Raw genomic sequence first — 85,281 nt, forward strand, 5'->3', positions numbered from 1 at the left:
GCGCCGGGACGGCGGGGGCGGGGCGGGGCAGGGCGGGGTGGGCGGGGGCGCAGGTTGACGCATTGACCTGGGCTGATCAGAATGAGCGACGGAGTCAGGTAGGGCCACCGGCACGAGGGCGACGAAGGCGGAGCAACCGCCGTCGAGGGTCGCCGGTGAGCCTGCGCGAGTGACACGTCCGCGTGACATGGGCCGTCGCGCACTGTCCGCGTACCCCTGAGGGACCGTGACGTGCGCACGGCCGCCCGCCGGCATCGTCACTGGACGGCGCCGGACCTCCGAAGTGGAGCTCGAATGTTCCGTCCCAAAGCTCTCGGCGGCGCGCTCACCGCGCTCGTCACCGTCGCGGCCGGCGTGTTCATCGCCGCCGCCAGCACCAGTCCGGCCGTTGCCGCTGGCACCGGTACCGGTTATCTGCACACCAGCGGCAACCAGATCGTGGACAGCACCGGTGCCACGGTCCGGTTGACCGGCATCAACTGGTTCGGCATGGAGACCGACAACAAGACCTTCCACGGGTTGTGGTCGAACAACCCGTGGAAGGGGCAGCTCGACACGATGGCCCGGCTGGGTTACAACACGCTGCGGGTGCCGTACTCGAACGACGCGCTGAAGCCGGGCGCGACGGCCAGTGGGATCAACGACTTCGTCAACCCGGACCTGATCGGGCTGTCGCCGTTGCAGATCCTGGACAAGGTGATCGACTATGCCGGCAGCAAGGGCATGCGGATCATCCTGGACCGGCACCGGCCGACGGCGGCCGGGCAGTCGCCGCTCTGGTACACCTCGACGGTCTCCGAGGCGACCTGGATCAACGACTGGAAGATGCTCGCCCAGCGGTACGCGGGCAACCCGACGGTGATCGGCGCCGACCTGCACAACGAGCCGCACGCGGAGGGCACCAACCCGGCGGCCACCGGCGCGTGCTGGGGCTGCGGTGACACCAGCCGGGACTGGCGGCTCGCCGCCGAGCGGGCCGGAAACGCCATCCTCGGCGTCCAGCCCAACTGGTTGATCTTCGTCGAGGGGGTGAGCTGCCCCAGCGGTGGCCTCTCCAACGTCTGGGACAACGACCCGAGCAATGACGAGGACTGCGGCTGGTGGGGCGGCAACCTGTCGAAGGCGGGGCAGTTCCCGGTACGGCTGAACGTGGCGAACCGGCTGGTCTACTCGCCGCACGAGTACGCGACCTCGGTGTACCGGCAGACCTGGTTCGACGCCCCGGACTACCCGGCGAACATGCCGGCCATCTGGGACAAGTACTTCGGTTACCTCTACAAGCAGAACATCGCGCCGATCATGATGGGCGAGTTCGGCAGCACCCTTGTCGACCCGAAGGACAAGGTGTGGCTGGAGAAGTTGATGGCGTACACCGGGACCGGGGTGACCGGGATGTCCTTCACCTACTGGTCGTGGAACCCCAACTCGGGTGACACCGGCGGCATCGCGTTGGACGACTGGACCAATATCAACACCGCCAAGCAGGCGATTCTGCAGCCGTACCTGATCGCGCCGTCGGGTGGCACGGGCGGGCCGACGGGTGGGCCGACCGGTGGCCCGACGGGTGGGCCGACGGACCCGCCGACCGGCGCCTGCACGGCCACGTACCGGCAGGTGAACGCCTGGCAGGGCGGCTTCCAGGGTGAGTTGACGGTGAAGAACACCGGCTCGGGCGCGGTGAACCCCTGGTCGGTCACCTGGAGTTGGCCGTCCGGGGTGACGTTGGGCAGTGGCTGGAACGCCACAGTCACGCAGTCCGGCACGACGGTCACCGCCGCCGCCCCGAGTCACGCCCCGTCGCTGCCGGCGGGCGGGTCGGTCACCGTGGGCTTCACCGCCAACGGCACGGCCAGCGCGCCGGGCACCGTGAAACTCAACGGCACCAGCTGCTGAACCACCCGGGACGGCCGGTGCGCACCGCATCGGCCGTCCCGGCCATTTACATCGAGGTTCGCCTATGCTTTTATCGGGAAAGCGCTTGCCTCTTCGTCGGTGGGCGCGAGCGCGGGAGCCGCTTTCCTTCACGAACCTGCACTGGCGGGCCCGAGGACCACTGGTCCCGGCCGAGACTCGCCGCCCACGGGCATGGGCGTCGCGACACCTCCGTCCGCCTCACCGAAAGGAAGCAGCATGCGCACAGCACGCCGTCGAACAACGCTGATCGCCACCACGGCCGCAGCGACCGCCGCCCTCGTCACCGCCGGGCTGCTGACCTCCGTGTCCGCCCAGGCGGCCGCCGGCTGCCAGGTGGCGTACTCGGTCGCCAGCCAGTGGCCGGGCGGATTCACCGGAAACGTCACTGTCACCAACCTCGGCGACCCGATCTCCGGGTGGACGCTGCGCTGGTCGTACGGGGCCGGTCAGCAGGTCAGCCAGGCGTGGGGCGCCACCGCCACGCAGAGCGGCAGCCAGGTCTCCGCGACCAACGTCGACTACAACGGCAACCTGGCGACCAACGGCAGCGCCACGTTCGGCTTCAACGCCAGCTGGAACAACTCCAGCAACCCCGCGCCGAGCAGCTTCACAGTGAACAACGTCGCCTGCACCGGCAGCACCACACCGACCACGCCGCCGCCCAGCACCCCACCGCCGAGCACCCCGCCACCATCGAGCACTCCCCCGCCCGGCCAGCAGCCGTCGGCACTGGTCGGCTGGGCCACCCAGAACGGCGGCACCACCGGCGGCGGCAACGCCGGCACCACCACCGTCAGCAACGCGTCGGGCCTGACCAGCGCGCTGAACGCCACCGGCGCCGCGGTGATCCGGGTGACCGGGACCATCACCTGCTCCGGCATGCTGCGGGTCCGGTCCAACAAGACCATCCTCGGCAACTACGGGGCGACGATCGTCGGCTGCGGATTCAACATCAGCGGTGACCGCAACGTGATCATCCGCAACCTGACCTTCCGCAACTGGAACGACGACGCGATCAACGTGCAGGAGTCGGCCACCAACATCTGGATCGACCACAACAGCTTCAGCAACGGCTACGACGGCGCCGTCGACATCAAGCGCGGCTCGGACTTCGTCACCGTCTCGTGGAACCGGGTCTTCAGCCACGACAAGACCATGCTGCTCGGCCACAGCGACGACAACGCCGGCCAGGACGTCGGTCACCTGCGGGTCAGCTACCACCACAACTGGTTCGACGGCAGCAACCAGCGCAACCCCCGGGTGCGCTTCGGCAACCCGGTGCACGTGTACAACAACTACTACCGGGCCAACGGCGGCTACGGCGTGGCCTCCACCGAGAACGCCGGCGTGCTCGTCGAGGGCAACTACTTCGAGAACGTCGACGACCCGTACCACCTCGGTGAGGGCGACTCGGGGCCCGGCAGCCTGGTCGCCCGCAACAACCACTTCGTCAACTCGCCCACCGGCCAGGCCGGCGGCAGCGTGGCCAGCATCCCGTACTCGTACCAGCTGGACACCGCGAGCAACGTCAAGTCCATCGTGACGGCGGGCGCCGGCGCCGGCAAGATCACCGTCTGACCGCGGAAGGGCCCCTCGGCGAGGGGCCCTTCCGTGCGGTCAGTGGGTGGCGCAGCCGGCGGCGGGGGCAGGCGCGACCGGCGGTGCGCCGATCGTCGGCAGACCGAGCAGCACCCCGGGGGTACGCGGGGAGCGACCCGCCTCGGCCGCGTCGCCGGCCCGGGTACGCCGGTGCGCCACCGGCGCGCCGTCGGCGTTCAGGTGATGCGGCGCGGCGTACGTGATCGTGGTGTGCACGATGTCGCCCGGCCGGATCTGACCGGCGAGGGACTCCCCGCCGGGCGTCCCGGTGGCGAAGTGCACGAGCCGACCGTCGCGGGCCCGACCGGACATCCGGCCGGTCCGCTCGTCCTTGCGGCCCTCGCCGACGGCCACCAGCACCTCGACGGTCTCCCCGACGAGGCGCTTGTTCTCCGCCCAGGTGATCTCCTCGACGCAGGCGACCAGCCGCTCGTAGCGCTCCTGCACGACCTGCTTGGGCAGCTGGTCGTCCATTGTCGCGGCGGGGGTGCCGGGCCGCTTCGAGTACTGGAAGGTGAAGGCCGAGGAGAACCGTGCCTCGCGGACCACGTCCAGGGTGCGCTGGAAGTCGGCCTCGGTCTCACCGGGGAAGCCGACGATGATGTCGGTGGTGATCGCCGCGTCCGGCATCGCCGCCCGGACCTTCTCGATGATCCCCAGGTAGCGCTCGGAGCGGTAGGACCGACGCATCGCCTTGAGCACGTCGTCGGAGCCGGACTGCAACGGCATGTGCAGCGAGTGGCAGACGTTCGGCGTCTCGGCCATCGCGGCGATCACGTCGTCGGTGAAGTCCTTCGGGTGCGGGCTCGTGAACCGGACCCGCTCCAGGCCGTCGATGTCGCCGCAGGCCCGCAGCAGTTTGCCGAACGCGTACCGGTCGCCGAACTCGACACCGTAGGAGTTGACGTTCTGCCCGAGCAGGGTCACCTCCAGCACGCCCTCGTCGACCAGGGCGCGCACCTCGGAGAGGATGTCGCCGGGGCGCCGGTCCTTCTCCTTGCCGCGCAGCGCGGGCACGATGCAGAACGTGCAGGTGTTGTTGCAGCCCACCGAGATCGACACCCAGCCGGCGTAGGTGGACTCGCGGCGGGTGGGCAGCGTGGACGGGAAGACGTCGAGGGACTCGAGGATCTCCACCTCGGCGGCGGCGTTGTGCCGGGCCCGCTCCAGCAGCACCGGCAGCGCGCCGATGTTGTGGGTGCCGAAGACCACGTCCACCCAGGGCGCCTTGCGGACGATGTCGCCGCGGTCCTTCTGGGCCAGGCAGCCGCCGACAGCGATCTGCATCCCGGGGTGCTTGTCCTTCACCGGGCGCAGCCGACCGAGGTTGCCGTAGAGCCGGTTGTCCGCGTTCTCCCGGACGGCGCAGGTGTTGAAGACGACGATGTCCGGGGTGTCGTCGGTCGGCACGGCGCGCACGTAGCCGGCCTGTTCCAGCAGGCCGGAGATCCGTTCGGAATCGTGCACGTTCATCTGGCAGCCGTACGTCACGACGTTGTAGGTCCTAGCCACCCTCTTGGTGCCCCTTCCCCTCGGGCTACCAGGGTAGCGGCCCCTTCGGGTGCCCCAACCCACCGGCATTGACCCGCCGGCCCATAGCGGGCATCCACGACGGGCAGTACGCTGCACAACAAGGATGTGTTCTGGGCGATTTCGGGGGCTTTGCACTCGGCGCCGACGATGCGCGGCTCCGTTCACGGGGGAGCACATGACGACCCGCGGGAGGCCAACCGTGACGCGACAAGAGGCGACACAGCGCACCGTCACGACCCCGGACGGCCGGCACCTCGCGGTGGAGACCTCGGGCGCACCGGACGGGCCGGCGGTCTTCCTGCTGCACGGCACCCCCGGCAGCCGCAGCGGCCCCCGACCCCGCGGCATCGTCGTCTACCGCCTCGGCGTGCACCTCGTCTGCTACGACCGCCCCGGGTACGGCGACTCCGACCGGCACGAGGGTCGACGGGTGGCCGACGCCGCCGCCGACGTGGCGGCGATCGCCGACGACCTCGGCATCGACCGGTTCGCCGTGGTGGGCCGATCCGGTGGCGGACCACACGCCCTGGCCTGCGCCGCGCTGCTGCCGGACCGGGTCACCAGGGCCGCCGTGCTGGTGGGGCTCGCCCCGGCCGGCGCACCCGACCTCGACTGGTACGCGGGCATGGCGGAATCGAACATCGAGGACTACGGGCAGGCCGACGAGGACCTGGCCGAGCTGACGCTCAACCTGAAGGTTCGCGCGGACGAGGCCCGCCGGGACCCGATGACGCTACTGGACTTCCTCCGCCCCCAACTGCCCGACGAGGACATCCGGGTCGTCGACGACGTGGCGATCCGCCGACTGCTGACCGACATGTACTCCGAGGCGCTGCGCCACGGCCCCGAGGGATGGATCGACGACGTCCTGGCGATCCGGCGCGGCTGGGGGTTCGACCTGGGCGCCATCCGTGCGGAGGTCCGTCTCTGGCACGGCGAGCAGGACCGCTTCTCCCCGGTGGAGCACTCCCACTGGCTCGCCTCGCGGATCCCACGCGCCGAGGTGCAGGTGCAGCCCGGCGCCGCGCACTTCGGGGCCGTGGAAATCCTCCCGCAGACCCTGGCCTGGCTGGCCACGCCGGACCTCGCGACCAGCCCGCACCTCTGAACGCCCGGCCGGGCGGGCCCGGACATCGGACCCGCCCGCCGAACGACCCGATCAGATGGTGTGCGGGTCGATCACCCGGACCACGAACCGCCGTTCGCGCAGGGTCCGCACGGTGGGGTGCTCCACACCGATCACCTCGGCCAGCCGGTCCGCCACCACGCCGACGTCCTCGGTGGCCGGGCCGTCCCCGGCCCGCCGCGCCACCAGGGCGAGATCGCCGAGGCAGCGCAGCGTGTCCGGGTGGTCCGCACCGATCACCGTGGCCAGCCGGCCGGCGGCCTCCCGCAACCGGTCCCGCGCCGACTCCCAGTCACCCTCCTCGGCCAGGCACACCGCCTGGTTGACCTCCGCCGCGAGGGTGTGCGGGTGGTCCGGGCCGAGCACCTTGCGCAACTCGCCGACCGCCCGGGCCGCCGAGGCGAGCGCGTCCGACCTGCGGCCCAGCGCACGCTCCGCCGCGGAGATGTTGCTCACCGTCGCCAGCACGTGCGGGTGCTCCGGGCCGAGCCGGAGCTGCTCCTCGAACGCCACGCGCACGGCGTTCATCTCGGCCAGCGCCCGAGCCGCGTCACCCACCGCCAACAGGTTCGCCGCGCGACTCGACCGGCACGCCACCGTGTCCGGGTTGTCCGGACCGAAGCGTTCGTCGAGTTCGCGGTAGGCCGTCTCGAACATCGGTGCCGCCTCGCTGCCCCGACCGGAGCTGCGCATCGACACCGCCAGGTTGACCTGGGCGGCGAGACTCTGGCCGTCATCCGGGCCGAGCACCTCGCAGTACGTGTCGTACACCGTGCGCAGCAGCGTGGCCGACCTCTCGTACTCGCCGGCTTCCCGCAGGTCACTGCCCAACCGCAGGGCGGAGACGAGGGTGTACGGATGGGTGGGGCCGAGCACCAGCCGCCGCCGCTGGTGCACCTCGTCGTCCCACCGGCGGGCCGACCGGTAGTCACCGACCAGCCGGTACGAGACGGCGAGGTTGTTGGCCGCGCTCAACGTCCGGGGGTGGTCCTCGCCGAACACCTGCAACCACGAGGCGTAGGTGGACCGGTCCCGCTCCAGGGCCTCGGCGTAGCGGCCGAGCGCCCGCAGGTCACCACCGAGGCTGCCGGCCGTCATCAGGCTGTGCGGGTGCAGTGGGCCCAACAGCCGACGCTGCTCGGCCAGCACCGCCTCGTCCAGGTCCCGGGCCTCGTTGAACCGGCCCAGGCTGCGCAGGATGTTCGCCCGGTTGAACCGCAGGTGCAGCAACTGTCGGTGCAGCGCCGACGCCTCGACCTCGTCACGCGTGTCGCCGAGCCGGGCGCTCCAGGTGTCGTCCACCTCCTGGCTGAACCCGTCGGCCTGGTTCAGGCCGCCGCGCTGCCACAGGTAACGGACCCGGTCGATCAGCAGTTGGCACACCGACTCGTCGGGGCAGGTCAACGCCTCGGAGACCTCCAGGTGCGGCCAGAGCATGCGCAACCGGGCCCAGGTGGTCGGGTCGTCCACGTCGCCCCGGGGCCGGGACGCGGCCAGCACCAGGTGCACCTGGTGTCGGGCGGCGGTGATCTCGTCCTCGGTCATCCGGTCGCGGACCACCGCCTGCAACAGCCGGTGCACCTGGACGCGACCGCCCTGGACGTCGAGTTTGAGCAGCGCCAGACGGTTGATCTGCTGGACCAGGGCGCCGCGCACGAGCCGCTCCGACACCGACGGGTCGAACGGGACCAGGGCCGCCGCCATCTCGTCGCTGTAGATGAGTTCGAGGGCGATCTCCGGGGCCAGCACCGAACAGAGCTGCAACAGCCGGTACGCGGCGGGCGCCTGTTCGAGCAGCCGGTTCAGTGACAGGTCCCAGGTTGCCTCCACGGAGAGGGCGCTGGGGCCGTGCCGCTCGATCTGCCGCAGGTAGTCACCGACCGACGTGCCGGTGTCGGCCAGCCAGGCGCCCGCCGCGGCCACCGCGATCGGCAGGTCACCGAGCGCCTCGGCCACCCGGTCGGCCTCCTCGGCGCTGATCGTGGGCACCCGCTGGGCGAGGTGCGCCACGCTCTCGGTGCGGTCGAAGACGTCCACCTGGATCGGGTTCGCCCGGTCACCCCAGGCGCGGTTGCGGGAGGTCAGCAGGACGTGCCCGGGGCCCTGCGGCAGGAAGGGCTCGATCTGGTCGAGCTCCTCGGCGTTGTCCAGCACGACGAGCCACCGCTCGTACGGCTCACCACGGCCGAGCACCTGCAGCACCGACCGGACCGTGTCGGGCAGGGTGGGGCCGACGAGGATGCCGAGGCGACCGGCGAGGTCGGCGAGAGCGCTGTCGACGAACTGCGGCGGGTCCGCCACGATCCACCACACCACGTCGTACGCGGCTTTGAACCGGTGCACGTACTCCAGGGCCACCTGCGTCTTTCCGACGCCGCCCATGCCCTGCAGGGCGACCGGCAGCACCACCGCGCTGCCCCCGCTCTGCAACTGCGCGCGCAGCCGCGCCAGGTCGTCCTCCCGGCCGGTGAACCGGGCGTTCCGGTTGGGCGCGTTGAAGATCAACGGCTCGGTGCCGGGGAAACGGGTCGCCCCACCGGCCGGCCCGTCCGCCGACGACGGCACCGGCCGGCCGACCAGCCGCAACACCCGCTCCACGGCGGTCGCGGCGCTCACGTTGACCAGGTTGGTGGAGCTCTGCGACGGGAACTCCGCCAGCGGGCGCAGGTCGGCGACGTAGACGGCTAGGGCCGTGGAGCCGGTGCTCGTGTCGCGGTCGGGCAGACCGCCCGACGGCGTCGCCACGTAGGCCGGCGAGACCACCGTCAGCGTGCGCGGTGCCGGCGTACCGGCGGACCCGACGGCGGCGGTGGGCTCCACCACCCGCAGCCCCGCCGAGCTGAGCACCCGCTCCAGCCACTCGGCCCAGATGGCGTCCTCCGGCGCGTACCGGAGCACGATCTGGTCGTCGATCGCCTCGGTGCGGCGGCGGAACCGGGCCTTGCCCCGCTCCCGCACCGACTCGTCCATCACCGGCAGCGCGGTCACCGCCCCGTCGGTGAGGATCCCCGTCAACGTCTCGAACGCGGCCAGCAGCGACGTCGGTGAGCCCGGCGGATCGCCGAACGTGGCGAGGGTCTCCTCGTACGCGTAGAACGGTCGGTACGGGACCTCCACCGCGGCCCAGTAGCGCCGCCGTTCCGCCTCGGTCATGCCCGCCGGCAGGCCGGCGAAGCGGCGCATGGCCAACAGGCGACCCGCCTCGGCCCGCTCCTTCTCCGCCTGGTCGACCCGCATCGGCACCGGCAGCACCCGGATGTCGCGCCGCCGGTACCGGTCCCGGACCGAGTGCGCCACCCGGGCCGCGCCGTCGATGCCCTGGTCGCTGAGGGTGAAGCAGTCGACAAGGGTGTCCGGCAGGTGCAGGGTGCAGATGTCGGCGACGTCGCTCAACCCCGTCCGACTGTCGATCAGGGTGAAGTCGTACTGGCGTTTCATGTCCGCCCGCAGCGCCTCGAAGAACTGCGCCCCGCCCAGCCGGTTGTAGAAGTTGTCCCAGTCCAGGCCGCTCACTGACACGGCGTAGTCGCTGTTCTGCCGGCCGGCGGAGAGGAAGTCGAGGCCACCACCGTCGGGGAAGGTCCACCGCAGTGAAAAGGCGTGCCGCCCGACCCGGGCGTACTGCTCCATCCAGCGGTCCGGCCGGTCGTTGACCCGGGTGGTCTCCCACTCGTAGTCGCGGATCATGTCGATCACGCCGCTGGTGCCCTGGATCGCCTCGGCGTCGAGGAACGGGTGGAAGAAGCGGTGCAGACCCGGCGACTCGAGGTCCCAGTCGGCGACGAGCACCCGCCGGCCGCTGGCCGCCAGGATCCAGGCGACGTTGGCCAGCGCCATCGTCCGGCCCGTTCCACCCTTGAACGAGTAGAAGGTGACGACCTGGCCTTCGCGATCGTTGTTCATCGGTCTTCTCCGTGGGGACGCGGTGGGGCCGGATCATCAGGCGGGGACGCGGAGTCGGTCGACACGATCGAACCGGCCGCGGGCAGGCCGTCACGCAGACGCGGCACCGGCTCCGGTGGTGGTTCGAAGGGGACGACCGGGCCGTGCTTGAGGAACTGCCGGCGCGCCTCGGTGACCAACGCCGGCATCAGGTCGACGAACTCCGGCATGCTGCACGCGCGCTTCACCTGGGGCAGACCGGCGTCCTGCAGGAGCTGGGTCACCTCGGTGGCCCAGTGGGTGGCGTCCTGCGTGTCGTCGTCGTCGGTGACCACCAGCGGAACGACCCACTCGCGCAGGCCGCGCACCATCCGGGCGAGGACCTTGGCCGCGTCCGGGGCCGCCGCGATCCACGGGTCGACGAGCAGCACCGCGGGCCGCCGGTCGAGCAGCGCCGAGGCCTGCGCGAAGTCCTCCGTCCGGGCCGACAGCCCGAGCCGCTCGGCGGTGCTGGCCGCGTACTCGGCGGCGGGCAGCTGCTGGCTGCGCCCGTACGGCCGCCAGAGCCGGCCGCTGGCGGCGTAGCCGGCGGGGTCGCGATCGGTCGGCAGCCGGTCCCGGGTCGGGGCCAGGACGGCGACGACGAAGTCCGGGTCGGTCGGCGCCGGGCGGACCACCTCGTCCAGGCCGGGCGCTCGGGACGGGCCCATTGGTCGCCGCTCGGCGGTGTGCACGATCCGGCTCGCCAGCCGGCTCAGCAGCAGCTCGTACTGGGTCCGGTAGGAGGCCAGCATGCAGAACGCGCGCAGGCCGTCGGCGGCGTACTCCGGGACGTCGCGGCCCAGGTCGAGGGCGCCGTCCAGCTCCGGGTGGGCCTCCCACGGGGGGAACGGGATCCACAGCACCGGGGTGAGGTGCCCGGCGGTGAGCCGGGCCGGGCCGGCGGCGGCCAGCCGGGCCCGGAAGGACTCCTGCTCCCCCAGTGCCCAGGGGCGGCTGAAGTAGCCGGGTGAGTAGAGCGGGACGAAGACCTCGGCGTCACCGAGCGCGTCGGCGAGCGCGGCCTTCCAGTCGGCGCCCAACGGGATGTGCTGGTCGAAGAAGCCGATCCGCATCCCGGCGACCGGTCGCGCCTGACGCCGCACCTCGTCGGTCAGATCGGCGAAGAACTGGCCGACCCAGACGTCGGCGTCGGCCCGGGCGCCCGGCGGGGGCGCCGAGTGGGCGTAGCTCAGGAAGAAGTACGTCCCGCGCGCCCCCGACCGACGCCGGTCCGTCGGCGGGCTCACGACGGCTCCTCGGCGAACCGGTTGCACAGCTCGTCCACGCTCGCCGGCACCCAGGGTTCGACCAGGTAGGACCGGTGGATGGCGACGATCCGCTGCGCGAGCCGCCAGACCACCGCCCGGTACGCGTTCTCCCACTGCATGGTCAGCAAGCCATAGACCCCGTCCCGCTGGTAGTGCACCGCGATGTCGGGATCCGGCATCGCGGTCGGGGAGAAGCGCTGGATGTCGCGGAGCACCCGAGGCAGTGCCGTGCCGTTGGTCGGCGACCAGGTGACCGGCACGATCGCCGTCTCGTGCACCGACGCGGAGCTGTGTCGCGGGGTGATCCGCCGGCGGGAGAACGCGTCCCACTCCCGGCCGCACCACTCGCTGCCGAGCAGCGCGCTGGACACCAGCGGAACGAAGACCTGGCAGGTGCCGGCGGCCTGGAGCAGCTCCGGGCTCCAGCGTTCGCCACCGGCGATGGAGGTGTCCAGGAAGCCGGCGTCCACTCCGGTCACCGGGCCGACCAGCTCGCTGACATGGACGGAGAGGTCCTCGAAGAAACGGGAGACGTATTCGGCGGGTTTGCCGGTGGCCCGGCCGACCGGCGCCCGCGAATAGCTGATGAAGAAGAGCGGGGCGCGCGCTCCGGAGGGTGCGTCCACTGTGCTCACCGCTGCCCCTCCGCCCTCCCCACGCGGCCGGAACATCAGCGTAGTCCCCGCGTCAACGCCGCGCCGCCAACCGGTTCGCGGCGAACCAGGCAGTCGCGAAGTCGACAGCGGCCCGCGCCGGCAGCAGACGGGCGTCGGCCCGCCCCACCCGACCGTGGCGCACCAACGGCGTCTCGTCGAGCGCGGCACCCACCTTCGGGAAGTCCCGGTCGTCCAGGTCGAGCGCCCGGAAGTCGAGGCGGACCCGCCGCCCGTCGACGAGCCGGAAACAGTGGTAGTCGCGCTCGGGCGGCGGCACCGGCAGCCGGTACTCGGCCAGGTGCAGGGCACTGCACGCCTCGTAGCCGAGGCCGAGCAGCAGGATCTGCCCGTCCGCCGCGTAGAGGCCGCCAACCGGTGAGCGTTCCCCCAGGTGGCAGGTGAGGTCATGACCGTCGGTGAGCTGCCGGGCCCGGGGGCCGAGCGCGGCGAACGAGGTCTGCGGATGGTCGCTGCGCACCGCCCCGGGGGTGCACCGGACGTACTCGGCGAGCACACCCATCCGTTGCGAGGGGGTGCTGCGCCGGTCCCAGCCCGGCAGCGCCGCCTCATACCGCTCGCGCTGCGCCCGGTCCATGCCGGCGGTGGCCGCCAGGTGGGCGCGGGAGGTGGTCGAGTTGCCGTCGGTCTGGGTGGGCACCAGCAGGGTCCCGGCCGGGCCGAGGACGTCGCGCAGCGCGCCGGCGAGGGTCGCGGGGCCGTGCTCCAGCGGGCCCACCCGCCGCAGGCCACAGTGCACCAGCAGGCACACCCCCGGGCGTACGCCCAGCGCCCGCAGGTCGTCGGCGAGGCGGGAGCGGCCCAGGCGGGGCGGTGGCTGCTCATCCGGACCCGACACGGGTCTCCTCCAGCGCGTGGCGCAGCTGGCCGACGAACCGCTCGCCCGCCGCCGTGAGCGACCGGCTGGCCAGCAGCGCCTCGACGCCGTCCCGGGTCCACGCCCGGAAGTGGGCCGCCTGCGCCGACGCGTCCGGATCGTCGGTGTCCGCCCGGGACCGCCAGACCTGGGTGACGGCGAGGTGAGCGTACACGCCCTGCAGGACGCCCTCAGGTGGTCGCGGGTCAGGGCGCCAGGGCACCCGGATCCGGGTGCCCTGGCCGGGTTCGACAAGGTCGTACAGGTCGAGCACCGCGCCCAGCTTCGCGTGCTGCCACTCGTGCACGAGCAGCACCGCCAGCGTCTCCGGGTCGGGATGCGGGGTGACGGCGACCGCGCCGAACGCGTGCCGGGCGGTCGCGCTGCGCAGTGGTCGCGCCGGGTCGGGGGCCAACGGAACGACGGCACGCAGGCCGCCGTCGAGCGCCGCCGCGTGCGCCGGCACGTCCCGCTGCACGACCCGCCAGGCGTCGGTCAGGGTACGGCCCAACGCCCGCGCGGCCGGAGCCTCCAGGCGGGGTTCCACCGGCTGGCCGTAGCAGTCGCGGTACGGGTCGCCGTCCTCGATGAGCAACCGGCCGCCGGGCACCGGCACGTCGCGGGTCGGCAGCCAACCGGTCGACGGCGGCGCCAGCGGATCGAGGGACACCGTCCGCTCGACCGACCCGATCCGGGCCCGGAACTCGCCGGGCCCGACGGTCACCTCGGCGCTCTCCCCCGGGCCGGGTAGCACCAGGTCACCGAGCGTGGGCACCGTGATCGCGCCGGCCCGCAGCGGGACGCGCACCGTGGCCGGCACGCCGGCCCGCAGGGCCGCGGCGACGGCGAGGGCCGGCAGTGGGTCGAGTGCCGCGCCGAGGCCCGGCAGGGCCGCCGGGTCGAGGCGGTGCACCAGCGCGGGCCGGACGAAGGGGTGTGCCAGGACCGCCTGGACGGCGTCCGGGGCCGCCTGGTCGAGGTGGATGAGCAGGTCCCAGGCGGCAGTGCTGCCGAACCGGTCCCGGCAGGCCGCCAACAGCGCCCGGGTGATGGAGAGCTGGGTAGCGGCGAGCAGCGCGAGCGTCGACGTCGACCCGTGCCCGGTGGCCAGGTCGTCGAGCAACTCGTCGACGGGCGCGGTGGCGGACCATTCGCCCGACGCGGGCGGGGTGGGCGGCGGGTAGGCGTTCACCGCGTCGATCAGGCCGAGCAGGTCGGGGCAGTACACCGAGGGGTTGTCGAAGCCGGAGCCGGTGCGCCAGCGGTGGGCGTACAGGCCGCCGCCGCACCTGTCGACCACCGGGCAGGCACGGCAGGTCGCGCAGAGCCCGTCCACGCCGTCCTGCCGGACCGCGACCCCGGGGTGCCGCACGACCTCGTCCACCGGGTGGTCGAACACGTCGAGCCCGGTGCCGGCCGCGCCGTGGTATGCGGTCTTCAGCGAGTCGACCTGCTCCCAGGCGCCGTCCGTCTCGATGACCAGCACGTCGGCCGGCGCGAGACCGAACGCCTCGGTGCCTCCGCCGCCCGGGCGCAGCGCCTCGAACATGCGGATCGACACCGGCCGCCCGTCGTCCACCCACCGTCGGTGGATCCGCCCCAGCCACCGCGCGTACGGGGTGGGGTCGGGCCCGGGGCGAAGCGGGGGGTGGTCCCAGGTGGCGTGTGGCAGCAGCAGGTCGACACGGGGCGGGCGCTCGGCCAGCAGCGCCTCGTACACCCGGTCGGGATCGTTGCGGACGTCGACGGTGCAGAGGATGCCGGCGTAGCTGGCGCGGTGTTCCGGCCGCCGGAGCAGGGCCAGTGCCCGCCGGACCTGGTCGTGGCTGCTGCCACCGTGGGCGAAGACCCGGTGCCGGTCGTTGGCGGCACGGTCACCGTCGAGGGACACCCCGACCCGCACGTCGTACTCGACGAAGAGCCGGCACAGCTCCTCGTCGAGCAGCACCCCGTTGGTCTGCAGGCGCAGGTCCAGCCGGGCCCAGGGGGTGATGGCCGCGCGCAGCTCGGCCAGCACCTCCCGCAACCCGGCGGCGCCCAACAGCAGCGGCTCACCCCCGTGGAGCACCACGTGCACGACCGGCACCCCGTGCTCGCGGGCGTGCTCGGCGATGCGCCGCGCGGCTCGGCGGACCGTGGCCGGCGGCATTCGCGCCGGGCGGCCACGCCAGGTCTGGTCGGCGTGCTGGTAGATGTAGCAGTGGTCGCAGCTGAGGTCACACCGGCTGTGCACCTTCAGCACGAACTGGCTGATCCGCCGGCATGATCCGCCCACTCCGGGTGGACCGCACCGGCAGACCATCACTCAGATGGACGAGTTGAAGGCGGCGACGGCGACGACACCGGACGGCACGGAGCCGGTCGTGACGACGCGCCTGCGCACCGCCTCAACCAGATCGGCGTGCTCGACAGTGATCCGTTCCAGCGGGGTGTGCAGGCTACGGGTGAGATCGTCTAGGTCGGGACGGGTGGGGCGGGCGGGGGCATGGTCCACAATGAGTCTCCGGGGGCCCGGGGCGCTGGGAGCGCGAGCGGCGGCTGTGGCTCGAACGGCTCTGGTCCGTGACCAGGATAGACAAATATCGACCCAGTGTCACCGTCGGTACCACCGCCGGCACGGCGAGTGGCAGACCACGGTGGACGAAGGAGGAGCTCACATGTGCCGGAGCATCAAGACGCTGCGTGAACCGTTCACCCCGCAGGTGACCGACGCGGATGTCGAGGCGGCGGCGTTGCAGTACGTCCGGAAGATCTCTGGCTTCCGGGCGCCCGCCGCGCACAACGCCGCCGCGTTCGACGCCGCGGTGGCCGCCGTGGCCGGGGCGACGCGCACCCTGCTCGACCAACTCGTGGTGCGGGGCGCCGGAGCGGGCGTCACCGACCGGTCGGCCCCCGCCGCCAACTGATCGCCGCCCACCGGCACGGCACCCGGCCGGGCCTGACCCTGGGCAGGGTCAGGCCGCGGCGAGTGCCGGGGCGACGGTGTCCGGCGCCCAGCGCGAACGGTGACACTGCGACCAGCCCCGGCATCCCGGGTCACCCAGCGAGCAGAGCCGCATCTTGCTGAGCACCTCACCGTCGTCGGTGTCCCGCACGTCGAAGTGCACCGGACGGACCGTGCCGTCCGGGGCGACGAGCAGGTGCCGGCCCGCGTCGAGCGTGTCGTCGCGCAACAGGCAGTTGCGGCCCAGCAGTCGGGCCAGCGCGGCGATGCCCGCGTGCTCGGAGAGCTGCTCGGGCACCCCGTAGCAGTCCACCACCGTCGCGAACTCGCCCGGCGCCTGCCAGACGTCACACACCACCGCGTACGTCGGCAACCGCGCCGGGTCGGCCACCGCCAACGGCATCACCACCCGGCCAAGCGCCTCGGCCAGCGCCGGGTAGACCTCCACGGGCTGAGCCCCGTCGATTCTCCAGTTCCACAGCTCGGTCATTCCGCCTCCTCGCTGCGTTCGTCCCCACCGGCCTCCGGATCGGGCCTTACTCACGATGGTGGGGGGCATTTGACCCCAGCCGGGGGCAAGTTACCGGTCTGTGACCATTCCGGGCAAAATTTCCCTGAGCGGCATTGCTCGGAGTAGCGGGAAGGTGACAGTTTATCGGGTATGGTGCGCCATCCGTACCACCGCCGCCGCGTGTCCCCCGCCGGGCAACAGCACCCCGGTCAGCGCAGCACGACCAGGTGCTCCCCCCGGGGCAGCAGCTCACCCACCACGGGAGCGCCGGGCACCTCACCGGCGACCAGCAGGCCACCCGAGGTCTGTGCGTCGGCCAGCAGCAGCCGCTCCGCCTCGTCCGCCGCACCGAAGTCGGTCCACGGGGTCACCCAGTCCAGGTTCCGCCGGCTGCCGCCGCTGACGAACCCGTCGCGCAGCGCCTCGCGCGCACCGGCCAGATAGGGCACCCGGGCGGTGTCGATGGCCACCGTGAGCCGGCTGGCCCGGGCCAGCTTCGAGGCGTGCCCGAGCAGCCCGAACCCGGTCACGTCGGTGCCGCAGCGGATACCGGCGGCGACCGCCGCGCGGGCCGCGTCCCGGTTGAGCGCGGCCATCGTGGCCACCGCCTCCGGGAAGCTCTCCCCGGTCGCCTTGTGCCGGGTGTTCAGCACACCCACCCCGAGCGGCTTGGTCAGCGACAACGGCACCCCGGCCCGCCCGGCGTCGAGGGTGATCAGCTCCTCCGGCCGGACCGTGCCGGTGACCGCGAGACCGTACTTTGGGCCGTCGTCGTCCACGCTGTGCCCGCCGGCCAGGTGACAGCCGGCCTCCCGCGCCACGTCCTGGCCGCCGCGCAGCACCTCACGGGCCAACTCCAACGGAAGCACGTCACGCGGCCAGCAGAGCAGGTTGAGCGCGACCAGCGGGGTGCCGCCCATCGCGTACACGTCGGAGAGCGCGTTGGCCGCGGCGATCCGACCCCAGTCGTACGCGTCGTCGACCACCGGGGTGAAGAAGTCGGCGGTGCTGACGAGGCCGGTCCGCTCATCCAGGCGCACCACCGCCGCGTCGTCGCCGTGGTCCAACCCGACCAGCAACTCGGCGGTGCCGGTCGCCGGACCGAGACCGGCCACCATGATCTCCAGCTCACCCGGGGGAATCTTGCAGGCGCAGCCACCGCCGCGGGCGTACGTGGTCAACCGTACGGGTTCGGTCATCCCCCCATGATCTCGACAAGGCGCCACGATCGCCACCGGCACCACCCAGCCGGTGACCAAAATCGGACGCCCGAGAACGATCGTGACCGGTGTTACCGCTCCGTGACCCGCTGGGTTGCGTTCTGCCACATCACGCCGCCTACAGTGGCCGCACCGGGGGTCAACCGACCCCGCTCCGGGAGACGACAGGGACGGTGAACGACGTGACGACGGGCGAACCGCTCATCGTGCTGGACGCGGTCAACAAGTGGTTCGGGCCGCTGCACGTGCTGGACGACGTCTCGCTGTCGGTGGGTCGCGGCGAGGTGGTCGTGGTGATCGGCCCGTCCGGCTCCGGCAAGTCGACGCTGTGCCGCACGATCAACCGACTGGAACCGATCAACTCGGGCACCATCACCTTTGACGGTCAGCCGCTGCCGGCCGAGGGCAAGCCCCTCGCGAAGCTGCGCAGCGAGGTGGGCATGGTGTTCCAGTCCTTCAACCTCTTCGCCCACAAGACCATCCTGGAGAACGTCACCCTCGGCCCGATCAAGGTCCGCAAGGAGAAGCCGGCCGCCGCGCGCGAGCGGGGCCTGGCCCTGCTCGACCGGGTCGGCATCGCCAACCAGGCGGACAAGTTTCCGGCTCAGCTCTCCGGCGGGCAGCAGCAGCGGGTGGCGATCGCCCGGGCCCTGGCCATGCAGCCCAAGGCGATGCTCTTCGACGAGCCGACCTCGGCGCTGGACCCGGAGATGGTCGGCGAGGTGCTCGACGTGATGACCTCGCTGGCCAGCGACGGCATGACGATGGTCGTGGTCACCCACGAGATGGGCTTCGCCCGGCACGCGGCGAACCGGGTCATCTTCATGGCTGACGGGCAGCTGGTCGAGGACGCCCCACCAGCGGAATTCTTCGCCAACCCGCGCAGCGAGCGGGCCCGAGACTTCCTCTCCAAGATCCTCACGCACTAGGCGTCCGTTGTGGAGCGTGCCGCACGCCGGCGGGCTCCGTTGAAGAAGGAGAAAAGTATGCGTATCACGCGCGTTGCGGCAGTTGCCGCGGTCGCCGCTCTGGCGCTCGGCCTCACCGCCTGTGGTGGCGATGACGGCGGGGAGGGCACCGGCGCTGGCAGCAAGTCGTTCACCGCCGGCACCACCATGGAGAAGCTGAACAAGGCCCAGAAGATCAAGGTCGGCACCAAGTTCGACCAGCCCGGCTTCGGCCTGAAGGGCCTCTCCGGCAAGCCGGAGGGCTTCGACGTCGAGATCGCCAAGATCATCGTCAAGGAGCTCGGCATCCCCGAGGACAAGATCGAGTGGGTCGAGGCCCCCTCGAAGGTCCGCGAGGACGTGATCGTCAACGGCACCGTCGACCTGGTCGCCGCGACCTACACGATCAACGACAAGCGCAAGGAGCGCATCGCCTTCGCCGGGCCGTACTACGAGGCTGGCCAGAACATCATGGTGAAGAAGGACGACACCACGATCACCGGTCCGGACTCGTTCAAGGACGGCACCAAGAAGGTCTGCTCGGTCACCGGCTCGACGCCGTTCGAGGAGATCAAGAAGTACGTCAAGGACGTCGCCACCCAGCTGGTGCCCTTCGACACCTACGACAAGTGCCGCGACGCCCTCAAGAGCGGCCAGGTCGACGCCGTGACCACCGACAACGTGATCCTGCTCGGCTACATCGCCAAGGACGAGGCCTCCTTCAAGCTGGCCGGCAGCAACTTCACCAAGGAGCCGTACGGCATCGGCGTGAAGAAGGAGGACGCGGACTTCCGCAGCTTCATCAACGACACCCTGGACAAGGCTGTCGCCGACGGCAGCTGGAAGAAGGCCTGGGACGACACCGCCGGTAAGTTCGGCGCGGAACTGGGCTCGGCGCCCACCATCAACCGCTACTGATCCTTCGATCTGGAGGGTGGGGAGGAACACCGACCCGTGAACGTGCTCATCGACAAGTTCGACGTCTTTGCGGGTGGTTTCTGGCTCACCCTCCAGATCTGCTTCCTCGCCGCGATCGGCGCCCTCATCCTGGGCGCCGTCGTGGCGGTGCTCCGCATCTCGCCGGTGCCGCCGCTGCGCGCGCTCGGCACCAGCTACGTGAACGTCTTCCGCAACATGCCGCTGACCGTGGTGATGTTCTTCGCCGCGTTCGGCCTGCCGGCGCTCGGTTCCAACGCGGACTTCCTCCGCATCCCGGTGATCGACTCGCTGTTCACCCGGCTCGGCACCGATCTGCCGTACTTCCGATTCGCCCTGATCGCCCTCGTGCTGTACACCGCCGCGTTCGTCTGCGAGGCGCTTCGGTCCGGGGTCAACGCGGTGCCCTCCGGCCAGGCGGAGGCGGCCCGCTCGCTGGGCCTGACCTTCGGGCAGAACCTGCGCTACGTGGTGCTGCCGCAGTCGTGGAAGGCATCCATCGTGCCGCTCGGCTCGGTGATCATCGCGATGATCAAGAACTCGGCGCTGGTCGGCTTCTTCGGGGTGGTCGGTGACCTGTCACAGACCGCCGACCAGCTCACCTCGGCCGAAGGCTACGCCTTCGTGCCGGTCGCCCTCGGCATCTCGATCGGCTATCTGATCATGACCGTGCCGCTCGGCACCCTGCTGGACCGGATCGAGAAGCGACAGGCGGTGGCCCGATGAGTCAGCAGACCAGCGTCCTCTACGACGTTCCCGGGCCCCGGCAGCGGCGGATCACGCTGATCAGCAGCATCGTCGCCGGACTGGCCCTGCTCGTCGGTGCGTACTTTCTGGTCTACCGGCCCCTGGACGAAAAGGGCCAGTTGTCGATGGAGCTGTGGGGTCCGCTGGTCGACCCCTCCAACGAGAACTTCTCCCTGGTCTGGGAGCGGATCGGCCTCGGCTTCAAGAACACCCTGATCGCGGCGGCGATGGCCATCGTGGCCTCGCTGGTCGTCGGCACCCTGCTGGCGGTGCTGCGGATCCAGCTCAAGAGCCTGACCGGTCGCAAGTTCACCGGTCTCGCCGCGCCGCTGGCGTACCTGCTGCGCGGGCTGAGCGTGCTGCTCTCGGTGGTCACCCGGGTCTGTGTCGAGGTGTTCCGCGGCCTGCCTGTCGTGCTCACCATCTTCTTCGTGGCCCGCGGCTTTCCCGAGTTCGGCATCTACTTCGACAACCTCTGGTACCTGGTCATCGGCCTCACCATCTACAACTCCGTGGTGATCGGCGAGATCCTCCGCTCGGGCATGGAAGGTCTGCCGGGCGGCCAGGCGGAAGCCGCCTCCGCCATCGGGCTGTCCCCGGCGCAGAGCACCCGGATGATCCTGCTGCCGCAGGCCTTCCGGATCATGCTGCCGGCGCTGATCAGTCAGCTCGTGGTGGTGCTCAAGGACACCTCACTCGGCTTCATCATCAGCTACGAGGAGACCCTGAACATCGGCAAGCAGATCATCGGCGCACTGGGCAACCCCATCCAGGTCTACGTCGTGATCGCCGTGCTCTTCATCGTGGTGAACTACTCGCTGTCGAAGCTCGCCCAGTACGTCCAGCGGCGGCTCGCCCAGGGTCGCAAGACCGCGAACACCCCGGCGCAGAACCCGCCGCCCGCGGCCCTGATGTCCCAGGCCGAGGGCGCGGGCGGAGGCGGCGGGGGCGTCTGAGCCACGTCACACCGACCAGAAGACCCGAAGGCCGCCCCGAACTGCTCGGGGCGGCCTTCGGTCATCTCCAGCGTCCGCGCGGTGAGGGGGCCGCCGGTCTGACTCAGCGGGCGATCTCGGTGACCCGGGACTCGCGGACCACCGTGACCCGGATCTGACCCGGGTAGGTCAGCTCCTCCTCGATCTGCTTGGCCACGTCCCGGGCCAGCACGGCCGCCCCGATGTCGTCCACGTCGTCCGGCTTGACCATCACCCGGATCTCCCGGCCGGCCTGCATGGCGAAGACCTTGTCCACGCCGAGCTTGCCGGCGGCGATCTCCTCGATCCGCTCCAGCCGCTTGACGTACGCCTCCAGGCTCTCCCGGCGCGCGCCCGGCCGACCACCGGAGCAGGCGTCGGAGGCCTGGGTGAGCACTGCCTCGATGGTCTGCGGCGGCACCTCGTTGTGGTGCGCCTCGATGGCGTGCACCACGTCCTCGTGCTCGCCGTACTTGCGGGCTAGGTCCGCGCCGATGATGGCGTGGCTGCCCTCCACCTCGTGGGTGAGCGCCTTGCCGATGTCGTGCAGGAACGCCGACCGCTTGATGATGGGCACATCCAACCGCAGTTCGGCGGCCATGATGCCGGCGATGTGGGCGGTCTCGACCAGGTGCTTGAGCACGTTCTGCCCGTACGAGGTGCGGTAGCGCAGCCGACCGAGCAGGGAGACCAGCTCCGGGTGGATCTCGGTGATGCCGACCTCGACCAGGGCGTCCTCGGCGGCGCGCAGGCAGAGCTGCTCCACCTCCTGCCGGGCCAGGTCGTAGACCTCCTCGATCCGGTGCGGGTGGATGCGCCCGTCCAGCACCAGCTTCTCCAGGGTCACCCGGCCCACCTCCCGACGGACCGGGTCGAAGCAGGAGAGCAGCACCGCCTCGGGGGTGTCGTCGATGATCAGGTTGACACCGGTCACCGACTCGAAGGCGCGGATGTTGCGCCCCTCCCGGCCGATGATCCGCCCCTTCATCTCGTCACCGGGCAGGTGCAGGACGCTGACCACGCTCTCCGCGGTCTGCTCGCTGGCGACCCGCTGGATCGCGTCCACCACGATGTGTCGGGCCCGCTGCTCGGCCGTGTTGCGCGCGTCGGACTCGATGTCCCGCACGAGCAACGCCGCCTCCCGCTTGGCCTGGGTCTCGATGGCGTCGATCAGCTCCAGCCGCGCGGATTCGGCGGTGAGCCCGGCGACGCGTTCCAACTCCCGGCGGCGCAACTCCTCCGACTCGGCCAGCTCGGCCTCCCGCTGGGCGAGCGCGGCCTCCCGGGCGGCGAGGGCGGCCTTCGCGGCGGTGAGCTGCCGCTCCCGCTCGGCGAACCGCTCCACCTCTTCGGTGTGCATCCGCTCCCGCTCGTCCATCCGGGCGGCCCGACGTTCCACCTCGGCGGCCTGCTCCCGGGTCGTGGCGGCGAGCACCGCCACCTCCCGCTCTCCGCTGCGCCGGGCTGCCGTACGCAACTGCTCGGCGTCCGCCTCGGCCTGCTTGTGGGCGCGCTCCAGAACGGTGTCCGCCTCGGCCCGGGCGTCGTCGAGGACCCGACGCGCCTCGGCGCGGGCCGCTTTCGCCTCGGCCTTCGCCGCCGCCGCCTCGGTGCGGGCCGCAGCGGCCGCTGACTTCGCCACGTCGATCGTGCTGTTCGCCTGGTCCGCCGCGGTCCGCAGGGCAGCGAGGGACTGCTCCTGCCGGTCCTTCTCGGCGATGAAGGCGGGGTCCTCCGGAGCCGGCGCGGCGCCCATCCGGCGCAGTGTCCGGATGCCGACCAGCACGGCCCCGATCACCACCACCGCGAGGACGAGGACGGCCGCGAGGAGCACGACGTCGAAGGCGTTCATGCCGGGACCCCGTCGGGTCTACCGATGAACCTGTGCCGCCGCCCCGCCATGGCCGCCTCCCCTAACGTCGAGACCGCAGCGACCGTGCCGAGGGCACACTCCTGCGGCTGTGGACGCCCGACCGGAGCGGCTGGCCGTGGATAGCTTTCTCCGCCGGCGGTGCCCGCAGGCAGCGTCGGCGACCGGGTGCAGTTGTCGCAGCGATCCGGACCGGCCTGTCCGGAACTGCTGCCAAAGGCCGCGGAGTCGGCCAAAGTGATGCTGTTCTGTTACGCGATCTATGTTGTGCGCTTAGCCTGCGCTGGTCGGGCAATGTGAGCCTGTATGGCGAGGCTAGGTCGCCGGGGGTGCTCTGGTCAAGGACTCATGATCAAACCCCCCGAACGGAGAGAAGTCGTACCGTCACCACGCGCTGACATCGCGCCGGACAGGAGAGGACAAACTCCGCGAGGTGCACCGCCCGCCGGACACGTCGGGCCTGCTCAGCGCCGTCCAGCCGGCTCTCAGACAAGGCCGACGACCCTGCCAGGTGTGACCCATCCGTCTCATCACACGTCAGCTGGCTCCCACCGCCACCGCTGCCGTGACCAAGGCCGCGTTGTCCGCGGCCGGTGAGCCGTCCGGTAGGCACACCGTGTCCTCAAGGCCGATCCGGGTGGCCAGGCCCCGGCGTACCGCCTCGGCGAGGACCGGCCAGGTCGCCGGCCCCTCGGCGTGCAGCAGCACCGACGGCGCGTCCGCCGGCAGCGCGGCGAGGATCCGGGCGGCGTCGGCCAACGCGACCGCCACGTCCTCAGCCATGCACTCGACCAGCAACCGCCCGGCCGGCACCCGCCACCTGCGGTACGCCGCGACCGCGTCAAGCGTCCACAGCCCTGCCTCGACGAGCACACCGCGCTCGTGCAGGGCGGCCGCGACCGCCTCGGCGCCGGGCTCGTGCGCGTTCACCGAGGCGAAGTCGGGCAGCACCTGCCAGGCCCGGACGGCGGCCACCCGCGCAGCCGGATCCGGCGAGATCCAGGCCCCGGTGCTCACCCCGACCGGCAGCCCCGGCCGGGCGGCACGGATCGCGGTCAGCGCGTCGGCGATCACCGCCGGCCGCAGCGACTCGGCACCAGCCTCGCGGGGATGGACGTGCACGGCCGCGACGCCGAGCGCCGCGCAGCGGGTCGCATCGGTGGCCAGCTCCGCCGCCGTCAGCGGCACCGCCGGATGGGCCCGTCGGTCACGCCCGCCGTTCAGACATGCCTTCAACATCAGGCCCGCACCCCCATCGGGAGTCGCAGCGGACCGCTGAGCGGGCCGCTCACTCGGCCAGCCGGTTGTCGCGCTCCAACTCGCCCTCGGCGTCGGCGAGCGCGTCGGCGTCGATCTGCTCGGCGAACTCGGCCGCCTCGGCGCTCTGCGCGGCGAGCGCGTCCTTCACCGCCCGGATGGCCACACCAGGCGGGTAGCCCTTGCGGGCCAGCATGCCCACCAGCCGGCGGAAAACCGCGTCCGGCTCGCCCCGGGCGGTGCGCAGCTTGCGCTCCACGAGACTGCGGGCGGTGTCCGCCTCGGTCTCCTCGTCCAGCTCGCCCAGCGCCTCGGTGGCCACCTCGCCGTCCACACCCTTGCGGCGCAGCTCGTTGGCGAGCGCCCGGCGAGCGAGGCCCCGCCCGGCGTGCCGGCTGGACACCCACGCCCTCGCGAACGCGGCGTCATCGATGATGCCGACCTCGTCGTACCGGTCGAGGACCTCTGCCGAGACCTCCTCGGAGATGCCCCGCTTGGCCAGCGCCCCGGCCAGCTCGGCCCGGGTACGGGGCCGGACGGCCAGCTGGCGCAGGCAGATCTCACGGGCCACCTCGGACTCGTCCCGGGGAGGAGCCGGAGACTCGACGGCGTCGGCCTCCCCGGAACCACCCCGGCGGCCTCGCCGAGGGCGGGGCGGGTCGGTGGCGTCGCCCGTACGAGGCGGACTGGCATCCCAGCCCCGCCCCGTACGAGCGCGTCGTCCTGCCACGGGTCAGCGACCGGTCAGAAGTCGACCGGCGGCAGCTCCGGGCCACCGGCGGCGTCACCCGCGCCGACCCCGACGCCGAGCTTCTCCAGGATCTTCTTCTCGATCTCGGCGGCCACGTCCGGGTTTTCCTTCAGGAACTCCCGAGCCTTCTCCTTGCCCTGGCCGAGCTGGTCGCCGTCGTACGTGTACCACGCTCCGGACTTGCGGATGATCGCCTGCTCCACGCCGACGTCGATCAGCGAGCCCTCCCGCGAGATGCCCTTGCCGTACATGATGTCGAACTCGGCCTGCTTGAACGGCGCGGCGACCTTGTTCTTCACGACCTTGACCCGGGTGCGGTTACCGACCACGTCGGTGCCGTCCTTGAGGCTCTCGATGCGTCGCACGTCGAGCCGGACCGAGGCGTAGAACTTCAGCGCCCGACCACCGGTGGTGGTCTCCGGGCTGCCGAACATCACGCCGATCTTTTCCCGCAGCTGGTTGATGAAGATCGCCGTGGTGCCGGTGTTGCTGAGCACACCGGTGATCTTCCGGAGCGCCTGGCTCATCAGCCGGGCCTGGAGGCCCACGTGGCTGTCGCCCATCTCGCCCTCGATCTCGGCACGGGGCACCAGGGCCGCCACCGAGTCGATCACGATGATGTCCAGAGCGCCGGAGCGGATCAGCATGTCCGCGATCTCCAGCGCCTGCTCGCCGGTGTCCGGCTGAGAGACCAGCATCGCGTCGGTGTCGACGCCGAGGGCCTTCGCGTACTCCGGGTCGAGCGCGTGCTCGGCGTCGATGAAGGCGGCGATCCCGCCGTTGCGCTGGGCGTTGGCCACCGCGTGCAGTGCCACGGTGGTCTTACCGCTGGACTCGGGACCGTAGACCTCGACCACCCGGCCACGCGGCAGACCACCCACGCCGAGCGCCACGTCGAGCGCGATGGAGCCGGTCGGGATCACGGCGGTCTGGATGACCGGCCGCTCCCCCAGCCGCATCACCGAGCCCTTGCCGAACTGCTTGTCAATCTGAGCGAGAGCAAGGTCGAGTGCCTTCTCCCGGTCAGGCCCTGCTGCCATGGTTGCCACCCCTGCCTTCGCCGGCGTCTTTGCTGAGCTTCGCGTCACGCGGACACGCTAGGCGCTAGGTCCGACAGAAAACCAGCCGACGGGCCGCGAGCTGTGGACGAGCACCCCGCTGTGGACAATAGCCGAACAGGTGTACGACTCGACAAGCGACACGCGGAACCGGCGAAAAGGCTGCTCAGCGTAGTCGAGCGGGCACCCGGTCGGGGTAGGCGGCGCAGACCGCCCGCCACACCACGTGCGTCTGCTCCCCCGCCGCCAGGGCCTGCTCGATGGTCCGTCCGCCGAGCTGGGACAGCACCTGATCGCGGGCGATGCTGGCCGCGTAGCCGGGCCCGAACGCCTCGTCCAGCCGCGTCCAGAAGTCGGTCAGCCGCACAGTTATCAGCCCTCCTCGTCCGGTGCCCCGATCGGCACCGGGCGCAACGCTAGCGCCACCAGGGGCGCCACCGCGACCGCCGCGAGCAGGGTGAGCACGGGATATCCGGCGAACTGCATGACAAACCCGCTGACCACGGCCGCGCCGGCCCCGGCCAGTCCCATGATCAGGTCGGAGAGCCCTTGGACGCTCGGCCGCACCCCGGCCGCCACCGACTCGGACAGCAGGGTCGAGCCGGCCACCATCGTCCCCGACCAGCCCAGCCCGAGCAGGACCAGACCGACCGAGAGCCGAGGCGTGTGGTGCCCGGCGGTGCCGGCGACCGCGCAGGCGGCCAGCAGCAGCCCGACCCCGCCGAGGATCACCGCCCGTCGACCGAGCCGGTCGGTGAGCCAACCGACCACCGGGGAGAACGCGTACATGCCGGCGATGTGCAGGCTCAGCACGATGCCGACCAGCCGCAACACGTCGGCGTCGGCGTGCGACTCACCGAGCCGGACCGGCGTCATCGCCATCACCGCCACCATCACCAGGTGACCCACCGCCACGGCGGCGATGCCGAGTCGGGCGGCGGGCTGTCCGCGTACCACCGACCAGGCCGCCCGCATCCCGGCGGCGCGTGGCGCGCGCACCCCGACCGGCGCGGCGGCCGGCCGCCCGGCACCACCCGCCGCCGGCGCCTCGGCCGCCACCGCGGTCGCCGTCGCATCGGCGGCCGACGGACGGTCGGCGGCAGGTGTGTCGGCGGCCGCGAGCCGCCGCGCGGTGAGCAGCGGGTCGGGCCGGAGCAACCCGAGGAGTACGACGGCAGCCAGCACGAAGGCGGCCGCGCTGAACGCGAACGGGCCGGCCAGTGGGGGCAGCCCCCAGCCGGTGGTGACCCGGTCGGCCAGCGCGGCGAAGTTCGGCGCGGCCACCGCACCGATGGTGGTGGCCCAGACGATCAGGGAGAGCTGCCGCCCCCGGCGGGCCGGCTCGGCGAGGTCCACGGCCGTGTACCGGGCCTGCAGGTTCGCGGCGGTGCCCCCGCCGAAGAGCAGCATGCCGAGGAAGAGCAGCGGCACCCAGCGGGTGGCAGCGGCCAGCACCACCAGCACGCCGCCGACGGCGCCGACCGCGTACGCCAGCGCCAGACCCGGCCGGCGACCGTGCCGCGCCATGATCCGGGTGACCGGGACGGCGAGCAGCGCGGCACCGACCACCCCGGCGCTCTGCGCGACACCGGCCACCGCGGTCCCGGCGATCCGGGCCGCGAGCAGCGCGCCCACGGCGATGCCGATGGTCACGCCGATCCCGCCGATGATCTGGGTGGTGAAGAGCAGCCGCAGGGTGCGCCGCTGGATCGACGCGACGTCGGGTCGGACGCCGGTACGCGGTGCGGTCAGGTCGGTCGCCATCGGCGCTCCTGTCGGAAGGGGTGAACTCATCCTCGCGCACCCGCACCGACCAGCGGCAGTGGGTTTTGCCACCAGCCGAACCGGTCGCCCCGCCCGGCCCTCCCGGTACGCCCCCTTCACCCCTGCGATCGTGGTGTCTCCGGTGGACCGGGCAGCAGGGATGCCAGCCGACGGATCCGGGTCAGGGTGAGCGCGGCGACGGCCGCACTGACGGCGGCGACCACGCCGAAGATCACCGCGAAGCCCTCGTTGTCGGCGGCGAGCAGAGCGAGCAGGATCAGCCCCAGGGCGGTGACCAGGACGGACAGCAGCGCCGCCCAGGTGGCCCGCCGCTGTCCGGCGAGATAGCCGGGCAGGTCGGCCCGCACCACGTCGTCCTCGGGCACGGTGCCGGTGCGCACTGCCTGGCGCAGCGGGTACCCCTCGGGATCCTGCCGAGCCTCGCCCACCACGCGCTGCGCCAGATAGATCGAGGGGCCGATCCAGACGGCGTTCAGGGCGGCGCCCAGCACGGCTTCGTCAAGTGCTTCCTGTCGGTCGAAGAGCCAGCGCATCGGCAGCCCGATGAGCACCGTCATCGGCACCCAGTACACGGCCATGAGCTGCAAGCCGGTCGCCCGCGCGAAGAACCGCCTCCCTCTCCCGCGACGCCCGGCGGCCGCGGTGGCGCGACGCTCCTCGTTGTCAACGTCCATCGACATCCGTTACCCGCGCACACGACCCGGGACACACTGTCGACCGTGGACAGCTTCCGTTCCGTGCGAACGGAAACTGTCCACGATCTGGACGGCGCACGGTCGGGTCAGCCCGCCATCACCCGCTGGTGCAGCGCGGAGACCGCCGAACGCGCCGCCACGAACGCGCCGTGCTGCCAGGCCACCTCGTGGCTGAGCCAGTCCCCGGCGAAGTAGACCCGTCCGGCCGGCTGGAGCAGCAGGTTGTAGCCGGCCGTGCCGTACCGGGGTGAGGTCCAGGCGCCCTCGATGTAGCGGGTCCGGTCCCAGGCGTGGGAGTACGAGGTGACCAGCTCACTGCGGTACTTGTCGCCGTGGATCTTCACACCCTGGCTGACCGCGCGCTCGGCGCGCTGCTCCGGGGTCAGCCCGCTGTACGCCCTGGCGTTCGCCCCGGTGTTGTAGTAGCCGACGACCAGGCCGCGCTTGCCGTGGAAGCCGTACGACGGGTACCAGATGTGCGACAGGTCCAGGTCGGTCTCGGTGATGCCGCCGTAGATCCGCTGATCGGTCTCCCACCAGCGGCTGCGGTACTCCAGGCCGATCTTGCCGGAGGCGGTGACCGGGAAGTCGGCCAGGGCCGCGGTCACCGCCGTGCCGAGATTGTGCGGCACCCGGGCCATCAGGTGCGGCGGCAGCGCGGCCACGCAGTAGTCGGCGGTGATCTGCGACTGCCGGCCATGCTGTCGGTAGGTCACCTCGACCCGGCTGCCCCGGTCGGTCACCGCTGTCACCTCGGCGTCGAGTCGGATCCGGTGCGCGCCCACCGCCCGGGCCAGGGCTCGGGGGATCTGGTCCATCCCGCCGACCGGTTGGAACATCAGCATCGCCTGGTCGTAGCCGAACTCGAAGGAGAAGTACCGGCCGATGTTGCTGGCGAACACGTCGGAGAGCGCCGGCGGCGTGCCGAGCGGGGTCCCCACGTCGTTGCCCGCACCCGGGTACGCGGAGAAGCCCCGACGGCTCGTCCCCGTGTACGCCCAGTCGCTGCCCCGTCCGCCGATCGCGCCGAAGCTCTGCAGGAACGACAACAGCCGCTCGCGGTCCTCCGAGCTGAGTCGGGCGTCCAACGCGCCCTGGTCGGTGGCCTTCGCCAGCAACTCCGAGACGTAGCCGTACACGTCGGCCTTGGCGGTGCGGTACCGGACCGGCGCGGTCATCCCGGCGGACTCGTTGTAGATCCAGGCGTCGGCGTTCTGGTTGGTGAAGACCTCGACGGGTACGCCCAGTTCCCGGCAGTAGTCCATGGTGACCATCCACTGTGCGATCCGCCCCGGGCCGGCGTTGAAGTAGACGCCGTCGGAGAAGCCGGCCCGCTGCGTGCGTCCGTCCAGGTCGGTCTCGACGTCGCCGCCCCGGATGGTCAGGTTCCGACCACCGACGCGGTGCCGCGCCTCCAGGATGGTGCAGTGGTAACCGGCCTTGCCCAACTCGTACGCGGTGGTCAGCCCGGCGATGCCGCCGCCGAGTACGACCACGCTGGCGCCGGACCGCCCGGTGAGGGTGAAGTCGGACCGCTCCGGAGGCCGGAACGCCGGGGTGACCGACGCCGCCGCGCTGGGGGCCAGCCCCATGGCACCCATCGTGGCGAGCATCGCTCCGGCCCCACCGCTGATCCCGACCGAGCGCAGGAACCCACGCCGGCTGACCATCGACTGCGTCTGATCGCTCATAACGGCCTCCCCTACAAGATCGACTCGCATGAGTCTGCAGAGACGCTGTTACGTGGATCGCGCGACGCCGTTTCCGGTAGGTATCAGCCTCACTCGATGACAGGGGATGGCCGCCACTCGCCTGGCCGTCGCGGGGGCGTCTTCAGCAACGTCACGACGAGCGGTTGACCCGCCGTCCGGCGCTGGCGCGGGACACGACGGTGAGGTCGGCGACCAGACCCTCGTACGCCTTGTCCTGGTCGTCGGCCCGCAGCACGGCGGACGGATGGATGGTGGCCAGCAGTCGGGTGGGCGGCGCGTCGGCCCGCTTTCCGGCGTTGTCCACCGGCACCTGTGCGAAGTCCGCTGGATGCTGCGCCGACTCCGGCCAGGGCAGCAGCTCGCCCCGCTGCCGGGTGACCCGGAAGGACGGGCCGAGCAGCGCCTTGGCGGCGGTCGCGCCGAGCACCACCACGAACTCCGGACGCAGCCGGGCGAACTCGGCGACCAACCACGGTCGGCAGGCGGTGATGTGCACCTGGTCCGGGGTCTGGTGGATCCGCCGCTTGCCGCGCAGTTCAAAACGGAAGTGCTTCACGGCGTTGGTCAGGTAGAGCTGGCCCGGGTCCAGCCCGGCGTCGTCGACCGCGCGGCGCAACAGGCGTCCGGCCGGGCCGACGAAGGGCAGCCCTTTCAGGTCCTCCATGTCGCCGGGCTGCTCGCCGACCAGCACCACGCGGGCGCTCTCGTCACCCCGGCCGAAGACCGTCTGCGAGGCGTCCCGGTACAGCTCGCAGCCCCGACAGCCGCCGGCGGCGGTGCGCAGGTCGTCGATGGTGTCGGCGTCGGGCGGGATGAACCGCTGGGCGCCCGGAGCGTTCCCGGTCTGCTCGGCCATGCCGACTGTTATATACCCGTTCGGTGCCCGCCGCCGGACACGCCGCAGCGCATTCCGGCCGCGTCAGGTCAGTACCCGTTACCGCCCCCGTCGCCGCCGGACGCGATCGCGATCAGCACAATGATGATGATGATGATCGCCACCGCGATGGCGATCCAGATCCCCTTACGAGCCCCACCAGAAGCCATATCCCCACACCTCCGGGCGCCCGCATACCCGTCCCCGCCGCCCCGAATCCTCGCGATCTCGCACTTTCTGTCCCGACCAAAGCCAAGACATCGGGCATTTCGCCAGCAGAACCTGCAAGATCGCGGAAGGGGTGGGGGTCAGGTGGGGAAACCTGGGGGGTGGGGTGGGTTGACGGCTTGGGCCAGGGCTGCGGCCAGGGGGGCCAGGTCGGTGGGGTCCAGGGGGCTGACGGTGATGCGCAGGGCGGGCGGGGCGGCGATCCGGTAGAGAGCGCCCGGAGCCACCGCCCACCCGGCGTCGCGGAGCGCGGTCACCGCGCTGGTCTCGTCCGCGACCGGCAGCCAGACGTTGATGCCGCTGCGGCCGTGCGCGGTCAGGCCGTGCGCGGCCAGCGCCGCGAGCAGCCCTTCGCGCCGCTGCTCGTAGCTCTGCGCCGCCCGCCGCACCAACTCGGTGACCGCCGGGTCCCGCCACAGGGCGAGCACCAGACGTTGCAGCACTGTGGAGACCCAGCCGGCGCCGACCCGGGTACGGCCGCTCACCCTGGCCACCGTCGTCTCGTCACCGACAAGCACCGCCATCCGCAGGTCCGGGCCGAAGGGCTTGCTCACCGAACGGAGGAAGGCCCAACTCGCTGTCGCACCGGCGAGCGGATGCAGGGGTACGCGGGCCAGTTCGGCAGCGTGATCGTCCTCGATCAGCAGCAGGTCCGACCGGCCGGCGAGCAGTGCCCGCAGCGCCTCGGCGCGGGCCGCCGACACGGCGGCGCCGGTGGGATTCTGCGCCCGGCTGGTGACGATCAGCGCCCGCGCTCCGGCGGCGAGCGCCGCGGCCACCCCGGCGACCAGCGGCCCCTCGTCATCCAGCGGTACGCCGATCGGGCGCAACCCGAGCGCGGCGACCAGGTCGAGCAGGTTGGCCCACCCCGGGTCCTCGACCGCCACCGCGTCGCCGGGGCGCAGGTGCGCGCCGAGCAGCCGCTCGATGCCGTCCAACGCCCCGCCGGTGAGAGTCAACTCCCCGGCCGGTACGCCGTCGGCGCGCAGCCTGGCCCGGGCCGCCTCGGCCAGTTCGGGCAGCACCCCGGCATCGGAGTAGCCGACCGGCGGGCCGCCGTCGGTGGCGAGCGCCGCCAGGTGCGGGCCCAGCGGGGGAAGCAGTCGCAGGTCGGGTTCACCCCGGGACAGGTCCCGGGCGCCGGGCAACGGTGGGGGGCGCAGCGCGGAGCGACGGGCGGCCACCGGCGGGCGGGGGCGTACCCGGGTGCCGTGCCGACCGGCGGTGGCGAGCAGCCCGCGCTGGCGTAGCTCCTGGTAGGCGCGCGCGACGGTGGCGGGGCTGACCCCCAACTGCGCGGCGAGCGCCCGCACCGGCGGCAGGGCCGCCCCCGGTGGCAGGGCACCGGCACGGATGCCCGACTCGATGCTGGCCGAAATCTCGACGGCTGTCGTACCGGTGAGCTGATAGTGTGCTGACACAAATAGGAGATTGTACTAGAACAAAGGGGCGCGCGCATGTATCCACCCACCGCCCGGACCACACCCCACCGTTCCCGCGACAAGATGAGCTACGACACTGCCGCCGCCCACGCCGTGCTCGACGAGGCCTACGACTGCGCGCTCAGCTTCACCGTCGACGGCCAACCCCGGGTGCTGCCCACCCTGCACGTCCGCATCGGCGACACGCTCTACCTGCACGGCTCCACCGGCAGTCGGCCACTGCTCGCCGCCCGCGGCGACGACGGGCTGCCCGTCTGCGTCGCGGTGACGCTGCTCGACGGGCTGGTCTACGCCCGCTCCCAGTTCCACCACAGCGCCAACTACCGCTCGGTCGTCGCGCACGGCACCGCCCGACTCGTCACCGACGAGCGGGAGAAGCTCGCCATGCTCACCGCGCTGGTGGAGAAGGTCGGCGCGGGACGCAGCGCGGCCACCCGTCCGCCCAGCCGTCGCGAGCTGGCCGAGACCGCCGTCCTGGCGCTGCCGCTGCGGGAGGTGTCCGTCCGGGCCCGCACCGGCGGGGTCCGCGAGGACGAGGACGACCTGCACCTGCCGCACTGGGCCGGCGTGCTGCCGCTGCGACTGACCGCCGGGGCACCGGAGCCGGACGCCGGGGTCACCGCGCCGCTGCCGGCGTACCTGCGGACGGCCCGCACACCGTGGCACGAGCCGGTCCCGCTGCGCGGCGAACACGTCCTGCTGGAACCGCTGGAGTTGGCGCACACCGACGACCTGCACGCCGCCACCGCCGACGACGAGGTGTGGCGGCACCTCACCGTCGCGCCACCCACCGCCCCCGCCGAGACCGCGGAGGTGATCGGCGCCACCCTGGCCGCCCAGCACCGGGGCGAGCGGGTGGCCTGGGTGCAGCGGTGCGCGGCGACCGGGGCGGTGGTGGGCAGCACCTCCTACTACGACATCGACCCGCAGCGGCGGGCGGTGGCGATCGGGCACACCTTCCTCGGCCGGCAGTGGTGGCGTACCGGCATCAACACCGAGGCGAAGCTGCTCCTGCTCGGCCGCGCCTTCGACGACCTGGGCGCGGTACGGGTCGCGTGGCACACCGACATCCGCAACGTTCGCTCCCAGGCGGCCATCGAACGGCTCGGCGCGACCCGGGAAGGGGTGCTGCGGATGCACCGCCAACGACCGGACGGCTCCTGGCGGGACACCGTGCAGTACGCGATGACCGTCGACGAGTGGCCGAACGCACAGGTCAGGCTGCGAGAAAGACTTCTGCGGACGGCACCGGTGGCGTGATGATGGCGGGCGTGCTGGGGATCACCGACATCTGGACGTACGTGCTGGGCACCGTGGCCATCATCCTGCTGCCCGGTCCGAACTCACTCTTCGTGCTCTCCACCGCCGCCAAACGGGGCGTCGCGGTCGGCTACCGGGCCGCCGGTGGCGTGTTCGTCGGCGACGGGGTGCTGATGTTCCTCTCCGCCGCCGGGGTGGCGTCGCTGCTCAAGGCGTACCCACCGCTGTTCATGGTGATCAAGTACGCCGGTGCCGCGTACCTCGGTTATGTCGGGGTGACCATGCTGCTCGGCGCCGCGCGGCGCTGGCGCGACCGCAACGACCCGAGCACGCCGCGGCTCATCGACGCCGCGGAGCCGGCGGCGATGCGCAGCCCGTTCCGCAAGGCGCTGGTGATCAGCCTGCTGAACCCGAAGGCGATCCTGTTCTTCATCTCGTTCTTCATCCAGTTCGTCGACCCCGGCTACGCCTGGCCGGCGCTGTCGTTCCTGCTCCTCGGCCTGATCGCCACGGCGACCAGCGCGCTCTACCTGACCGCGTTGATCTTCGCGGGCACCTTCCTGGCCGCCCAGTTCCGCCAACGTCGCCGCCTGGCGGCCGGCGGCACCACCGCCGTGGCCGCCCTCTTCCTGGCCTTCAGCCTCAAGCTGGCCACCGCCACCGCCGGCTGACCCGCCCTCCCACGCTCCCGCCCGCGATCTTGCGCTTTCGGTCGTCGACATGCCCGCTTCAGGGATATTTGTCGCCGCAGAAACTGCAAGATCGCGGGAGGGCTGACGGTCAGGTGCCGTCGCCGCCGGAGCCGCCGCCGCCCACTCCGGCGCCGCCGGCGGTGCCGCCGAGGCCGTAGCCGGGTCGGACCGGCTCGTCGGGATGGCGGCTGACGTGGGCTGACCCCGCGATCTGGGCGGACCAGTCCGCGTGCGCGGCAGCGGCGGCGTGCCTGTTGATCGCCTGGCGGAGCCAGCCGTCCACGGTGGCGACCCAGTCCCGCCGGTCGGCGCCCTTGTGCCAGATCCGGAACCGGCTGATGCTCTGGTGGGTGATTCCGGCCAGGGCCAGCCGGCGATCCATCCAGAGGATCACCTCAAGCCCGGCAGAGTTGGTCACGAAGATCAGCTCCAGTTCGGTGATCGGGCCGGCGTAGAGCGGCCCCACCCAGTAGCCCCAGCGCTGGTGCAACGGCAGGGTGTGCTCCACCCCCGGCAACCCGCCCTGCTGCAACCCGGCCTGGCGGATCATGAAGCCGAGCGTGTCCAACGCCGCCAGCACGTGCTGCTGGGTGGGGATCGGGTGCACGAAGACCGGCACCATGGCCCCCTGGTCGCGGTCGGGGTCGAGCGACACCTCGGTCCGCAGGCCCATCCGCAGGCTCAGCAGCGGCACCCCGCCGAAGATGGTCACCGGCGTCTCCCAGGGCAGCGGGAACGCGAAGTCGACAGCCCGCCGCCGCCCGGCCGGTACGACGAACCGGCCGGCGATGGGCACCTGGTGGAACTGCATGAGCCGCCGCGGCGCCGCCGGGTCGTCCGGTTCGACGGTGGTGACCAGGCCGAGCCGGATGTGGCGGACGAGCACGTCGTCCGGACCGGCGGCGAGAGTCACCCGGCCGGGCAGGCGCAGGCCCGGCCGGGTGCTCGGATTGGGGAGAGTGGTCTGCACGGAGAGCCCGGTCCCACCGGACTCCGGTGACACTCCCGTCAAGCGCACCGCACCCTCCACGCCAGGCTGAGGTGACCTCGCCCCTCGCGAGGTCACCTCAACTGTCGCGGACCCGGTGCGCGGTCACCCCGACTTTCGCGGATCCGACACGCGGTCACCCGACTTCGACGGAACGTGACCACCCATCCGGTTTCACCGCATCCGGCGCCCGCGCGGCACCGTGTCGGTCTCGTCGTCGAACTCCCCGATGACCTCCTCCAGGAGGTCCTCCAGGGCGACGAAGCCGATCGGCCGGGCCGGTCCGCCGCCGTTGCGCACCAGCGCGAGCTGCGACTGCCGGGCCCGCATCGCCGCCACGGCCTCGGTGACCGTAGACGTCGCGGGCAGGGTGAACGCCGGCGTCATCAGCTCCCCGGCGGTGGCGGCCCGGCCGGTGGTGACCACCCGTACCGCCTCCCGGACGTGCACGAGGCCGCACACGTCGCCCGCCTCGTCGAGCACCGCGAGCCGGGATCGGCCGCTGTCCCGGCTGACCTGTTCGATCCGCCCGGCCGGGTCGTCCCGGCGGACGGTGACCATGGTGGCGAACGGTTCCATCACCTGCGCCACCGAGGTGCCCTGCAACTCCAGCATGCTGGTCAGCAGTTGGTGCTGCTCGGCGCCGAGCAGCCCGTGCTCACGGGACTGCTCCAGCAGGATCCGCAGCTCGTCCGGGCCGTGCACCTGGGCGAGTTGGTCCTGCTGGTTGACGCCGAACAGCCGCAGGATCGCGTTGGCCAGGGCGTTCAGCGCGGAGAGCACCGGCCGGGAGACCCGGGCGAAGGCGCGGAACGGCAACGCGAGCAGCGTCGCCGACCGCTCGGCGTCGGTGATCGCCCACGACTTCGGGGCCATCTCCCCCACCACCAGGTGCAGGAAGGTCACCAACCCGAGGGCGAAGACCAGGGCGACCACGTGACTTGCCGCGTCGGGCAGCCCCACCGCGTGCAGCAGCGGGCTGATCAGGTGCTCGATCGCCGGCTCAGCCAGCGCGCCCAGCCCCAGGGTGCACAGGGTGATGCCCAGCTGCGCCCCGGCCAGCATCAGGGACAGCTCGCGGACCCCGTCGAGCGCGGCTCGGGCCGCCCGCCCACCGTTCGCCGCCGCCTGTTCCAGGCGGTAGCGCTTGCTGGCCACCAGGGCGAACTCGGCGGCCACGAAGAACCCGTTCAGCGCCAGCAGGATCACCGAGCTGAACAGGGCGATTCCGGGGCTCATCGGCGCTGTCCTTCATTCGCGACTGCGGGGCTCGCAAGCTCACTCCTCGCGCTCATGCGGTCACCTCGGGTTTGGTGAGCTGCAACCGCACCGAGTCGGCCACGTGCCGGTCCACCGCCAGCACCTCGACCAGTGCCCGGGGCTCCGCCTCGTTCTCCTCACCGTCCGCCCCCTCGGGTTGCAGGCTGATCTCCAGCCGGTCACCGACCTCCGGCACCCGGCCCAGCTCCCGCATCACCAACCCGGACAGGGTGTCGTACTCCGGGGCCTCGGGCAGGGCGATGCCGGTGCTGTCGGCGACCTCGTCGATCCGCCAACGGGCCGGCACCACCCAGGACCCGTCGTCCTGGCGGGCCGGTGCCCGCTCCGGTGGGTCGTCCTCGTCGCGGATCGGGCCGACCAGTTCCTCGGCGATGTCCTCCAGCGTGATGACACCGGCGAAACCGCCGTACTCGTCGACCACGCAGGCCATCTGCCGGTGCCCGGACCGTAGGCGGTCGAGCACCGTGGGCAGGGGCAACGTCTCCGGTACGAGCAGCGGCGGCCCGGCCACCGCGCTCACCGGGGTGGTGGCCCGCTCCCCCGGGGGTACGCCGAGCACGTCGGCGATGCCGACGATGCCGAGCAGGTCGTCGACGCCCTCCGCACCGCGTACCGGGAACCGGGAGTGACCGGTGTCCAGCAGCTCGACCACCCGGCTCACCGGTTCGTGCGCCCGGACGGTGTGCACGTCCACGCGGGGCACCATGGCCTCGCCGGCGGTCAGTTCGCGGAAGTCCAGACCTCGGTCGAGCAGCGTGGACATCTCGGCGTCGAGGCTGCCCTCCTCGCGGGACTCGGCGATGATCTGTTCCAGGTCCGCCGGGGTGGCGCCGCTGGGCAGCTCCTCGATCGGCTCGATGCCGATCCGGCGCAGCAGGCGTACCGATGCCCGGTCGAAGAGGTGGATCAGCGGCCCGGCGACGGCCAGGTAGATCAGGGTGGAGCGGCTCAGCGCCCGGGCCAGTTGCTCGGCCCGCGCGATGGCCAGGTTCTTCGGGGCCAGCTCGCCGAGGACCATCTGCACGATGGTGGCGATGACCAGGGCCAACGCCACCGAGAGCGGCAGGCTGACCGCCTCGCTGACGCCCGCCACGCCGAGCAGGTCGGCGAGACCACCACCCAGGTACGGTTCGGCGACGTAGCCGACCAGCAGCGCGGTGACGGTGATGCCGAGTTGGGCGCCGGAGAGCATGAAGGAGAGCCGGCTGGTGACGGTCAGGGCCCGGGCGGCGGACTGATCGCCGTCATCGGCGAGCTGGCGCAGCTTGCCCCGGTCCACGGCGACGTAGCCGAACTCCTGCGCCACGAAGTAGCCGGTGGCGGCAGTGAGAATGATGATCAGTAGGAGACCAACGACGATCAACACGGGTCGCTCAGGGCTCCCGGGGTCGTCGGTACGGGGATATGCCGGGCACGACCCGGCTGGCTACTGCTGCCCTCCTGGGCAGAAGAGTCGATCATCCCTGCATTTTATCGGCGCTGGCTGTGACTCCGCTGGGGGTGGGCCGAAGGAGCGGATCGTCCGGTTGAGCGGACGCCGCCGGCCGTCACGCCGGCCCCGCCGACCCACCGTCCGCTCCGCGTTCGGCCAGCTCATCGGCGTCGAGCAGGCCCCGGTCGAGCCGCCCCGCCCGGTACGCGGCCCGCGCGATCATCTGCGCCGCGACCGGCGCGGTCGACAACTGGAAGACCGCCACCAGCAGGATCATGCCCAGGTCCGCCGGGGACCGCAGCCGCAACGCGATGCCCAGCAGCAACAGGAGCACCCCGAGCACCTGTGGTTTGGTGGCCGCGTGCATCCGGGACAGCGCGTCCGGAAAGCGCAGCACACCGATCCCGGCGGCCAGGCTGAGCAGCGCGCCGGCCACCAGACAGGCGGCGCCGAGCCAGTCCGCGACGGTGGCGATCACTGCTGCTCCCGGACGGCGAAGCGGACCAGCGACACCGATCCCACGAAGCCGAGCAGGGAGAGCACCACCAGCACGGGCAGGGTGGTGGCGTGCCGGTTCACCGCCGCCTCGGCGCCGACCGCGGCGACCATCGTGGCGAGCAGCATGTCCGCGGCGATCACCCGGTCCACCAGCGACGGGCCGCGGTAGAGGCGGACCAGCGCGAGGAACGCGGTGACCGACAGCAGTGGGGTGAGGACGGCGGCCAGGAACGTGGTCACAGGTGGGTTCCCTTCTCGGATGAGGTGACGTCGAGGTGGCGCAGTTCGGCGCTGGAGCCGACCGCGCGGACGATTCGCCGCTCCACGACGAGCGTGCGGTCCCGGGCCACGTCCAGGTCCGCCGGGCCGTGGGTGTCCAGGACGTGCAGGTAGAGCGTTCCGGAATTCCGGTCCACCTCGAGGATCAGCGTGCCCGGCACCAGCGAGACCACCTCGGCGGTGAGCGCCAGGTTCAGGTCGGTGGGCACCCGCAACCGGACCGCGACGATCGCCCCTCGTGGCCGGTAGCCGGGCTGCACCGCGATCCGGGCGATGTGCAGGCTCGCGCTGACCAGTTCGACAACGAACCGGGCCACGAACACCAGCAGCGCCCATGGTCGCAACCGGCCACCGAAGCTGACCGCCGGCAGCGGGAAGAACACCAGCACGGCCCCGCCCACCAGCAGGCCACCGACCAGGTTGGCCCAGGTGAGGTTGCCCCAGAGCAGGCTCCAGACCAGCACCAGCCAGCCGAGCGCCACCGCCTGGTCGCGCCAGCGCCCGACCCGACCGCGCCCCACCACGCGAGGCCTGGGCGCGTCGGGAGCCGGCTCGGTTGGGCCGGTCACGGCACGCCGCCCGGCAACACGGCACTGACGTACGGGGTACGCAGGAGCAGGTCCCCGGCGGCGTCAGCGGTGACGTCGAAGAGCGGACCGGCCAGCACGGTCAACGCCAGCCCCAGCGCGACCAGGGCCACTGTGGCGCCCACCATCAGCCTCGGCAGCTGGGCCACTGGCTCACTGGTGGCCGTGCGGGGCGCCCGCCAGAAGGCGATGTTCCACGCCCGGGACGCCACGTACAGGGTGAGCAGGCTGGTCAGCGTGCCGGCCGCGACCAGCACCCCGGGCAGCGGCCCGCCGGCGGCCACCCCGGCCTGGAGCAGGCCGAGCTTGCCGAGGAAGCCGGAGAACGGTGGCACTCCGGCGAGGTTCATGGCCGGGACGAAGAAGAGCACACCGAGCAGCGGCGCCGCCCGGGCCAGCCCGCCGATGCGGCGCAGGTCGGTGCTGCCGGCACGCTCCTCCACCAGCCCGGCGACGAGGAACAGCGTGGTCTGGATGGTGATGTGGTGCACCACGTAGAAGATCGCGCCGGAGAGCCCGGCGGCGGTGCTCAACGCCACCCCGAAGATCATGTAGCCGATGTGGCTGACCAGGGTGAACGAGAAGAGTCGCTTCAGATCCGACTGGGCCACCGCACCGAGGATGCCGACCACCATGGTCAACCCGGCGACGACCATGAGCAGCTTGTCGGCGCGTCCACCGGGAAACAGCAACGTCTCGGTGCGGATGATCGCGTAGACGCCCACCTTGGTGAGCAGACCGGCGAAGACGGCCGTGACCGGGGCCGGCGCGGTGGGGTAACTGTCCGGCAACCAGGCCGACAACGGGAAGACCGCCGCCTTGATCGCGAACGCCAGCAGCAGCATCAGCTCCAGGGCCAGCCGCACACCGCCGGGCAGGTCGTCCAGGCGCTCGGCGAGCTGGGCGAGGTTGAGCGTGCCGGTGGCCGCGTACACCAGACCCACCGACGTCAGGAAGATCATCGAGGAGAGGATGCTGACCACCACGTACGTCGACCCGGTCCGGATCCGAGCCTCGGTGCCGCCCAGGGTGATCAGCACGAAGCTGGCGGCCAGCAGGATCTCGAACCCGACGAAGAGGTTGAACAGGTCACCGGCCAGGAACGCGTTGGTGACGCCCGCGGTGAGCACCAGGTACGTCGGGTGGAAGATCGACACCGGCGAGCTCTCGCTCGTCTCGCTGCGACCCTGGCCGACCGAGTACAACAACACGCACAGGGTCACCGCCGAGGACACCACAAGCATCAGCGCGGCGAGTTGATCGGCCACCAGGACGATGCCGACCGGCGGCGGCCACGCCCCCACCGCCACCACCACCGGCCCGTGCCGGTACGCCTGCACCAGCAACAGCACCGCCACCAGGAGCGTGCCGCTCAGACACAGCACGCTGATCGTGCGTTGAAGTCGGGGCTTCCCGGCCAGCAGCAGGCTCAGCGCCGCACCGAGCAGCGGCACCACCACCGGCAGCGGCAGCAGCGCGCTCACTGCCCGTCATCCCCACGTCGCAGCCGTCGGCGGGCCGGTTCGGGATCGACCTGCTCCGGGTCACCGTTCGGGCCCTCCCCACCGAGGTCGGCAGCGCTCGCCTCGTTCCGCCCGGCCCGCCTGATGATCTGCCGGTCCTCCAGGTCGTCGGGGACCTCGTCGTCGCCGGAGAGATACCAGCTGCGGTACGCCACGGCGAGCAGGAACGCGGTGAACCCGAAGGTGATCACGATGGCGGTCAACACCATGGCCTGCGGCAACGGGTCACTCATCCGCTCCACCGGCCCGCTGCCGACGATCGGCGCCCCACCCGGGCGCCCACCCAACAGGATCAACACGTTCACCCCGTTGCCGAGCATGATGATCCCCAGCAGGACCCGGGTCAGGCTGCGCTCCAACAGCAGGATCACCCCGCACCCGACCAGCACCGCGACGGCCAGCACCAGCACCAGCGTCGGCCCCGCCCCGCTCTCCGTCACGGCGTGGCCTCTGTTCGCGACTGCGGGGCTCGCAACACCGGCTCACTCCTCGCGCTCACGGCGCCACCTCGCTCCGCGCGCTCATGTCCGGTCGCCCTTGTCGACGGCCAGACCGCCGGCGGCCGTTCCGGTGGCCTCGATGTGCCGGTCCACCTCGGCGCCGAGGCTGCGCAGGATGTCCAGCACCAACCCGATCACGACCAGGTACACGCCGATGTCGAAGAAGAGCGACGTCACCAGGTGGGTGTCGCCGATCAGTGGCAGCCGCTGGTCGACCTTCGCGCTCTCCAGCACCGACCCGCCGGCCAGCAGCGCCACCAGGCCGCTGCCCACCGCCGTGGCCAACCCGGCGCCGAGAATCGGGCCGGCACCGATCGGCACCGCCTCGGTCAGCTCGTACCGACCGCCGGCCAGATAGCGGACCACCAGGGCGAGACCCGCCACCAGCCCTCCGGCGAACCCGCCGCCCGGAGCGTTGTGCCCGGAGAAGAGCAGGAACAGGGAGAACAGCACCACGGTGTGGAAGATCAGCCGGATGACCACCTCCAACACGATCGAGCGGCGCTCCTCGTAGAGGGTGGGACCACCGCGCAGCCACACCGGCCGGCCCCGCACACCCGCCCGCTGGTCCGCCTCGGGCCGGCGCGGCCGAGGCCCGGTGCGGGAGCGCTCGAAGATCAGGCTGGCCACCCCGGTCGCGGCCACCACCAGCACCGCCAGCTCACCCATCGTGTCCCAGGCCCGGATGTCGACCAGGGTCACGTTGACCACGTTGCGGCCGTACCCCTGGGCGACCGCCAGATCCGGGAAGGCCGCGGAGATGGTCGGTGCCTGGCGGGCGCCGACGGCGACGAGGGCCAGCCCGGCGGCGACCACGCCCACCGCCACCCCGATCACCCGGCGGATCAGGCGGGTACGCCGTATCGGGCGGGCCGAGAACCGCTCCGGCAGGCGACGCAGCACCAGCACGAAGACCGCTATCGTCGAGGTCTCCACCAGAAACTGGGTGAGCGCCAGGTCGGGTGCTCCGTGCAGCACGAACAGCATCGCCGTGCCGTAGCCGGTCATGCCCACCAGCAACATCGCGGTCAGCCGGCGGCGGGCGCCGACCGCCAACACCGCCGCCACCGCGATCACCAGCACGACCACCGGTTGCAGCAGGCTGTCCCAGAGCGGAATCCGCGCCCGCCAGGGACTGGCGGAGAGCATCGCCGCGCCGGGCACCAGCACCAGGGTGACCAGGATGACGCCCAGGTACTGCGGCAGGGAGCCGCGCTGGGTCGCGCCTGTGACATCGATGGCCAGCCGGTCGAAGCGGCCCACCACCCACTCGTACCCCTGGTTGCCCCCCACCGGTGCGCGCAGCCGCGCCAGCACCGGGGCGAGCGGCCCGCGCACGGCGAAGAGCAGGCCACCGCCGACGAGCGCCAACACGGACAGGCCGAGCGCCGGGGTCGGTCCGGCCCAGAGCGCCAGGTGCGCGTCGACCCCGCCGAGCAGATCGGCGTACGGCCGCAGCACGTCCTCCAGGACGCTCGCGGCCGGGCCGGCGAGCAGACCGATCCCGGCCAGCACCGCTGGCGGTACCAGCAGCGACGCGGCGATCGACCCCGGCGGGACCGGCGTCACGCCCGGCCGGTCGGCGAACGCGCCCCAGAGAAAACGGGCGCTGTACGCGACGGTGAGCACCGTCCCGGCGACCAGGCCGGTGAGGAGCACCGGTTGGTCGGTGAACGCGGCGAACACCGCCTCCTTCGCCACGAAGCCGACCAGCGGCGGCACCCCGGCCATCGACGCCGCGGCCAGCACGGCCACCACGAACAGCGGCCGGGACCAGTGCCGCAGCCCGGACAACTCGCGCAGGTCACGGGTGCCGGCACTGTGGTCGATGATGCCGACGACCAGGAAGAGCGCCGCCTTGAACAGGGCGTGCGCCAGCAGCATCGCGGTGCCGGCCAGCGCGGCGTCCGGCGTGCCCGAGCCGGTCACCGCGACCAGAAGGCCGAGCTGGCTGACCGTCCCGTACGCCAGCAGCAGCTTGAGGTCGGTCTGGCGCAGCGCCGCCCAACCGCCGAGCAGCATTGTCGCCACCCCGGCGACCTGCACCACCGGCCGCCACGGGCCGACCGTGGCGAGCACCGGCGCGAGCAGCCCGACCAGGTAGACGCCGGCCTTGACCATGGCGGCGGCGTGCAGGTACGCGCTGACCGGCGTGGGTGCCGCCATCGCGACCGGCAGCCACGAGCTGAACGGCAGCACCGCCGACTTGGACAGCGCCCCGGCCAGGATCAGCAGCACGGCACCCACCAGATACCCGCCGCCGGGCAGCGGCTGGGCGATGATCTCCGACCAGCGGTAGCTGCCGGCGTGCTCGCCCAGCATGATGAAACCGACCAGCATGGCGAGCCCGCCCAGCGTGGTGACCGTCAACGCCTGCGCCGCCGCCCAACGGCTGGACCGCCGTTCGGTGCTGTGCCCGATCAGCAGGTACGAAAAGACAGTGGTCAGCTCCCAGCCGACGTAAAGCAGCAGCAGGTCGTCGGCGAAGACCAGGACGAGCATCGCGCCCGCGAAGGCGACCAGGACCGCGGCGAACTGCGCCAGACCGATCGAGCCGGCGCTGAAGTAGCGGGCGCTGTAGACCAGCACCAGCGCGCCGACGCCGCCGATCAGCAGCGTCATCAGCCAGGACAGCGTGGTGAGCCGGAACGCGATGTCGAGGCCCAACTGCCGGATCCACGGGTACGTCTCGACCACCGCCCCGCCGCCGCTCACGGCCGGGGTGCGGGCCACCGCCCAGCAGAACGCGGCGGCCGGCGCGAGCGCCAGCGGGTAGCACGCGCGCGGACCCCACCAGCGAACGAGCAGGGGCGCGGCGAGGGCCGCCACGAAATGGAGGATGAGCAGTACCAGCACCTGCGCTCCCGATCGACATGGCCGACGCCAGTGGCAGCGGTGGCGCCTAGCAGCGATCAGACGCCAGTTCGCAGCCCGCCGGGCCGGTTTTGCCGGAATTAACCCCCAAACCCACCCCACCCCACCCCACCGACCCCACCCCAGGCGCCCAGCCCAGCCCTCTTCCGTTGATCAAGAGGTTTGCGTCAGCCGCGCCCGCTTTTTTGACGCAAACCTCTTGATCAACGCGGGAAAAAGGGGGTGGGGGTGGGGTTAGTGGAGGAGGGCGTTGTTGAGGGGTTGGGCGTCGTCGGGGGCGGGGCGGTCGCGGCGTAGCTCGGCCAGCAGGTCGGGGCGGCCGAGCTGGCGGGCGACCCGGTCGACGACGCGTTCCGCGGCGGTCAGCGAGCGCACCGCGAGCAGACGGCCGCGACTCTCGCGGCGCAGCACGAAGTAGTGCACGGCAACGCGGACCTGACCCCGATCGGCGGCGCTGGCCTGGGCGGTGCAGAGGACCAGCTCGCGCAGGCAGCGGGCGAGACGTTCGGCGAGCTCGAGCTCGGGGCCGTGCAGGCCGGCGCGGAGGGCGGCGAGATGACTGTCGACCTTGCGAATCAGCACGTCGGTGCCCGGTTCGACGGTGCGCTGCTCGCCGGCCATCACATCCCCTCACCCCGGTTCGCGTTGCGAGTGAAGTTACTTTATGTTGCTCCTCAGAAGCAAGCAGTTAAGTGAGACTTAACGCATTAAGCGCACGTTCCACGCTTTTTGCCTTTTGCTCGCCCATTCCGTCGTGAGCCGTTCGTGGATGTCAGACCGGAGGGGCACGATGGACCGGTGACCGGGGCAGACGCAGACACCGGCGCGGTGCTCGCCGGGTTCGGCCCGGCCACCCGCGCCTGGTTCGACAACGCTTTCGCCGCGCCGACCGCCGCGCAGATCGGTGCGTGGCGGTCGGTCGCCGCCGGTCGCAACGCGCTGGTGGTGGCGCCCACCGGCTCCGGCAAGACGCTCGCTGCCTTCCTCTGGTCACTGGACCGGCTGGCCCGCGAGCCGGCACCGACCGAGGCCCGCCAGCGGTGCCGGGTGCTCTATGTCAGCCCACTCAAGGCCCTCGCCGTCGACGTGGAGCGCAACCTGCGCGCCCCGCTGGCCGGCATCCGGCAGGCGGCCACCCGGCTGGGCGTGGCACCGCCCGACATCACCGTCGGCATGCGCACCGGCGACACGCCCGCCGACGAGCGACGGGCCTTCGCCCGCACCCCGCCCGACATCCTCATCACCACGCCCGAGTCGCTGTTCCTGCTACTGACGTCGGCGGCCCGCGACTCACTGCGCGGCATCCAGACGGTGATCGTCGACGAGGTGCACGCGGTGGCCGGCAGCAAACGCGGCGCCCACCTCGCCCTCTCCCTCGAACGCCTCGACGAGCTGCTGCCCGCCCCGGCGCAGCGCATCGGCCTCTCGGCCACCGTCCGCCCGATCGACGCCTGCGCGCAGTTCCTCGGCGGTGCCCGCCCGGTCGACGTGGTGCAGCCGGCCACTCCGAAGACCATCGAGGTCAGCGTGCAGGTCCCGGTGGAGGACATGACCCGCCTGGACGAGCAGGAGCAGCCACCGGAGGACGACCTCGGCGGCCCCGGGCCACGTCGGGCGTCGATCTGGCCGGCCGTGGAGGAGCGGGTCTTCACCCTCATCGGGCAGCACCGCTCGACCATCGTCTTCACCAACTCCCGCCGCAGCGCCGAGCGCCTCTGCGCCCGGCTCAACGAGCTGGCCGCCGAAGCGGCGACCGAGGGCGCGGCCGGCGTGCCGGAAGGGTTGTCGGCCGACGACGACCCGGCGGCCGGCGCGCAGCGGTGGGGTGGCCCCGCCGGCCCGGTGCGCAACCGGCCACCGGCCGAGGTGATGGCCCAGTCCGGCGCCGCCACCGGCGCGGCACCGGTGATCGCCCGCGCCCACCACGGCAGCGTCTCCCGGGAGGAGCGCAAGCACATCGAGGAGGCGCTCAAGTCCGGCCAGCTGCCGGCGGTGGTGGCCACCTCCAGCCTGGAGCTGGGCATCGACATGGGCGCTGTCGACCTGGTGGTGCAGATCGAGGCGCCGCCGAGCGTGGCCGCCGGGCTGCAACGGGTCGGCCGGGCCGGGCACCAGGTGGGCGCCGTCTCCCGTGGAGTGGTCTTCCCCAAGCACCGTGGCGACCTGCTCTCCTGCGCGGTGGTCGCCGAGCGGATGACCGACGGCGCGATCGAGGAGCTGCACTACCCGCGCAACCCGCTGGACGTGCTGGCCCAGCAGATCGTCGCGATGGTGGCGCTGGAGCCGTGGGCGCTCGGCGACCTGGCCGTGCTGGTCCGCCGGGCCGCACCCTTCGCCGAGCTGCCCGACTCGGCGCTGCACGCCGTGCTGGACATGCTCTCCGGTCGCTACCCGTCCACCGCCTTCGCCGAGCTGCGCCCCCGACTGGTCTGGGACCGGGCCACCGACCTGCTCACCGGCCGCCCCGGCGCGCAGCGACTCGCGGTGACCAGCGGCGGCACCATCCCCGACCGGGGCCTGTTCGGGGTCTTCCTGGCCGGTGCCGAGCGGGCCGCCCGGGTCGGTGAGCTGGACGAGGAGATGGTCTACGAGTCCCGGGTGGGCGATGTCTTCCTGCTCGGCTCCTCCTCCTGGCGCATCGAGGAGATCACCCCTGACCGGGTGCTCGTCTCGCCCGCCCCGGGGCAGGCCGCGCGCATGCCGTTCTGGAAGGGCGACCAGCTGGGTCGGCCGGTGGAGCTGGGCCGGGCCATCGGCGCCCGGGTGCGCACCCTGCTGCGACAGACCGACGAAGCCGCACTGGCCGCGCTGCGCGACGGCGGGCTGGACGACTGGGCCGCCGGCAACCTGATGGCCTACCTGCGCGATCAGCGGGAGGCCACCCGTTCGCTGCCCGACGACCGCACTGTCGTCGTGGAACGGTTCCGCGACGAGCTGGGCGACTGGCGGCTGGCCGTGCACAGCGTGCTCGGCGCCCGGGTCAACGGGCCCTGGGCGCTCGCGGTGGGCCGCCGGCTGGCCGAGCGGTACGGCGTGGACGCCCAGGTGATGCCCTCCGACGACGGCATCGTGGTGCGACTTCCGGACACCGCCGACGAACCGCCCGGCGCCGACGTGGTGGTCTTCGAACCCGACGAGATCACCCAGCTGGTCGAGGAGTCGGTCGGCACCTCCGCCCTCTTCGCCGCCCGTTTCCGGGAGTGCGCCGCCCGGTCACTGCTGCTGCCGCGCCGCGACCCGCGCCGCCGCCAACCGCTCTGGCAGCAACGGCAACGCTCCGCCCAGCTCCTCGACGTGGCCCGCGAGTACGCGGACTTCCCGGTCACCCTGGAGGCCGCCCGGGAGTGCCTCCAGGACGTCTTCGACCAGCCGGCGCTGGCCGGGCTGATGCGCGACCTGGCCACCCGCAAGGTGCGGCTGGTCGAGGTGGAGACCAGCGCGCCGTCCCCGTTCGCGCGGTCGCTGCTCTTCGGCTACGTCGGTGCGTTCCTCTACGAGGGCGACGCCCCGCTGGCCGAGCGCCGCGCCGCCGCGCTCGCCCTCGACTCCACCCTCCTCGGCGAGCTGCTCGGCCGGGTCGACCTGCGCGAACTGCTCGACCCGGCGGTGCTCACCGAGACCGACCGGCAACTGCGGTGGCTGACCGAGCAGCGCCGCCCCCGCGACGCCGAGGACGTGGTCGAGCTGCTGCGGGTGCTCGGTGACCTGAGCGACGCCGAGCTGACCGAGCGGGGCGTGCCCGAGACGTGGCTCAGCGAGCTGGAGGCCACCCGCCGGGTGCTGCGGGTCCGGATCGCCGGCGAACAGCGCTGGGTGGGCGTCGAGGACGCCGCCCGCCTGCGCGACGCACTCGGCGTGGCACTGCCGATGGGGGTGGCCGAGGCGTACCTCGCCCCGGTGGCCGATCCGCTCGGTGATCTGGTGGCCCGTTACGCCCGCACCCACGGGCCGTTCGCCGCCGCCAGCTGCGCGGCCCGCTTCGGGTTGGGCGTGTTCGTCGTCGAGCAGGCGCTGCGCCGGCTCGGCGCCACCGGCCGGGTGGTCTCCGGGGAGTTCACCCCGGACTCGGCCGGCGCCCAGTGGTGCGACGCCGAGGTGCTACGGATGCTGCGCCGCCGCTCGCTCGCCGCGCTGCGCCGGGAGATCGAGCCGGTGCCGCCCCGGGCGCTGGCCACGTTCCTGCCCCGTTGGCAGCAGGTCGGCTCGTCCGCCCGAGGTGTCGAGGCGCTCGCGGCAACTGTGGAGCAGTTGCAGGGCGCGGCGGTGCCGGCGTCCGCCCTGGAGCGGTTGGTGCTGCCCGCCCGGGTCGCGGACTACTCCCCCGCCCACCTCGACGAGTTGTGCGCGAGCGGGGAGGTGCTCTGGGCCGGGTCGGGGGCGATCTCCGGAGGCGACGGCTGGGTCACCCTGGCGTACGCGGACACCGCGCCACTGCTGCTCCCGCCGCCCGACGAGGCGTTGACCCGCACCCCGCTGCACGACGCGGTGCTCGACGCGCTCGGCGACGGGCAGGCGTTGTTCTTCCGCCCGCTGGCCGACCGGGTCGGTTCGACAGACGACGCCGCGCTGACCGCGGTGATCTGGGATCTGGTCTGGGCGGGGCACCTCAGCAACGACACCCTCGCCCCGCTGCGCGCGGTGCTCGGCGCCGGCGGCGCCCACCGCTCCCGGCCGTCCGCGCCCCGCACCCGCTACCGGCGGCCCGGCCGGGTGGCGCTGCCGACCCGTGGTGGCCCGCCGACGGTCGCCGGCCGCTGGTCCCGCCTTCCGGACCGGGACCTCGACCCGACCCGGCGGGCCGCCGCGCTCGCCGACCTGCTGCTGGAGCGGCACGGGGTGGTCACCCGGGGCGCGGTCATGGCCGAGCAGGTGGTCGGCGGGTTCTCGGCGGTCTACCCGGTGCTGTCGGCGCTGGAGGAGCGCGGCGCGGCCCGCCGGGGTTACTTCGTCGAAGGGCTCGGCGCGGCGCAGTTCGCCGTACCCGGCGCGGTGGACCGGCTGCGCGCGCTGGCCGAACCGACCGACGGCGCCCGGGGGCGGGGCGCGGTGGCCACCGTGCTCGCCGCCACCGACCCGGCCAACCCGTACGGCGCGGCGCTGCCCTGGCCGGAACGGGTCGTCGACTCCGGTGACGGGGCCACACCGGCGACCGGGCACCGGGCCGGCCGCAAGGCGGGGGCCCTGGTGGTGCAGGTCGGCGGTGATTTGGTCCTCTACGTCGAACGCGGCGGCCGGACGCTGCTCTCCTTCACCGACGACACCGACACGCTCGCCGCAGCCGGCAAGGCGCTCGCCGACGCCGTCCACTCCGGGGCGTTGGGTGCGATGTCGGTGGAGCGGGCCGACGGCGAGGCGGTGCACTCCTCGCCGCTGCGTGACGCGTTGACCGCCGCCGGCTTCCGGGCCACCCCGCGCGGCCTGCGCCTGCGCGGCTGACCGGGCCTGGGCGCCCGCGTCAGCCCAGACCGTTGAGCACCTTCTCGTAGCGGGGCCGGTCGGCGGCCGGGGTCTTCGCCTCAAGGTAGTTGAGCACCACCGCACCGCGCCGGTACGACTGGCCGCCCCACGTCTCGGCGATGTCGCTGGCGCTGATCTCGTCGGGAAACACGTACACCGTGACGGCGTCGGTGGCGATCAGCTCGGAACAGCCCAGGCCGAGACCGTCCGGCCCACAGTCGACCGAGCGGTCCTTCGGGTGCGGCACCTTCAGGCCGGCGGCCTTGAACGCGTTGACGACCTGGGTGGCACCGGGCGCACCCGTCGGGCGTTTGGGCAGCACCACCGGCGGTGGGCTGGCCGGCCGGCGCTGCGTGGGCCCCTGGGGGGCGACGGACGGCGGGGCCACCGGCGGGGCTGCCGGTGACGCGGCACCGCTGGCGCTGGGCGGCCCCGCCGAGGGCGTCGGGGCGCTCGGCAGACCGGTGGCCGCCGGGGCCGAGGACGACGAGGGGGTGGGGGCCGCACTCGACGGATCGGCGTCGCCACCGCCGCAGCCGGCGGTGACGGCCACGGCTACCAGCAGGATTCCGACGGCGGGCAGGCTCCGAATTGTCACCAGGGCAGTCTGCCCAACGTCATCCGGCGGCGGGAGGGGCCGGTCGGCCACTGCGCTGTCCCGAATCCGTCAGCCCACCCGGTTCCACTAGCCTGCGGGCATGTCCGCAGTGCCCTGGATCTCGCTGACCACCGACTACGGCCTCACCGACGGCTTCGTGGCCGCCTGTCACGGGGTCGTCGCCCGCGTCGCGCCGACCGCCCGGGTGATCGACGTGACCCACCTGGTGCCGCCGGGGGATGTCCGGCGGGGTGCCGCGGTGCTGGCGCAGACAGTGCCGTACCTGCCGGTGGGAGTGCACGTGGCGGTGGTCGATCCGGGTGTCGGCACCGCCCGACGGGGTGTCGCGCTGGCCGCCCCGGCCGGGCTGCTGGTCGGCCCGGACAACGGGTTGCTGCTGGACGCCGCCGCCGCGCTCGGTGGGGTGACCGACGCGGTCGAGCTGACCGAGCCGCGCTGGCTGGCCGCCCGGGTGTCCCGCACGTTCCACGGGCGGGACGTCTTCGCGCCGGTGGCGGCCCGGCTGGCGCTCGGCGCGCCGCTCGCCGAGGCGGGCCCACCTGTCGACCCGGCCGGGCTGGTGCGGCTGCCGACGCCCACGGTGACCCGGGACGCCGAGGGATTCACCGCCGAGGTGCTGACCGTGGACCACTTCGGCAACGTCCAACTGGCCGCACCGGCCGAGCTGCTCGATCCGCTGCCGGCCACGCTGCGGGTGGGTCCGCCGGGAACCGCGCCGGCCCATGCGGCGGTGCACGGGCGCACCTTCGGCGACGCCCCGGCCGGTGGCCTGGTGACGTACGTCGACTCGGCCGGGCTGGTCGCGGTCGCTGTCAACGGCGGACGGGCCGTGGACCTCCTCGCGGTGTCCGCGGGGGACCTGCTGCGGGTATCGGGCTGATGTTCGACTGTGGAATGCTTCTCCGGTGGGTGAGCATGTGGTTCCTGCGGGCTGTCCCTGCTGTGCGTCGCGGACCGGCGGGGGGACCTGTCCCGTCTGTTTCTGGACCGACGACGGCCAGACCGACGCCGACGCCGACGCCGTCCGGGGTGGCCCCAACGGCGACCTGAGCCTCACCCACGCCCGTCTCAACTACGCCGTCTACGGTGCCAGCCACCCGCGCTACCAGGACATGGTGCGCACGGCTCGCCCCGACGAGCGCCCCTGACGCTGAGGCGGCGCCCGACGGGGTGAGCGTGGCTCAGCAGACCGGCACGCTGCCGCCGTACACACTCGAGATGTACGCGTGGCTGACGTACTGGCCACTGGTCAGCCGGTTCCAGCGGGTGGTGGTGCGGTAGGGGCCGGCGACCGACTGACCGGTGACGTAGCACTGGATCGGCACGTGGGCCAGCCGGGCGGCGAGGCCACGGATCGCGTACGACGTGCTGGCCCCGGTGCGGATGTTGAGCGGCCCGTCGCCGACCACGCCGCGCGGGCCGCCACCGGTCCACAGGTAGGCGACGTCCACCCAGGCGTTGGTGGTCAGCCGCAGCCCGTCCCAGAACGTGCCGTCGGCCAGGTCGATGCCGGCCGGGTTGAGCACGGTCCGCCCGAACTGGTCCCGGCCACCGTTGTAGCCGGACTGGTACGCGGCCTGCGCCTCGGGTCGCCCCTGCGGCAGGTCCTTCCAGTTCTCCCGCACAGATGACGGGTTCCAGTAGTCGTCGCGGGTGTTCCACGGCCCGACGTCCCAGACCGGGGCGTACTCGCAGCGGGCGCCGTTGGTGGTGCAGACCCGCACGGTGTAGTCGCCGGTGTTGAGCGGGGAGAGTCCGCGACGCGACGGCAGTGCCGCGAAGTGGTCCCGGGGTTGCACGGTGCGGCCGTTGGCGGTCACCTCACCGACCAGCCCGATGCGGGTGGCGTACACCCGGTAGGTGCGACCGGGTGTGGCGGCGGACACGGCGGCGTTCGCGTCGGCGGTGAGCCGCATGCCCCGTACCGTCGCCGTCGCTCCCTTGTCGGGGGCGGTGAGCACCACCCGGGCCTGTACCCGGGTGACGGGTCGGTCGAAGACGGTGCCGGCGGCCCGCCACTCCGTCCAGCCGGCGGTCCGCCAGCCGCGGACCTGCGCCTCCACCGTCGCCCCGGCGGGGACCGCGGCGTCGATCTCGGCGCGGACCCGGGTGGCCGGCCGGGCGAGGGTGCGGGGTGTGGTCAGCAGCATCCCCTCGGCGACGGCGCTGTGCGGGCTGCGGGCGCCGCGCCAGGTGGGCCGGGCTTCCCGCAGGCGGAGGCCGGCGGCGGTGCGTCGGACGTTGACGTCGTCGCGGTCGACGATCGTGAGGTCGGCGCTCCACCGTTCGTCGCCGGGTGCGGCGGCGACGAGGGCGATCGGTGCGCTGGCGGCCGGGACGTTACCGGTGGTGGGTAGGAGCGCTGCGGTGAGCAGGAGGGTGAGGGTGGCGATGAGGGCGACGGATGGGATACGACAACGGGGTCGCGTCATGGGCATTCTCCTCAGAACCCCCTGACCTTCGCATGTCAGGAGATCATGAGGAACCTGTGTACAAATAGCGACACATGCGAATCTTGCTCGAAGAGGGAGAATGGCAGGGTGCCCGAAGGCGACACCGTCTGGAACACCGCGCGCGTGCTGCACCGCGCGCTGGCCGGCGCGCGGATCACCGGCAGTGACTTCCGGGTGCCGCAACTGGCGACCACGGATCTCACCGGCTGGACCGTCCGCGAGTCGGCCAGCCGGGGCAAGCACCTGCTGCTGCGGCTCGACACCCCCACCGAGGAGCACTGGAGCCTGCACTCCCACCTGCGGATGGACGGCGCCTGGCGGGCGTACGCCCCCGGGGAACGCTGGAGCGGCCGGCCCGCGCACCTGATCCGGGTGGTGCTGCGCAGCCCCGGCGCGGTAGCGGTCGGCTACCACCTGCACGAGCTGACACTGGTGCCGACCGCCGACGAGGACCACCTGGTCGGCCACCTCGGCCCCGACCTGCTCGGGCCGGACTGGGACCCGGCCGAGGCGGTCCGTCGGCTCGACGAGCACCCGGAGCAGAGCATCGGCGAGGCGCTGCTGGACCAGCGCAACCTGGCCGGCGTGGGAAACCTCTACAAGTGCGAGGTGCTGTTCCTGCGCGGGGTGTCACCGTGGACCCCGGTCGGTGGGGTGCCCGATCTGCCGGGCCTGGTGGCTCTCGCGCAACGGCTGCTCGCCGCCAACCGGGGCCGGTGGACGCAGAGCAGCACCGGCTCGCTGCACCGGGGGCAGACCAGCTACGTCTACGGCCGCCGCGCCCAGCCCTGCCGCCGCTGCGGCACCGCGATCCGCAAGGAGGAACTGGGTGAACGGGTCACCTACTGGTGCCCGGTCTGCCAGCCCGAACGCCCGGCCCCGCCATCTGCCGGCTGACCAGGCTCCCACCGATCGAGACCCAGCGTAGAAACGGACGATTGGGTAATTCCTAACCGGCCGTCGACGTCGCATGCTGCGGTTGAGCGCTCACCGACCGTCAGCAGAGTGCCGAGGTTCCCCACGTCGGGGTGGCGAACCTCGCGCCCCGAACCGGGGAGAGTCATGGCGATGTTCCGCAGACTCCGCTCCACCTTCCTCACGCGGACCACCCGCGACGCCGACGCCCCCGCCACCGGTCGGGGGGCGGCGGTGCCGGCCGCGCGGACGGCCGAGGAGGTCGTCGCGACACCGAGCCTGGACCCGGCAGTGGTGCCCCGCTACTTCGGCCCCGTGCCGAACTTCGCGCACAGCCCTCGCCCGACCCGCGACCCCGACGGGCAGGTGACGGCCGGGACCGGGCTGCGCAAGTTCGTCGACCCGCTGCCCCTCCCCGGCCAGCCGGGCGGCGGCGACCTCGGCAGCCAACTGCCGGTCGCAGTGCCCGACACGATCAGCTATCCGGGCTGCGACTACTACGAGATCGGCCTCCAGGAGTACGCGCAACGGCTGCACCGGGACCTGCCGGCCACCCGACTGCGCGGCTACCGGCAGCTCAACCTGGGCACCGACCCGGCCGGCCACAACACTGTGGTGCCACCGGAGCGACAGTGGCACCTCGGGCCGATGATCCTCGCCCGTCGGGGTCGACCGGTCCGGGTGAAGTTCATCAACCAACTCCCCACCGGCCGGGCCGGCGAGCTGTTCCTGCCGGTCGACGACACGATCGAGGGGGCCGGCCTCGGCCCGCTGGACGGCCCGGCGCCGTACCCGCAGAACCGGGCCGTGCTGCACCTGGCCGGGGCGCAGACCGGCTGGACCAGCGCGGGCAACCCGGGGCAGTGGATCACCCCGGCCGGGGAGATCACCCCGTACCCGACCGGACCCGGGCTGGCCCACGTGCCGGACATGCCGGCGCCCGGCGCCGGGGCCACCACTCTCTACTTCCCGAACGAGCAGAGCGGCCGGCTGCTGTGGTTCCACGACAACACCCTCGGCCTGGCCCGGCTCACCGTCTACGGCGGACAGCTCGCGCTCTACCTGCTCACCGACCCGGCCGAGGACCAGCTCGTCGCCGACGCGGTGCTGCCGGCCGACCAGGTGCCCCTGGTGATCGAGGACAAGACGTTCGTCCCGGACGACGCCCAACTCGCCGCCGAGGACCCGACCTGGGACCGGGAACGCTGGGGTGCCCGGGGCAGCCTCTGGCACCCGCACGTCTACCAACCCCGGCAGAACCCGTACCGATCCGGTGGACGCAACCGCACCGGCCGGTGGGACTACGGCCCCTGGACGAGCAACGCCGCAGCCCACGACACCCACCCCGACGGCTGGGTGCCGAATCCGTACCACGACCCGGTCGACGCCCCGGACGAGCCGCCGCTGAGCCCCGGCGTCCCGCACCCGTCGGCCGTCCCCGAGGCGTACGGCGACACGCCGCTGGTCAACGGCGTCGCCTACCCGTACCTGGAGGTGCAGCCGCGCGCGTACCGGTTCCGGATCCTCAACGCCTGCCTGGACCGCAGCCTCAACCTCCAGCTCTACCGCGCCCGCTCCGACGCGGCGATGTGGACGGCCGACGGCGCGCTCGCCGACCCCGACGCCGGCGAGGTGCCGATGGTGCCGGCCACGCGCGCGGCGGACCACCCGGCGGGCTGGCCGACCGACGGACGCGACGGCGGTGTGCCCGACCCACGCGCCACCGGCCCGGAGTTCATCCAGATCGGCAACGAGGCCGGTCTCCTGCCGGCCCCGGTGGTGCTGCCGAACCGACCGATCGGCTACCGGTACGACCGGCTCGACCCGACAGTGCTGAACGTCGACGGGCACACTCTGCTGCTCGCACCGGGTGAGCGGGCCGATGTGCTCGTCGACTTCTCCGCCGTACCACCGGGCAGCACGCTGATCCTGTACAACGACGCTCCGGCCCCACTGCCCGGCTTCGACAGCCGCTACGACCAGCACACCGGCGCCCCGGACCGCACCGCCGAGGGTGGCCCGCCCCCGACCGAACCGGGGTACGGCCCGAACACCCGCACCCTGCTCCAGTTCCGGGTGACCGGCACACCCGCGCCGCCGTACGACCTGGACCGGCTGCGCGACCGGCTGCCCGTGGCGTACGCGGCCAGCCAGCGCCCGCCGATCGTCCCGCAACCGGCGTACGACCCGCCGTTCGGCACCCGGACGACGACGCGGACGACGGTGCCGGTGCACGCCACCACTGTGACGTTCACGCCGACGGCGGGCACCGGCCCGGTGACAGTGCCGATCGCGGTGAAGGCCGCACAGCAGATCTTCGAGCCGGACCACGGCCGGCTTGCGGGTCGGCTCGGCGTGGGGCACCCGCACGCCGGGCCGCTCCACCCGACGACGCTGCCGCTCGGCGCGACCGACCCGGTCACCGAGGTGCTGTTCGCCACCGACACCGCCGTACCGGTGGGTGCCCCCACCGACGGCACGCAGCTCTGGCGGATCAGCGGCAACGTCCGGCAGACCGAGCCGGTGCAGGTCGACGGCTGCGACCTGCAGGTGATCAACCGGGTCGGCTGGGACGGCACGCTGCGCCTTCCGCACGACACGGAGCTGGGTTGGAAGGGGATCGTCCGGGTCAACCCCCGGGAGGACGTGGTGGTGGCGCTGCGTCCGGTCGCGCCGGTGCTGCCGTTCAAGCTGGGCGACAGCCTCCGGCTGCTCGACCCCTGTCGCCCGGCCGGCGCGCGGGCCGGTTCGACGCCGGTCAGCCCGGCCGACGGGCGACCCGCCACTGTGGTCAACCAACTGGTCAACCTGGGCTGGGAGTACCGCTGGCACAGCCAGCTCGCCGGCCACCGCGACGGCGGGATGACCCGACCGCTGGTGCTGCGGGTGGCGCCGAAGGCGCCGACGGGCCTGACCGCCACCCCGGTGCCCGGGTCGGCCACCGCGCTACCCGCGATCGCGCTGGCCTGGACCAGCAACGGCGGGCGACCGGCCGCCACCAGCCACCTGCTGCAACGCGCCACCGACGCGACCTTCGGCGGCGAGGTCACCACGATCACCGTCGCGGCCGCCGCCACCCGGTACACCGACGCGACGGTCACCCCGGGGGTGACGTACCACTACCGGATCCGGGCGGAGAACGCGGTCAGCTACTCGTCCTGGTCCAACGGGGTGCCCGCCTCGGTGCACCTGGCCGCGCCGAGCGCCCTGGTGGCGACGCTCCCGCCGGCGGCACCGCTGCGGGTGGCGCTGCGCTGGACGAACCGGTCGTTCGCCACCGGCATCGACGTGCAACGGGCCACCAACCCGACGTTCACCAGTGGCCCGGGCACCACGGCGATCGGGGTCGGTGACAACCACCTGGACCCGACAGTGGCACCGGACACCACGTACTACTACCGGGTGCGGACCACCTATCTGGGTGCCGCCTCGGCGTGGTCGACGGTCGCCACGGTGACCTCACCACCCCCGCCGGGCGTCCCGAGCGGGGTGAGCGCCACCGCCACCGCGCCGGGGCCGGACACCGCGACGGTGATCCTGGCGTGGGCGGCCAGCACCCCCGGCGGCCCGGGGTCCGGGTTCACCGTGCAGCGGGCCCTCGACCCGACCTTCGAGCAGGAGCTGGCCACTTTCACGGTGACCGGCCGCGGCTTCACCAACACGGGGCTGGCCCGGGGGGTGACCTACCACTACCGGATCCGGTCGTTCAACGTCGTTGGCACCTCGGCGTACACCGGGCCGGTCCTGGTGACGACCCCACCGTGACGGGCCCGCGCTCCGGGGGTGTGTGCGGTCAGCGCGTCGGCGCGCGCAGCGGGGTGCCGACGGCGCGCAGCTCGGCGAGCGCCCCGGCGACCCCGTGCAGCAGGTCGGTCGCCTCGGTGAGCCGGTCGGCGGCCGGGTGGGCGCTCTCCGGTCGGGCGTCCTCGGCCAGATAGCCGGCGGCGGCGACCACCAGCCGTTCGTACGCCGCCACCCCGGCCTCCAGTTGCGCGGTCAGCGCGGCGTGCGCCTCGGCCAGCGGCGGCCGGGCGTCGGCCGGGGCCAGCCGCAGCGCGCGTTCGACGCTGGCCACCCGGGTGGCCAGGTCGCGCAGCGAACGGTCGGCGGCGGCTGCCTCCAGCACCGCCGGCTCGGCCAGCCCGGTGAGCCGGGGGGCCATCCCGGCCAGGGTGAGCGCCGCCCGGTCCAGGCGGACCCACTGTTCCCCGGCTCCGGTGCCACGCAGTGCGATCCGGGAACGGACCCGGCGCACCTCGGCCAGCACGCCCGCGCCGACCGGCAGCCGCTCGACGGCGGCGACCAGCCGGGCCCGCGAGCGGGCCGCCGCCTCGGCCGGGTCGAGCGCCGGGGGTGCCGGCTGGGCGGCCAGGGCGCGCACGTCGATCCACCGCCAGGCGGCGAGCGCCACCGCACTGCCCGCGGCGCCGGCCCAGGCCGCGTCGGGCAGACCAAGCCCGGCGTACGGGGTCAGCACCACCGCCGCGCCGCCGAGCCCACCGGCCAGCACGCTCCACCGTCGGGCCGACCGGCGAAGCCGACCCAGCCTGCGGAAGTACCGGGTCCGCTCGTCTGCCACAGTGCCTCCTCGGTCCGGTCGTTCAGCCGGCGGCGGTGGGGTCGCCGGTGCCCCGTTCGCGGGCCATGCTGGCGCGCAGTTCGTCCAGTCGGGCGGCGGCGGTCGGGTCGTTGGCCGGGCCGGTCTTCTCGGCCTGCGGTACGGCCGGTCGCTGGGTCGCGCCGCCGAGCTGCTCCCCCGCCATGCTGGACCGGATCTGCTCCAGCCGGGCGGACCCGGCCGAGTCGATGGTGGCCTTCTGAATCTCCAACATACGGCCCTCGACGGAGTTGCCGGCCAGTTCGGCGCGGCCCATCGCGTTGGCGTACCGCCGCTCGATGCGGTCGCGCACCTCGTCCAGCGACGGGGTGGTGCCCGGCGCGGTCAGCGACGACATCGATTCCAGCGAGCGGGCCACCGTCTCCTGCATCTTGGCCTGCTCCAGCTGGCTGAGCAGCTTGGTGCGCTCGGCGATCTTCTGCTGGAGGATCATCGAGTTGTTCTCGACCGCCCGGCGGGCCTGCGCGGCGGCGCCCAGCGCCTGGTCATGCAGGGTCTTCAGGTCCTCGGTGGCCTGCTCGGCGGAGACGAGCTGGCTGGCCAGCGTCTGCGCGGACTGCTCGAAGCGCACCGCCTCGGCCTCGTCGCCCTTGGCCCGGGCCTGGTCGGACAGCACCAGGGCCTGCCGGGCGTTGCCCTGCAACCGCTCGACCTCGGACATCTGCCGGGACAGCTTCATCTCCAGCTGCCGCTGGTTGCCGATCACCGCGGCGGCCTGCTGGACCAGCGCCTGGTGCTGCCGCTGGGCATCCTCGATGGCCTGCTGGATCTGCACCTTGGGATCGGCGTGCTCGTCGATCTTCGCACCGAAGAGCGCCATCAGGTAGTTCCAACCCTTGACGAACGGGTTCGCCATCTCCGTGGTATCCCCTCAGTAGCGTCGCTCCACCACGGCCGGGCCGGCTGAACCGACCGACCGTCACCGGCCGGTCTCCATCGTCCCAGCAGAACGCCAACGAGGCATCCGTACCGGGCGGTCGACAGCACCGGCGGCTCCTGCGAGCAACCCTACGCGGCCGGGGCCACCTCGCCCACGGTCAGCCGGATCGGCGTCAGGCGGCGCAGACCACGTCCCGGTCGCGCTCGGTCGGGCGGACCCGGGTGCTGCGCAGGGTGGCCTTGAGCGGCGAGTCCTGGCGGACCGAGACGGCGACCTTGCCGTCGGAGGTGACCCGACGGACCCCCCGGTTGGTGCTCTTGGGCTCGGCGGCGGCCGGCTCGTCCGGCATCGAGACGAGCACCTCGGGCATCTGCTCGGCGAGCGCCACGGTGTCGCTCACCTCACGCAGCAGCTCGGACAGGCGGGCACCGAGGGCGTCACAGATCGCGGCGAGCAGCTCGCTGGACGGCTCCTTGTGCCCCCGTTCGATCTCGGAGAGGTAGCCGAGGCTGACGTTGGCGGCGGTGGAGACCTCACGCAGCGTGCGCTGCTGGCCCTGCCGGCGCGCTCGCAGTGCGTCACCGATCACCCGGCGTAGCAGGATCATCGCACCTCCCCCAGAGGGATTCCTCGCGCCCGGCGCTGGGCAGCCGGTCGCGGCGGACCACGCCGACCCCGAACGTCGGAGCCTTCCCGCAACCGTACCCGTTGCGGGCCCGGGCGACATCCCGCCCCGCCCGTCGGTTCGCCGGGGCGGGCCTGCCGGGGCGGTCCGAACCCGCCCCGGGCGGCGTTCACCGTGTCGCGGCGAAGTTCACCGTGTCGCGGCGACCAGCCGCTCGGTGAGCAGCCGCAGCGCCTCGACCACCGCCGCCGCCCGGACGTGGTCGCGCCCGCCGTCCAGGTCGAGCTGGCGGACCTCACCGCCGTTCGGGCCGGCGACCGCCACGTAGACCAGGCCCACCGGCTTGCCGTCCTGCGGTTCGGGACCGGCGACCCCGGTGGTGGCCAGTCCCCAGTCCGCACCGCACCGCTGTCGGCCGCCCTCGGCGAGCGCCGCCGCCACCTCCGGGTCCACCGGCCCTCGCTCGGCGAGCAGGTCGGCGGGGACGCCAGCCAGTGTCGCCTTCAACTCGGTGGCGTAGACCACGAGGCCACCCTGGTAGACCCCGCTGACCCCGGCGATGTTCACGATCGAGGCGGCCAGCGACCCGCCCGTGAGGGATTCGACGGTGGCGAGCGTCTCGTGCCGCTCGGACAACCGGTGCACCACCGCGGCCGCCGCGCTGCCCACCTCGGCACCGTCCACCTCGGCACCACTCACCCCAGCGCTGTTCACCGCCACCCCGCCCTCACCCCTCGCCGCATCCCCCAGTCCTTCCCCACCCACCGATCCCCAACCCCAACCCCATCGCGTCGATCATGAAGTTATTGCCACGACACACCGCCTCGGATGGCAACAACTTCATGGTCAACGGGGGTGGGGTGGGTTACCGGGGGCGGCGCAGGCGGAGGGCCTGGGCTATGTAGTCGAAGCCGGTGGCCACCGTGACCAGGACGGCGGCGGCCATGATCCACGGCCCGACGGCGGCGAGCGCGGCCGGCATCGGCCACAGGTACCAGGCGATGGCCAGGATCTGGAGCGCCGTCTTGACCTTGCCGCCTCGGCTGGCGGCGATCACACCGTGCCGGATCACCCAGAACCGCAACCCGGTGATGCCCAGCTCGCGGACGAGGATCAGCGCGGTCACCCACCAGGGCAGCTGGTCGTACCAGGAGAGCAGCACCAGCGCCGCACCGGTGAGCGCCTTGTCGGCGATCGGGTCGGCCACCTTGCCGACCGAGGTGACCAGCCCGAAGCGGCGGGCGATCCAGCCGTCCACGAGGTCGGTCGCCGAGGCCACGGCGAAGATCAGGCAGGCCGCCATCCGCCACCCGGCGTGGGTCATCCCGGACATGATCACCGAGGCGGCGAAGACCGGCACCAGCACCAGCCGCAGGGCGGTCAGCGCGTTGGCGGCGTTGACGACGGGGACCACGGCCACCACCCGGCCGGGCGTCGACTCCGTCGCCCCGGTCACCGCCGCACCCCGCTCGGGTCGCCGTGGCGTTCCCGGTACCGCACCACGTGGCTCCCCCGCTCCGCTCGGGCCCGCCGTCACCGTGCCGCGCCGGGCGCCGCCGAGATCATCTCATCCGGCACGGCGAGCAGGTCCACCCCTTCGGTGCCGGTCACCGTTGCGCGCACCAGGTCACCCGGGCGCAGCGCGGAAAGGTCGACCCCACCCTCGGCCGGGGCGACCAGGGTGGTGGAGCCGTCCACCTCCGGCGCCTGGTGCGCCGCCCGGCCCTCCACCACGCCGTCCTCGATCGTGTCGACCAGCACCTCGACCGTCGAGCCGAGGCGGTCCTCGGCCCGCTGCGAGCAGAGCTCGTCGGCGAGCGCGCTGAGCCGGTCGTACCGTCGCTTGATCGTGGCGGCGGAGACCTTGCCGGGCAGGCCGGCGGCCTCGGTGCCGTCCTCGTCGCTGTAGTCGAACATGCCGATCGCGTCCAGCCGGGCCTCGGTCAGGAACCGGACCAGCTCGTCGACGTCGGCGCGGGTCTCGCCGGGGAAACCGACGATGAAGTTGCTCCGGGCGCCCGCGTCCGGGGCCAGCGCACGGGCACCGGCCAACAGCTCCAGGAACCGGTCGGTGGAGCCGAAACGCCGCATCCGGCGCAGCACCGGCTCGCTGGAGTGCTGGAACGACAGGTCGAAGTACGGTGCCACGCCCGGGGTCGTGGCGATCGCCTCGACCAGCCCCGGCCGGGTCTCGGCCGGCTGGAGGTAGCTCGCCCGCACCCGGACGATGCCGGTCACCGCGGCGAGCTGCGGCAGCAGCTTCTCCAGGGCGCGCGGGTCACCCAGGTCCTTGCCGTACGAGGTGGAGTTCTCGCTGACCAGCACCAGCTCCCGCACCCCGGACTTGGCCAGCCACTCCGCCTCGGCGAGCAGCTCGTCCGGGGTACGCGAGACGAACGCCCCCCGGAAGGCCGGGATGGCGCAGAACGCGCAGCGGCGGTCGCAGCCGCTGGCCAACTTCAGCGAGGCCACCGGGCCGGTGTCGAGCCGTCGGCGCAGCACCTGGCGCAGGTGCGCCGGCGTGTGCTCGTCGGTGTCGGTGGGAGTGCGGGTCACGGTGCCGTGGCCGGGCAGCGACACCCCGCTGTCGCGGCGGCGCACCGGAGTCAGCGGCAGCAGCTCCCGCCGGTCGCGCGGGGTGTGCGCGCTGATCTGCTCGCCGGCGACGACGGCGTTGAGCCGGGCGGCGATGTCCGGGTAGTCGTCGAAGCTCAGCACCGCCTGCGCCTCGGGGAGGCTGTCGGCAAGCTCCTTGCCGTACCGCTCGGCCATGCAGCCCGCGGCGACCACCTTGGCGCCCGTCCCGGCGGCGGCGAGCAGGGTCTGGATGGAGTCCTGCTTGGCCTTCTCCACGAAACCGCAGGTGTTGACGACCACCACGTCGGCGCCCTCGCCGTCGGTGCTCACCTGCCAGCCGTCGGCGTGCAGGCGGGCGGCCAGCTCCTCCGAGTCGACCTCGTTGCGGGCACAGCCCAGGGTCAGCAGGGCGACACGACGGCCCTCGGCGTGGTCAGCGGGCGAAGGAGAGGTGGCAGACACCATCCGAGGGTACCGGGCCGGCCCGGTGAGCCCACGCACGCGGGCTGCGGAGACGGTCGACACAATGTCGGCCGGCAGCCGTCCGGGCCCGGTCAGCGGGCCGGGGCGGCCACCCGGGTCAGCGCGTCGAGCAGGAACACCTCGGTGCCGGCCAGGCCGGTGCAGCAGAAGACCGAGACCTGGTCCGCGCTGGTCCGGCCGGGGACCGCGCCGGCCAGGACGCCGCCCAGGTCGCGCAACCGCCCGAGGTACGGGGGCGTGGCGGCGAGCATCGGCGGCTGGTAGTCGACCGCCTGGACCGGTGAGTCGGTGACCAGCAGATCGGCGGTGTCCAGCAGGTCGGTCCCGAACTCGCTGCGGTCGCGTTGCTTGAAGCCGACCGCGTTGACGTGGGTGCCGGGGCTGAGGTCGGCGGCGCGCAGCACCGGGGTCGGGCTGGTGGTCGCCAGCACCACCAGGTCCCGCCCGGCGACGGCCGAGCCCGGGTCGGCCACCGCGCGGGCCGGCACGCCCAGTTCGGCACGGACCCGGCTGGCGAAGGTCTCCCGGCGAGCGGCGGACCGGCTGTGCACCACCACCTCGCGTAGCGGGCGGACCGCGGCGGCGGCCCATACCTGGGTCCACGCCTGCCGGCCGGAGCCGATCACACCGAGGGTGGCGGCGTCGGACCGGGCCAGCGCGTCGACAGCGACACCACCCAACCCGCCGGTACGACGGGAGCCCAGCTCCTCGCCGACAGCCACCGCCCGGACCGCCCCGGTCCGGGCGTCGTGCAGCACCACCAACTGCTCGCCCTGCGGGTGACCGAAGGTGTCGTACGAGCGGAAGCCGTACCACTCGCCGACCAGGTGCCCGGCGGTGAGCACCATCCGCCCGCCGTTGAGCGGTGCGGCGGCCCGGGGCGGTGCGATCAGGCGTCCCTCGTACGCGGCCAGGAGCGCGGCGCGCATGGCGTCGACCGTGGTGGCGGCGTCCAGCGTGGCGGCGACCTCGGGGTCGGCGTAGAGCAGGGTCATGCTGGCGATAGTGCATGTTGAAGTCAGGTAGAGGTCAACGGAGCGTGGCGGTGGTCACCGCCACGGCGCCGGGGGCGGTGCTAGCGTCGGACCCGGTGGCCGGATGCTCGTGGTCACTCCGGACGAGTGGTGGGCGTACCCGGTCAGGCCAAGACGCCCCGCGTGACGTGCAGACTCGACTCGTCCCGGCGCGGCAGCCCCGGGCGCTCCCGGTGAGGTGAACGATGGCCTGGCTCGTGCTGGTGATCTCAGGACTGCTGGAGACGGCCTGGGCGATCGCCCTGGACCGCAGCGCCGGTTTCAGCCGGCTGATCCCGTCCGTGGTGTTCGTGGTGACCCTGCTGCTGAGCATGGCCGGGCTGTCGTACGCGCTGCGGGACATTCCCGTCGGCACCGGCTACGCCGTCTGGGTCGGCATCGGCGCGGTCGGCACCGCACTGGTCGGGATGCTGACGCTCGGCGAGTCGGCGAGCCTGCCCCGGATCCTCTGCCTGCTGCTGGTGGTCGCGGGCGTGATCGGGTTGAAAATCTTCCACTGAGGTGTCCCGGCGACAGGCGTGACCGGCCCCACCAGTGGGTAGTGATCGATCTGTCACGACAGGCTCTCAACCGGAGGAAGACATGGCCGACATGCCGAGCACCGCCCGTCCCCGCAGCAACGCCGCCCGCATCGTCACCATCGTGGGTTTCGTCTTCGCGGTCCTGGCCCTGCTGCTCAACCCGATCATCTTCGGCGTACTCGGCGTCATCGCGGGCGTCGTCGGCGCCGTGCTGGGCGACAAGCCGCTGGGCTGGTACGCCGCCGTGGCGAGCGTCGTCGCCGCGATCATCAGCCTGGTGATCATCGGCGCGTTGATCAACAACTGACCTCTTCCCCGTCACGGGCCCGCCGGCTACCGGCGGGCCCGTCGTGCGTCCGGGGTCGGCTGTCGGTCAGTCCACGTCGCCGCGCAGGCCGCCCAGGACCTCGTCCAACTCGTCCGGCTTGACCAGCACGTCGCGCGCCTTCGACCCCTCGGACGGCCCGACCACCCCCCGGGTCTCCATCAGGTCCATCAGGCGGCCCGCCTTGGCGAAACCGACCCGCAACTTGCGCTGGAGCATCGAGGTCGAGCCGAACTGCGAGGTGACCACCAGCTCCACCGCCTGCACCAACAGGTCGAGGTCGTCGCCGATGTCCTCGTCGATCTTCTTCTTGCTCTCCTGCGCCGGGGCCAGCACGTCCGGCCGGAACTCCGGCTCCCGCTGGTCCTTGCAGAACTTCACCACGTCGGCGATCTCGCGCTCGGTGACCCAGGCGCCCTGGATGCGGACCGGCTTGGAGGCGCCCATCGGCAGGAAGAGCCCGTCACCACGACCGAGCAGCTTCTCCGCGCCCGGCTGGTCGAGGATGACCCGGGAATCCGCCAGGGAGGAGGTGGCGAACGCCAGTCGGGACGGCACGTTCGCCTTGATCAGACCGGTCACCACGTCCACCGAGGGGCGCTGGGTGGCCAGCACCAGGTGGATGCCGGCGGCCCGGGCCAGCTGGGTGATCCGGACGACCGAGTCCTCCACGTCGCGCGGCGCGACCATCATCAAATCGGCCAGCTCGTCCACGATCACCAACAGGTACGGGTACGGCCGCATCTCCCGCTCGCTGCCCGGCGGGGCCTTGATCTCGCCGTTGCGGACCTTGCGGTTGAAGTCGTCGATGTGCCGGACCCCGTTGGCGGCGAGGTCGTCGTAGCGCATGTCCATCTCGCGGACCACCCAGTCCAGCGAGTCGGCCGCCTTCTTGGCGTTGGTCACGATCGGGGTGACCAGGTGCGGGATGCCCTCGTAGCCGGTCATCTCGACCCGCTTCGGGTCGATCAGCAGCAGCCGGACCTCGTCCGGCGTGGCCCGCGTGAGGATGGAGACCAGCAGGGTGTTGAGGCAGCTCGACTTGCCCGCGCCGGTCGCGCCGGCGATCAGGATGTGCGGCATCTTGGCGAGGTTGGCCACCACGTAGCCGCCCTCGATGTCCTTACCGAGCGCCACCACCATCGGGTGGTGATCGCTGGTCGCCGCCCGCGAGCGCAGCACGTCACCGAGGGCGACGTTCTCCGGGTCGGTGTTCGGGATCTCCACACCGACGGCGCTCTTGCCCGGGATCGGGCTGAGGATCCGGACGTCCGGCGACTTCACCGCGTACGCGATGTTGCGGGACAGCTGGGTGATCCGCTCGACCTTGACGCCGTGGCCCAACTCCACCTCGTAACGGGTGACGGTCGGACCACGGGTGAAGCCGGTGACCGCGGCGTCCACATCGAACTGGTCGAACACGCCGGTCAGCGCGGCGATCACCTCGTCGTTGGCCTTGCTGCGGGTCTTCGCGGCGGCCCCGGCGCTGAGCATGTTGGCCGGCGGCAGGGTGTAGTCCCCGGCCAGCCCGGTCAACGCGAGCTGCTCGGCCCGGGTCGGCGCCGGCGAGTGCTCCGGCGGCTCGACCGGCGGCTTGCGGCTCGCCGGCACCTTCGCCGGAGCCTTGCGCGGCAGCACCATGGTCTCCTGGAGGTCAGCGCCGTCCAGGTCCTCGAAGTCGTCCGGGTCCAGTGGTGGGGGCATCCGCTTGGCCGGTCGCTTGCGGGCCGGCTTCGCGACCGGCTCGTCGACCTCCTCGTCGGTCTCCGGTGCGCCCACCAGCCCGCCGGCGAGCAGACCCAGCCGCTCGGGAATCTTGTTGATCGGCGTCGCGGTCACCACGAGCAGGCCGAAGAGCAGCAACAGGACGAGCAGCGGCACCGCCACCCAGGCGGTCACCGCCCGCTCCAACAGCCCACCGACGCCCGCGCCGATCAGGCCGCCGGCGAAGTCACGTTCCACAGTGTCCACCGGGTCCTGGCCGATCTGGAGCAACGCCGCCGTCGACACCAGCAGCGAACCCCAACCGATCAACCCGCGGCCGCGGTGCTCCGGGTCCGCCGGCTGACGCATCAGCCGCCACGCGCCGATCATCAACAGCACCGGTACGACCACCGAGATCGCGCCCAGGAACAGCCGGATCGTGTCGGCCAGTCGCGCGCCCACCGGCCCCGCTCCGGACAGCCAGAGCGCCACGGCGGAGAGCAGGGCGAGCCCGAACATGAGCAGCCCGGCGCCGTCCCGGCGGTGCTCCGGGTCGAGGTCACGGGCCGAGGCGGCCTGCCGCCCGGCGGCGCGCACGGCCCAGCCCATCCCGTGGGCCAGCCCCATCCACAGTGCACCGATCGCGCGGCCGACGTAGACCGCGGGGCCGGGTCGGGGCGGCGTGGTGCGCCGTCGGACCGGTGCCCGGGTCTTCTTCGCCGGTTGACGGGCACGACTGTTGGTGCCACCGCGCGGCGACGCGCCGCGCCGCCGGCTCGCCTGAGAGGTACGGCCCGCCATAGAGTCACGGTAACGGTGGGGCCGGGCAGATCCCCGCTTTTCCGGGTCGTGTCCGCGCGTCGTAACACGAACCCCACCGCCGGTCGTGATATCCGCCTCAGAAGGGATGCCCCATGGCGTCGCCGGAACTCGCGGGCGATCCGGACGATCCGCTGGCCGGCCACCCTGGCGCACTGCGTCCGCTGACCGGTGACCTGGTCTCCGCGGTGCTCGCTGCCCGTGGCCGGTCCGTCGGCCCGACACCCGACGGCGACCTGGTGGGCCTCTTCGACGACAACATAATCTGGTTCCTCCGCGTCGGCGGTGACGGGGAGCTGCTCCAGATCCGCACCATGGTCGATCCGACCTTCGGCATCGAACGGGTTCCCGACCTGTACGCGTTCTGCAACTCCTGGAACCACGACCGGCTCTGGCCGAAGGCGTTCGTGCACGTCGACGACGACGGTCGAGCCCGGGTGTACGGCGAGGTGATCACCGACCTGGAACGCGGGGTGACCCCCCACCAGCTCGACCAACTGCTCGACTGTGGCATCTCCACCGGCTGCCAGCTGGCCGTGGCGGTCCGTCGACTGCCCGGCGCGGTGCCGTCGTGACCGGCCGGGACGAGTCCACCGGCAACCGCACCGGCACGCCACCCACCGGTCCCGGTGACCGCCTCGCCCGGGGCCGCGTACCGGCGTTGGAGGCCGCGCTCGCCGACGCCCGGGACCTCCCCGACGGTTCGGCCCGGCAGGTGGCCCTGGAACGGCTCGCCGAACGCGCCGACGGGGCCGGCGACGTCCGGTCCGGGATGGACGCCCGGTTCGCGCTGATCGAGGCGTACCTGCTGCACGGGGAGCGGTGGCGGCTGGTCGAGCCGGTCCGGCGCTGCCGGGCGGCCGCCGACCACCGGCCCGACCTCCTCACCGACGCGGAGAACGGGCTGCTGCTGCGCTACCAGCGGTACGCGGTGGAGGCGCTGCTCGGGACCCCCAGGGTCGGGCTGGACCAGACCCGGTCCCTGCTGCACGACCTGGCCCACCGCGTCGGGGCGGACGGCCCGGACACACCGACCGTCGCGGAGCTGCACTGCCGGATCGCCGATCACCTGGGCGACGAGCCCACCGCCCGGCACTGGTACGAGCGGTGGTCCGGGAAACGGCCCGGCCCGGCCGGCGGCTGCCCGGGCTGCGCCTCGGCCCGGCGTGCCGAGCTGCTGGCCGGTTGGGGCGAGTGGCGCGCCGCGCTCACCGAACTCGACGCATCCGACGGCGATCCACGGTCCTGCACCGACCAGCCCGAGCGGGACCTGGTCGCCGGTCTGCTGCCGGCGCTGCGTACCGGCGAGCCGGCGCGGGCGGCGGCGGCACACGTGCGGGCCTACCGCCGGCACCGGCACGAGCGGGCGGCATTCGGGCACCTCGCCGCGCACCTGCGGTTCTGCGCGCTGGGCGGGCACCTGGAACGCGGCCTGGCCATTCTGGCCGAGCAGCTGCCCCGGTTGGACCGGCCGACCGACGATCTGGCCGCCATGGAGTTCGCCGCCGCCGGAGCCCTGGTCTGTGCGCTGGCCGTGGAGGCAGGGCTCGGCGGGCGGACGATGCCCCGCCCGGCGTACGGCGAGCGGACCGCCACCGAGCTGGACGTGGCTTCGCTCGGGGCGCTGCTGCTCGGGGTGGCCAGCGAGTTGGCCGGCAGCTTCGACGCGCGCAACGGGACCGGGCACCACTCCGGACGGATGGCCGCCTGGTTGGCTGAGCACCCCCTCGCGGCGCTGGTTCCGCTGCCCACCGACGACGACGGTGCCGGGCACGACGATCCCGACACCGACCGCCGCGACGTCGAGGCCGAGCTGGGTGAACGCGAGGTGTCCGCGCTCTCCCTCACCATGATCACCGCCGTCCTGGACGGGCGCGGCGACCGGTACGTGCTGGACGAGGGCGGGACGGTGGTCGGCCACTTTGACGGTGCGGTGATCCAGTTCCGGCGGGCCGGTGAGCGCGGTGAGGTGCTGCACGCCCGGGCCATGGCCAACCGTCGGCTGCCGGCGGCCCGCCGCGCCGAGGCGTACGCCTTCTGCAACGCGTGGAACCACGACCGGCTGCTGCCCAAGGCGTACGCGCACGACCTCGGCGACGAGTTGGTGCTTGCCGGCGACGTGGCCACCGACCTGGCGCACGGGGTCGCCCCGGCGCAGCTGCGGGTCCTCATGGACGCCGCCATCGCCACCGGCGTCGCGTACGCCGAGGCGGTCGCCGCGCTGCCCTGACCGCCCCGAACACGGCGAACGCCGGCCCACCCCGTTCGGGTGGACCGGCGTCAGCGGACGTCGCTCAGACCTCGACGACGGTGGGCACGATCATCGGCCGACGACGGTACTTGTCGTTGACCCACCGCCCCACGGTCCGCCGGACGATCTGCTGCAACTGGTGCGGGTCGGTGATCCCGTCGGCCGCGGCCCGGTTGAGCGCCTCGGTGACCAGCGGCACCACCGGGTTGAACGCCTCCGGGTCCTCGGAGAAGCCCTTCGCGGAGAGCGTCGGGCCGGCGACCACCTTGCCGGTGACCGAGTCGACCACGACGGTGGTGGCGATGAAACCGCCGTCACCGAGGATCCGCCGCTCGGTGAGCAACGACTCGCTGACGTCACCGACGGCGAGGCCGTCCACGTAGACGTACCGGCTCTTCACGTGCCCGACCAGGCTGGCCCGACCCTCGACCAGGTCGACCACGTCGCCGTCCTCGCAGAGCACCACCCGGTCGGCCGCGACCCCGGACTCGATGCCGAGCCGGGCGTGGGCGCGCAGGTGACGCCACTCGCCGTGCACGGGCATCAGGTTGCTGGGGCGGACCACGTTGAGCAGGTAGAGCAGCTCCCCGGCGGGGGCGTGCCCGGAGACGTGCACCTTGGCCACGTCCTTGTGCACGACCACCGCGCCGGCCCGGGCCAGCCGGTTGATCACCCGGTAGACCGAGGTCTCGTTGCCGGGCACCAGTGACGAGGCCAGCACGACCGTGTCGCCGGGGGCGATGGTGATGTGCCGGTGGTCGCCGCTGGCCATCCGGCCCAGCGCGCTCATCGGCTCACCCTGCGAACCGGTGGACATCAACACGATCTGCTCCGGCGGCAGCGTGGTCGCCTCCTCGATCCCGATGACCAGGCCGGCCGGGATGTTGAGCAGGCCGAGGTCCCGGGCGATGCCCATGTTGCGGACCATGGACCGGCCGATCAGCGCGACCTTGCGGCCGTGCTCGGCGGCGGAGTCGAAGACCTGCTGCACGCGGTGCACGTGCGAGGCGAACGAGGCCACGATGATCCGGCCCTTGGCCTTCGCGAAGATCGAGTCGAGCACCGGCCCGATCTCCCGCTCCGGGGTGACGAAGCCGGGGATCTCCGCGTTGGTGGAGTCGGACAGCAGCAGGTCGACGCCTTCGGCGCCGAGCCGGGCGAAGCCGGCCAGGTCGGTGATCCGACCGTCCAGGGGGAGCTGGTCCATCTTGAAGTCGCCGGTGTGCAGCACCAGACCGGCGGGGGTGCGGATGGCCACCGCGAGAGCGTCCGGGATCGAGTGGTTGACAGCGAAGAACTCACACTCGAACGGGCCGAGCCGCTCGCGGCCACCCTCCCGCACGGTCAGCGTGTACGGCTGGATCCGCCGCTCGGCCAACTTCGCCTCGACCAGGGCGAGGGTGAACTGGGAGCCGACCAGCGGGATGTCGGGCTTGTGGGCGAGCAGGTACGGCACTGCGCCGATGTGGTCCTCGTGGCCGTGCGTCAGCACGATCGCCTGGACGTCGGCGAGCCGGTCCAGGATCGGGCCGAAGTCGGGCAGGATCAGATCCACACCCGGCTGCTCGACGTCGGGGAACAGCACCCCGCAGTCGACGATCAGCAACTTGCCGTCGTACTCGAAGACGGTCATGTTCCGACCGATGGCGCCGAGCCCGCCGAGCGGAATGATCCGCAGGCCGCCTTCCGGCAACGGCGGGGGTAGTTCCGCCCCGATGTGCGCCTCGGTCACGCGTCCACCTCGTTCTGCGACGCCGTCACTCGACGTCCATCGTTTCGTTCGTTCATTCGGGCAGCTCCAGGCCCGCTGCCGCGAAGTCCGCGCGCAGCTGGGCGATCTCGTCGTCGGTGGCATCCACGAGCGGGGGTCGCACCGGGCCGGCCGGCAGGCCCAGCGACGCCAGGCCCGCCTTCACCAGGATCGTGCCCTGGGTACGGAAGATGCCGGTGAACAGCGGCAGCAGCCGCCGGTGCAGGGACAGCGCGGTCGGCATGTCCCCCGCGTCGTACGCCTCGATCATCTGTGCGGTCAGCGCCCCGGTGAAGTGCGTCGAGGTGCCGACCACGCCCACGCTGCCGACGGCCAGCGCCGGCAGGGTGAGCGCGTCCTCGCCGCTGTAGAAGGCGAGGGTGGTGCGGCTGGTGACCCAGCTGGTCGCGGTCAGGTCGCCCTTGGCGTCCTTGACCGCGACGATCCGGCCGTGTTCGGCGAGCCGGACCAGCGTCTCGGTGTCGATCGGCACGCCGGAGCGGTGCGGAATGTCGTACAGCATCACCGGCAGGCCGGTGGCGTCGGCCACCGCGGTGAAGTGGCGCAGCAACCCGCTCTGCGGCGGCTTGTTGTAGTACGGGGTGACCACCAGCAGGCCGTGCGCACCCGCCTTCTCGGCGGCGGCGGCCAGCTCGATGGTGTGCCGGGTGTCGTTGGTGCCGACGCCCGCGACCACCTTGGCGCGGTCACCGACGGCCTCCACCACGGCCCGGATCAGGTGTTCCTTCTCCGCGTCGGTGGTCGTCGGCGACTCACCGGTGGTGCCGTTGACCACCAGCGCGTCGTTGCCCTGCTCGTCGACCAGGTGGCTCGCCAGCCGGGCGGCGCCGTCGAGATCGAGGGAACCGTCGGGGGTGAACGGGGTCACCATGGCTGTCAGCAGCCGGCCGAAAGGGCGGGACGCCGGTCGGGCCGCGGCGTCGAGGTGGTCGTGCGTCATACCCTCCAACCTAGCGGACGACCAGCCGGGCCCTGCCGGGGAAGGGCTCAGGACGCCTCGTGCGGGCTGGCCGCCACCTCGGTGCCGTCCGGCAGCGTGGAGATCACGAAGTCGGCGAACACGTTCGGGGCGACACCCTGCAGCTGGCGCAGGCACTCCACGGCCAGCTCACGGATCTCCACATCGGCGTGCTCGGTGGCCCGCATCGCGACGAAGTGCCGCCAGGCCCGGTAGTTGCCGGAGACCACGATCCGGGTCTCGGTGGCGTTGGGCAGCACCGCCCGGGCCGCCTGCCGTGCCTGCTTACGGCGCAGCGTCGGGTTCGGCTCGTCGGAGAAGCGCTGCTCGAGGCCCTCCAGCAACTCGGTGTACGCCCGAACGCTCGCCTCGGCCGCCTCCACGAACTTCTTGTGCAGCTCGGGGTCGTCGGCGATGACCGCCGGCTCGACCATGGCCGCGTCCCGCTCCGGGACGTACCGCTGGGACAGCTGGGAGTACGAGAAGTGCCGGTGCCGGATCAGCTCGTGGGTGAAGGAGCGGGACACCCCGGTGAAGTAGAAGGTGACCGACCCGTGCTCTAGCACGCTGAGGTGACCCACCTCGAGGATGTGCGCCAGGTAGCCGGCGTTGGTGGCGGTCGCCGGGTTCGGCTTCTTCCACGACTGGTAGCAGGCCCGACCGGCGAACTCCGCGAGTGCCTGGCCACCCTCCGCGTCGGTCGACCACGGCACGTCGTCCGGGGCCGCGAATTGGGTCCACGCGATCAACTTGACCTGGGGCTGCACCATGTCCGGCATTCCTGGGACTGTAGTGGTGCGGTGCCGGTCGGCCCAACTCAGGCGCGCCCCGTGCAATGTCGATCACTCAGGCAGTGGTGGCGCCGCCGCCGAAGCCCGGGCCGGGATCCAGGGGGCCGGTCCGGCGTCCGGCGTCCGGCGTCCGGCGTCCGGCGTCCGGCGTCATCGTTGCTGGGCCCGGGATCGGGGCGGGCAGTTCCATCGGCGTCCTTTGGAGCTGAATCGTTTGCGACATCAGCGCGGTGGATCGGGCTCTCTCGACCAGGCACGTCTCTCTACCGATGACGGGCTCCCAACCTGACGAGCGCGCCCGAGCGGCCCGAACGGCCCGAGCGGCCCGAACGGCCCGAGCGGCCCGAACAACCCGAACGACCCGAACGACCCGAACGACCCGGCAGCCGCTCCACCCACAAGATCATGCAACATCCTGGATGTAGTGGCATCCCCCGCGCCTGACACCACTACATCCAGGATCGAGCACGATCCCGGGGCGAAATGCGTCGGCCGCGGTGCGCCGCGAGCGCGGTTGCCGGCTGCCTACTGGTGATCGACTCGCGTTTCTGTAAGTCGGGGTGTCCGGGTCGGGTGGATGGCCCCGTTTTCTGAATGCCGAGTCGATCAAGTGGCGGCCGGCGGAGGAGTCCCGTGATGTCGTAAACGGATCAGCTCCAAAGGACGCCGAACAACGCATGCCAGCCCTACATCTACGCGCTGGAGCATCGGGGCACCAGCGCGCCGGACGGAACGGAGACGACGGAGGGTGTGCGGATGAGTGACGAGGAACCCCGGGACAGCGCGTCGGGCGATGGCGCACCTCGGCGCACCAGCGCGTCGGGCGACGGCGGGGTCAGACGTAGAGCGAGGTGAACGGCGCCCAGGGCAGGTTGCGGAGCACCGAAAAGGCCAGCCATGCGGCCAGGAAGCCGCCGATGACCCTCGAGCTGATCCGCAGCTCGGGCATTCGCCACCCGAACGCCTGACTTCCTGCCCAGGCCACGAAGAGGTACGCCAGGAACGGCAGCGCGAAAATGAACACGAAGTGGTGTCGGGCGGCGGCCGGAAGGTCCCCGTGCAGCACGTACCAGAGGGCGCGGGTGCCACCACAGCCCGGGCAGTCCAACCCGGTGGTCAACTTGAGCAGACAGGTGGGCGCGGCATCCGGGTCGGCGTGCGTCGGATTGCTGAGCAGCGCGTAGCTCATACCGACGGCGACGCAGCCGACCGCGGCCAGCGGCACCGCCCAGCGCGGGGAGCGTTCGTAGAGCCGCAGCACGAACCGGGTGAGCCGGTCCGGCTCGGGTGCCGGGTAACCGCCCAGCGGGGTCGCCGGCCAACCCTCCGAACCGTCGGCCAGGGCGGCCTGGTGCACCGCCCCGGGGGCGGGCTGCGGCTTGTCGACCGGTCCGGGAACGCTCGTCACGCGCTCACGGTACACCGGACACGCCGGCCAACGCGGCGGTGAGCGGACCGGCCAGGTCGCCGGCCGCGGGCGGTGCCACCGCGTCCAGGCCGAGCCAGCCGGCCAGCCGGTACAGCTCGGCGGCGAGCGCCACCGCCGTCTCCCCCGGGTCGGCGCCGGGCTCGAGCCAGGCGGCCGGGACCAGCAGCACCTTGGCCTTGCGGTCGGCCTTGAGGTCGACCCGGGCGGTGAACCGGTCGCCCTGCAGGAACGGCAGCACGTAGTAGCCGTAGACCCGCTGTGGCGCCGGGACGTAGATCTCGATCCGGTAGCTGAAGTCGAACAGCCGCTCGGTGCGGGCACGTTCCCAGATCAACGGATCGAAGGGGCTGACCAGTGTGTTGCCGCGCACCCAGCGCGGCAGCCGGGCGGACGCGTGCAGCCACGCCGGCTGTCGCCAGCCCGCCACGGTGACCGGCACCAGCTCACCGGCCTCGGCCAGCTCCGCGACGGCCTGCCGGGCGCCGGCCAACGGCAACCGGAAGTAGTCGCGCAACTCCGGCTCGGCGGCCACCCCAAGCGACCGCGCGGCGAGGGCCACCAGCGTGCGGTACGCCTCGGCGTCGCTCGGAGTGGGCGCGGCCAGCGCCGCCGCCGGCAGCACCCGCTCGGGCAGGTCGTAGCGGCGGGCGAACGAGGTGCTGCGCTCGGCGGCGGCCACCTCCCCGGCCCAGAACAGGAACTCCAGGGCCCGCTTGACGGCCGACCAGTTCCACCCCCAGTTGCCGGTCTCCCGGGGGGCGTCGTGCTCGATCTCGGCGGCGGTCAGCGGCCCCCGGGCGGCCACCTCGTCGCGGACCCAGGCGACCAGCTCCGGCTGCTCCTGCGCGATCCGCCGCATGCCGCCCCAGGATTCGCTGCGCGCGCGGGCCATCCGCCAGCGCAGCAACGGGTGCAGCTCGACCGGGACCAACGACGCCTCGTGGCCCCAGTACTCGAACAGCTCCCGCGGGCGCCGGTAGGCGGCCTGGTCGAGCAGTGTGGTCGGGTACGGCCCGAGTCGGCTGTAGAGCGGCAGGTAGTGCGCGCGTTGCAGCACGTTGACCGAGTCCATCTGGATCAGCCCGACCCGGCTCAGCACCCGACGCAGGTGCCGGCGAGTGGGCACACCCGTCGGCGCCGGGTCGGCGAAGCCCTGTGCGGCGAGCGCCACGCGGCGGGCCTGGGCGAGCGAGAGTGATTCCGGTGTGGTCATCGTCGGCGACCTTAATTCATCGGTACGACGCCGGTGCGGGAAGCTGGACGTGACGACCAACGAGGCATAGAACGGTGCAATGCTGACCATCCGTCGGGAGGAGCCGGACGACGCCGAGGCGGTCGCCCGGGTGCACGTGCACGGCTGGCAGGCGGGCTATGCCGGCTTCATGCCGGACGAGGTGCTCGGGCGGCTCAACGTGGTGGCCTGGGCGCAGCGTCGCCGCGACGTCGGCACCGCCGATCCGGAGCACCCGTTCACCACACTGCTCGGCGAGGTGGACGGGTTGGTGGTGGGCTTCACCACCTTCGGGCCGTACCGCCGCAACCAGGACCGGGACGACCTGGACCAGACGGTCGGCGAGGTGGTGGCGCTCTACGTGGAGCCGGCCCGCTGGGGTGACGGGACCGCCGCCGCGCTGCTGGACGCGGCCCGGAGCGGGCTCACCGAGCGCGGCTGGGCGGGGTACCGGGCGTGGGTGCTGGCGGACAACCGGCGGGCCCGTCGGTTCTGCGAGCGCGCCGGCCTGTCACCGGACGGTGAGCGGTCGACCTATCAGGTGCCGCTGGCCGGCGGGGGCCCGCCGGTCGGGCTGGTCGAGCTGCGGTACGCCGGACGCCTCGACCGCTGACCCGTGCGGGGTCAGCCACCGGCGGATCGGCAGGAAGGCCAGCAGCGCCAGACTGATCCACACGTAGGCGTTGCTGCCCAGGAAGCCGTCCACCCCGGTGAAGTCCTTCTCCCAGAACCAGACGGTGCGGCTGATCAGCAGCGCGTACCCGATGGTCGCGGCGACGAGCAGGACCCGCCGTCGGCGGCCGGCCGGCGCGGCCATCGCGTTGTCCACCAGGAGGATCAACGCGGGCAGCAGCCAGACCAGGTGGTGCACCCAGGTGACCGGGCTGACCAGGCACATCACCGCACCGGTCAGCGCCAGGCCGGTCGCCTCGTCGCCGGCCGCGACGGCGGCCCGGGACCGCCAGGCCCAGAGCGCCAGGGTGCCGAGCACCAGCAGCAGCCACAGCAGCGTGCTCGGGTGTTCCGGGTCGAGCCGGGCGACCACCCCGCGCAGCGACTGGTTGGAGACGAAGGCCAGCTCACCCACCCGACCGGTGTTCCACAGCGCCTCGGTCCAGAACTCCCGGGACGCGTCCGGGAAGAGCGCGGCGGCCAGCAGCGACACCCCGGCCGCCGTGCCGCTGGCGGTGAGCGCGGCCCGCCACCGCCCGGTCACCAGCAGGTAGACGATGAACACGCCCGGGGTCAGTTTGATCGCTGTGGCGAGGCCGATGCCCACTCCGGTCCACCGGCTGCCCGCCGGCAGCAGCCGCAGCAGGTCCACCGCCACCAGGAAGAGCAGCAGCGTGTTGACCTGGCCGAAGTTGACAGTCTCCCGCATCGGCTCGAACGCGGCGGCCAGGCAGAGCGCCACGGCGAGGGCGAACCACCGGGTCCAGCCGGCGCGGCGGGCGATCGGGTCGACCAGCCACCAGATCAGCACCGTGGTGGTGGCCACGCTGGCGAGCACGCTCACCACGATCGCCGCCGTCCACGGCAGGTACGCCATCGGCAGCATGGCCAGTGCGGCGAACGGCGGATAGGTGAAGCCGTACTGGGTGCCCGGCTTGAGGTAGTCGTAGATCTCCCCGCCGTCGTGCACCCACCAGGTCAACGCACCGTAGTAGACCTTCAGGTCGAAGAACCCGTGCCGGACGGCAGCCACGGCCAGGAACCCGGTGACCGCCGCGGCGAGCACCACCACCCCGACGACCTGCGCGGTCGTCCTGTTGGCACCCTGCGCCACCGTCGTCTCCCCCGCCCTGCGTAGGCTTCCGTCCCATGGCTCTCGGGTACGTCCGCCCGGCGCGTCCCGAGGACGCCGGCGAGATCGCACGCATCCAACTCGCGACCTGGCGGGTCGCGTACCGCCGGATCCTGCCTCGGCATGTGCTCGACAACCTGGACGAGGCGTTCCTCGCCCGGCGGTGGAGCGCCGCGGTGCTGGAGCCGCCCTCGGGCAAGCACCGGGTGCTGGTCGCCGTCGAACAGGCCGAGCAATCGTATCTGGTGGGGTTCGCGGCCTCCGGCCCGGCCGACGGCGAGGCCCTGGCGCCGGGTGAGCCGGCCGAGGCGCTCGGCCCGGACGTGGCGGCGGTGACCGACCTGCTGGTGGAGCCGCGTTGGGGCCGGCGGGGGCACGGCAGTCGGCTGCTCGCCGCCGCCGTCGACCTGTGGCGGGAGGACGGCCTGAGCCGGGCGGTGGCCTGGGCGTTCGAGGGCGACGAGGCCACCCGGAAGTTCCTTACCAGCACCGGGTGGGAGCCCGACGGGGCGGCCCGCGCGCTCGACGTGGACGACATGCTGGTGCCTCAGGTGCGCCTGCACGTCGCCGTTCCGGCCGAGAAGGTCGAGTGACAGGTGTGGCGGACCCGGATCGGGGCCGCCACACCGAACCAGGTCAGCCCTTGTCCGAGCCGTCGTTGGCGTCGCGGACGAAGTAGCGCTGGAACACCACGAAGATGATCGCCACCGGGATGGTGGCCAGCAGCGCGGCGCCGAGCTTGAGCGGGTACTGGGTGCCCTTGCCGAGCGAGCCGCTGACCAGGTCGGCCAACCCGCGCGGCAGGGTGAACAGGTCCGGGTCCTGCACGGACACCAGGCTGTGCGGGAACTCGTTCCAGGAGCCCTGGAACGACAGGATGGTGAGGGTGATCAGGGCCGGCTTCGCCATCGGCAGCACCACCGACCAGAAGGTGCGGAAGATGCTCGCCCCGTCGATCCGGGCGGCCTCCTCGACACTGACCGGAATCGACTCGAAGAACTGTTTCATGATGAACACGCCGGCCGCGTCGGCCAGCAGTGGCACCACCAGACCGGCGTAGCTGTTGTAGATGCCGAGCTGGTTGAGCACCAGGAACTTCGGGATCAGCAGCACCACCCCGGGCACCGCCATCACCGCGATGACGGCGGCGAACAGTCCGCTGCGGCCGCGGAACCGCAGCCGGGCCAGCGCGTACCCGGCGAGCGAGTCGAAGAAGACCCGGCCGAGGGTGACCAGCACCGTCACCAGCAGCGAGTTGCCCAGCCACAGGGGGAAGTTGGTGCCGGCGAAGATCCGTTCGAAGCCGGCCAGGGTGAGCGGGTCCGGGAACGGCGACAGCGGGTTCGCCGCCGCGTCGGGCTCGGTCTTGAGCGCGTTGCCGATCTGGATGACGAACGGGTAGAGGAACACCAGCCCGAAGAAGACCAGCGTGGCGTACCCCAGAAAGCGGGTGGCCAGGGTGCGGGCCGCGCGGTGCTGACGCCGCGCGGGCACCGCCGCCGGGCGGTCGGTGAGCACGGCCATCTCAGGACCTTTCCGGTACGCGGCGACGCCGCCAGCCGCGGCGCGGCCGGTCGGTGTCCCGCTCGGCCAGTGCGCGGCGCTGGATCAGCGTGAGCACGATGATGATCAGGAACAGGACGAACGAGATCGCCGCCCCGGAGCCGTAGTCGAAGTCCCGGAAGGCGGTCCGGTACGACAGGTAGGCGGGGGTGAGCGTGGTCTTGGCCGGGTCGCCCTGGCTCATCACGTACACCTGGTCGAAGACCTGCCAGGAGCCGATCATCCCGAGGGTGAGCACGAGGAAGGTGGTGGGCCTGATCATCGGCAGGGTGACGTACCGGAAGCGCTGCCACCGGGACGCACCGTCGAGGGTGCTGGCCTCGTCGAGCGTGACCGGCACGTTCTGCAGCCCGGCCAGGAACATCAGCATGAACGTGCCGGAGGTGGTCCAGACGACCAACGTGATGATCGAGATCATCGCCACGCTCGGGCCGGCCAACCAGTCCCACCAGCTCAGCCCGAACGGCCCGCCGTCGGCCAGCGCCGCCGGCGGCGAGTCGACGCCGAACACGCCGAACAGCAGGTGCAGCACGCCCCGGGAATCGGCGAACCACTCGGGCCCGTCGATGCCGACGAAGCCGAGCAGGGCGTTCACCGCGCCGGAGTTGGCGAAGAGGAACAGGAACACCACGCTGATCGCGACCGAGCTGGTCACCGAGGGGAAGTAGAAGGCGCTGCGGAAGAAGCTCTTGCCCTTGAGCATCCGGTTGTTGACGACCAGGGCCAGGCCGAGCGCGAGCACCGTCTGCGCCGGCACCACGATCGCCACGTAGTAGATGTTGTTGCGGATGCTGGTCATGAAGTCGCGCCGGGCCAGCCCGTCCTCGGTGAACAACTGGGTGTAGTTGCGCGCGCCGACGAACGGGACGTCGCCGGTGAAGGGACTGCCCTGGCCGTTCCAGTCGGTCAGGCTGACCCAGAGCGCCATCAGGATGGGCAGCAGCAGGAACAGTCCGAGAATGACGATCACCGGGGCGACGAAGAGCCAGCCGGCGAGGTTCTCGTCGCGTCGGGTGCCGCCCCCGCGTCGGCGCGGGCTCGACCCGGTCGCGGTGGCCGTGGCGGTCAGTGTCTCGGTTGCCATCTTCCCTCCCTTCCTCTCTCCGGCCGACGTGCGGCGGGGGCCCCGGTGGTCGCCGGAGCCCCCGCCGTCACCTCAGCTGCCGCCGAGCGCAGCCTTGGCGTTCTTGTCGAAGTTCTGCAGGACGGTCTTGGGGTCACCGTTGGCCAGCCCCTGCAGACCGGTGTCGAGGTCCTTGAGGACGCTGTCCATCTTCGGGGCGTTCACCGGGCCCTGGGCGTACGCGGCACCGTCGACGAACACCTTGTCCGCCGGGAAGGCGGCGGTGTACCGGTCGCGCGCCGACTGGCGGGACGGCATGACACCGAACGCCTTCGCGAAGGTCATCTGCTGCTCGCTGCTGGTCATCGCCTCGACGAACTTGATCGCCTGATCCTTGTACTTGCTCTTCGCGGCGATGCCCCAGCACTGGGTGAAGGAGAGCGTGCCCTGCCCCTTGGGGCCGGCCGGCAGCGCCACCACCTTGTACTTCACGTTGGGGAAGTCGTTCTGCAGGGCACCCTTGATCCAGTTGCCCTCGATGGTCATCACGGCCTTGCCCTTGCCGAACGCCTCACCGGACCAGCCGGCGTCGAGCTGCTTGGGGTACTTGGCCAGCCCGGTGCTGAGCATGGTCTTGACGTACTGGAGGGCGGCGAGGTTCTCCGGGGTGTCAGCGGTGGGCTGCTTGCCGTCCTTGCTGACCAGCCAGCCGCCGTTCTGCACCATGAAGGCACCGATCCGGTCCCGGGTGTCGCCGAGGGCCAGCGGGACCTGCCCCTTGGCCTTGATCTTCTGGGCGGCGGCGGTGAGCTGCTCCCAGGTCGTCGGCACGTCGGCGTCGGTCAGCCCGGCCTTGGTCCACAGGTCCGTGTTGATCTGCAGGGCCAGCGTGGAGAAGTCCTTGGGCGCGCAGTAGAGCTTGCCGTCGTACGTGAAGGCGGTACGCAGGCTCTCGTAGAAGTCACCGGAGTTGCTGACCTTGTCGCCGTACGGCTCGAGGGCGCCGACGCTGGCGTAGTTGGCGAACTGGGCCGCGTCCACGTAGAAGACGTCCGGTGGGGTGCCGCCGGCGAGCGCCTGACCGAGTTGCTGGGTGAGGTCCTGGGCCGGGGTCACCGTCGCGGTGTTGCCGGAGCTGCTGGCCCACGTCGCGGCGGCGTCCTGCACGGCCTTGGTCTCGGCCTCGCCGGACGAGCCGATGAGGATCTGCAGGCTGGCCGGGCCGCTGGACTGGGCGGTGTCGCCGGAGGAGTCGTCGAAGCCGCTGCCGCAGGCCGCGGAGCCGAGGAGGGCGACGGCGGCGAGGCCCGCCACCGTTGCCCGGGTGATTGTTCGAGGTGCCATGGTTTCTCCTGGTGGGGGGGGTGTGGCTACGCGGTGTGCCGCAGTGCCAATGAGGGCTGGAGCAGCACGGGGCTGGGGGTCTCGTGGTCGCCGTCGAGGACCCCGGTGAGCAGGTCCACGCAGCGGGCGGCGGCCTCGCCGAGCGGCTGGCTGACGCTGGTCAGCCCGACCGCCGCGGCCACCGGTGTGTCGTCGAAGCCGATCACCGACACGGACGGGTCGACGCCGCGGATCGCCTGGAGGGCGCCGAGGGCGAGCGAGTCGCTGGCGCAGACCACCGCGCTCGGCGCCACGGCGACGAGCAGGTCACGCATCAGACGTTCGCCCTCGGCGATGCCGTCCTCGGTCTCCCGGTGCAGCCCGGTCGGGTCGACGCCGGCCGCGTGCAGCGTGTCGCGCCAGCCCGCCCGCCGGTCGTCGCCGACGCCGGAGCCGACCGGCCAGCCGATGAACGCGATCCGCCGGTGGCCGGCGTCCAGCAGCCGCCGGGTGGCCTGGGCGGTGCCGGCGGCGCCGTCCACATCCACCCAGGGGTGTGCGTCGAGCGCGTCCCACGGGCGGCCGAAGGTCACGAACGGCACGTCCCGGTCGGCGAGCCATTGGGTACGCGGGTCGCCGTACTTGGTGCCGACCAGCACGAACGCGTCCAACTCGTAGGTGCCGAGCAGGTCGCCGTAGGTGGCGATCTCCCGTTCGTCGTCGGTGGCGGTGTAGAGCAGCACCCGGTAGCCGGCCGCGTCGGCGGTCTCGGTGAGGCCGTGCAGGAAGCGGTCGAGCACGGAGCCGTTGATGCCGTCGCGGGTCGGCTCGATCCGGGCGGCGATCAGGCGGGACCGGCCGGTGCGCATCTGCCGGGCGGCCTGGTTGGCCCGGTAGCCGAGCGCGTTGATCGCGTCCTCGACCCGCTGACGGGTCTCCTGCCGCACGATGTGCGGGGCGTTGAGCACGTTGGACACCGTCTGCCGGCTGACTCGGGCGTGCCGGGCCACCGTCGCGATGGTCACCTTTTCGGCCACTTAATCCCTCTCGCCATCTTGAACGATCCAATTTGGATAAGGCAGGATTGGATCGTTCAAGTTTCTGGAATGTTTCGCACTTTGCACCGCCAGGGGCCGCGTTGTCAAGACGTCCGCCCCGCACCCCGAGGATCTGGAGCCACACCGTGATCGAACGCCAGCTGCAACCCCTCCTGCACGAGTTGGTCGGGGTGGTCTTCGCCCCCACCAGCGCGCTGGGGGACGCGACCGGGCAGATCCGCCCGACCGGCGTCCAGGGCGTCTTCCACGCCGATGCCCGGGTGCTCTCCCGCGCCGAGCTGCTTGTCGACGACCAGGAGCTCGAAGGGCTGACCCGGGGCGACGTCGGACCGCACGGCGCGCACTTCGTGAGCCTGGCCCGCTGGCTCGGTGACCCCACACCCGACCCCACCGTCCGGGTCGACCGGACCCGCCGGGCCACCCGCAACGGTCTCACCGAGGAGCTGCGCATCCGCTCCACCGCCACTGTTGGCGTACGGGCCACCGTCTCCGTCGACCTCGGCTGCGACCTCGCCCCCATCGAGGTCGTCAAGTCCGGTCGCGCCACCGACGCGCTGGCAGCCAGCACCGGCCAGCCCGGCACGCTCACCTGGACGGGCACCGGGATCACCGTCACCGTCACCGCGCCAGGCGCCGACGTGCTCGCCGACGGCGAGCGGGCCACCACTCCCCGGCTGGTCTGGCCGGTCGACCTGCCCCCCGGCGGCGAGACCGTGCTGCGCTGGCAGTTGGCCGTCGACGACCCGCGCGCCGTCGTCGTCGGCCCGGCCGGCGAGCCCGAATGGTCCCGACCCGAGGTGAGCGCCGACGACCGACGCCTCGTCCGGCTGCTCGACCGCAGCCTCGACGACCTGCGGGGCCTCCGGCTGGCCGAGACCGGCGCCCCGGGGGACGTGTTCCTCGGCGCCGGGGTGCCCTGGTTCCTCACCCTGTTCGGCCGGGACAGCCTCTGGGCCGCCCGGATGATGCTGCCGCTCGGCACCGACCTGGCCGCCGGCACCCTGCGCGTCCTCGCCCGCCGGCAGGGCACCCGGATCGACCCGACGACCGGCGAGGCCCCCGGCAAGATCCTGCACGAGCTGCGGCGCCACGAGTTCGCCCTGCCCGAGAACGGCCTGCACCTTCCACCGGCGTACTACGGCACCGTCGACGCCACCATGCTCTGGGTCAACCTGCTGCACGACGCGTGGCGGTGGGGAATGCCCGCCGAGCAGATCGAGCCCCTGCTGCCGCACCTGGAGGCGGCGCTGCGCTGGCTCGGCGAGCACGCCGACCCGGACGGTGACGGCCTGGTCGAGTACGTCGACACCACCGGTCGCGGGTTGTCGAACCAGGGGTGGAAGGACTCCGGAGACGCCGTCCGATTCCACGACGGAACCCTGGCCACCGCGCCGATCGTGCTTGCCGAGGTGCAGGGGTACGCGCACGAGGCCGCCGTGAACGGGGCCGCCCTGCTGGACGCCTTCGGCCGACCGGGCGCCGACCGCTGGCGCGAGCACGCCGCCGCGCTTGTCGACCGGTTCCGGAAGAGCTTCTGGGTCGACGGCCGCCACGGCCCACAACCAGCGCTGGCCCTCGACCGCGACAAGCGCCCCGTCGACTCGCTGACCAGCAACATCGGCCACCTGCTCGGCACCGGCCTGCTCGACCGCGACGAGGAGGCGCAGGTCGCGCACCTGCTCACCACCGACACGATGGCCGCCGGGTTCGGACTGCGCACCATGTCCAGCGACGATGCCGGCTTCAGCCCGCTGTCGTACCACTGTGGCTCGATCTGGACCCACGACACCGCGATCGTGCTCGGTGGGTTGGCCCGCGCCGGGCACCGCGACGCCGCCCTCGGCCTGGCCGACGGACTGCTCAGCGCGGCCGAGGCGTTCGACTACCGGATGCCGGAGCTGTACGGCGGCGACGACCGGGCACTGGTGAACCGTCCGGTGCCGTACCCGGCCGCGTGCCGACCGCAGGCCTGGGCCGCGGCGGGTGCGGTGCTGCTGCTACAGGCGGCCACGGGGCTCTACCCGGACGTACCGGCCGGCACGGTCCGGCTGACACCGCTGGCCGGGCCCGAACTCGGCGCGCTGCATGTGGACGGACTGCGCGTGGGCGGCGCTCCAGTGACCGTCACCGTCGACCGCACCGGCGAAGCCACCATCACCGGCCTGCCCACCCCCCTGACCCCACCTCTCCCCACCCAACGCCGCCCCACCACCCAACCCCTCCCCCAATAGCCCCCGCCCCGCCCTCGCC

Annotated in this window: 71 protein-coding genes and 1 riboswitch; of the genes, 22 read left to right on the forward strand and 49 right to left on the reverse strand. The window is 72.4% G+C overall.

The features are described 5' to 3' along the window. Positions 1–294: 294 nt before the first annotated feature. On the forward strand, positions 295–1,893 hold the full coding sequence (locus tag IF22_RS0126890; RefSeq protein ID WP_030336743.1) for a cellulase family glycosylhydrolase: 1,599 nt from the start codon (positions 295–297) through the stop codon (positions 1,891–1,893). 237 nt (positions 1,894–2,130) lie between these two features. Continuing rightward, on the forward strand, positions 2,131–3,492 hold the full coding sequence (locus IF22_RS0126895) for a pectate lyase family protein (protein ID WP_030336745.1): 1,362 nt from the start codon (positions 2,131–2,133) through the stop codon (positions 3,490–3,492). 39 nt (positions 3,493–3,531) lie between these two features. On the opposite strand, the gene miaB is transcribed toward IF22_RS0126895, so the two are convergent. Next, positions 3,532–5,025, reverse strand: a complete 1,494-nt coding sequence (gene miaB / locus IF22_RS0126900; protein ID WP_030336748.1) for a tRNA (N6-isopentenyl adenosine(37)-C2)-methylthiotransferase MiaB — start codon at positions 5,023–5,025, stop codon at positions 3,532–3,534. Between the two features lie 220 nt (positions 5,026–5,245). Here miaB and IF22_RS0126905 point away from each other — a divergent pair, with 220 nt between their 5' ends. After that, positions 5,246–6,154 carry an alpha/beta fold hydrolase gene (locus IF22_RS0126905; protein ID WP_030336749.1) on the forward strand — a complete coding sequence of 303 codons (909 nt, stop codon included), beginning with the start codon at positions 5,246–5,248 and terminating at the stop codon, positions 6,152–6,154. Positions 6,155–6,205: 51 nt separating this feature from the next. Here the strand turns inward: IF22_RS0126905 and fxsT are convergent, their stop codons facing one another. From fxsT to IF22_RS0126935, 6 genes are all read right to left on the reverse strand, one after another. Continuing rightward, positions 6,206–10,075: an FxSxx-COOH system tetratricopeptide repeat protein gene (gene fxsT, locus IF22_RS0126910; protein ID WP_030336751.1), complete on the reverse strand. Its 3,870-nt coding sequence runs from the start codon at positions 10,073–10,075 to the stop codon at positions 6,206–6,208. Further along, positions 10,072–11,343 carry a TIR-like protein FxsC gene (locus tag IF22_RS0126915; protein ID WP_051708808.1) on the reverse strand — a complete coding sequence of 424 codons (1,272 nt, stop codon included), beginning with the start codon at positions 11,341–11,343 and terminating at the stop codon, positions 10,072–10,074. Before IF22_RS0126915 ends, fxsT begins: the two co-directional genes overlap by 4 nt. Next, positions 11,340–11,999 carry a TIR-like protein FxsC gene (locus tag IF22_RS0126920; RefSeq protein ID WP_030336755.1) on the reverse strand — a complete coding sequence of 220 codons (660 nt, stop codon included), beginning with the start codon at positions 11,997–11,999 and terminating at the stop codon, positions 11,340–11,342. Before IF22_RS0126920 ends, IF22_RS0126915 begins: the two co-directional genes overlap by 4 nt. Before the next feature lie 52 nt (positions 12,000–12,051). Continuing rightward, positions 12,052–12,876: an AAC(3) family N-acetyltransferase gene (locus tag IF22_RS0126925; protein WP_245233744.1), complete on the reverse strand. Its 825-nt coding sequence runs from the start codon at positions 12,874–12,876 to the stop codon at positions 12,052–12,054. Next, entirely contained in the window at positions 12,860–15,136 is a 2,277-nt protein-coding gene (locus IF22_RS0126930) for an FxsB family cyclophane-forming radical SAM/SPASM peptide maturase (protein WP_245233745.1), read from the reverse strand. The genes IF22_RS0126925 and IF22_RS0126930 overlap by 17 nt, the downstream gene beginning before the upstream one ends. A 63-nt stretch (positions 15,137–15,199) precedes the next feature. After that, positions 15,200–15,388, reverse strand: coding sequence for a hypothetical protein (locus tag IF22_RS0126935; protein ID WP_030336759.1), 189 nt, complete (start codon positions 15,386–15,388; stop codon positions 15,200–15,202). 163 nt (positions 15,389–15,551) lie between these two features. Here IF22_RS0126935 and IF22_RS0126940 point away from each other — a divergent pair, with 163 nt between their 5' ends. Further along, positions 15,552–15,800, forward strand: coding sequence for a DUF2277 family protein (locus tag IF22_RS0126940; RefSeq protein ID WP_030336761.1), 249 nt, complete (start codon positions 15,552–15,554; stop codon positions 15,798–15,800). A gap of 48 nt (positions 15,801–15,848) precedes the next feature. Here the strand turns inward: IF22_RS0126940 and IF22_RS0126945 are convergent, their stop codons facing one another. Further along, positions 15,849–16,328 (reverse strand): hypothetical protein, encoded by a 480-nt coding sequence (locus IF22_RS0126945; RefSeq protein ID WP_030336763.1) that lies wholly within the window; start codon positions 16,326–16,328, stop codon positions 15,849–15,851. 230 nt (positions 16,329–16,558) lie between these two features. Next, entirely contained in the window at positions 16,559–17,548 is a 990-nt protein-coding gene (gene selD, locus IF22_RS0126950) for a selenide, water dikinase SelD (RefSeq protein WP_030336765.1), read from the reverse strand. 194 nt (positions 17,549–17,742) lie between these two features. On the opposite strand from selD, the gene IF22_RS0126955 reads away from it, so the two are divergent. Genes IF22_RS0126955 through IF22_RS0126970 form a run of 4 tightly spaced genes read left to right on the forward strand, consistent with a single transcriptional unit; the run spans position 17,743 to position 21,155 of the window. After that, positions 17,743–18,498, forward strand: coding sequence for an amino acid ABC transporter ATP-binding protein (locus IF22_RS0126955; RefSeq protein WP_030336767.1), 756 nt, complete (start codon positions 17,743–17,745; stop codon positions 18,496–18,498). Between the two features lie 57 nt (positions 18,499–18,555). Next, positions 18,556–19,434, forward strand: a complete 879-nt coding sequence (locus tag IF22_RS0126960) for a glutamate ABC transporter substrate-binding protein (RefSeq protein WP_030336769.1) — start codon at positions 18,556–18,558, stop codon at positions 19,432–19,434. A 36-nt stretch (positions 19,435–19,470) separates the two neighbouring features. After that, complete coding sequence (locus IF22_RS0126965) at positions 19,471–20,178, forward strand: amino acid ABC transporter permease (protein WP_030336770.1); 708 nt, start codon at positions 19,471–19,473, stop codon at positions 20,176–20,178. After that, entirely contained in the window at positions 20,175–21,155 is a 981-nt protein-coding gene (locus IF22_RS0126970) for an amino acid ABC transporter permease (protein WP_030336771.1), read from the forward strand. The genes IF22_RS0126965 and IF22_RS0126970 overlap by 4 nt, the downstream gene beginning before the upstream one ends. A 103-nt stretch (positions 21,156–21,258) precedes the next feature. On the opposite strand, the gene rny is transcribed toward IF22_RS0126970, so the two are convergent. The 10 genes from rny to IF22_RS0127025 all read right to left on the reverse strand — a co-directional run bounded on the left by rny (position 21,259) and on the right by IF22_RS0127025 (position 32,824). Continuing rightward, positions 21,259–23,025: a ribonuclease Y gene (gene rny, locus IF22_RS0126975; protein ID WP_030336772.1), complete on the reverse strand. Its 1,767-nt coding sequence runs from the start codon at positions 23,023–23,025 to the stop codon at positions 21,259–21,261. A 555-nt stretch (positions 23,026–23,580) separates the two neighbouring features. Next, the gene (locus tag IF22_RS0126980; protein ID WP_030336773.1) at positions 23,581–24,282 is read right to left on the reverse strand and encodes a 3-keto-5-aminohexanoate cleavage protein; all 702 of its coding nucleotides are present in this window, start codon (positions 24,280–24,282) and stop codon (positions 23,581–23,583) included. A gap of 49 nt (positions 24,283–24,331) precedes the next feature. Beyond that, positions 24,332–25,030, reverse strand: a complete 699-nt coding sequence (locus IF22_RS0126985; protein ID WP_030336774.1) for a regulatory protein RecX — start codon at positions 25,028–25,030, stop codon at positions 24,332–24,334. A gap of 14 nt (positions 25,031–25,044) precedes the next feature. Next, a complete protein-coding gene (gene recA, locus IF22_RS0126990) occupies positions 25,045–26,091 on the reverse strand; it encodes a recombinase RecA (RefSeq protein ID WP_030336775.1) in 1,047 nt (348 codons plus the stop codon). A gap of 184 nt (positions 26,092–26,275) precedes the next feature. Next, the gene (locus IF22_RS0126995) at positions 26,276–26,476 is read right to left on the reverse strand and encodes a DUF3046 domain-containing protein (RefSeq protein ID WP_030336777.1); all 201 of its coding nucleotides are present in this window, start codon (positions 26,474–26,476) and stop codon (positions 26,276–26,278) included. A 5-nt stretch (positions 26,477–26,481) separates the two neighbouring features. Next, positions 26,482–27,873 carry an MFS transporter gene (locus IF22_RS0127000; protein WP_030336779.1) on the reverse strand — a complete coding sequence of 464 codons (1,392 nt, stop codon included), beginning with the start codon at positions 27,871–27,873 and terminating at the stop codon, positions 26,482–26,484. Between the two features lie 116 nt (positions 27,874–27,989). Beyond that, the gene (locus IF22_RS0127005; protein ID WP_156057915.1) at positions 27,990–28,568 is read right to left on the reverse strand and encodes a hypothetical protein; all 579 of its coding nucleotides are present in this window, start codon (positions 28,566–28,568) and stop codon (positions 27,990–27,992) included. A gap of 107 nt (positions 28,569–28,675) precedes the next feature. Continuing rightward, positions 28,676–30,280 carry a flavin monoamine oxidase family protein gene (locus IF22_RS0127010; protein WP_030336782.1) on the reverse strand — a complete coding sequence of 535 codons (1,605 nt, stop codon included), beginning with the start codon at positions 30,278–30,280 and terminating at the stop codon, positions 28,676–28,678. A 151-nt stretch (positions 30,281–30,431) separates the two neighbouring features. Continuing rightward, the gene (locus IF22_RS0127015; protein ID WP_030336785.1) at positions 30,432–31,157 is read right to left on the reverse strand and encodes a UdgX family uracil-DNA binding protein; all 726 of its coding nucleotides are present in this window, start codon (positions 31,155–31,157) and stop codon (positions 30,432–30,434) included. A gap of 326 nt (positions 31,158–31,483) precedes the next feature. Further along, complete coding sequence (locus IF22_RS0127025; protein ID WP_030336786.1) at positions 31,484–32,824, reverse strand: aminotransferase class I/II-fold pyridoxal phosphate-dependent enzyme; 1,341 nt, start codon at positions 32,822–32,824, stop codon at positions 31,484–31,486. Positions 32,825–32,860: 36 nt separating this feature from the next. Between IF22_RS0127025 and IF22_RS0127030 the strand changes: the two genes are divergently transcribed. Then, on the forward strand, positions 32,861–34,105 hold the full coding sequence (locus IF22_RS0127030) for a bifunctional pyridoxamine 5'-phosphate oxidase family protein/GNAT family N-acetyltransferase (protein WP_030336787.1): 1,245 nt from the start codon (positions 32,861–32,863) through the stop codon (positions 34,103–34,105). Next, on the forward strand, positions 34,105–34,776 hold the full coding sequence (leuE, locus tag IF22_RS0127035) for a leucine efflux protein LeuE (RefSeq protein ID WP_030336788.1): 672 nt from the start codon (positions 34,105–34,107) through the stop codon (positions 34,774–34,776). Before IF22_RS0127030 ends, leuE begins: the two co-directional genes overlap by 1 nt. A 109-nt stretch (positions 34,777–34,885) precedes the next feature. Here leuE and IF22_RS0127040 read toward each other — a convergent pair whose 3' ends face one another. From IF22_RS0127040 to IF22_RS0127085, 10 genes are all read right to left on the reverse strand, one after another. Beyond that, positions 34,886–35,815 (reverse strand): sporulation protein, encoded by a 930-nt coding sequence (locus IF22_RS0127040; protein ID WP_030336790.1) that lies wholly within the window; start codon positions 35,813–35,815, stop codon positions 34,886–34,888. Positions 35,816–35,959: 144 nt separating this feature from the next. Beyond that, positions 35,960–37,024: a hemolysin family protein gene (locus tag IF22_RS0127045; protein WP_030336791.1), complete on the reverse strand. Its 1,065-nt coding sequence runs from the start codon at positions 37,022–37,024 to the stop codon at positions 35,960–35,962. Positions 37,025–37,076: 52 nt separating this feature from the next. After that, on the reverse strand, positions 37,077–38,432 hold the full coding sequence (locus tag IF22_RS0127050; RefSeq protein ID WP_030336793.1) for a hemolysin family protein: 1,356 nt from the start codon (positions 38,430–38,432) through the stop codon (positions 37,077–37,079). A gap of 181 nt (positions 38,433–38,613) precedes the next feature. Continuing rightward, positions 38,614–38,973 (reverse strand): monovalent cation/H(+) antiporter subunit G, encoded by a 360-nt coding sequence (gene mnhG, locus IF22_RS0127055; protein ID WP_030336795.1) that lies wholly within the window; start codon positions 38,971–38,973, stop codon positions 38,614–38,616. Further along, positions 38,973–39,236, reverse strand: coding sequence for an MrpF/PhaF family protein (locus IF22_RS0127060; protein ID WP_030336796.1), 264 nt, complete (start codon positions 39,234–39,236; stop codon positions 38,973–38,975). The genes mnhG and IF22_RS0127060 overlap by 1 nt, the downstream gene beginning before the upstream one ends. After that, on the reverse strand, positions 39,233–39,796 hold the full coding sequence (locus IF22_RS0127065; protein WP_245233746.1) for a Na+/H+ antiporter subunit E: 564 nt from the start codon (positions 39,794–39,796) through the stop codon (positions 39,233–39,235). Before IF22_RS0127065 ends, IF22_RS0127060 begins: the two co-directional genes overlap by 4 nt. 44 nt (positions 39,797–39,840) lie before the next feature. Next, positions 39,841–41,346 (reverse strand): Na+/H+ antiporter subunit D, encoded by a 1,506-nt coding sequence (locus IF22_RS0127070; protein WP_030336799.1) that lies wholly within the window; start codon positions 41,344–41,346, stop codon positions 39,841–39,843. Then, positions 41,343–41,825 carry a Na(+)/H(+) antiporter subunit C gene (locus IF22_RS0127075; protein ID WP_030336802.1) on the reverse strand — a complete coding sequence of 161 codons (483 nt, stop codon included), beginning with the start codon at positions 41,823–41,825 and terminating at the stop codon, positions 41,343–41,345. The genes IF22_RS0127070 and IF22_RS0127075 overlap by 4 nt, the downstream gene beginning before the upstream one ends. An 81-nt stretch (positions 41,826–41,906) precedes the next feature. After that, positions 41,907–44,741 carry a Na+/H+ antiporter subunit A gene (locus IF22_RS0127080; RefSeq protein WP_030336804.1) on the reverse strand — a complete coding sequence of 945 codons (2,835 nt, stop codon included), beginning with the start codon at positions 44,739–44,741 and terminating at the stop codon, positions 41,907–41,909. Positions 44,742–44,993: 252 nt separating this feature from the next. Then, a complete protein-coding gene (locus tag IF22_RS0127085; protein WP_030336806.1) occupies positions 44,994–45,380 on the reverse strand; it encodes a hypothetical protein in 387 nt (128 codons plus the stop codon). 177 nt (positions 45,381–45,557) lie between these two features. Between IF22_RS0127085 and IF22_RS0127090 the strand changes: the two genes are divergently transcribed. Further along, positions 45,558–50,195, forward strand: a complete 4,638-nt coding sequence (locus tag IF22_RS0127090; RefSeq protein WP_030336807.1) for an ATP-dependent helicase — start codon at positions 45,558–45,560, stop codon at positions 50,193–50,195. A gap of 19 nt (positions 50,196–50,214) precedes the next feature. On the opposite strand, the gene IF22_RS34035 is transcribed toward IF22_RS0127090, so the two are convergent. After that, positions 50,215–50,814, reverse strand: a complete 600-nt coding sequence (locus tag IF22_RS34035) for a hypothetical protein (RefSeq protein ID WP_030336809.1) — start codon at positions 50,812–50,814, stop codon at positions 50,215–50,217. Between the two features lie 100 nt (positions 50,815–50,914). On the opposite strand from IF22_RS34035, the gene IF22_RS0127100 reads away from it, so the two are divergent. Together IF22_RS0127100 and IF22_RS0127105 are read left to right on the forward strand one after the other, a co-directional pair. Beyond that, positions 50,915–51,715: an SAM hydrolase/SAM-dependent halogenase family protein gene (locus IF22_RS0127100; protein WP_030336811.1), complete on the forward strand. Its 801-nt coding sequence runs from the start codon at positions 50,915–50,917 to the stop codon at positions 51,713–51,715. A gap of 25 nt (positions 51,716–51,740) precedes the next feature. Beyond that, entirely contained in the window at positions 51,741–51,983 is a 243-nt protein-coding gene (locus tag IF22_RS0127105) for a CPCC family cysteine-rich protein (protein ID WP_030336813.1), read from the forward strand. 33 nt (positions 51,984–52,016) lie between these two features. On the opposite strand, the gene IF22_RS0127110 is transcribed toward IF22_RS0127105, so the two are convergent. Beyond that, a complete protein-coding gene (locus IF22_RS0127110) occupies positions 52,017–53,267 on the reverse strand; it encodes a hypothetical protein (RefSeq protein ID WP_030336815.1) in 1,251 nt (416 codons plus the stop codon). A 108-nt stretch (positions 53,268–53,375) separates the two neighbouring features. Between IF22_RS0127110 and IF22_RS0127115 the strand changes: the two genes are divergently transcribed. After that, positions 53,376–54,185: a DNA-formamidopyrimidine glycosylase family protein gene (locus IF22_RS0127115; RefSeq protein WP_030336817.1), complete on the forward strand. Its 810-nt coding sequence runs from the start codon at positions 53,376–53,378 to the stop codon at positions 54,183–54,185. A gap of 165 nt (positions 54,186–54,350) precedes the next feature. Beyond that, positions 54,351–57,968: a hypothetical protein gene (locus tag IF22_RS0127120; protein WP_030336818.1), complete on the forward strand. Its 3,618-nt coding sequence runs from the start codon at positions 54,351–54,353 to the stop codon at positions 57,966–57,968. A 28-nt stretch (positions 57,969–57,996) separates the two neighbouring features. On the opposite strand, the gene pspM is transcribed toward IF22_RS0127120, so the two are convergent. The 7 genes from pspM to IF22_RS0127155 all read right to left on the reverse strand — a co-directional run bounded on the left by pspM (position 57,997) and on the right by IF22_RS0127155 (position 64,381). Beyond that, positions 57,997–58,782, reverse strand: a complete 786-nt coding sequence (gene pspM, locus IF22_RS0127125) for a phage shock envelope stress response protein PspM (protein WP_030336820.1) — start codon at positions 58,780–58,782, stop codon at positions 57,997–57,999. 22 nt (positions 58,783–58,804) lie between these two features. Then, entirely contained in the window at positions 58,805–59,677 is an 873-nt protein-coding gene (locus IF22_RS0127130; protein ID WP_030336822.1) for a PspA/IM30 family protein, read from the reverse strand. 196 nt (positions 59,678–59,873) lie between these two features. Then, positions 59,874–60,308 (reverse strand): helix-turn-helix domain-containing protein, encoded by a 435-nt coding sequence (locus IF22_RS0127135; protein WP_030336824.1) that lies wholly within the window; start codon positions 60,306–60,308, stop codon positions 59,874–59,876. A gap of 207 nt (positions 60,309–60,515) precedes the next feature. Next, complete coding sequence (locus IF22_RS0127140; RefSeq protein ID WP_051708811.1) at positions 60,516–61,040, reverse strand: CinA family protein; 525 nt, start codon at positions 61,038–61,040, stop codon at positions 60,516–60,518. Between the two features lie 151 nt (positions 61,041–61,191). Continuing rightward, positions 61,192–61,782, reverse strand: a complete 591-nt coding sequence (gene pgsA, locus IF22_RS0127145) for a CDP-diacylglycerol--glycerol-3-phosphate 3-phosphatidyltransferase (RefSeq protein ID WP_030336827.1) — start codon at positions 61,780–61,782, stop codon at positions 61,192–61,194. Between the two features lie 77 nt (positions 61,783–61,859). Next, on the reverse strand, positions 61,860–63,368 hold the full coding sequence (gene rimO / locus IF22_RS0127150; RefSeq protein WP_030336828.1) for a 30S ribosomal protein S12 methylthiotransferase RimO: 1,509 nt from the start codon (positions 63,366–63,368) through the stop codon (positions 61,860–61,862). A gap of 89 nt (positions 63,369–63,457) precedes the next feature. Beyond that, the gene (locus IF22_RS0127155; RefSeq protein WP_030336829.1) at positions 63,458–64,381 is read right to left on the reverse strand and encodes an ornithine cyclodeaminase family protein; all 924 of its coding nucleotides are present in this window, start codon (positions 64,379–64,381) and stop codon (positions 63,458–63,460) included. A 92-nt stretch (positions 64,382–64,473) separates the two neighbouring features. Then, positions 64,474–64,544: riboswitch (guanidine-III (ykkC-III) riboswitch) on the forward strand. A gap of 61 nt (positions 64,545–64,605) precedes the next feature. Between IF22_RS0127155 and sugE the strand changes: the two genes are divergently transcribed. Continuing rightward, positions 64,606–64,920: a quaternary ammonium compound efflux SMR transporter SugE gene (gene sugE / locus IF22_RS0127160; protein ID WP_030336832.1), complete on the forward strand. Its 315-nt coding sequence runs from the start codon at positions 64,606–64,608 to the stop codon at positions 64,918–64,920. A gap of 82 nt (positions 64,921–65,002) precedes the next feature. Next, positions 65,003–65,248, forward strand: coding sequence for a hypothetical protein (locus IF22_RS0127165; protein ID WP_030336834.1), 246 nt, complete (start codon positions 65,003–65,005; stop codon positions 65,246–65,248). 66 nt (positions 65,249–65,314) lie between these two features. Here IF22_RS0127165 and IF22_RS0127170 read toward each other — a convergent pair whose 3' ends face one another. Beyond that, entirely contained in the window at positions 65,315–67,771 is a 2,457-nt protein-coding gene (locus IF22_RS0127170) for an FtsK/SpoIIIE family DNA translocase (RefSeq protein ID WP_036412384.1), read from the reverse strand. Positions 67,772–67,884: 113 nt separating this feature from the next. Between IF22_RS0127170 and IF22_RS0127175 the strand changes: the two genes are divergently transcribed. Both IF22_RS0127175 and IF22_RS0127180 read left to right on the forward strand, forming a co-directional pair. Next, entirely contained in the window at positions 67,885–68,364 is a 480-nt protein-coding gene (locus tag IF22_RS0127175) for a YbjN domain-containing protein (protein WP_030336839.1), read from the forward strand. Then, positions 68,361–70,019, forward strand: coding sequence for a type III secretion system chaperone family protein (locus tag IF22_RS0127180; RefSeq protein WP_081884068.1), 1,659 nt, complete (start codon positions 68,361–68,363; stop codon positions 70,017–70,019). The genes IF22_RS0127175 and IF22_RS0127180 overlap by 4 nt, the downstream gene beginning before the upstream one ends. Positions 70,020–70,083: 64 nt before the next feature. Here the strand turns inward: IF22_RS0127180 and IF22_RS0127185 are convergent, their stop codons facing one another. The 5 genes from IF22_RS0127185 to IF22_RS0127210 all read right to left on the reverse strand — a co-directional run bounded on the left by IF22_RS0127185 (position 70,084) and on the right by IF22_RS0127210 (position 76,202). Further along, positions 70,084–71,772, reverse strand: a complete 1,689-nt coding sequence (locus IF22_RS0127185) for a ribonuclease J (protein ID WP_030336843.1) — start codon at positions 71,770–71,772, stop codon at positions 70,084–70,086. A gap of 52 nt (positions 71,773–71,824) precedes the next feature. Beyond that, the gene (dapA, locus tag IF22_RS0127190; protein ID WP_030336845.1) at positions 71,825–72,751 is read right to left on the reverse strand and encodes a 4-hydroxy-tetrahydrodipicolinate synthase; all 927 of its coding nucleotides are present in this window, start codon (positions 72,749–72,751) and stop codon (positions 71,825–71,827) included. A 47-nt stretch (positions 72,752–72,798) separates the two neighbouring features. Then, on the reverse strand, positions 72,799–73,539 hold the full coding sequence (gene thyX, locus IF22_RS0127195; protein WP_030336847.1) for an FAD-dependent thymidylate synthase: 741 nt from the start codon (positions 73,537–73,539) through the stop codon (positions 72,799–72,801). An 856-nt stretch (positions 73,540–74,395) separates the two neighbouring features. Then, positions 74,396–74,917, reverse strand: coding sequence for a DUF2752 domain-containing protein (locus IF22_RS0127205; protein ID WP_051708812.1), 522 nt, complete (start codon positions 74,915–74,917; stop codon positions 74,396–74,398). A gap of 55 nt (positions 74,918–74,972) precedes the next feature. Next, the gene (locus IF22_RS0127210) at positions 74,973–76,202 is read right to left on the reverse strand and encodes a winged helix-turn-helix domain-containing protein (RefSeq protein WP_030336852.1); all 1,230 of its coding nucleotides are present in this window, start codon (positions 76,200–76,202) and stop codon (positions 74,973–74,975) included. Between the two features lie 79 nt (positions 76,203–76,281). Here IF22_RS0127210 and IF22_RS0127215 point away from each other — a divergent pair, with 79 nt between their 5' ends. Continuing rightward, the gene (locus IF22_RS0127215; RefSeq protein ID WP_030336855.1) at positions 76,282–76,833 is read left to right on the forward strand and encodes a GNAT family N-acetyltransferase; all 552 of its coding nucleotides are present in this window, start codon (positions 76,282–76,284) and stop codon (positions 76,831–76,833) included. Here IF22_RS0127215 and IF22_RS0127220 read toward each other — a convergent pair. Continuing rightward, a complete protein-coding gene (locus IF22_RS0127220) occupies positions 76,732–78,006 on the reverse strand; it encodes a glycosyltransferase 87 family protein (protein ID WP_030336857.1) in 1,275 nt (424 codons plus the stop codon). The genes IF22_RS0127215 and IF22_RS0127220 overlap by 102 nt on opposite strands. Before the next feature lie 35 nt (positions 78,007–78,041). Here IF22_RS0127220 and IF22_RS0127225 point away from each other — a divergent pair, with 35 nt between their 5' ends. After that, on the forward strand, positions 78,042–78,617 hold the full coding sequence (locus IF22_RS0127225) for a GNAT family N-acetyltransferase (RefSeq protein WP_030336858.1): 576 nt from the start codon (positions 78,042–78,044) through the stop codon (positions 78,615–78,617). Positions 78,618–78,660: 43 nt separating this feature from the next. Here IF22_RS0127225 and IF22_RS0127230 read toward each other — a convergent pair whose 3' ends face one another. The 4 genes from IF22_RS0127230 to IF22_RS0127245 form a co-directional block, all read right to left on the reverse strand. Then, positions 78,661–79,548, reverse strand: coding sequence for a carbohydrate ABC transporter permease (locus IF22_RS0127230; protein ID WP_030336860.1), 888 nt, complete (start codon positions 79,546–79,548; stop codon positions 78,661–78,663). Between the two features lies 1 nt (position 79,549). Beyond that, positions 79,550–80,671: a carbohydrate ABC transporter permease gene (locus tag IF22_RS0127235; RefSeq protein WP_030336863.1), complete on the reverse strand. Its 1,122-nt coding sequence runs from the start codon at positions 80,669–80,671 to the stop codon at positions 79,550–79,552. A gap of 72 nt (positions 80,672–80,743) precedes the next feature. Next, entirely contained in the window at positions 80,744–81,994 is a 1,251-nt protein-coding gene (locus IF22_RS0127240) for a sugar ABC transporter substrate-binding protein (RefSeq protein WP_030336866.1), read from the reverse strand. A 26-nt stretch (positions 81,995–82,020) separates the two neighbouring features. Beyond that, the gene (locus tag IF22_RS0127245; RefSeq protein WP_030336869.1) at positions 82,021–83,010 is read right to left on the reverse strand and encodes a LacI family DNA-binding transcriptional regulator; all 990 of its coding nucleotides are present in this window, start codon (positions 83,008–83,010) and stop codon (positions 82,021–82,023) included. A gap of 146 nt (positions 83,011–83,156) precedes the next feature. Between IF22_RS0127245 and IF22_RS0127250 the strand changes: the two genes are divergently transcribed. Next, complete coding sequence (locus IF22_RS0127250) at positions 83,157–85,262, forward strand: amylo-alpha-1,6-glucosidase (protein ID WP_036412387.1); 2,106 nt, start codon at positions 83,157–83,159, stop codon at positions 85,260–85,262. The last annotated feature ends 19 nt before the right edge of the window (positions 85,263–85,281 follow it).

This window comes from Micromonospora parva (assembly GCF_000718515.1).
Classification (GTDB): domain Bacteria; phylum Actinomycetota; class Actinomycetes; order Mycobacteriales; family Micromonosporaceae; genus Micromonospora; species Micromonospora parva.

Coding starts and splice junctions, on each gene's coding strand:
- IF22_RS0127210 (WP_030336852.1), bottom strand. CDS start 76,202: ATGACCACACCGGAATCACTCTCGCTCGCCCAGGCCCGCCGCGTGGCG.
- selD (WP_030336765.1), bottom strand. CDS start 17,548: ATGACCGAACCCGTACGGTTGACCACGTACGCCCGCGGCGGTGGCTGC.
- IF22_RS0126940 (WP_030336761.1), top strand. CDS start 15,552: ATGTGCCGGAGCATCAAGACGCTGCGTGAACCGTTCACCCCGCAGGTG.
- IF22_RS0127100 (WP_030336811.1), top strand. CDS start 50,915: ATGTCCGCAGTGCCCTGGATCTCGCTGACCACCGACTACGGCCTCACC.
- IF22_RS0127155 (WP_030336829.1), bottom strand. CDS start 64,381: ATGACCCTGCTCTACGCCGACCCCGAGGTCGCCGCCACGCTGGACGCC.
- IF22_RS0127235 (WP_030336863.1), bottom strand. CDS start 80,671: ATGGCAACCGAGACACTGACCGCCACGGCCACCGCGACCGGGTCGAGC.
- IF22_RS0127225 (WP_030336858.1), top strand. CDS start 78,042: ATGGCTCTCGGGTACGTCCGCCCGGCGCGTCCCGAGGACGCCGGCGAG.
- IF22_RS0127175 (WP_030336839.1), top strand. CDS start 67,885: ATGGCGTCGCCGGAACTCGCGGGCGATCCGGACGATCCGCTGGCCGGC.
- IF22_RS0126960 (WP_030336769.1), top strand. CDS start 18,556: ATGCGTATCACGCGCGTTGCGGCAGTTGCCGCGGTCGCCGCTCTGGCG.
- IF22_RS0127010 (WP_030336782.1), bottom strand. CDS start 30,280: ATGAGCGATCAGACGCAGTCGATGGTCAGCCGGCGTGGGTTCCTGCGC.
- leuE (WP_030336788.1), top strand. CDS start 34,105: ATGATGGCGGGCGTGCTGGGGATCACCGACATCTGGACGTACGTGCTG.
- IF22_RS0127230 (WP_030336860.1), bottom strand. CDS start 79,548: ATGGCCGTGCTCACCGACCGCCCGGCGGCGGTGCCCGCGCGGCGTCAG.
- IF22_RS0127135 (WP_030336824.1), bottom strand. CDS start 60,308: ATGATCCTGCTACGCCGGGTGATCGGTGACGCACTGCGAGCGCGCCGG.
- IF22_RS0126980 (WP_030336773.1), bottom strand. CDS start 24,282: ATGTTGAAGGCATGTCTGAACGGCGGGCGTGACCGACGGGCCCATCCG.
- IF22_RS0127130 (WP_030336822.1), bottom strand. CDS start 59,677: ATGGCGAACCCGTTCGTCAAGGGTTGGAACTACCTGATGGCGCTCTTC.
- IF22_RS0127165 (WP_030336834.1), top strand. CDS start 65,003: ATGGCCGACATGCCGAGCACCGCCCGTCCCCGCAGCAACGCCGCCCGC.
- IF22_RS0127005 (WP_156057915.1), bottom strand. CDS start 28,568: ATGGACGTTGACAACGAGGAGCGTCGCGCCACCGCGGCCGCCGGGCGT.
- IF22_RS0127045 (WP_030336791.1), bottom strand. CDS start 37,024: ATGAGCCCCGGAATCGCCCTGTTCAGCTCGGTGATCCTGCTGGCGCTG.
- IF22_RS0127015 (WP_030336785.1), bottom strand. CDS start 31,157: ATGGCCGAGCAGACCGGGAACGCTCCGGGCGCCCAGCGGTTCATCCCG.
- thyX (WP_030336847.1), bottom strand. CDS start 73,539: ATGGTGCAGCCCCAGGTCAAGTTGATCGCGTGGACCCAATTCGCGGCC.
- IF22_RS0126945 (WP_030336763.1), bottom strand. CDS start 16,328: ATGACCGAGCTGTGGAACTGGAGAATCGACGGGGCTCAGCCCGTGGAG.
- IF22_RS0127240 (WP_030336866.1), bottom strand. CDS start 81,994: ATGGCACCTCGAACAATCACCCGGGCAACGGTGGCGGGCCTCGCCGCC.
- recA (WP_030336775.1), bottom strand. CDS start 26,091: ATGGCAGCAGGGCCTGACCGGGAGAAGGCACTCGACCTTGCTCTCGCT.
- IF22_RS0127085 (WP_030336806.1), bottom strand. CDS start 45,380: ATGGCCGGCGAGCAGCGCACCGTCGAACCGGGCACCGACGTGCTGATT.
- IF22_RS0127000 (WP_030336779.1), bottom strand. CDS start 27,873: ATGGCGACCGACCTGACCGCACCGCGTACCGGCGTCCGACCCGACGTC.
- IF22_RS0127170 (WP_036412384.1), bottom strand. CDS start 67,771: ATGGCGGGCCGTACCTCTCAGGCGAGCCGGCGGCGCGGCGCGTCGCCG.
- fxsT (WP_030336751.1), bottom strand. CDS start 10,075: ATGAACAACGATCGCGAAGGCCAGGTCGTCACCTTCTACTCGTTCAAG.
- sugE (WP_030336832.1), top strand. CDS start 64,606: ATGGCCTGGCTCGTGCTGGTGATCTCAGGACTGCTGGAGACGGCCTGG.
- rny (WP_030336772.1), bottom strand. CDS start 23,025: ATGAACGCCTTCGACGTCGTGCTCCTCGCGGCCGTCCTCGTCCTCGCG.
- IF22_RS0126970 (WP_030336771.1), top strand. CDS start 20,175: ATGAGTCAGCAGACCAGCGTCCTCTACGACGTTCCCGGGCCCCGGCAG.
- IF22_RS0127030 (WP_030336787.1), top strand. CDS start 32,861: ATGTATCCACCCACCGCCCGGACCACACCCCACCGTTCCCGCGACAAG.
- dapA (WP_030336845.1), bottom strand. CDS start 72,751: ATGACGCACGACCACCTCGACGCCGCGGCCCGACCGGCGTCCCGCCCT.
- IF22_RS0127110 (WP_030336815.1), bottom strand. CDS start 53,267: ATGACGCGACCCCGTTGTCGTATCCCATCCGTCGCCCTCATCGCCACC.
- IF22_RS0126890 (WP_030336743.1), top strand. CDS start 295: ATGTTCCGTCCCAAAGCTCTCGGCGGCGCGCTCACCGCGCTCGTCACC.
- rimO (WP_030336828.1), bottom strand. CDS start 63,368: ATGGTGTCTGCCACCTCTCCTTCGCCCGCTGACCACGCCGAGGGCCGT.
- IF22_RS0127120 (WP_030336818.1), top strand. CDS start 54,351: ATGGCGATGTTCCGCAGACTCCGCTCCACCTTCCTCACGCGGACCACC.
- IF22_RS0127215 (WP_030336855.1), top strand. CDS start 76,282: ATGCTGACCATCCGTCGGGAGGAGCCGGACGACGCCGAGGCGGTCGCC.
- IF22_RS0126895 (WP_030336745.1), top strand. CDS start 2,131: ATGCGCACAGCACGCCGTCGAACAACGCTGATCGCCACCACGGCCGCA.